110 protein-coding genes, 2 tRNA genes and 1 pseudogene (1 of these 113 cut by a window edge) are annotated in these 111,106 nt (G+C 64.0%); 70 read left to right on the top strand and 43 right to left on the bottom strand.

Features of this window, described 5'->3' with window-relative positions; genetic code table 11:
• The 3 genes from RB623_RS24515 to RB623_RS24505 form a co-directional block, all read right to left on the bottom strand.
• Window positions 1-574, bottom strand: partial view of a DUF2259 domain-containing protein gene (locus RB623_RS24515; protein WP_308059690.1) — the 5' portion only. It extends 161 nt beyond the left edge of the window; the window shows 574 of its 735 coding nt (coding positions 1-574); the start codon lies at window positions 572-574; the stop codon falls past the left edge of the window.
• Between the two features lie 123 nt (window positions 575-697).
• Window positions 698-1,696, bottom strand: a complete 999-nt coding sequence (locus RB623_RS24510; protein ID WP_308059689.1) for a P1 family peptidase — start codon at window positions 1,694-1,696, stop codon at window positions 698-700.
• Window positions 1,693-2,748: an ABC transporter substrate-binding protein gene (locus RB623_RS24505; RefSeq protein ID WP_308059688.1), complete on the bottom strand. Its 1,056-nt coding sequence runs from the start codon at window positions 2,746-2,748 to the stop codon at window positions 1,693-1,695. Before RB623_RS24505 ends, RB623_RS24510 begins: the two co-directional genes overlap by 4 nt.
• 180 nt (window positions 2,749-2,928) lie before the next feature.
• Here RB623_RS24505 and RB623_RS24500 point away from each other — a divergent pair, with 180 nt between their 5' ends.
• From RB623_RS24500 to RB623_RS24470, 7 genes are read left to right on the top strand one after another with little or no spacing between them, the layout of a single operon-like run.
• Window positions 2,929-3,423 (top strand): flavin reductase family protein, encoded by a 495-nt coding sequence (locus RB623_RS24500; protein ID WP_308059687.1) that lies wholly within the window; start codon window positions 2,929-2,931, stop codon window positions 3,421-3,423.
• Between the two features lie 15 nt (window positions 3,424-3,438).
• Entirely contained in the window at window positions 3,439-4,368 is a 930-nt protein-coding gene (locus RB623_RS24495) for a MoxR family ATPase (RefSeq protein WP_308059686.1), read from the top strand.
• Window positions 4,369-4,372: 4 nt separating this feature from the next.
• Entirely contained in the window at window positions 4,373-5,623 is a 1,251-nt protein-coding gene (locus tag RB623_RS24490) for a VWA domain-containing protein (RefSeq protein ID WP_308059684.1), read from the top strand.
• Window positions 5,624-5,645: 22 nt separating this feature from the next.
• The gene (locus RB623_RS24485) at window positions 5,646-5,981 is read left to right on the top strand and encodes an XdhC family protein (protein ID WP_308059683.1); all 336 of its coding nucleotides are present in this window, start codon (window positions 5,646-5,648) and stop codon (window positions 5,979-5,981) included.
• Window positions 5,982-5,984: 3 nt separating this feature from the next.
• A complete protein-coding gene (locus RB623_RS24480; RefSeq protein WP_308059681.1) occupies window positions 5,985-6,695 on the top strand; it encodes an XdhC family protein in 711 nt (236 codons plus the stop codon).
• A complete protein-coding gene (locus tag RB623_RS24475; RefSeq protein WP_308059680.1) occupies window positions 6,692-8,299 on the top strand; it encodes a molybdopterin-binding/glycosyltransferase family 2 protein in 1,608 nt (535 codons plus the stop codon). The genes RB623_RS24480 and RB623_RS24475 overlap by 4 nt, the downstream gene beginning before the upstream one ends.
• Before the next feature lie 58 nt (window positions 8,300-8,357).
• Window positions 8,358-9,194 carry an alpha/beta hydrolase gene (locus RB623_RS24470; RefSeq protein ID WP_308059678.1) on the top strand — a complete coding sequence of 279 codons (837 nt, stop codon included), beginning with the start codon at window positions 8,358-8,360 and terminating at the stop codon, window positions 9,192-9,194.
• A 131-nt stretch (window positions 9,195-9,325) separates the two neighbouring features.
• Here RB623_RS24470 and RB623_RS24465 read toward each other — a convergent pair whose 3' ends face one another.
• Entirely contained in the window at window positions 9,326-10,369 is a 1,044-nt protein-coding gene (locus tag RB623_RS24465) for a DUF1176 domain-containing protein (protein ID WP_308059677.1), read from the bottom strand.
• Between the two features lie 125 nt (window positions 10,370-10,494).
• On the opposite strand from RB623_RS24465, the gene RB623_RS24460 reads away from it, so the two are divergent.
• Window positions 10,495-10,998: a DUF1993 domain-containing protein gene (locus RB623_RS24460; RefSeq protein WP_308059676.1), complete on the top strand. Its 504-nt coding sequence runs from the start codon at window positions 10,495-10,497 to the stop codon at window positions 10,996-10,998.
• Between the two features lie 20 nt (window positions 10,999-11,018).
• On the opposite strand, the gene RB623_RS24455 is transcribed toward RB623_RS24460, so the two are convergent.
• A complete protein-coding gene (locus tag RB623_RS24455; protein ID WP_308059675.1) occupies window positions 11,019-11,201 on the bottom strand; it encodes a hypothetical protein in 183 nt (60 codons plus the stop codon).
• Window positions 11,202-11,415: 214 nt separating this feature from the next.
• On the opposite strand from RB623_RS24455, the gene RB623_RS24450 reads away from it, so the two are divergent.
• Window positions 11,416-11,871 (top strand): hypothetical protein, encoded by a 456-nt coding sequence (locus RB623_RS24450; protein ID WP_308059674.1) that lies wholly within the window; start codon window positions 11,416-11,418, stop codon window positions 11,869-11,871.
• Window positions 11,872-11,958: 87 nt separating this feature from the next.
• Here the strand turns inward: RB623_RS24450 and RB623_RS24445 are convergent, their stop codons facing one another.
• Complete coding sequence (locus tag RB623_RS24445; RefSeq protein WP_308059673.1) at window positions 11,959-12,444, bottom strand: VOC family protein; 486 nt, start codon at window positions 12,442-12,444, stop codon at window positions 11,959-11,961.
• A gap of 81 nt (window positions 12,445-12,525) precedes the next feature.
• Between RB623_RS24445 and RB623_RS24440 the strand changes: the two genes are divergently transcribed.
• The 3 genes from RB623_RS24440 to RB623_RS24430 all read left to right on the top strand — a co-directional run bounded on the left by RB623_RS24440 (window position 12,526) and on the right by RB623_RS24430 (window position 15,364).
• On the top strand, window positions 12,526-13,401 hold the full coding sequence (locus tag RB623_RS24440) for a helix-turn-helix transcriptional regulator (RefSeq protein ID WP_308059672.1): 876 nt from the start codon (window positions 12,526-12,528) through the stop codon (window positions 13,399-13,401).
• Between the two features lie 522 nt (window positions 13,402-13,923).
• Window positions 13,924-15,042 (top strand): calcium-binding protein, encoded by a 1,119-nt coding sequence (locus tag RB623_RS24435; protein ID WP_308059671.1) that lies wholly within the window; start codon window positions 13,924-13,926, stop codon window positions 15,040-15,042.
• A gap of 232 nt (window positions 15,043-15,274) precedes the next feature.
• Window positions 15,275-15,364 (top strand) — tRNA-Ser (locus RB623_RS24430).
• Between the two features lie 623 nt (window positions 15,365-15,987).
• Here the strand turns inward: RB623_RS24430 and RB623_RS24425 are convergent.
• Window positions 15,988-16,287 (bottom strand): hypothetical protein, encoded by a 300-nt coding sequence (locus tag RB623_RS24425; protein ID WP_308059733.1) that lies wholly within the window; start codon window positions 16,285-16,287, stop codon window positions 15,988-15,990.
• Window positions 16,288-16,374: 87 nt separating this feature from the next.
• Window positions 16,375-17,156: pseudogene (locus RB623_RS24420) on the bottom strand (hypothetical protein).
• Window positions 17,157-17,496: 340 nt separating this feature from the next.
• Here RB623_RS24420 and RB623_RS24415 point away from each other — a divergent pair.
• The 4 genes from RB623_RS24415 (at window position 17,497) to RB623_RS24400 (ending at window position 22,942) form a co-directional block, all read left to right on the top strand.
• On the top strand, window positions 17,497-19,128 hold the full coding sequence (locus RB623_RS24415) for a hypothetical protein (RefSeq protein ID WP_308059670.1): 1,632 nt from the start codon (window positions 17,497-17,499) through the stop codon (window positions 19,126-19,128).
• Between the two features lie 124 nt (window positions 19,129-19,252).
• A complete protein-coding gene (locus RB623_RS24410) occupies window positions 19,253-19,777 on the top strand; it encodes a hypothetical protein (protein ID WP_308059669.1) in 525 nt (174 codons plus the stop codon).
• Between the two features lie 166 nt (window positions 19,778-19,943).
• Window positions 19,944-21,344: a DUF1254 domain-containing protein gene (locus RB623_RS24405; RefSeq protein ID WP_374121739.1), complete on the top strand. Its 1,401-nt coding sequence runs from the start codon at window positions 19,944-19,946 to the stop codon at window positions 21,342-21,344.
• 350 nt (window positions 21,345-21,694) lie between these two features.
• A complete protein-coding gene (locus RB623_RS24400; protein ID WP_308059732.1) occupies window positions 21,695-22,942 on the top strand; it encodes an alpha/beta hydrolase in 1,248 nt (415 codons plus the stop codon).
• 186 nt (window positions 22,943-23,128) lie between these two features.
• On the opposite strand, the gene RB623_RS24395 is transcribed toward RB623_RS24400, so the two are convergent.
• From RB623_RS24395 to RB623_RS24370, 6 genes are read right to left on the bottom strand one after another with little or no spacing between them, the layout of a single operon-like run.
• Entirely contained in the window at window positions 23,129-23,875 is a 747-nt protein-coding gene (locus tag RB623_RS24395; RefSeq protein WP_308059667.1) for an SDR family NAD(P)-dependent oxidoreductase, read from the bottom strand.
• A 20-nt stretch (window positions 23,876-23,895) separates the two neighbouring features.
• The gene (locus RB623_RS24390; RefSeq protein ID WP_308059666.1) at window positions 23,896-24,933 is read right to left on the bottom strand and encodes an oligopeptide/dipeptide ABC transporter ATP-binding protein; all 1,038 of its coding nucleotides are present in this window, start codon (window positions 24,931-24,933) and stop codon (window positions 23,896-23,898) included.
• Window positions 24,930-25,943, bottom strand: a complete 1,014-nt coding sequence (locus RB623_RS24385) for an ABC transporter ATP-binding protein (protein ID WP_308059665.1) — start codon at window positions 25,941-25,943, stop codon at window positions 24,930-24,932. The genes RB623_RS24390 and RB623_RS24385 overlap by 4 nt, the downstream gene beginning before the upstream one ends.
• On the bottom strand, window positions 25,943-26,950 hold the full coding sequence (locus RB623_RS24380) for an ABC transporter permease (RefSeq protein ID WP_308059664.1): 1,008 nt from the start codon (window positions 26,948-26,950) through the stop codon (window positions 25,943-25,945). Before RB623_RS24380 ends, RB623_RS24385 begins: the two co-directional genes overlap by 1 nt.
• Window positions 26,951-26,959: 9 nt before the next feature.
• The gene (locus tag RB623_RS24375) at window positions 26,960-27,955 is read right to left on the bottom strand and encodes an ABC transporter permease (protein ID WP_308059663.1); all 996 of its coding nucleotides are present in this window, start codon (window positions 27,953-27,955) and stop codon (window positions 26,960-26,962) included.
• Between the two features lie 7 nt (window positions 27,956-27,962).
• Window positions 27,963-29,621, bottom strand: a complete 1,659-nt coding sequence (locus RB623_RS24370; protein ID WP_308059662.1) for an ABC transporter substrate-binding protein — start codon at window positions 29,619-29,621, stop codon at window positions 27,963-27,965.
• Window positions 29,622-30,038: 417 nt separating this feature from the next.
• Between RB623_RS24370 and RB623_RS24365 the strand changes: the two genes are divergently transcribed.
• The gene (locus RB623_RS24365; protein ID WP_308059730.1) at window positions 30,039-31,022 is read left to right on the top strand and encodes a DMT family transporter; all 984 of its coding nucleotides are present in this window, start codon (window positions 30,039-30,041) and stop codon (window positions 31,020-31,022) included.
• Between the two features lie 8 nt (window positions 31,023-31,030).
• Here RB623_RS24365 and RB623_RS24360 read toward each other — a convergent pair whose 3' ends face one another.
• The 4 genes from RB623_RS24360 to RB623_RS24345 form a co-directional block, all read right to left on the bottom strand.
• Complete coding sequence (locus tag RB623_RS24360; RefSeq protein WP_308059661.1) at window positions 31,031-32,641, bottom strand: ATP-binding protein; 1,611 nt, start codon at window positions 32,639-32,641, stop codon at window positions 31,031-31,033.
• Window positions 32,638-33,375 (bottom strand): response regulator transcription factor, encoded by a 738-nt coding sequence (locus tag RB623_RS24355; protein ID WP_308059659.1) that lies wholly within the window; start codon window positions 33,373-33,375, stop codon window positions 32,638-32,640. Before RB623_RS24355 ends, RB623_RS24360 begins: the two co-directional genes overlap by 4 nt.
• A 239-nt stretch (window positions 33,376-33,614) precedes the next feature.
• Entirely contained in the window at window positions 33,615-36,116 is a 2,502-nt protein-coding gene (locus tag RB623_RS24350) for a calcium-binding protein (protein ID WP_308059658.1), read from the bottom strand.
• Window positions 36,117-36,332: 216 nt separating this feature from the next.
• On the bottom strand, window positions 36,333-37,232 hold the full coding sequence (locus tag RB623_RS24345) for a LysR substrate-binding domain-containing protein (RefSeq protein ID WP_308059657.1): 900 nt from the start codon (window positions 37,230-37,232) through the stop codon (window positions 36,333-36,335).
• Window positions 37,233-37,325: 93 nt separating this feature from the next.
• Here RB623_RS24345 and RB623_RS24340 point away from each other — a divergent pair, with 93 nt between their 5' ends.
• Window positions 37,326-37,520, top strand: a complete 195-nt coding sequence (locus RB623_RS24340) for a hypothetical protein (protein WP_308059656.1) — start codon at window positions 37,326-37,328, stop codon at window positions 37,518-37,520.
• Between the two features lie 3 nt (window positions 37,521-37,523).
• Here the strand turns inward: RB623_RS24340 and RB623_RS24335 are convergent, their stop codons facing one another.
• Both RB623_RS24335 and RB623_RS24330 read right to left on the bottom strand, forming a co-directional pair.
• Entirely contained in the window at window positions 37,524-40,337 is a 2,814-nt protein-coding gene (locus RB623_RS24335; RefSeq protein WP_308059655.1) for a calcium-binding protein, read from the bottom strand.
• Window positions 40,338-40,682: 345 nt separating this feature from the next.
• Window positions 40,683-40,904, bottom strand: a complete 222-nt coding sequence (locus RB623_RS24330; protein ID WP_308059654.1) for a hypothetical protein — start codon at window positions 40,902-40,904, stop codon at window positions 40,683-40,685.
• Between the two features lie 37 nt (window positions 40,905-40,941).
• On the opposite strand from RB623_RS24330, the gene yidD reads away from it, so the two are divergent.
• Window positions 40,942-41,295: a membrane protein insertion efficiency factor YidD gene (yidD, locus tag RB623_RS24325; RefSeq protein ID WP_308059652.1), complete on the top strand. Its 354-nt coding sequence runs from the start codon at window positions 40,942-40,944 to the stop codon at window positions 41,293-41,295.
• On the opposite strand, the gene RB623_RS24320 is transcribed toward yidD, so the two are convergent.
• Window positions 41,258-41,740, bottom strand: a complete 483-nt coding sequence (locus RB623_RS24320) for a hypothetical protein (RefSeq protein ID WP_308059651.1) — start codon at window positions 41,738-41,740, stop codon at window positions 41,258-41,260. The genes yidD and RB623_RS24320 overlap by 38 nt on opposite strands.
• Window positions 41,741-41,882: 142 nt before the next feature.
• On the opposite strand from RB623_RS24320, the gene thrS reads away from it, so the two are divergent.
• Together thrS and RB623_RS24310 are read left to right on the top strand one after the other, a co-directional pair.
• Complete coding sequence (gene thrS / locus RB623_RS24315; protein ID WP_308059650.1) at window positions 41,883-43,880, top strand: threonine--tRNA ligase; 1,998 nt, start codon at window positions 41,883-41,885, stop codon at window positions 43,878-43,880.
• 58 nt (window positions 43,881-43,938) lie between these two features.
• The gene (locus tag RB623_RS24310) at window positions 43,939-44,904 is read left to right on the top strand and encodes a 1-acyl-sn-glycerol-3-phosphate acyltransferase (protein ID WP_308059649.1); all 966 of its coding nucleotides are present in this window, start codon (window positions 43,939-43,941) and stop codon (window positions 44,902-44,904) included.
• 9 nt (window positions 44,905-44,913) lie between these two features.
• On the opposite strand, the gene RB623_RS24305 is transcribed toward RB623_RS24310, so the two are convergent.
• A complete protein-coding gene (locus RB623_RS24305) occupies window positions 44,914-45,411 on the bottom strand; it encodes a GFA family protein (protein WP_308059729.1) in 498 nt (165 codons plus the stop codon).
• 91 nt (window positions 45,412-45,502) lie between these two features.
• On the opposite strand from RB623_RS24305, the gene RB623_RS24300 reads away from it, so the two are divergent.
• The gene (locus RB623_RS24300) at window positions 45,503-45,832 is read left to right on the top strand and encodes a TfoX/Sxy family protein (protein ID WP_308059727.1); all 330 of its coding nucleotides are present in this window, start codon (window positions 45,503-45,505) and stop codon (window positions 45,830-45,832) included.
• 43 nt (window positions 45,833-45,875) lie between these two features.
• Here the strand turns inward: RB623_RS24300 and RB623_RS24295 are convergent, their stop codons facing one another.
• Both RB623_RS24295 and RB623_RS24290 read right to left on the bottom strand, forming a co-directional pair.
• Entirely contained in the window at window positions 45,876-46,793 is a 918-nt protein-coding gene (locus RB623_RS24295) for a pseudouridine-5'-phosphate glycosidase (RefSeq protein WP_308059648.1), read from the bottom strand.
• Window positions 46,783-47,766, bottom strand: coding sequence for a carbohydrate kinase family protein (locus tag RB623_RS24290; RefSeq protein ID WP_308059647.1), 984 nt, complete (start codon window positions 47,764-47,766; stop codon window positions 46,783-46,785). The genes RB623_RS24295 and RB623_RS24290 overlap by 11 nt, the downstream gene beginning before the upstream one ends.
• Before the next feature lie 566 nt (window positions 47,767-48,332).
• Between RB623_RS24290 and RB623_RS24285 the strand changes: the two genes are divergently transcribed.
• The 12 genes from RB623_RS24285 (at window position 48,333) to RB623_RS24230 (ending at window position 55,133) form a co-directional block, all read left to right on the top strand.
• On the top strand, window positions 48,333-49,559 hold the full coding sequence (locus tag RB623_RS24285; RefSeq protein ID WP_308059645.1) for an integrase arm-type DNA-binding domain-containing protein: 1,227 nt from the start codon (window positions 48,333-48,335) through the stop codon (window positions 49,557-49,559).
• Between the two features lie 6 nt (window positions 49,560-49,565).
• Window positions 49,566-49,859 (top strand): hypothetical protein, encoded by a 294-nt coding sequence (locus tag RB623_RS24280; protein ID WP_308059644.1) that lies wholly within the window; start codon window positions 49,566-49,568, stop codon window positions 49,857-49,859.
• A 91-nt stretch (window positions 49,860-49,950) separates the two neighbouring features.
• Complete coding sequence (locus RB623_RS24275; protein ID WP_308059642.1) at window positions 49,951-50,211, top strand: hypothetical protein; 261 nt, start codon at window positions 49,951-49,953, stop codon at window positions 50,209-50,211.
• 129 nt (window positions 50,212-50,340) lie between these two features.
• On the top strand, window positions 50,341-50,550 hold the full coding sequence (locus RB623_RS24270) for a hypothetical protein (RefSeq protein WP_308059640.1): 210 nt from the start codon (window positions 50,341-50,343) through the stop codon (window positions 50,548-50,550).
• A complete protein-coding gene (locus RB623_RS24265) occupies window positions 50,547-50,855 on the top strand; it encodes a hypothetical protein (protein WP_308059638.1) in 309 nt (102 codons plus the stop codon). The genes RB623_RS24270 and RB623_RS24265 overlap by 4 nt, the downstream gene beginning before the upstream one ends.
• The gene (locus RB623_RS24260) at window positions 50,852-52,855 is read left to right on the top strand and encodes a bifunctional DNA primase/polymerase (RefSeq protein ID WP_308059637.1); all 2,004 of its coding nucleotides are present in this window, start codon (window positions 50,852-50,854) and stop codon (window positions 52,853-52,855) included. Before RB623_RS24265 ends, RB623_RS24260 begins: the two co-directional genes overlap by 4 nt.
• Before the next feature lie 285 nt (window positions 52,856-53,140).
• Window positions 53,141-53,518, top strand: coding sequence for a hypothetical protein (locus RB623_RS24255; protein ID WP_308059635.1), 378 nt, complete (start codon window positions 53,141-53,143; stop codon window positions 53,516-53,518).
• On the top strand, window positions 53,499-53,690 hold the full coding sequence (locus tag RB623_RS24250) for a hypothetical protein (RefSeq protein WP_308059634.1): 192 nt from the start codon (window positions 53,499-53,501) through the stop codon (window positions 53,688-53,690). The genes RB623_RS24255 and RB623_RS24250 overlap by 20 nt, the downstream gene beginning before the upstream one ends.
• 18 nt (window positions 53,691-53,708) lie before the next feature.
• Window positions 53,709-53,894 (top strand): hypothetical protein, encoded by a 186-nt coding sequence (locus tag RB623_RS24245; RefSeq protein ID WP_308059633.1) that lies wholly within the window; start codon window positions 53,709-53,711, stop codon window positions 53,892-53,894.
• On the top strand, window positions 53,891-54,103 hold the full coding sequence (locus RB623_RS24240; RefSeq protein ID WP_308059632.1) for a hypothetical protein: 213 nt from the start codon (window positions 53,891-53,893) through the stop codon (window positions 54,101-54,103). Before RB623_RS24245 ends, RB623_RS24240 begins: the two co-directional genes overlap by 4 nt.
• Before the next feature lie 17 nt (window positions 54,104-54,120).
• On the top strand, window positions 54,121-54,813 hold the full coding sequence (locus RB623_RS24235; RefSeq protein WP_308059631.1) for an MT-A70 family methyltransferase: 693 nt from the start codon (window positions 54,121-54,123) through the stop codon (window positions 54,811-54,813).
• Between the two features lie 89 nt (window positions 54,814-54,902).
• Entirely contained in the window at window positions 54,903-55,133 is a 231-nt protein-coding gene (locus RB623_RS24230; protein WP_308059630.1) for a hypothetical protein, read from the top strand.
• A 260-nt stretch (window positions 55,134-55,393) separates the two neighbouring features.
• Here the strand turns inward: RB623_RS24230 and RB623_RS24225 are convergent, their stop codons facing one another.
• On the bottom strand, window positions 55,394-55,867 hold the full coding sequence (locus RB623_RS24225; RefSeq protein ID WP_308059628.1) for a hypothetical protein: 474 nt from the start codon (window positions 55,865-55,867) through the stop codon (window positions 55,394-55,396).
• Window positions 55,868-56,050: 183 nt separating this feature from the next.
• A complete protein-coding gene (locus RB623_RS24220; protein WP_308059627.1) occupies window positions 56,051-56,512 on the bottom strand; it encodes a hypothetical protein in 462 nt (153 codons plus the stop codon).
• A gap of 262 nt (window positions 56,513-56,774) precedes the next feature.
• Here RB623_RS24220 and RB623_RS24215 point away from each other — a divergent pair, with 262 nt between their 5' ends.
• The 3 genes from RB623_RS24215 to RB623_RS24205 are packed head-to-tail and all read left to right on the top strand — an operon-like array spanning window position 56,775 to window position 58,434.
• Window positions 56,775-57,884 carry a phage major capsid protein gene (locus RB623_RS24215; protein ID WP_308059626.1) on the top strand — a complete coding sequence of 370 codons (1,110 nt, stop codon included), beginning with the start codon at window positions 56,775-56,777 and terminating at the stop codon, window positions 57,882-57,884.
• Window positions 57,878-58,276, top strand: a complete 399-nt coding sequence (locus tag RB623_RS24210; protein WP_308059625.1) for a hypothetical protein — start codon at window positions 57,878-57,880, stop codon at window positions 58,274-58,276. The genes RB623_RS24215 and RB623_RS24210 overlap by 7 nt, the downstream gene beginning before the upstream one ends.
• On the top strand, window positions 58,255-58,434 hold the full coding sequence (locus RB623_RS24205; RefSeq protein WP_308059624.1) for a hypothetical protein: 180 nt from the start codon (window positions 58,255-58,257) through the stop codon (window positions 58,432-58,434). The genes RB623_RS24210 and RB623_RS24205 overlap by 22 nt, the downstream gene beginning before the upstream one ends.
• Before the next feature lie 354 nt (window positions 58,435-58,788).
• Here the strand turns inward: RB623_RS24205 and RB623_RS24200 are convergent, their stop codons facing one another.
• Together RB623_RS24200 and RB623_RS24195 are read right to left on the bottom strand one after the other, a co-directional pair.
• Complete coding sequence (locus tag RB623_RS24200; RefSeq protein ID WP_308059623.1) at window positions 58,789-59,028, bottom strand: hypothetical protein; 240 nt, start codon at window positions 59,026-59,028, stop codon at window positions 58,789-58,791.
• A gap of 6 nt (window positions 59,029-59,034) precedes the next feature.
• Window positions 59,035-60,567, bottom strand: a complete 1,533-nt coding sequence (locus RB623_RS24195; protein ID WP_308059621.1) for an acyl-CoA carboxylase subunit beta — start codon at window positions 60,565-60,567, stop codon at window positions 59,035-59,037.
• A gap of 253 nt (window positions 60,568-60,820) precedes the next feature.
• Between RB623_RS24195 and RB623_RS24190 the strand changes: the two genes are divergently transcribed.
• Complete coding sequence (locus RB623_RS24190; RefSeq protein WP_308059620.1) at window positions 60,821-61,249, top strand: VOC family protein; 429 nt, start codon at window positions 60,821-60,823, stop codon at window positions 61,247-61,249.
• Window positions 61,250-61,327: 78 nt separating this feature from the next.
• Here RB623_RS24190 and RB623_RS24185 read toward each other — a convergent pair whose 3' ends face one another.
• Window positions 61,328-61,768: a VOC family protein gene (locus RB623_RS24185; protein WP_308059619.1), complete on the bottom strand. Its 441-nt coding sequence runs from the start codon at window positions 61,766-61,768 to the stop codon at window positions 61,328-61,330.
• 224 nt (window positions 61,769-61,992) lie between these two features.
• On the opposite strand from RB623_RS24185, the gene RB623_RS24180 reads away from it, so the two are divergent.
• From RB623_RS24180 to RB623_RS24160, 5 genes are all read left to right on the top strand, one after another.
• Complete coding sequence (locus RB623_RS24180; protein WP_308059618.1) at window positions 61,993-62,586, top strand: cold-shock protein; 594 nt, start codon at window positions 61,993-61,995, stop codon at window positions 62,584-62,586.
• A gap of 26 nt (window positions 62,587-62,612) precedes the next feature.
• Window positions 62,613-63,119: a DUF192 domain-containing protein gene (locus RB623_RS24175; RefSeq protein ID WP_308059617.1), complete on the top strand. Its 507-nt coding sequence runs from the start codon at window positions 62,613-62,615 to the stop codon at window positions 63,117-63,119.
• 22 nt (window positions 63,120-63,141) lie between these two features.
• The gene (locus RB623_RS24170) at window positions 63,142-63,915 is read left to right on the top strand and encodes an alpha/beta hydrolase (RefSeq protein WP_308059616.1); all 774 of its coding nucleotides are present in this window, start codon (window positions 63,142-63,144) and stop codon (window positions 63,913-63,915) included.
• A 153-nt stretch (window positions 63,916-64,068) separates the two neighbouring features.
• Window positions 64,069-64,917 carry a serine O-acetyltransferase gene (cysE, locus tag RB623_RS24165; protein WP_308059615.1) on the top strand — a complete coding sequence of 283 codons (849 nt, stop codon included), beginning with the start codon at window positions 64,069-64,071 and terminating at the stop codon, window positions 64,915-64,917.
• 165 nt (window positions 64,918-65,082) lie between these two features.
• Window positions 65,083-65,286: a DUF3126 family protein gene (locus RB623_RS24160; protein WP_308059614.1), complete on the top strand. Its 204-nt coding sequence runs from the start codon at window positions 65,083-65,085 to the stop codon at window positions 65,284-65,286.
• A 51-nt stretch (window positions 65,287-65,337) separates the two neighbouring features.
• Here RB623_RS24160 and RB623_RS24155 read toward each other — a convergent pair whose 3' ends face one another.
• On the bottom strand, window positions 65,338-66,075 hold the full coding sequence (locus RB623_RS24155) for a hypothetical protein (RefSeq protein WP_308059613.1): 738 nt from the start codon (window positions 66,073-66,075) through the stop codon (window positions 65,338-65,340).
• Between the two features lie 237 nt (window positions 66,076-66,312).
• Between RB623_RS24155 and RB623_RS24150 the strand changes: the two genes are divergently transcribed.
• Window positions 66,313-66,843, top strand: a complete 531-nt coding sequence (locus RB623_RS24150; RefSeq protein WP_308059612.1) for a gamma carbonic anhydrase family protein — start codon at window positions 66,313-66,315, stop codon at window positions 66,841-66,843.
• A gap of 40 nt (window positions 66,844-66,883) precedes the next feature.
• On the opposite strand, the gene RB623_RS24145 is transcribed toward RB623_RS24150, so the two are convergent.
• The 4 genes from RB623_RS24145 to RB623_RS24130 form a co-directional block, all read right to left on the bottom strand.
• Window positions 66,884-68,758, bottom strand: a complete 1,875-nt coding sequence (locus tag RB623_RS24145) for a L,D-transpeptidase family protein (protein WP_308059611.1) — start codon at window positions 68,756-68,758, stop codon at window positions 66,884-66,886.
• 346 nt (window positions 68,759-69,104) lie between these two features.
• Window positions 69,105-69,181: transfer RNA gene (locus RB623_RS24140), tRNA-Asp, on the bottom strand.
• 184 nt (window positions 69,182-69,365) lie between these two features.
• Entirely contained in the window at window positions 69,366-70,616 is a 1,251-nt protein-coding gene (locus tag RB623_RS24135; RefSeq protein ID WP_308059610.1) for a M23 family metallopeptidase, read from the bottom strand.
• Window positions 70,617-70,985: 369 nt separating this feature from the next.
• Window positions 70,986-71,477: a peroxiredoxin gene (locus RB623_RS24130; protein WP_308059609.1), complete on the bottom strand. Its 492-nt coding sequence runs from the start codon at window positions 71,475-71,477 to the stop codon at window positions 70,986-70,988.
• Window positions 71,478-71,668: 191 nt separating this feature from the next.
• Between RB623_RS24130 and RB623_RS24125 the strand changes: the two genes are divergently transcribed.
• Window positions 71,669-74,983: an AsmA-like C-terminal region-containing protein gene (locus tag RB623_RS24125; protein WP_308059608.1), complete on the top strand. Its 3,315-nt coding sequence runs from the start codon at window positions 71,669-71,671 to the stop codon at window positions 74,981-74,983.
• Between the two features lie 59 nt (window positions 74,984-75,042).
• Here RB623_RS24125 and tyrS read toward each other — a convergent pair whose 3' ends face one another.
• Window positions 75,043-76,296 carry a tyrosine--tRNA ligase gene (gene tyrS / locus RB623_RS24120; RefSeq protein ID WP_308059607.1) on the bottom strand — a complete coding sequence of 418 codons (1,254 nt, stop codon included), beginning with the start codon at window positions 76,294-76,296 and terminating at the stop codon, window positions 75,043-75,045.
• A gap of 99 nt (window positions 76,297-76,395) precedes the next feature.
• On the opposite strand from tyrS, the gene RB623_RS24115 reads away from it, so the two are divergent.
• Both RB623_RS24115 and RB623_RS24110 read left to right on the top strand, forming a co-directional pair.
• Complete coding sequence (locus tag RB623_RS24115; RefSeq protein ID WP_308059606.1) at window positions 76,396-77,526, top strand: anhydro-N-acetylmuramic acid kinase; 1,131 nt, start codon at window positions 76,396-76,398, stop codon at window positions 77,524-77,526.
• A 169-nt stretch (window positions 77,527-77,695) separates the two neighbouring features.
• A complete protein-coding gene (locus tag RB623_RS24110) occupies window positions 77,696-79,075 on the top strand; it encodes an esterase-like activity of phytase family protein (RefSeq protein ID WP_308059605.1) in 1,380 nt (459 codons plus the stop codon).
• 69 nt (window positions 79,076-79,144) lie between these two features.
• Here the strand turns inward: RB623_RS24110 and RB623_RS24105 are convergent, their stop codons facing one another.
• Together RB623_RS24105 and RB623_RS24100 are read right to left on the bottom strand one after the other, a co-directional pair.
• Entirely contained in the window at window positions 79,145-79,786 is a 642-nt protein-coding gene (locus RB623_RS24105) for a hypothetical protein (RefSeq protein WP_308059604.1), read from the bottom strand.
• Between the two features lie 142 nt (window positions 79,787-79,928).
• Window positions 79,929-80,603: an alpha/beta hydrolase gene (locus tag RB623_RS24100; RefSeq protein ID WP_308059603.1), complete on the bottom strand. Its 675-nt coding sequence runs from the start codon at window positions 80,601-80,603 to the stop codon at window positions 79,929-79,931.
• Window positions 80,604-80,809: 206 nt separating this feature from the next.
• On the opposite strand from RB623_RS24100, the gene RB623_RS24095 reads away from it, so the two are divergent.
• The 7 genes from RB623_RS24095 (at window position 80,810) to RB623_RS24065 (ending at window position 88,002) form a co-directional block, all read left to right on the top strand.
• Window positions 80,810-81,973 carry a cysteine desulfurase family protein gene (locus RB623_RS24095; RefSeq protein ID WP_308059726.1) on the top strand — a complete coding sequence of 388 codons (1,164 nt, stop codon included), beginning with the start codon at window positions 80,810-80,812 and terminating at the stop codon, window positions 81,971-81,973.
• Between the two features lie 155 nt (window positions 81,974-82,128).
• Entirely contained in the window at window positions 82,129-83,655 is a 1,527-nt protein-coding gene (gene sufB, locus RB623_RS24090; protein WP_308059602.1) for a Fe-S cluster assembly protein SufB, read from the top strand.
• A 143-nt stretch (window positions 83,656-83,798) separates the two neighbouring features.
• Window positions 83,799-84,089: a hypothetical protein gene (locus RB623_RS24085; protein ID WP_308059601.1), complete on the top strand. Its 291-nt coding sequence runs from the start codon at window positions 83,799-83,801 to the stop codon at window positions 84,087-84,089.
• Window positions 84,082-84,837 carry a Fe-S cluster assembly ATPase SufC gene (gene sufC, locus RB623_RS24080; protein ID WP_308059600.1) on the top strand — a complete coding sequence of 252 codons (756 nt, stop codon included), beginning with the start codon at window positions 84,082-84,084 and terminating at the stop codon, window positions 84,835-84,837. Before RB623_RS24085 ends, sufC begins: the two co-directional genes overlap by 8 nt.
• 9 nt (window positions 84,838-84,846) lie before the next feature.
• Window positions 84,847-86,115 (top strand): Fe-S cluster assembly protein SufD, encoded by a 1,269-nt coding sequence (sufD, locus tag RB623_RS24075; RefSeq protein WP_308059599.1) that lies wholly within the window; start codon window positions 84,847-84,849, stop codon window positions 86,113-86,115.
• A gap of 244 nt (window positions 86,116-86,359) precedes the next feature.
• The gene (locus RB623_RS24070; RefSeq protein ID WP_308059598.1) at window positions 86,360-87,598 is read left to right on the top strand and encodes a cysteine desulfurase; all 1,239 of its coding nucleotides are present in this window, start codon (window positions 86,360-86,362) and stop codon (window positions 87,596-87,598) included.
• 5 nt (window positions 87,599-87,603) lie between these two features.
• On the top strand, window positions 87,604-88,002 hold the full coding sequence (locus RB623_RS24065; RefSeq protein ID WP_308059725.1) for an SUF system Fe-S cluster assembly protein: 399 nt from the start codon (window positions 87,604-87,606) through the stop codon (window positions 88,000-88,002).
• 2 nt (window positions 88,003-88,004) lie between these two features.
• Here RB623_RS24065 and RB623_RS24060 read toward each other — a convergent pair whose 3' ends face one another.
• The 3 genes from RB623_RS24060 to RB623_RS24050 all read right to left on the bottom strand — a co-directional run bounded on the left by RB623_RS24060 (window position 88,005) and on the right by RB623_RS24050 (window position 89,319).
• Complete coding sequence (locus tag RB623_RS24060; protein ID WP_308059597.1) at window positions 88,005-88,409, bottom strand: hypothetical protein; 405 nt, start codon at window positions 88,407-88,409, stop codon at window positions 88,005-88,007.
• 286 nt (window positions 88,410-88,695) lie between these two features.
• On the bottom strand, window positions 88,696-89,061 hold the full coding sequence (locus tag RB623_RS24055) for a helix-turn-helix transcriptional regulator (protein WP_308059595.1): 366 nt from the start codon (window positions 89,059-89,061) through the stop codon (window positions 88,696-88,698).
• Between the two features lie 9 nt (window positions 89,062-89,070).
• Window positions 89,071-89,319, bottom strand: a complete 249-nt coding sequence (locus tag RB623_RS24050) for a type II toxin-antitoxin system RelE/ParE family toxin (protein ID WP_308059594.1) — start codon at window positions 89,317-89,319, stop codon at window positions 89,071-89,073.
• Between the two features lie 138 nt (window positions 89,320-89,457).
• Here RB623_RS24050 and sufA point away from each other — a divergent pair, with 138 nt between their 5' ends.
• From sufA to lpxB, 14 genes are all read left to right on the top strand, one after another.
• Complete coding sequence (sufA, locus tag RB623_RS24045; protein WP_308059593.1) at window positions 89,458-89,838, top strand: Fe-S cluster assembly scaffold SufA; 381 nt, start codon at window positions 89,458-89,460, stop codon at window positions 89,836-89,838.
• A 344-nt stretch (window positions 89,839-90,182) separates the two neighbouring features.
• The gene (gene rpsB, locus RB623_RS24040; protein WP_308059592.1) at window positions 90,183-90,983 is read left to right on the top strand and encodes a 30S ribosomal protein S2; all 801 of its coding nucleotides are present in this window, start codon (window positions 90,183-90,185) and stop codon (window positions 90,981-90,983) included.
• A 124-nt stretch (window positions 90,984-91,107) separates the two neighbouring features.
• The gene (gene tsf, locus RB623_RS24035) at window positions 91,108-92,025 is read left to right on the top strand and encodes a translation elongation factor Ts (protein WP_308059591.1); all 918 of its coding nucleotides are present in this window, start codon (window positions 91,108-91,110) and stop codon (window positions 92,023-92,025) included.
• A 150-nt stretch (window positions 92,026-92,175) separates the two neighbouring features.
• Entirely contained in the window at window positions 92,176-92,892 is a 717-nt protein-coding gene (pyrH, locus tag RB623_RS24030) for a UMP kinase (RefSeq protein ID WP_308059589.1), read from the top strand.
• 42 nt (window positions 92,893-92,934) lie between these two features.
• Window positions 92,935-93,495, top strand: coding sequence for a ribosome recycling factor (frr, locus tag RB623_RS24025; protein ID WP_308059588.1), 561 nt, complete (start codon window positions 92,935-92,937; stop codon window positions 93,493-93,495).
• Between the two features lie 14 nt (window positions 93,496-93,509).
• A complete protein-coding gene (locus tag RB623_RS24020) occupies window positions 93,510-94,238 on the top strand; it encodes an isoprenyl transferase (RefSeq protein WP_308059586.1) in 729 nt (242 codons plus the stop codon).
• A gap of 13 nt (window positions 94,239-94,251) precedes the next feature.
• Window positions 94,252-95,082 carry a phosphatidate cytidylyltransferase gene (locus RB623_RS24015; RefSeq protein WP_308059584.1) on the top strand — a complete coding sequence of 277 codons (831 nt, stop codon included), beginning with the start codon at window positions 94,252-94,254 and terminating at the stop codon, window positions 95,080-95,082.
• A gap of 101 nt (window positions 95,083-95,183) precedes the next feature.
• Complete coding sequence (gene rseP, locus RB623_RS24010) at window positions 95,184-96,323, top strand: RIP metalloprotease RseP (protein WP_308059583.1); 1,140 nt, start codon at window positions 95,184-95,186, stop codon at window positions 96,321-96,323.
• A 220-nt stretch (window positions 96,324-96,543) separates the two neighbouring features.
• Window positions 96,544-98,916, top strand: coding sequence for an outer membrane protein assembly factor BamA (bamA, locus tag RB623_RS24005; protein WP_308059582.1), 2,373 nt, complete (start codon window positions 96,544-96,546; stop codon window positions 98,914-98,916).
• A 44-nt stretch (window positions 98,917-98,960) separates the two neighbouring features.
• Entirely contained in the window at window positions 98,961-100,016 is a 1,056-nt protein-coding gene (gene lpxD / locus RB623_RS24000) for a UDP-3-O-(3-hydroxymyristoyl)glucosamine N-acyltransferase (protein WP_308059581.1), read from the top strand.
• Window positions 100,009-100,473: a 3-hydroxyacyl-ACP dehydratase FabZ gene (gene fabZ / locus RB623_RS23995; RefSeq protein WP_308059580.1), complete on the top strand. Its 465-nt coding sequence runs from the start codon at window positions 100,009-100,011 to the stop codon at window positions 100,471-100,473. The genes lpxD and fabZ overlap by 8 nt, the downstream gene beginning before the upstream one ends.
• Window positions 100,474-100,484: 11 nt before the next feature.
• Window positions 100,485-101,318 carry an acyl-ACP--UDP-N-acetylglucosamine O-acyltransferase gene (gene lpxA, locus RB623_RS23990; protein ID WP_308059579.1) on the top strand — a complete coding sequence of 278 codons (834 nt, stop codon included), beginning with the start codon at window positions 100,485-100,487 and terminating at the stop codon, window positions 101,316-101,318.
• Window positions 101,293-102,192, top strand: a complete 900-nt coding sequence (locus RB623_RS23985; protein WP_308059578.1) for a UDP-2,3-diacylglucosamine diphosphatase LpxI domain-containing protein — start codon at window positions 101,293-101,295, stop codon at window positions 102,190-102,192. The genes lpxA and RB623_RS23985 overlap by 26 nt, the downstream gene beginning before the upstream one ends.
• Complete coding sequence (gene lpxB, locus RB623_RS23980; RefSeq protein ID WP_308059577.1) at window positions 102,189-103,358, top strand: lipid-A-disaccharide synthase; 1,170 nt, start codon at window positions 102,189-102,191, stop codon at window positions 103,356-103,358. The genes RB623_RS23985 and lpxB overlap by 4 nt, the downstream gene beginning before the upstream one ends.
• A 73-nt stretch (window positions 103,359-103,431) precedes the next feature.
• Here lpxB and gltA read toward each other — a convergent pair whose 3' ends face one another.
• Window positions 103,432-104,721 carry a citrate synthase gene (gene gltA, locus RB623_RS23975; RefSeq protein ID WP_308059576.1) on the bottom strand — a complete coding sequence of 430 codons (1,290 nt, stop codon included), beginning with the start codon at window positions 104,719-104,721 and terminating at the stop codon, window positions 103,432-103,434.
• 177 nt (window positions 104,722-104,898) lie between these two features.
• Window positions 104,899-106,323, bottom strand: a complete 1,425-nt coding sequence (gene gltX, locus RB623_RS23970; RefSeq protein ID WP_308059575.1) for a glutamate--tRNA ligase — start codon at window positions 106,321-106,323, stop codon at window positions 104,899-104,901.
• A 152-nt stretch (window positions 106,324-106,475) separates the two neighbouring features.
• On the opposite strand from gltX, the gene RB623_RS23965 reads away from it, so the two are divergent.
• On the top strand, window positions 106,476-109,013 hold the full coding sequence (locus RB623_RS23965) for a ComEC/Rec2 family competence protein (protein WP_308059573.1): 2,538 nt from the start codon (window positions 106,476-106,478) through the stop codon (window positions 109,011-109,013).
• On the opposite strand, the gene lexA is transcribed toward RB623_RS23965, so the two are convergent.
• Window positions 109,007-109,723, bottom strand: coding sequence for a transcriptional repressor LexA (lexA, locus tag RB623_RS23960; protein ID WP_308059571.1), 717 nt, complete (start codon window positions 109,721-109,723; stop codon window positions 109,007-109,009). The genes RB623_RS23965 and lexA overlap by 7 nt on opposite strands.
• A 273-nt stretch (window positions 109,724-109,996) precedes the next feature.
• Here lexA and RB623_RS23955 point away from each other — a divergent pair, with 273 nt between their 5' ends.
• The gene (locus RB623_RS23955; RefSeq protein ID WP_308059570.1) at window positions 109,997-110,662 is read left to right on the top strand and encodes an RraA family protein; all 666 of its coding nucleotides are present in this window, start codon (window positions 109,997-109,999) and stop codon (window positions 110,660-110,662) included.
• Window positions 110,663-111,106 lie beyond the last annotated feature (444 nt).

Here is a 111,106-nt window from a genome sequence, read left to right as displayed (position 1 = left end):
CCGGCACATCCTTGTCCTCGTGCAGGAGTTTTGTCGTGCCGCCCGCTTTCGCATCGATGCTGAGCAGCCGGAAACCTTTTATTGGCCAGTCCGCGCAGAAGGACGCATTGGGCTTGGCGTCGAATTCTTCGATGCGGAACTCCATCGGATCGAAATGCCGCGCGAAGACCGGGCTGGAATTGGCGACGACGCGGTTGGGATCGGCCGACAGTTCCGCCACCGCGTTCATCGCGACCGTATTGCCTGCATTCCTCGCCAGATCCGCTTCGGAGATGATCGCCTCACCCTTCTTGCGCGCTTCGGCGCGTGCGGCTTCCAGGGTCTGGTTCTCGTCGTCGAGGCGGACGCGGATCGGCGAGCCTGGCAGGAAGGCGTCCTTCGCGGTGTCGATGTAGAAACGGTTGGCGTAGGGAAAGCCCGACCCGTCCTGGATGCCGTATTCCTCGAAGGCAAAGATGCCGCCGTCCGTGGAAAAGCCGAGGATGTTGAGTTCGGCCGCGTCGCCGGCGAGCACCGGGCCGGCGGCGGCCATCCCGGACAGGACCATGAGACTGGCGAGAAACGGTGATCGCATCGGCGTTCCATGCAGAAATGGCGCGGTTGTAAGGCGCGATTGTATCGCCAACAGGTCTTAACGTCTTGTGATGGCCGGGTCTTCTATCCCTTCTAGCCGGTTGCGCATAGCACAACCGGGGCTCTACCGCGCCGACCACACCGGAAGTAGGTCGTTTTCGGCAGGTGTCGCGGCAAAAACACCGCGCGCGATGGCCCGCGCCATCGTGGCGCCGGCGGCGGCATAAAGATCGATCGCCGCATCGGGCGAGGGTACGACGCCGCTGCGGCCGGTCGCCAGTGCGAAGACGAGGTCGCCGTCGACCGGCGTATGCGCCGGCCAGATGGCGCGCGCAAAACCGTCATGCGCGGCAATCGCCAGCCGCTTTGCCTGCGCTTTGGTCAGCACGGCGTCGGTGGCGATGACGGCGATGGTGGTGTTGGCGCCGTGATCACGGAACTTCAGCCGTATGTCGGTGGCGTCGGCCGGCAGGGGCGATGGGTAGCCGAGGCCGCCGAATTCGTCGCCGATCTCAAACGGCGCGGCCCAGAAATGACGGCTTTTTCCAACAGTCACCGAACCGGTTGCGTTGACTGCGGCCAGCGCACCGACGGTCGTGCCGTCCGGCATCGCGGCCGAAGCAGAACCCAGCCCGCCTTTCAGGCCGAAGGTCAGCGCGCCGACGCCGGCGCCCGCCGTGCCCGAGGCGAAGTCGCCGGCCGCGGTCTGCACAGCTTCGTAGCCGAGTTCGCGATAGGGCGGGTGAAGCCCCCATTCCTTGTCGCCGCCATTGGTGAGGTCGAACAGGATCGCCGTTGGTACGATCGGCACGCGCAGACCGCGCACTTCGAAGCCGACGCCACGCTCGCGCAGCGCCGCCTGGACGCCCGAGGCGGCGTCGAGCCCGAAGGCCGAACCGCCAGATAGCACGACGGCATTGACCGCCTCGACCGAGTTGTGCGGCTCGAGCAGATCGGTCTCGCGCGTACCCGGCGCGCCGCCCAGCACCTGCACGCTGGCCACTGCCGGCGTTTCGCAGAGCACGACGGTGGTCCCCGACTTCAGCCGTGCGTCGGCGGCATTGCCGACCTTGAGGCCGGCGACGTCGGTGATCAGGTTTTTCGGGCCGGCACGCAAACTCATTGGCTCTCCAGCGGAACGAAACGTGCGCCGTCGTAGCGGAAAAGGCGATAGGGATTGCCTTGCAGATCGCCCTTGGCGTCGAAGCGCACCTCGCCGAGCGCCGTGGCATAGGGGCCTTCAAGCGCCTTGCTTTCGCCGTCCTGCCATTCGCCGACCGCCGCCTGCGCCACCTGCATTGCGGCATAGGCAGGCAGGACATAACCTTGCGGCAGGATGTTGCGGGCTGCAAGCGCGTCAAGGCTGGAACGGTCGGCGATTTCCGCCCATTCCGGCAGGCCGACCATCAGCGTGCCCGCTGCCAGCGGCACGCCGTTGGAGGCCGAGCGCAGGGTCTCGCCGCCGGCGAACACGATGCTGGCGCCGAGACCGGCCGCGTCGCGGGTCATCACCGCGATGTCGTCGCGGTCGCCGCCGACAAAAACATTGGCCGCGCCGGCGCGCCGCAGGCGGCCGGCAAGCCCGATCTGGTTTTCCATCTGCGGGCGAAACGTGTCGACGAAGACGGGTTTCAGTCGCCGCCGCTCTGCGGCGGCGCGAAAGTTCTCGGCGAGATCGCGACCGTAGATGGTGCCGTCGTCGACCACCGCGAACAGGCTATCGCGCCAAAGCGTGACCAAAAGCGAGGAGATCGCCTGTTCCTCGGCGTCGGCGCGCGGCGCGAGGCGGTAGACCAGCCATCCGGTTTTTTCGCGGCGGTCGGTCAGGCTGTTGGTGCGCACGCCGGGCGTGATCACCGGAATGCCGGCGTCCTTCAGGATCGGCAGCGCTGCCTCGATCGATTCGGTGCAGAGGAACCCGACGACGATCCGCACTTGCTTTTCCACAAAGCGCCGGGCCGCGGCGGCGCCGCCCTCGGCCGTGCAATGATCGTCGGCGATGTCGAGCACAGCATCCGCGGCGGCAGCCTGTGCGCCGCCGACCAGTTGGCGCCCCAGCAGCTCCGACTGTCCGCTGAGCGGCGCCGCCACGCCGATCGGGCCGGCCTGCGCGAATGCCGGAGCCGCAGTCAGCGAAAGGGCCAGGATCGCACCCGCTGCCTTGGCGACCTGCATGTCCGTGTGCCGTCCTTTCGTTTCGGGTTCGCGCGATCGGCGATGCGCGCCGCGCAAACTGGTAACCGCCGCACCCTGCTGGCGCAACAGCCGATTTCGGACCGGCCAGACAGCGGGATTTCTTGTGACGCGCCGTCTCTGCCCATATATAGCGGTCTGTCCTTCTGATCGGAAAACAGCGTGCTCAAGAAAAGCGATGTCGAGCCGCAGGCATACCGCGACGCGATGGCGCGTTTCGCGGGCGCCGTGCATGTGATCACCACCGATGGCGAGGCCGGCCTGCGCGGCGCCACCGTGATCGCCGCCTGCTCGGTATCCGACGCGCCGCCGATGATCCTCGCCTGCCTCAGCCGGGAGAACGCCAAGAACGAGGCGTTCGTGATGAACCGCCGCTTCGCGCTCAACACGCTGACGCCGAAGCACGAGGCGCTGGCGGTGGCGTTTTCCGGCGTGACCGGCCTGCCGGTCGAGGAGCGTTTCGCGCTTGGAACGTGGAACACCATTTCTTCCGGTGCGCCGACGCTTGTCGACGCCATGGCGGTGTTCGACTGCGAGCTTTTCGAATCCAAGGATATGGCGACCCACCGTATCCTTTTTGGCAAGGTGACAGGCCTGCGCATCGGCGATAGCCTCGAACCCCTGCTTTACCACGACCGGCGCTATCGGGTGCTATAGGCGCCTGGAGACCTCATGACCGACGCCAAGACCATCCCGCTGCCGCAGTCGATCGACGCGACGCTCGAACTTCTGTCGGGCGCCGACTACGTCGCTGACCGGGCGCTGGCGACCGTGCTGTTCCTGGCGCTGCGCATGAAGCGGCCGCTGTTCCTTGAGGGCGAGGCCGGGGTTGGGAAGACCGAGATCGCGAAGGTCCTGGCGAGCGCACTCGGCCGCCCGCTGATCCGCCTGCAATGCTACGAGGGCCTCGACGTGTCGTCGGCGGTCTATGAATGGAACTACGCCGCGCAGATGATCGAGATCCGCATGGAGGAGGCGGAAGGGGCGGTCGACCGGCGCGCCATGGAAAAGAACGTCTTTTCCGAAAAATACCTGATCCGGCGCCCGGTGCTGCAAGCGCTGGAAGGCAAGGCGGGTGCCGCGCCCGTATTCCTCATCGACGAACTCGACCGCACCGACGAAGCCTTCGAAGCGTTCCTGCTGGAGATCCTCGCCGATTTCCAGGTCACGGTACCGGAACTCGGCACGATCAAGGCGGAAGAGCCGCCGATCGTCATCATCACCACCAACCGCACCCGCGAGATCCACGACGCACTGAAGCGCCGCTGCCTCTACCACTGGGTCGATTACCCCGACGCCGCCCGCGAACTCGACATCGTGTCGCGAAAGGTGCCGCAGGCGAACCGCCGGCTCTCGGCCGAAGTGGTGAAATTCGTGCAGAAACTGCGCGAGATCGAGCTGTTCAAGGTTCCGGGCGTCGCCGAGACCATCGACTGGGCGGGCGCGCTGACCGAACTCGACAAGATGGCGCTCGATCCCGAAACCGTATCGGACACGATCGGCGTGCTGTTGAAATACCAGGACGACATCGCGCGCATCGAGCAGGGCGAGGGCCGCCGCCTCCTGAAAGAGGTCAAGGCGGAGCTTGCGGCGGCGGAGTAGGGCGATGGACACTTTCCGCTCCGGCCGGAAAGTGGCTTCGGCCGACGGCCGTCTCGCCGACAATATCGTCTATTTCGCGCGCGCCCTGCGAAAAGCCGGCATGCGCGTCGGGCCGGCTAGCGTGAAGGACGCGATCGAGGCGGTGCTGGCTGCCGGCATCGGCAGCCGCGACGATTTCTACTGGACGCTGCATGCCGTGCTGGTGACGCGCCATGAGGACCACGCGGTGTTCGACGAGGCGTTCCGGCTGTTCTGGAGATCGCGTGAGCTGGTCGAAAAGCTGCTTGCCATGTTTTCGCCCGTCGCGCTCGACCAGCGCGAGAAACAGAAACCGCGCGCCGCCGAAAGCCGCGTCAGCCAGGCGATGTTCGAGGGCCACCAGAACAACCGGCCGCCGCGTGAAATCCCGGAGATCGAGGTCGATGCCCGCTTCACCGTGTCTGGAAGCGAGGTGTTGCGCGGCAAGGATTTCGCGCAGATGACCGCGCAGGAGATCGGCGAGGCGCGGCGCGAGATCGAGGCCCTGCGCCTGCCGTTCGACATGGTCGCCACCCGCCGCTTCCGTCCCGACCCGCGCGGCAAGAAGGTCGATCCGCGCGCCATGATGCGCGCGTCGGCTCGCACCGGCGGTGAACTGATCCTGCCGAAATTCCGGTCGGCCAGGCAGGTGCATCCGCCGCTGGTGGTGCTGGCGGATATATCGGGCTCGATGAGCCAGTATACCCGCATCTTCCTGCATTTCCTGCATGCGTTGGGCGAAAAGCGGCGGCGCGTGCACGCCTTTGTCTTCGGCACGCGGCTGACCAATCTGACGCGGCAGATGCGCCACCGCGACCCCGACGCCGCGCTCGCCGACTGTTCGTCGGCGGTTAAGGACTGGTCCGGCGGCACGCGCATCGGCGATACGTTGCATGAGTTCAACCGCGTCTGGTCGCGCCGCGTGCTGGGGCAGGGCGCCGTGGTGCTGCTGATCACCGACGGGCTGGAGCGCGACGATGTCGCTGGGCTCGAAACCGAGATGGAGCGGCTGCAAAAGTCCTGCCGCCGGCTGATCTGGCTCAATCCGCTGCTGCGCTTCGACGGCTTCGAGGCCCGGGCGCGGGGCGTACGGGCCATGCTGCCGCATGTCGACGAATTCAGGCCGGTGCACAATCTGAATGCGCTGGCCGACCTTTGCGCATCGTTGGGACAGGGTTCCCGGACAGGCGCTGATCCACGCCGGTTCATGGCGACGCCCGAGCGGCGTGTCGCCTGACCGGCAGACGAGGAGAATACACATGTCTCTGAACACGCTCGACGAAAGCCGCGATCCGCTGGCGATCGCGGAGGAATGGATGGAAGCCGGCCGCGACGTGGCGATCGCCACGGTCATCGAAACCTGGGGCTCGGCGCCGCGACCGGCCGGCAGCCACCTCGTCATCGACGCCGACGGCAATTTCCACGGTTCGGTGTCGGGCGGTTGCGTGGAAGGCGCGGTGGTGACCGAGGCGATGGATGTGATCGGCGACGGCAAGGCGCGCATGCTGGAATTCGGCGTGGCCGACGAGACCGCCTGGCGAGTCGGCCTCTCCTGCGGTGGCCGCATAAAGGTCTATGTCGAGAAATTGGGCTGAGCGATGGACCTGCATTCGCTGAAAGCCCTCAACAAGGAGCGCCGCAACCGCCGCGCGGCCATCCTGATGACCGAACTGGAGAGCGGCACCGACCGCATCGTCCGTGAGGGCGACGCGATCCCCGGCGAACTCGGCGAGGCGGTGAAGAAGGCGTTTCGGACCGGCATTTCGACCGGGGTGACCGTCGATGGGACCGCCTATTTCCTGATGGTCGCGCTGCCGAAACCACGCCTGGTGGTGGTCGGCGCGGTGCATATCAGCCAGTCCTTGGCGCCGATGGCCAAGGTTGCCGGCTTCGACATGGAGATCATCGATCCGCGTACCGCCTTCGCCACTGCCGAGCGCTTTCCCGACGTGCCGCTTCACGCCGACTGGCCCGAGCCGGTGCTGGCCGAGCGGCCACTCGACCCCTATTGCGCACTGGCTGCGGTCACGCACGACCCAAAGATCGACGATTTCGCGCTGAAGGCGGCGCTCGACGCCGGCTGTTTTTACGTCGGTGCGCTCGGCAGCCGCAAGACGCATGCGGGGCGGGTGAAGCGTCTGCTGGAAGCCGGCGCGACAGACGAGCAGATTGCACGCATCCACGCCCCGATCGGCCTCGACATCGGCGCCATCAGCCCGCAGGAGATCGCCGTCGCCATCCTCGCTGAGATCGTGCAGGTGTTCCGGTCGCGTGGCGTGGCCGGCGTCGAGAAGGGCAAGGCGGCGTGAGGTTCGGGCCGGTCAGGATAGCGGACGCCGAGGGCGCGCTGCTGGCACATGCAGTGCTCGCCGGCGAAAGGCGGTTTCCCAAGGCGCACAGGGTGACCGCGGACGACGTCGCGGTTTTTCGCGAAGCAGGCATCGCCGAGGTCATCGCAGCCGTTCTTGAGCGGGGCGATCTCGACGAGGACGTTGCCGCGACCCGCATCGCGGCGGCGATTCTGTCGCGCAACATCGAGGTGAAGCCGGCCGCGACGGGTCGTGTCAACCTGCATGCCGCAGTGTCGGGCGTCTTCACCGTGGACGCAGCGATCGTCGAGGCCATCAATGCCATCGATCCGGCGATCACCATCGCCACGCTGGCCGACAAGGCGGCGGTCGAACCCGGCCGGATGGTCGCGACAGTAAAGATCATTCCGTTCGCCATTGCCGGCCATCTGGTGGAAGAAGCCTGCGCGATCCTGGCGGAAGAACCGCTGTTCGAGGTGCATCCCTTCGCGGCAGTCAGGGTCGGTCTCGTCCACACCGTCCTGCCCGGCCTGAAGGACAGCGTCGTCGCCAAGACCACGCGCATAACCGAGGAGCGGCTCGGCCGTTCCGGCAGCGTCGTCGTCGGCGAAAAGCGGGCCGGGCACGACGCCCGCGAAGTCTCGGCGGCGATCGGCGAAATGCTTGCCCGCAGCGACGTGGCGATCGTTTTCGGGGCTTCGGCCATGTGCGATTTCGATGACGTGATCCCGGCGGCGATCCGGATGGCGGGCGGCGAGGTGATCCGCGCCGGCATGCCGGTCGATCCCGGCAACCTTCTGGTGCTGGGCAGGATCGGCGGCAAGACCGTGATCGGCGCGCCGGGCTGCGCCCGCAGCCCAAAGGAAAACGGGTTCGATTGGGTGCTGGATCGTCTGCTGGCCGGGCTGGATGTGACCTCGAGGGACATCGCCGGCATGGGCGTCGGTGGGCTGCTGATGGAAATCCCGACGCGGCCGCAGCCGCGCGAGGCACGGCGGCCGAACGGCGAGGCCGTGCATGCGGTCGTGCTGGCGGCCGGGCGCTCGACCCGCATGGGCGGGCCGAACAAGCTTTTGGCGCGATTCGGCGGCGTGCCGCTGATCCGCCGCGTCGCGGAAAGCGCACTGGCCAGCAAGGCGAAGTCAGTGACTGTGGTGACCGGACACCAGGCGGAACGGATACGGGCTGCGCTCGACGGCCTGGATCTGCGATTCGCCGAGAATCCGGATTTTGCTTCCGGCCTGGCAAGCTCGCTGCGTGCCGGTGTTACGGCTCTTCCTGTCGGGTCGGCTGGCGCGCTGGTCGTGCTCGGCGACATGCCGGAGGTTTCGACCGCCGATCTCGACAGGCTGATCGCCAGCTTTGTCGCCAGCGGCGGCCAGCAGGTGGTGCGGGCCTCTCACGGAGGCAAGCGCGGCAATCCGATCATCCTGCCGCGCGCCATGTTTGCCGAGGTGATGCGGCTGGAAGGCGACGTCGGCGCCCGGCATATCATCGAAACCGGCGCGGTCGGTGTGATCGACGTCGAGATCGGGGAGGGGGCTTTTGTGGATGTCGACACCGCCGAAGCCATGGCCGAGGCTGGCGGCGTGCTGCAGGATTGAGCGAATGCTGGGTCTTCGATCTTTCCGACCGGTTCTGGCGGCGCTAGCCGGGCTCGCGATGGCTGTTTCGACAGCCTCCGCTCAATCGCTAAAGCCTTACAAGGACGAGCTTTTTGCCTATCCGGGCATCCTGTCGACCGGCGACGGCGGGGCCTATGAGGTGGTCGATTACCGGGAGGCGCGCGACATCGACCAGCGCGACGAAATCCCGGAACGGCGGGCCAGGGGCAAATATGTTTCGACCGCCGTGCGCAAGGTTCAAAAGGACCTGGTGCTGCGCTCGGACGCCGGAAAAATCCGCCACGTCGCCGTTGGAAAACCGGAAAACGCAGCATTCATAACCATTTACCTGCACGGGCAGGGCGGCAGCCGCAAGCAGGGTGTGGACGATTTCACCTTCGGCGGAAACTTCAACCGGATAAAGAACCTGATGGCCGGCAATGGCGGGCTTTACCTGTCGCCGGATTTTCCGGATTTCGGCGACAAGGGTGCTGCGCAGATCGCTGCGCTGATCGGTCATTATGCCGAACTGTCGCCGTCGGCAAAAATCTTCGTCGCCTGTGGATCGATGGGCGGCGGCCTATGCTGGCTGTTGGCAAAAAACGCGCAAGTTGCGCCGCGTCTTTCCGGCCTGATTCTGCTTGGGTCACACTGGGACGATACTTTTTTTGGCAGCGCAGCTTTCAAGCGAAAGGTGCCGGTCTTCTTCGGGCAAGGTAGCAAGGACACTGTTTTTCCGGTCGACAAGCAGGAGGCGTTCTATCGCTCGATACGCCAGAAATCGCCCGGCTACCCCACCCGTTTCGTGCGTTTCGAGACAGGATCGCACGGCACTCCGATCCGCATGACCGACTGGCGCGAGACGCTCAACTGGATGATCTCCGCCAGCCCGTGACATCGAAAATAGCGCAATAAGAACAATTGCGTAATTGTGCTGTTCGCGGTCTTGCGCAAGGTGTGCCGACCGCCTGCAGGAACGCCGGACTCTTGTGCGTGAAGTCCGGAAAAGTGAACCCGAACAATCGCTTAGGGTCCGGTGTGGAAATCCAGCACCGTTTCGGGATTTATTTCGCCGTCGTAAGAGGCGTCCACGTCGTATTTCACCAGCGTAAAGGCACCGTTGCGGAAGATCCACGTTCCCGATGACGATGCGTCGCCGACGCCCCGCCATTTGGCATGCGAGGCGATCGTCAGGGTGGCCTCGTCGTAGAAGGAGTTCACCAGTGCGTCGTCAACCTTGTAGCCGATGATAGCCATGCTCTCGACCTTCTCGTCGGAGTTTTCGTCGGCGTAGCGGAGGTCCAGTTCGGGAGTGGCGAACTGCTGCTCGCGAAGCCCCTCAACCTCGTCATGGAGGTAATAGACGTGGCTCTCGTTGTAGGCGCCCATGCCGCAATAGAAGCGGAACAGCCGCGCCTGGCTTTCCGGCTCGTCCTCCGAACTCGAAGCGCGGCGGAAGGCGATGGTGTAGGTCTCGGGCGCAGGGCTAGCGCCGTCCGGCGTGACCGACTGGCACTGCCCGGCATGCAGCGCGGCGAAAGCCTTTTTCGCCTGCTCCAGCACTGCGTCCCTGGGTTCGGGGGCGGGGCCGTCGCCGCATCTCTCAAGAAGCTTTTCCTCGAACGGCTGTTCGGATGGCTTGAGCTCCGCCTTCTCGATCGCCAACCCGCGGAAGGGCGGCTCCTGGATCTGCGGATTGATCTGCCGCACCGTATAACAGCCGGCAAACACCTGTTCGCTATTGTCCTTGTTGGTCGCCACGAAGGCGACGGGCAGCGCGTAGAAGGTGCTGCCGGCGGCACCCTCCGCGCTCGGCTCGCCGGTCACAATCCTCACGGACTGGGTATTTTCGTAGCCTTTGATGAAGGCCTGGAAATCTTTTGAAGGTTTCCGGTCGCCGAAATAGTCCCAGGCGCGGGCGTATTCCTGCCGGTCGATCGCATTGTAGAAGGATCTCACCAGCGCCGCTGCGTCCGACCGGTCGTCGAGATAGGGTGGCTGTTCGGACTGCGCCAGCGCGATGCCGCCGGAGGACAGGATGAAGGCGGTCGTCAAGAAAGCAGTCCGCATCGCGAATCTCCCAGGATCTGTGCGAAGACTCGCCGCCGATTGCGGCGCCCGGATGACGCTTGCGCGCCGGCCATGAATGTTCCTATCTCCCTTTCGGCCGATCCGGCTGAAGGGAGAGAGTGTCCATGATCATGTCCATGTACCAGGCGAGCGTGCCGGTGTTCCAGATGCGGTTGAAGAGCCTGTCGAACTGCCTGAGGAAGGCGGAGGCGAATGCCGAGGAACGCAAGATCGACCCGGCCGTGCTCCTAAACGACCGGCTGGCGCCCGACATGCTGAGACTGATCTCGCAGGTGCAGATCGCCACCGACCATGCCAAAGGCGCTCCCTCGCGTCTGGCCCGGCGCGAAATCGTCCGCTTCGAGGACACCGAGTCGAGTTTTGCCGACCTCCAGGCGCGTATCGCACGCACGCTCGACCTTCTGGCGACGTTTGAAGCGGCCGAGATCGACGGGAGCGAGGAAGTCGCGATCCTGATCAAGGGCAGGACGCGCGACCTGTCATTCACCGGCATCGAATATCTGCAGAATTTCGCTATGCCGAACTTCTATTTTCACATCACGACCGCCTACAACATCCTGCGCCACAACGGCGTGCCGCTCGGCAAGGTCGATTTCCTGACGCCCTGACGGCAGAGGCCATGCGGACCTTACAGCCCGGCAGCCGGAAAGGTCCCGGCCAGTTTGCGCGGCAACCGCGGAAAATCCGCGGGCCGCACGTCGGTATCGGTGCGCCCGGTCTCGCTCAGCAGTTCGATGAGCGCCTGGGCGGCGCGTATGCGGCCGATGTCGCGCGGCCGCGGCCGGGAGAAGAGTTCGGTAAAGAAAGCCATGACAGGCCCCTTCGTTAGTCCTCCCGATTTCAGCATATAGGCGATTCGTGACGATTGTGCAGTGCAACATCATGCAGGGCAGTCATGCGCGAAGCCAGATTGATTTTGGAATTGTCTTAATTCTTGCCCGTAGTTCCGCGAGAATCTTAACCCTCCGTCGATAGAGTGCGCAGCCGATTGGCGCTATGAAATGTTCCCGGCAGAGGAGGCTGTCATGGGCGAGATGGCGAACCGCGACTTTGCTGTCCTGCTGGACGAGCTGATCGCCGCGCGCGATCAGTCCACCGGACCCGTCGCCGCGCCGACCATCCCGTTCGATTACCTGTCGGTCGCCGAGGAGTTGTATTCCGGCCGCATACAGGTTTCGGATGACGCCGTGGAGGCCGAGTACCGCGAGGCGTCGGAAGGCGAGCCAGAAACAGTTGCGGCCGAGACCGTCGGAGGGGCCGGAAGCCTGCCTTCGGTGGAGCCCGAGGCGATCGCAGTCGAACTCGGCCTCGACCGGGCGACGGCCGCCGACTTTACGCGCATCCGCCGGCGATTCGCCTTTGCCAATCATCCCGACCGGGTGGCGCCGCATCTGCGAGAGCGCGCCATGGTGCGGATGAAAATCGCCAACATGCTGATCGACGCGGCATCGGGAAAGGCCGCGGCCATGGACCGCCGCTGAGCGAGCGCAGTCGCCGCAGCAACCGCGGCAGATCTTGGGCGGACCGGCCTGCTTGAACTTCCTGCGGCCATCCGTGGACGTCCCCGCTCAGATTTCAGCATAGATTTCGATCACGTTGCCGTCCGGGTCGCGAAAGAACACCGTTCGGTGTCCCCAGGCCTGGTCAGTGACTGGCGAAATCGGCTTGACGCCTTTGGCATCCAGGGCGGCGGCGCATTTCTCCACTTCGGCGGGCGGCACCCGGAAAGCCAGTTGCAAGGAAAGCGCTCCGTCGGCTGGCGGTTGATCGTTGAAGATCAGCCCATGAACGGTCAGCGCGAGCCTGTTCGATCCCACTGCGAACTCTATCCAGCCGTCGCCGAGTGTCCGGAGCACCGGAAACTCCATGATGCCTTCATAGAATTCCCGCATGCGCGGCAGGTCCCTTGCGAAGATCACCGTGTAGTCGATCTGGCGGATGTTTTGGAAAGCGTTCACAGAATGTCCTTTCGGCGGGTTGGCTGTTTCGGCAGCGGAACCCGTGCCGGCAAGCAGAACGCCCGAAACCAGCAGTTCTCGCCTGTTCAATCGCATCGCAGTTCCTCCGTTCGGGAGACTGTGCAGGCAGTCTTAACATGGTACAAATCTCTATCTTATCGTGGGATATCCTGGATCATGCTCGACCGTGACGAGATCCGCCGGACCGAATTGGGGCGTTTCCTGAAAAGCCGCAGGGCGGCGCGGTCGCCAGCCGATCTCGGCCGGATTTCAGCCGGGCGGCGGCGCACACCCGGCCTGCGCCGCGAAGAGGTGGCGGAGGCCGCCGGCATCAGCGCGGCCTGGTATATCCGGCTGGAACAGGGGCGCGACGTGCGCGCCTCGCTGCATGCGCTCGACCGCATCGGCAAGGCGCTCAGGCTGGACAGGGCGGAGCAGGCCTATCTGCTGGAACTGGCGCGACCGGACCTTGATTGGAAGAACCGCGTTCGTAGCCATGAGGCGCCGTCGCCCGTGATGCTCGCCATGCTTGCGGGTTTGATGCCGCACCCGGCCTATATCCTGAACAGATACTGGCAGGTGAAAGCTCTCAATCGCGCCGCCGCAATCCTGTTCGGCGACCTCGACAACGAGGAAAAGTGGGGCGCCAATCTGGTCCACCGCCTGTTTCTGGACGAAGGACTTCAGGAGCGCTTCGCCGAATGGCCGGTCCTCGCGCGCTCGATCGTCGCGCAATTTCGGCTGTCGGGCGCGGCGATGGCGAACGATCCGGTCATGGAGGTGCTCGTCGCCCAGATCTGCGCGGCAAGCCCGCATTTCAGGCGGCTGTGGGAATCCGCGGAACTTTCGGAGACGCCGGTCTGGCGCAAGGCGTTGACCCATCCCGTAGCCGGCCGCTTGAATTTCGACTTCGCGGGCCTGCGGCCTCCCGGTCCCGACGGCCATTTTACGCTCGCCATCCATACCGCGTCGGACGCAGCGACACGTGCGCGGCTGGAGGCGTTGCTCGAGAAGACGTCCCACGGCGCGCAGGGCGCGCGAGAGCCCGGTTGATGAGTGATAATCTGACTGGATCAGGATCACCAGATACCGGGGGCGCGTCTTCATCACTGTCGAAGGGCGCCGCCTTCAAACACCCGATGAGCCGTTCTTCCAGTATGAGGCGACAGGCCGGGCCTGGTTGCGGGACGCCTCTTTAAAATAAGCCGCCGCTTATCCGTTGAGGGCTTGGTTTCGTTGGTCGGCGCCGGCACTCTTCGGCACGATCACGTATGGTCCGACAGCATCGTCAGGTGAAAACGCCTGGAATTTCCATGGAAAAGACAAAGAATTCCAAGGTTTTCCAATCGATGCGATATACGATGCACGCAAGTTTACGTATCGTGACCGACCGTCGACGCCTCCTCTGAAAGCTACAATTTTGAGATAAGGTCGCGGGAATAGCTCAGTTGCTTTCCGCGTCTGAGCTTCTCTGTAATGGGAGAATTAGTAATGCCAGGTGTATTCCGCTACACGCAGAATGGGGATTACCGGTCGGCGACTTCTTCTGACATTCTCCGCTTCGATGCAACGACTATGGCTAGCGCAGTCGAAATCAACAATCCCCTTGCGGTGGGGATCAATGGCGATCTGAACCTGCCGCCTGTGAGCATGAACAATGTTTTTTACTATGCGCCGGGCCCTTTGACGACCTTCGCGCTGAGAGACACGGGCAACGCTGTCCTTACGCCGTCCAACGCCGGCCTCTATTTGGATATTTCTGGAGGTGCCGGGGTCGCGACGTTCTCAGGCGGAGACTTCGGTGATCAGTTTATCGGCGGCCTCAATGACGACAGCCTCTTTGGCCACCTTGGCAACGACACGCTTGAGGGCGGGGCCGGCATCGATACACTTAACGGCGGCGCGGGCATCGACACCGCGAGCTACCAGCGTGCTGGTGCAGGTGTTCTTGCTGACCTGTCGAACGCCGGCAACAACACTGGAGAGGCGCAGGGCGATATTTACAGCAGCATCGAGAATCTACGCGGCAGCAGCTTCTCCGACACGTTGACCGGCGACGGCGGCGACAACAAACTCAACGACGGCGGCGTCGGCGGGGCCGACACGCTGACCGGCCGCGCCGGCAACGACAGCTATTCGGTCTACAACGCCGGCGCGGTGATCGTTGAAATCGGCGGCGAGGGCAACGACCGCGTCTGCGCCGGCGTGAACTTCGTGCTCGCCAGCGGCGTCAGCGCCGAATACCTCAACACAACCTCGCTGCACGCGGTCTATGCAGTCAACCTGACCGGCAACGAGATCAGGCAACTGGTGCGCGGCAATGACGGCGCCAACGTGCTCGACGGCGCCGGCGGCAGCGACGTGCTGTTCGGCATGGGCGGTTCGGACACGTTCCGCTTCTCCACCGCGCTCGGCGGCGACAACATCGACCGCATCATGGATTTCAGCGTGGCGGACGACCAGATCGAGCTGGACGACGCGATCTTTTCCGCGCTCGGCCCTGGCGCTCTCGGTGCTTCCGCCTTCAAGGACAATATCTTGGCGCCGCGCGATGCCGACGACCGCATCATCTACAACTCCAACACCGGTTCGCTGTTCTACGACGCCGACGGGCTGGGCGGCGCGGCGGCCGTGAAGTTTGCAATCCTGTCGACGGGCCTCGCCCTGACCGCTGCAGACTTCGTAGTGAGCTAGCAGGCTGCGCTCACCTCGCCTGCCTCTCGGCGGCGCGGCACTGCTAGGCCGCGCCCTCGGCGATCCGCTTGCCAAAATCGAGCGCCTGCAGGCGAACGCTGCCGAGCAAGTTGACGCGTTGATCAAGAAGGCGGTAAAGCCCGGTAGCTAAAGGGTGTTCGGTAGCAAAATGGTAGAAGCGGCCCGAAAATGGCCGATTTGAAATCCAAAAAAGCTAACGAAATCAATCCTTGGAGGGATGGCCGAGCGGTTTAAGGCACCGGTCTTGAAAACCGGCGTGGGCGCGAGTTCACCGTGGGTTCGAATCCCACTCCCTCCGCCATTCTCATGGCTGTCCGGCCCGGAGACATGGGTAACGGCTTGTACCTAGGACATGGGTGACAACTTCGTGCCGAACGGCTCACTGCCAGAGCGAGCTGTACAAGGCCCAGATGACGCCAATTGTCAGGACGGCGATCGCCAGCATGAAGCCGACGGCCAAAATCCAAGGCCGACCTTCAGGTTTTTCTGGCGGCGGCATTCGGCAATCTCACGTCCATCCACATGTGTGCCCTGTCGCGGCCTCGGCCACGCTCTGCAGCGGCGGCAGAAACCGACAAAGGCAGCACGAAAGGCCGCTGGCCCGGGTGGTGGGGCGGCAGGGCCAGCGGCCCTAGGGGGGTCTGGCTGAATAATCCTCCCAGCCCGTCCCTTCCGCTAGAATACACATCTTCGTGAAAGCGAATTGATAAATGTGTGCCGCCGACACCGAAATGATTCAGTGTCGGTGGCATGAACCAATTGAGCCGAAACCGCCATGATCTTGGGTGCTTGAATCCAGCGGCTTCCCCACCCCACGGTTCATCCAAGAACCATCTTCGGAAATTCTTTCAGTCCGGTGAATCCGCCCCCATCGGGCCTAGCCGAGTTCCTTGTTGGCGCTGCGGCCTGCTTGAGCCGGTGCGGCTAACAATCGTTACCTGTACGGTTCTGAGCGGCCTGGCCTTCCCGCAGGGCGGTCGCGAGTTCCGCGGCCAGCCGATCCACCAGATCCTGCCATTCGGTCCTTCTGGCTTCATGCAGTGCCGCGGGGGTTTCCGGGACGCTTGCGAGTGCCCATTCGGCTTCGGCGAGTTCCTCGCATATGTCGCGGAACGCCTCGCTGCGGTTCATCAGCTTGCGGATCGCGAACTCGGCCTGCGGAAATCGACGGGCTGCCGCGGAAAACCCGCCTTCCCGTCCTGTCAGTTTGCTTCCTAGCGTCACGTACGCCACCCTTCAGAGATGGGGCCGGGAACCATCCCAAGTTTCGCCTCGGCCTTTTTGCACGCTGTCGGGGCTCCTGCCGGCTTTCTAGAAGTGGACCACGAGGCCGAAGATCGGACCTTGCTGAACCACGTCGAAGAGAAAGCCGTCATCGCTGTAGTCGACGCCGAGAGCGCGGTAGCCGGCTACCATCGAAAACCGGTCATTGAATCGGTAGCCCAGCCCTGCGGCGACGTCCCAGTCGAGGTCCGCCCCGCCGGCGCCCACCAGGCCCCAGCCGGTAAAGTAGATTTCGGGCGTGAACGAGTAGTTTCCTCGGATGCCGACCAGCCCGTCCACCCAGGTCGCGCCGTCGCTGCGGGACACGCCGTCGAGAATACCACCATTGAACGAAATGTCTGTGTCCACCGACCAGACCCGGAACCCGCCGACGACATCCAGATGCCCGGCGCTACCTTCCAGGACGAGTAGCCCGCTCCGAGAAGGCCGGCAAAAGTCTCGGACGTGACGTCGACGCTGCCAGCGACGATGCCTCGCGGCGTACCGGAGCCGGACGATATCTTCGTATACATGAGGTCGCCAAATATGCTGTAGCGCTCGTAACGCGCCTCGCCGATCACCATGGCGGCAAAATCGAGTTCATCCAGAATGTCGCTGAAGTTTGAATCGAGTTCGACGACAGGCAGGCCGAATTGCGACGTTTCGCCGGAGAGGCCCGCTGCCCAGAAGTAGGGACTCGCGGCGAACGTCCATCCCGCCTCGGTCGTGGTAGGCGTTTCGGGGGTCATCGGGGACACGGTGTCGGCGGCGCCAGCAGGCACTACGGCAAGACCGCACCAGAGAAGGGTTGGAACAATAGCGGCTTTCATGTCGTGCCTCCGCACCTGTTTGCTTCCGACGAAGACTCCGCGGCCTTGAGCGGGGAGTGGATCGCTGGCATCGGATGGGAGCCGAAGTCTTCCGCGGCGTATCCAAAATTCCGCAATGGTCCAAGGGATATTCATCCGCCAAAATAAGCGTATATCGTTGCGCCGGGCCAGCATTTGCAGGTAAATTACGTGGTCTAAACCTGGCTGCCGATCGAAAAACTGCACGGACGGCCACCTGCGCTGTCAACACATGAGGGGTGTTGTGGTCCAGACGGGATTGTCGACGGACGGGGAATTCGATCCCTCCGCGGAGGCGTGTCGTGCTCAACTCGACCGCATCGTGAAAAGCGCCGACTTCGATGCGACCGCCCGTGGACGCCGTTTCCTCGGCCACGTCGTCGAGGAAACGCTGTCGGGCCGCGGCGGACGGATCAAGGCGTATTCTATCGCCGTCGAGGTCTTCGGCCGTGACGCTTCCTTCGACCCCCAGACGGACCCGATCGTTCGCATCGAGGCCGGCCACCTGCGCCGCTCGCTCGAGCGATACTACCTGACCGCGGGCCGGTCCGATCCGATCCTGATCACGATTCCGAAGGGCGCCTACGTTCCCACCTTCTCGTCGCGGCCGCAGCCTGCCGCTGTCCGGGCCGTCCCGCAGACCGCCGATGCCGTCCAGAACGCCAGACCGTGGCGCCGGCGGAACGCTGCCCCGCTGGCGGCGGTCCTTGCCGCCGTCGTTGCCGTGCTGGCCGTTCTGGCATGGAAGTTGGTGCCGACGAACCTCCGAGCGGGCGCGCCCGAGGTGCCGCGACTGCTCGTCGAACGTTTCGACGATCTGTCGGGAACGGAAGCCTCCGCGGCGATCGCCGGCGGATTGACGCAGCAGATCGTCGGCCAGCTCGCCAAGTTCAAGGACATCGCCGTGGTCGAGGCCGCCGAACCGGGCGGGACGACAGCGCCGCCGAGGTTCGCCCTTGCCGGCAGCGTCAGCCATTCGGCCGATGCATTCCGCCTGCGGGTCCGACTGATCAGCCGCAACGACGGATCCGTCCTGTGGGCAAACAGCTACGACGGCGGCATGGAGGTCGGCAAGTTTCTCGACGCCGAGGCCGACATCGCGCGCAAGGTGGCGACGACCCTGGCGCAGACCTATGGCGTCATCTTCCAGACGGACGCAGCGTTTCGCGTGGACAATCCGCCCGACGACTGGGCCGCCTATTCCTGCACGCTTTCCTACTATGCCTATCGTGTCGACCTCGATGCGAAGGCATATCCGGCGGTGCGGGCCTGCCTGGAAAAGGCGGTGGAGCGTTTCCCGAACTATGCAACCGGATGGGGACTTCTGTCGCAGACCTACATAGACGGCATCCGATACCGCTATCCGTTCGACGCCACGTCGTCGTCTGAGATCGAGCGCGCGCTCACCGCGGCAAGGCGGGCGGTGGAGATCGACCCGCTCAACGTCCGCGGCCAGCAGGCCGAAATGATTGCCCTCTATCTCAATGGAGAGGTGGACTCCGCCCTGGCGGTGGGCAAGCAGGCCATGGCGATCAACCCGAACGACACCGAACTCCTGGGCGAGTACGGATACCGTCTGGCCCTGTCGGGACATTGGGACGAAGGATGTCCCCTGGTGGCGGAAGCGCGCGAGCGCAATCCGGGGCCGTTCGCGTATTACGAATCGGCACTTGCCCTTTGCTCATATTTCCGCGGCGACAATGAGCAGGCGGTGATGTGGATCAGGAAGGTGAGCGCTCCCAGCAACGCGAACTATCATGCGATCGCGGCCGCGATCTTCGGCGAAGGAGGACACGCGGCCGATTCCAGGCGCGAAAGCGACTGGCTCAAGCAAAACGCGCCGGCGCTGGTCGCGAACGCACGGCAGGAGATTTCCATGCGCCTCGCGCGCCGCCAGGACGTGGACTTCTTCCTTGGCTCGCTGAGGAAGGCCGGCCTCGACGTCGCGGACTAAGCCCCCGGGACCGTCGCGATTCCGTCTGCACGATACCGTAAGTTACCTTCCGCGCCGGCAGGCAATGCCGCTACGTCAGGTCCGAGCAACCGATGTTGCCTTTGGAACCCGTCGGGAGAGAAACATGACGACACGACGCAGCCTTCTGCTGACGGCCACCGCCGTCGCGGCGACCGCGGGAATGCTGAAAGCGCCGAATGCCCTGGCTGCCGAAACGATGGCGGATTTCTTGTTCGTGCAGACAGCCGAGGCGATGCGTTTCGACAAGACGACCAGCAAACTGACGCTGGAAGGCATCGGCGGCACGACGCTGTTCTTCGCGGATCGACCCGAACGGGTCGCGGGAAACATGAAGACAACCGCATTCATTCCGTTCTGGAGCAAAGGCAAGGACAGTTTCCTGTCCGATCCGCCGAACGCCGATCTTTCGATTCTGGAAGGAACCGACCTCAGGCAGGTCGTGGTTGTCCTGGAGCAGCCGGAGTTGGACGGCGACAAGCTCAGCTACACGGTGAAGATCGTCGGTGGCGAGATGCCGGAGAAGGGAACCGACGTTTCGGTGTTCATCGACATCATCGGCATGCCCTTGACGCCCCTGTCCTATGCCGGGGTCGCGAGGCGCTCGTTCAGGCGTGCGGTTCTGTACTAGACCGGCCACCGGACCGAAGCGAAGACCGATCCGGACAAGCCAATTTTCGACCCAAGCAAGCGAATGGAGGTGTGAGATGCAATTGATGAACTTGATCGAGCAAAGGGGCCTGATCCGCCGGCTATTGCCGGCTGTCGCCCTCGCGGCTTCACTTTCGACACTGTCGATGGGCGCGGCATTCGCGGCCGAGGCGATCACCGAGGAAGAGGCTCATGCAATCGGCGTAGACGCCTATGTCTATTTCTATCCGCTGATCACCATGGACGCCACGCGCAAGCAATTGACTAACACGAAGGCCGTCCCTGGCGCGATGGGCGGCCCGCCCAACACATTCAACAATATTCCCGAGTTCCCGTCGGCGGACATGAAGGCGGTCGTACGGCCGAATTTCGACACGCTCTATTCCAGCGCCTGGCTCGACCTGACGAAGGAGCCGGTTGTGGTTTCGGCGCCCGACACGAACGGGCGCTACTACCTTCTGCCGATGCTCGACATGTGGTCGGATGTTTTCGCGTCGCCCGGTTGGCGGACCACCGGCACCGGCGCCGGCCATTTCCTGATCGCCCCAGCCGGTTGGCGGCCCGATCTGCGCGACAAGTTCGACGAGTTCAAGCTGCCGGAGGGGACGCAGCGCATCGATGCGCCGACCTCGCATGTCTGGGTCATCGGCAGGACCAAGACGGACGGGCCGTCGGACTACGACGCCGTTCACAAGGTGCAGGCCGGCTACAAGGTCACGCCATTGTCGGAGTGGGGCAAGGAGCCGAAGCCCGTCGAGGTCAAGATCGATCCGTCGATCGACATGAAGACGCCGCCGAAGACCCAGGTCGACACGGCAACCGCCGAAGCCTATTTCGCCTATGCGGCCGAACTGTTGAAAATCCATCAGCCACATCTCACCGACCAGCCTATCCTGGCGCAGATGAAGCGGATCGGCATCGAGCCGGGAAAGAGCTTCGATCTCTCCAAGGCCGACCCGGTCGTGCAGAAGGCGCTCTCGACCGCTCCGCATGACGCCCAAGCGCTCATGGCGTGGAAGGTGAAGTCGCTTGCCCGCGTCGCGAACGGCTGGTCGATGAACACCGATACGATGGGTGTCTATGGCAATTACTACCTGAAGCGCGCCATCGTCGCGCAACTGGGCCTGGGCGCCAACCTGCCAGAGGACGCGATCTACCCGCTCAACCTTGTCGACGAGGAAGGGCAGCCGCTCGACGGCAAGAACGACTATGTCATTCATTTCGACAAGAGCGAGATTCCGCCGGCGCAGGCCTTCTGGTCGATAACACTCTACGACAATAAGGGGTTCCAGGTCGCCAATTCGATCAACCGGTTCGCGGTCAGCAGTTGGATGCCATTTCAGTACAATGCCGACGGCTCTCTCGACCTCCATTTCCAGACCGAAAGCCCCGGCAAGGACAAGGAGTGGAACTGGCTGCCGGCGCCCGCTGGGGCCTACAATCTGACGATGCGGCTTTACGCGCCAGCGTCGGACGCGCTGACGGGCAAATGGAACCCGCCGCCCGTCGTGAAGAGCAGCGTCATTCCTGCCCTGACGACACAGTGACTTCGTGGGCGGGCGCCCGCTTGTCGGGCGCCCGTATGCCCAACCGGCGGGTTCAGCTCATCAATCTAGGTCCGGCGAAGTAGGTCGCACCGGCCGAAACGGGACTGCATCGTCGAAGATCGCGCCATGGGGCAGGGGTCTTCCGTGCCATGCAGTTCCGTAGGCAGCGTCGCCGCCACGCCGCATGGCTCTTTGCTGAATGCTGGGCTATGATCTGGCGCCGAGCGAGAAGCGTGCCTACAAAAGACTGGCCTGGAAAGTAGCGCGTACGGGGAATTGGTGGGACGACGATGAGCCGGTATTGGCCTTTTCATGCTCGACTTGTCGCGTGCGCCCTGCTTGTCGCGGGACTGCAATTGTCCGGCTGTGCCGGTCGGCCAAGGGGCGTGTTGACGCCTGTCGCCGAGACCGAGCCCTCCGCCAGCAAGGTGGAGATGGTGGTGACCACCACCCGCAGCCAGGCGGGCAACCCCGGAGAGATGTTCAGCGGTGAGCGCGCGCTTGCTCCGGCGTTCGCGGAAATCACCGTGTCGATCCCGCCAGCCAATGTCCGCAAGGTCGGCGAAGTGGCCTGGCCGAAGAAATTGCCACCCAACCCCGCGACCGACTTTGCCGTCCTGAAGGCTGCCGAAGTCGACCGGAAAGGCGCTGAAGACTGGCTGAAGAAATCGGTAGCGAAGAGCCCGGACCGCAGCGTGCTGGTCTTCATCCACGGATTCAACAACCGCTTCGAGGATTCGGTCTACCGCTTCGCACAGATCGTCAACGACTCCGGTGCGCACAGCGTCCCCGTGCTGGTCACCTGGCCCTCGCGCGGCAGTCTGCTCGCCTATGGCTACGACCGCGAAAGCACCAACTACACCCGCAACGCCCTTGAGAACCTGTTCCAGTATCTGGCCAAGGATCCGGATATCAAGGAAGTCTCGGTCCTCGCGCATTCCATGGGAAACTGGTTGGCGCTGGAATCGCTCCGGCAGATGGCGATCCGCAATGGTCGCCTGCCGCCGAAATTCAAGAACGTCATGCTGGCCGCGCCGGACGTCGACGTCGATGTCTTCCGCTCGCAGATCGCCGACATGGGCGAGCAGCATCCGCAATTCACCCTGTTCGTCTCGCGCGACGATCGCGCCCTTGCCGTGTCGAAGCGGGTCTGGGGCAATGTCTCGCGCCTGGGCTCCATCGACCCCACGCAGGAGCCCTACAAGACAGAACTCGCCGACAACAAGATAACGGTCATCGACCTTACAGAGATAAAGGCCGGTGACGACCTTCGTCACAGCAAGTTCGCGGAATCGCCGCAGATCGTCCAACTCATCGGCACCCGGCTTTCGGACGGACAGACCTTGACGGACAGCCGGGTCGGACTTGGCGACCGGATCGTGGCGGCGACTGCCGGCGCCGCGAGTGTCGCCGGAACCGCGGCCGGATTGGCGGTCGCTGCTCCCGTCGCGATGATCGATCAGGACACGCGGGACAACTATGGCCGTCACGTCGACTCGCTCGGGGTAGCGGTGTCGGACGGCCCTGCTGCAGGAGTGCCCGCCAAGAAGACCTGCGATGAAACGCAGGGCACGCGCGGCGGGGGCTGCAATCGGTAGTGGTTCATGCCAGCCAACGACCCGATGTCGGCTTCTGGCGCTTTCCGCTCCCGTCCACCGATTTCCGATGTTCGGTTCGGCGCGTGCCTTGCGTCGGGCAAGCGCTTTGCAGCAGTGTCTTGTCGATCACGGTCTGCGGTACGCCAGCCGCCAGGCCGGCGCGGACTCGCCATCAATGATGACCCTTCAGATCATATAGTCGCCGCCGTTGACGTTGAGGCTGGCGCCGATGAAATACGATCCCTCGTCGGATGCCAGAAGCAGGAACACCGGCGCGACTTCGCCGACCTCGCCGAAGCGCCCGATGGGCAACTCGCCTTTCTTGCGCTCCAGCCAGTCCTGCGGCAGGCCGTTGAGCAGCGGCGTGTTGATCGGGCCGGGATTGACGCAGTTCACGGTGATGCCGTCGCGCGCCACCTCGTAGGCAAGCGCGCGGGTAAAACCCATGATGCCGGATTTCGCCGCCACATAGTGCACCATGGTCGGCGCGCCCTTGTGCGCGAGCTGCGACGACAGGTTGATAATGCGGCCCCATTTCTTGCGCTTCATGGCGGGCAGCACTTCGCGCGTGAACAGGAACGTGCCGCGCAGATGTACGTCGATCATGCGGTCCCACATCTCGGTCGGCATGCCGTCGAGTTCATGCGTGGTGTCGATGCCGGCATTGTTGACCATGATGTCGACGTCGCCGAGTTCGGAGACCAGCGATTTCAGGCCGGCCTTGACGTCGGCCTCCTTGCTCACGTCTCCGCCGGCGACGGCAACCTTGCCGCCATGCGCCGCGCATTCCCTGGCGACTTTTTCCGCGCTGTCCCTGTTCAGATCGAAGATGCCGATGGACGCCCCCTCGCTCGCGAACAGATTGGCCACGCCGCGCCCGATGCCGCTGGCGCCGCCGGTGATCACCGCGACCTTGCCGTCAAGTTTTCCCATCTTACTCTCCTCTGTGACGATCAGAGCGCCGGGACGCCGGCGCTCAAAATCCTGTCGGCTTCGCTCTGGAAGCGCGCGAAACTGTCGAAATCCGGCACGAGCCCGGCCACCTCGCCGTGCCGGTAGCAGCGAACGTCGTGGTTGGGGGCGACAGTCTCCACCGGCGGCATGGCGCTTCGGCACGGCTCGATCGCCAAGGGGCAGCGCCCTGCGAGATAGCAGGCCGGCGGCAGGTTGATCGGGCTGGGAATCTCGCCGGAGAGACGGATACTGCTGCCGCTCCTGATGCGTGGATTGGGCAGCAGGACCGACGACAGCAGCGCCACCGAATAGGGATGCGACGGCTGCGCGAACAGCGTCGCGGACGGCCCCTGCTCGACGATCTTGCCGAGATAAAGCACCGCGATGCGATGGCTGATGTGGCGAACGGCCGACAGGTCGTGGCTGATGAACAGATAGGCCGTGCCGAGATCGCGCTGGATGCGGATCAGCAGGTCGATGATTTCTGCACGCGCGGTCGGGTCGAGCGCCGATGTCGGCTCGTCAAGGACCACCACTTCAGGGTCCGATATCATGGCGCGGGCGATGCCGACGCGCTGCTGCAGGCCCATGCTGACCTCGGCCGGGTAGCGGTCGAGCAAAGCCTCCGCCAATCCGACCCGACGCGCCGCCTCCCGGACCTTCTTTTCCCGATCCGGCCGCGGAACCTTCAGCGCACGCAGGGGCTCGTCGATCTGCTCGAAGACGCGCTGCCGGGGATTGAGCGATTCCGTCGGCTCCTGGAAGACGAGCTGCAACTTGCCGCGCAGGTCCGGCGACCGCACAGTCTTGCTGCCGCCGAGATCGATGCCGCGAAAACTGATGCGGCCGGCGGTCGGGCGGATCAGGCCGAGCACGCAGCGGCCGATCGTGGTCTTGCCGGAACCGGACTCGCCCACCAGCGCCAGTGTCTCGCCTTTCTCCAGGGAGAACGACACCTCGTTCACCGCGCGCACGACCGATTTCGACCCCGCGATCGGAAAATGCTGAACCAGATCCTGGATCTCCAGAAGGCTCATGACCGCTCCACCGGATAGTGACAGCGAACCAAATGTCCTGGCTGACGTTCGATCAGGGCCGGATGGTCGGTGCGGCAACGCTCCCGCACCCGGACGCAGCGGTTCTGGAACGAGCAGCCGACCGGGCTCGGTCCGCTGTTTTCGCGCGCCTTGTCCTCGCCCAGCCAGTAACGGCGCAGGCGCTCGTTCTGCGCGAAGGCCGCGAGCAGCAGCACCGTGTAGGGATGCTGCGGATCGTCGAAGAAGACCGCGCGCTCGGCGATCTCCATGATCTCGCCGGCATAGATGATGGCGATGCGGTCGCAGTAATGCGCGGTGATGCCGATGTCGCGGGTGATGAACATCATCGAGGTGCCGCGCTCGCTGACCAGCGAGCGGATCAGCTCAAGCACCTGGGCCTGCACGGTCACGTCGAGGCCGCTGGTCGCGTCGTCGGAAATGATGAAGCGCGGCGAACAGGCGAGAGCGATGGCGATGACGACGCGCTGCGCCATGCCGCCCGAAAGCTCGTGCGGGTAGGCGTCCAGGCGCCGCTGCGGATCGGGAATGCTGACCTGCTTCAGCAGATCGAGAGCGCGGTCCCGAGCGACCTTCCTGTCGAGGTCGAGGTGATGGCGCAGCACGCTGGCGATCTGCTGCCCGACCGTCTGAAGCGGATCTAGTTCTCCGCGCGGATTGGAGATGATCATGGCGATGTCGCGGCCACGGATCTTTCGCAGGGACTCCTGGTCGAGTTCCGCGAGGTTCTTGCCGTCGAAATGGATCGAGCCCTTCGCGATCTCGCCGGGCGGTGGGACCAGCCGCATTATGGCGCGCGCCAGCATAGTCTTGCCGGAACCGGACTCGCCGACGAGGCCGAGGACTTCTCCGGCGCGCAAGTTCAGGCTGACGTCGCGCAGCGCGACAGACGCGGCCGCACCGTATTGCGGGAACTCGACCGAGACGTTCCGGCAAGCCAGGATCGCAGCCGGCTCGTTGTCATCACTGGTCTTCGCGGACGTCGTGGCCATCAGCGTGTCCTCGGGTCGATCGCGAAATAGATCAGATCCACCAGCAGATAGATCACCAGCGACAGGATCGCCGAATAGAGCACAAACCCCATGACGGGGTTGAGGTCGGCGTTCAGCACGCCCTGCACGGCATATTGGCCGGCTCCGCCCCAACTGAAGACAATTTCGACCAGCACCGCGCCGCCGATCAGGAAGCCGTATAGCACGCTGACAATGGTGATGACCGAAGGCAGCGAGTTGCGCAGCGCCTTGCGCGCCACGACCTTCGGCGGCAGGCCGCACATTTCGGCATAACGGCTGAAGTCGGCCTCCAGCATGCGCTCCATCGTCGACTGCGTCATCTTGAGGATCGGCGCCGCGTTGATAAGGCCCAGCGTCAGCACCGGCAGCACCAGATGTCCCGCCGCGTTGCCGAGCGCCGCCCAGTTTCCGCTGATAAAACTGTCGATCAGCAGGGAGCCGGTGACGTCCGGCGGCGGAATGACGGTGAAGTCGATGCGGCCGAGCGGCGCCGGCGCGACGCCCAAAATGGTGTAGAGAATAAAGATCAGCACCAGCGCGAACCAGAAATCGGGGAGGGCCCCGGCGACGAGGCCGTAGTAGTCGGCGATCTTGCGCAGGATGCCAGTCTTGTTGCGTGCCCCGGCAATGCCGAGCGGCATGCCGATGGCCAGCGCCAGAAGCAGCGATAGCGTCACCAGCTCCAGGGTCGCAGGGAAACGCTGCGCCAGATCGGACGTGACCGGCATGGTGGTCTGCCAGGACGAGCCGAGATCGCCATGGATGACGCGCCAGAGATAGATGTCGAATTGTTCGAAGATGGAGCGGTCGAGGCCGAGTTCGCTGCGCAGCCGCGCCAGGCCGTCGTCGGTGGCGAAGGGGCCGAGCATCATCACCGCCGGGTCGCCGGGAATGAGCTTCAGAAGCAGGAAGCTGACCAGCAGGATACCGACGAGCTGGGGTCCTACGAAGATGAGCCGGCGGCCGATATAGGCGAGCATCTGCATGATTCGCTCCTATCCAGCGTCGGCCTGAGCGGATTTCCGCTTGCCGCGACGCTGGATCTGGCCCGCCAGACGGCGACGCCGGACAGGATCGGCCAGAACTTCGACGCTCGACCCGATCAGCGAAAAGCCGAAGATGGTCACCGCAAGCGCCAGCCCGGGGAAGATCGACGGCCACCAATGGCCGGTGATGATGTTCTGGTAGCCCATGGCGATCATGCTGCCCCACTCGGGGGTGGGCGCCTCCACGCCCGCGCCGATGAAGGACAGCGCGGAGGTGAGCAGGATCGCCCAGCCTATATTGACCGAGAGCTGCGCCAGAACCGGCGCGATGGCGTTGGGAATAACGTGCCGGGTCAGGATCGTAAGGTCGGATACGCCGGCGATGTAGGCCGCCTCGACATAGCGCAGACGCCGCACCGACAGGACCTGGCTGCGCATCAGGCGCAGATAGATCGGCGTATTCACGAAGGCGACCGCCAGCACGATGCTGTGCAGGCTCTGTCCCAGCACCGCGACCACCGCGATGGCGAAGACGAAGACGGGAAATGCCTGCAGCACGTCAGAACTGCGCATGATGAAACCGGACAGGAAGGTGCCAAGGCCGCGCCGGGTCTCGTAGTAGCCGGCCGCGGCGCCGAGGATCGAGCCGACCACGGCCGAAACCAGCGTGCCGGCGAGCGCGATGGCAAGATCGATGCGCGGCGCATAGATGACGCGCGAAAAAATATCGAGGCCGGTCGCGTCGGTCCCCATGAGATGAGGCCAGCCCGGCGGCTGCAGGAAGGCGATCGGATTCGCCTGCTCCGGATCGAACGGCGCGATCCAGGGTGCAAAGATGGCGAGCAGGACGACGGCAAGCACGATGCCGTAGCCCAGAGCAAAATCCGGCCGGGCCCGCAGCACGGCGAAGAAGAACGACAACCGTCCGGAGGCAGGGCCGGCGCCTGCCTCCGCTTGTCCGGTTGTCTCGGGCGGCAAATTCCCGGACGAGGGACCCACGGTCACTCCAGGCTCAGCGGCTGAAGTCCTGGAAGCGGATGTTGTTGGACGTGTAATAGGTCCAGCCCTTCAGGTCCGCCTTTCGCGCCATGGTGTAGTTCGGATACGAGACGAAGGTCCACGGCGCCTCGTCCATGATGATCTTCTGAGCTTCCTTGGCCTTTTCCAGCCGCAGCTTTTCGTCGGCGGTCGCCGCCATCTCGGCGAGCAGCTTGTCGACGTCGGCGTTGGCGTAGTTGGAGTAGTTCACATAGCTCTTGCTATCGAAATAGAGCGTCAGCGAATATCCGGGATCCGGGCACCACGGGCTGTCGACGTAGAAGATCATCGGCTGCTTGCGATCGGTGACGAAGTTGTAGAACGACCCGGCCGGCACCTTCTTCAACTCGACCTCGACGCCGATCTTGCGCAGCGCCGACTGGTAGATGATGGCAATCGGCTCTTGCACCGGATCGCCGGCATTGTAGGCGAGCGAGGTCTTGAAGCCGCTGCCCTGTCCAGCCTTCGCCAGAAGCTCCTTGGCTTTGTCGAGATTGTGCTCGTAGGAGTAGAAGTCCCCGGCGAAGCCCGGATAGATGTTGGGCATGCAGCCGTTGAGCGGGCTGGCCAGATCCTGATAGACGGCCTTGATCACCTCCTGCTGCGGGAAGGCAAAATTCATGGCGCGGCGCACGTCGACATTGTCGAACGGCGCGATCTTGGCGTTGAGCTCGATCCAGATCATGAAGGAGGCCGGCACGGTCTCCACCGCGACGGTCGGCACCTTCTTCATGCTGATGATCTCCAGTGGCTGAAGATACTGAGCGATGTCGACCGCGCCGCCCTGCAAAAGCTGGACGCGCGACGCCGAGGTCGGCACTTCCTTGAACACCACCGTGTCGATGGCCGGCTTGCCACCGTAATAATCCGGGCGGGCCTGGAAGACGGCCTGCTGGCCCCGGGTGAGTTGTGCCAATTGATATGGCCCGAAGCCGGCGCTGTTGTTCTCGATGAATTTTCGCGCCCACGGGTCGTCCGTGCCGCCCTCGGCCTTGCACTTTACGCTGTCGTAGACGGGCGTGTAGAGGTTGGTGTGGATCTTGAGCAGCAGCGGGTTCGGCTCGGCGACGTTGAACGAGACGACATATTTGTCCTCGACCTTGATGTCGTCGGGCGATTTGAGTCCGCACACGGCCGTGTAGAAGGCGCCCAGCGCACCGAGTTCAAAGGCGCGGTTCCAGGTCCAGCGCACGTCTTCGGCGGTGAGTTCGTTGCCCCAGTTGCTCTTGACGCCCTGACGCAGCGTGAACACCGCGCGCTTGCCTGACGGGTCGAGTTCCCATTTCTCGGCGAGCTTGCCGACCATGTTGACGCCGCCCATCTTGTCGGCGTGGAAAGCGATGTCCTCGCGGCGAGCGTCCGGTGCGCCCGAATCAGGAATCTTTTCGAAGCCGAGAAGCCCGTCATAAAGCGCCGCAATCGCCTCGAAGGTACCGAGGCTGACGTCGAAATTGCAGTCGAGGCTCTGCGGCGTTGCCGGCGCGGCTATGACGAGCGTGGAGCCGGCCTGCGCGAAGGCGCCGGGAATATCCAGGATGCGCGGCATCACAGCGGCTGCCGCCGTGGCCGAGGCCATCTGCAGCACGTTACGTCTGTTGAGATTTGGAAAGGACAGGCGCGAGAAGTTCGACATGATCAGTTCCCCTGCAGAAATCGGCCTCGACGACCATTCTTGTGAAGGCTTGTTCTTACGTCGGGGAAATCATGCGGCGCTGGTCGTTTGTGAGTCAAATAAGGAAACTGGTGAAGTTTGATACGACGGCAGCATCAATTGCGTGGCCGATCCATCCCTCCAACTTCTGCGAGGTTCAGCCAGCTTGCGACGAGTTTGCCCTTATCCGGTGCACGTCAGGGTTGGCGGACCGCCGTTGAACGCACCGATTGATGCAACTCGTCTGCTGGCTTCCGGCTGAGGACTGCGCCGCGCAGCAAAAGGGAGTTTGTTGCGCCAACCTGTCGCCAGGGATCTGCTTGGCCGGCATCGGATGGGAGGTTTGAAGTCGCTGTGCTAGCATCCGGATTGTCGATGCTGGAACGGGGGGCGGGGTCCTTGGCATTTCACATTCTGCCGCTGCATCACGGGGATGGCACGGCGAGGGCCGCGACGTCGGTGCCCATTGCCTATTCCGGCGCCGTTCTTTGCTGGCTGCTCTCCGCCGGCGTCTACATCGCGGCGCGATGGGCTGCAGCCGAGATGCCGCCCTGGACGCTGTGTTTCTGGCGCCTCGCCCTGGCATTCGCGATCCTGCTGCCTATCGTCCATCGACACTTCCCGGCGATGGCCGATCTGCTTCGCGCGAGGCCAGTCGAACTGGTCGTCGTCGCTGCGCTGGGCCTCACATTCTGCCAGGGTTTGATCTACCTGGGTCTCCAATACACCACCGCGACGACGGCGGGCATAATCATGGCCCTTTCGCCGATCATCACGATGGTGCTGGCGCACTTTCTCGTCAGCGAGAAGATGAGTGTCCGGCAGAGTTTCGGAGCTGCCCTTTCGATGATTGGTATGATGTTCATCGTCGCACGAGGAGACCTCGCGGCCCTTGTCCGCATGCAGATCAATCCCGGCGAGCTTTGGATCGTCTGCAGCGCCGTGACGTGGGGGCTGTACACGGTCCTGTTGCGCCGCTTCAAATTCGACATCGAGCGCCTGCCGCTGCTGGTTTTGCTGCTTGGCCTGGGCGCTGCCGTAGCAGCCCCGCTATATGCCTGGGAACTTGCCTTCGACGAACGAGGGGCGCTGGACGGAAGCGGGCTGATGGCGCTTGCGTATGTGGCCGGCCCCGGCGGCGCGCTGATGTACTACCTCTACAACTGGAGCGTCGATGCGCTTGGCGCCGCGCGGGCGGGCATGCTGCTCTACCTCCAGGCCGCGTTTGTCGCCGTTCTCGCCTATTTGTTGCTTGGCGAAAGTCTCCATTCGTTCGACGTCATCGGTGCGGCCGTCATCATCGCCGGCCTTCTGACCGCGATGATGCCCAAGCGTGCAATCGCGCGGCGTGACAGCGGCGGCACTTCCTCGACCGGGTCTTGAGCTGTCGCTCAGGTCTGCCCCTCCAGCGAGGTGGCCACCTTCCAGATTTCGGCAGGAGTGAATGGTTTTTCGACCACCGGTGCGCCGACACGCGCCAAGAACCGTCCAGCGGCAGGCCCAAGCGTGTCGCCTGTGACGAAGACGATGCGCTCGGTCAGTTCCGGTCGGTTCTCCGCCAGCCAGCGGTAAAATGCGGGCCCGTCCATGTCCGGCATGCGGATGTCGCAAAGGATCAGGTCGCAGGGGTCTTCGCCAAGCCTGTCGCACGCCTCACGGCCATTGCCCGCCAGCGTGCAGCGATAACCTCGGCGGGCCAGAATCTCGGCGAGGGTTGAAGCGATTTCCGGCTCGTCGTCCACGATCAACGCCCGCCTGTTGGGGGGAGGCTTCAGCGCTGGGACCGCCGCCGAATCCTTGTCAACTTGCGCGGCTGCCGCGCCACCGCCGCGCGGCAGCCGCAATTCGAAGGCCGCGCCGCCGAGCGGGCTCCTTTCCAGCAGCCGCAACGTTCCGCCGTGCGCCTCGGCGAGCCCGAGCGATACGGCCAGCCCGATGCCCGTGCCTTCACCGACCGTCTTGGTGGTAAAGAACGGATCGAAGATCCGTCCGCGGATATGGTCCGGCACGCCCGGGCCGTTGTCGGCCACAGTAATCCACACTTGATCGACGCCGGCGCTCCTTCCCGCCTCGATTCGGATCCTGCGCGGGCCATCCCTCGCTTCCAGCGCCTGTTGCGCGTTGACCACCAGGTTGAGCAGCACCTGATGCAGTTGGTCGGGATCAGCTTCGATCGGCGGCAGATCGGCGGGGATGTCCGTCTGCACCTCGATCCCCGTCGTTCGAAGGCTATAGGCAAGCAACTCCAGCACCTGGGCGACAACGTCGCCCAGGTGGATGTCGCGGCGCTCCGTCTTGCGTTGGCGGGCTATGGCGAGAAAGCTGCGCACAATGCGCGCGCAGCGTTCCGCGGCTTGTTCGATGATCCTGGCGCGCCGTCCGATCTCTTCCGCACCCTCTGGCTCACCCCCGGCCAGGCCGTCGAGCAGCATCGCGGCCTGACCGAGAACGACGGCAAGCGGATTGTTGAGTTCATGCGCGACACCCGCAAGGAGGGAGCCGAGCGCCGCCATCTTCTCAGTCTGGAAAAGGCTTTCCCGCTGCCGCTCGATCTCCGCCTGAGCGGCCTTTTGCGCCGACAGATCCCGCAGATGGGCGGTGAAAAGACGCCGCTCCGGCAGCCGCACCTCGGTGATGGTGAGTTCCACCGGCACCGTGCTGCCGTCGCGCCGCATGGCTTCCAGCTCCACGCGCCGCCCAAGCACCCGCGCCTCGCCGGTGCGCATGTAGCGAGCCATGCCCTCCGAATGAAGCCGCTGAAATTTTGGCGGCACGATCAGTTCGGCCAGTTGCCGGCCGAGCGCCTCCTCGCGGGAATAGCCGAACGTACGTTGTGCAGCCGGATTGAACTCGACCACGCAACCGTCCTCGTCCGCCACCACGATGCAGTCGAGCGCCGAGGCGATGACGGCGGCGCTTACCGCCTCGGTCTCCTGAAGGTCGCGCAAGCGCTTTGTAAGGCTTGCAAGCTCCGGCAGTTCCCAGGGATGGGATTCGCTCACGCTTCGTCCCCAAAGCCGGTGTAGATGTAGCCTGCGCCGCGCACCGTCTTGATCACCTGCGGCTGGGCGGGATTGCGTTCCACCCGTCGCCGCAGACGTGTGATGCGGATATCGACAGCCCGGCTGCCGCCGTCGGCTTCCGCTCCAATGGCGGCAACAAGCTTCTCGCGTGAGAGCACCCGGTTGGGATAGCGCGCAAAGGCCGACAGAAGGGCGAAATCGGCCTCGCTCAGCCGTTCGCGACGGCCGTCCGCAGCGATCAGGGCCCGGCCCTCATTATCCAGCACCATGTTGCCGAACCGCGTGCCTTCGACCTTGGGCGCCGGCGGTTCGGCCGCGGCCACGGCGGGCGACGGAGAGGCTCGCAGCGGCCTGCGCAGGATCGCGCTGACGCGGGCTTGCAGTTCGCGCAGGTTGAAGGGTTTGGCGACATAGTCGTCCGCGCCTATTTCGAGCCCGACCACCCTGTCGATCACCTCGTTTGCCGCCGTGACCATGATGATGCGCACGGGCGCACCCGCACGAAGCCGGCGGGCAACCGAGAACCCGTCTTCGCCCGGCATGTTGACATCGAGCAGAACAAGGTCGGCGGGCTCCCGTGCAAGTTCCGCATCAAGCGCGGCGCCGCTCAGGACAGTGCGGACGGCGTAACCCGACTTGCCAAGATATTCGGCGACGATTGCGCCGATCTCGGGCTCGTCGTCCACCGCGATGATGCGCGCCCTCGACTCCATCAGGCCCCCCAATCCCAATTGTCACATAGCCGGTCCCGGATGATCCGACAACAGAATGTCCGGGTCGACCAATCCGCAAGGCCGATTTCGCAGATGTCGGAAGCGGACGTCTGGCCTTGCGGAAAGGTGAAGGCCTATGACTGTTCACGCTTCACTTGGCGGCTGGTTGTTTTTGAGTTGATCAAAAATGCAAAGGACCGGCCCTTTCGAGCCGGTCCGATCTGTTCGTGCGTGCTTCGTCAGGCGAAGATGAAGTCCGCCTGCGTCAACTGCGAGGCATGCACGTTGAGCAGGAACACGCTGTCATCCGTGCCGGCGATGCTGATCGTGGTGCCGAGCTGGGTTTCGGCAAAGCTCAGATCTTCGAATGCGACGTCGTAGAACTGAAGCCGATCCACGCCGTCGGCAAAGTCCTGGATCTTGTCCTGGCCAGTCTCGCCCTTGAACACGAAGACGTCCGCGTCGCCGCCTCCCGTCAGCGTGTCGTTGCCGCCACGCCCGAAAAGCCTGTCCGCTCCCATGCCGCCGCCAAGCAGGTTGTCGGCGCCGTTGCCATAAAGCTTGTCGCCGAAGGCGGAACCCGAGACGCTTTCGACCGAGGAGAACTTGTCTCCCTGTGCGAAGCCGCCTGCGGCGGTGCCGGCGAAAAGATCGATCTGCACGGCAGCGTTCGAGCTTGCATAGGACACGGCGTCTCGTCCCGCGCCGCCGCTGTAGTTGTCGGAGCCAAGGCTGCCGACAAGCAGGTCGTTGCCCTTGCCGCCAGAGAAGCTTTCCGACCAGTCGCCGCCATAGACGATATCGTCATAATCCGAGCCGATGACGCTCTCGATGGAGATGATCGTATCGTTGAGCGCGCCCGAGCCGCTGACCGACTGGGTCACGAGGTTCACGGAGACGCTGCCGGTGGCGCCTGCGTAGGAAACCTTGTCGATCCCTTCGCCGCCATTCATCAGGTCGCCGCCGGCGCCGCCGTTCAGCGTATCGTTGCCGTTCGCGCCATACAGCTTGTCGTTGCCGTTGGACCCGTACAGCGTGTCCTTGCCGTCCATCCCGAACAGACGGTCGATGCCGTCATCGCCCTTCAGGATGTTGTCGAGCGCGTTGCCCACGCCGATGAAGTCGCTGGCGTAAATGTATTCCAGGTTCTCGACATTTTCGCCAAGCGTGTAGGACGAGAGGTTCGTGCGGACCTCGTCGATGCCCGCGCCGTCCAGTTCGACGACCTGGTCGGACAGGGAGTCGACATAGTAGATGTCGTCTCCGGTGTAGCCTTCCATGACGTCGTCGCCCTTGCCGCCGTCGAGCAAGTCGTTTCCGTTGCCGCCGTTCAGCGAGTCGTTGCCGTCCTTGCCGTAGAGCTGGTCGTTGCCATTGTTGCCGGTGAGCTTGTTGGCGAGCGCGTTGCCGGTCAGCGTCTTGCCGTAAGAGTGGTCGATGATCTCCCCGTTCTCGATGTGGTCGCCGAGCGTCCAGTTCGTCCAGGTGCGGATCGTGTCCGCAGAGCCACCGTTCTGAAGTTCGGTCACGCTGTCCTTGGAGGAGTTCACCTCGTAGGTGTCGCTGCCCGTGCCGCCTGCCATCTTGTCGTCGCCATTGCCGCCGATCAGCATGTCCTCGCCGATGCCGCCGTAGAGCGTGTCGTTGCCATCGCCGCCGCTCAGAGTGGAAGACCAGGACTTGGTGGCGTCGATGATGTTGGCGAGGTTGTTGCCGGTGATCGTCACGCCGAAGCCGCCGGAACCCGAATAGAAGACGTTCTCGACGTTGCCCTTGACCTGGGCGGCGTTGCTCAGGTTGAGCGCGGTATTGCCGAGCAGCATGATGAGGTCGGGTGTGGCATCGCCGCCGGTTTCGTCGACGACGTCGCCTGCATTGTCGACCGTGTAGGTATCGGACCCAGTTCCGCCCTTCATGACGTCGGCGCCGGCGCCGCCGTCGAGGTTGTCCTTGCCCGCGCCGCCGATCAGCGTGTCCTTGCCCGCGCCACCGATCAGCACGTTGTCAAGAGAATTTCCGGTAACCGTGACGCCGGCTGTCGACTGGACCACCACCTTCTCGATGCCGGATCCGCCAGTGGACAGGTCCACGCTGTAGTTCGCATAGACGACGTCATAGCCGCTGGCGTCGCCGGTGATCAGGTCGGCCGCGCTCTGAAGATAGTAGATATCGTCGCCGGCGCCGCCGTCGAACTTGTTGGCGCCCGCGCCGCCCCACATCTTGTCATTGCCGGCATCGCCGAAGAGGGTGTCGTCACCGTCACGCCCGTAGAGAGTGTCGTGGCCGTCGCCGCCGTGCAGCGCGTCGTTGCCGGCGCCGCCATCGAGCTCGTCCTGACCCTCGTCGCCTCGCAGGATATCGTGGTCCGCCTCGCCGAACAGATAGTCGTCGCCGCCGTCGCCGATGAGTGTGTCGTTGCCGGAGCCGCCACGCAGTATGTCGTTGCCGATTGCCCCATCTCCGAGATCGTCGTCTCCGGCCAGGTAGTCGTGGCCGTTTCCTCCCCAAATCTTGTCGTTGCCGTCATTGCCTACGACATAGTCATTGCCGTCGTCGCCGTAGAGTTCGTCGTGTCCGCCCCAGCCCCAGATCGTGTCGTTGCCGCCCTTGCCGAGGATCATCTCATTGTAGGCATCGCTGCCAACGAGTTCGCCCTCGAAGATCGGCCCGACAATGGGGTAGTTCACCCACTCGCCGCCCTGGTCGCTGTCGGTGCCGATGATGATTTTGTCGATTGCCATTTCTGTCTCCATCGCGAGGCGACTTTGGCCGCCCCTCCTTGTTTCGCCGAGCCGGAAGCGGCCCGCGTTCGATGGAGGCTGTATTATGGAAGGCGCGTATCGGGGTGCAGATGCCGAAGACGGCGCCCGGTTTCCGATGTTTCAGGTTGGCTTCGGCAGAAGTGTTACAATTGAATTGCCAGTGGAGATGCTTTGTTTCCGGCTCTCCGTGGCCAATCAGGGACGCACGTCGGAGCGGACCGCGTTGACGAGCCAGTCAGCGAGCGCCGCGGCGGATGGTGCGAGCCTGTCGAGATCAGGCGCGACGATCCAGTAGGCCCCGTAGGGCAGTTCGTGCGCAAACGGTGCGACCAGCCTTCCCGTTTCGAGATCCGGCGCGCTCAAGAGCCTGGATCCAAGCGCGACGCCATGACCACGCGCGGCGCTCTGCATGGCGAGCGCGCAGTCCGGAAAGATCGGCCCGCGCAGCGGCTCGCCGCCGGACACGCCCATCTGGCGGAACCAGTCGGACCAGCCGTCGCGATTGTCCTCGTGCAACAGCGCGTATTGGCACAGATCCGCCGGCGTGCGGATCGGTGGCCCGGAGGCGAGCAGTTCCGGCGCCATCACCGGCAGGCTGCCGCAATCGGCCAGGTGCCGCGATTGAGTCCGCGGCCAGGACGTGGCGATGAGGCTGTGGCGGATGGCGAAGTCGGCAGCATGGCCGCGAAAGTCGATCAGGCGCGGGGCGGCGTCGATCGCGACATCGATGTCGGCGCGCGCCGCATTGAAGAGGTGCAGCCTTGGCGCGAGCCAGGCCGCCGCGAAGGAGGGCTCCACGCTGACCGTCACGACATGCTGGACCGGCCGGCCGATGATCTCGTCGAGCCGGCGATCGATGGCGTCGAAACTGGTGGTGAGTTCGACCAGCAGGTGTTTTCCTGCCTCGGTCAATGCCACCTTGCGGTGCAGGCGCTCGAACAGCGGTCTGGCCAGAAGCTCTTCCAGATCGCGCACCTGGCGGCTGACGGCCGCCTGGGAGACGAAAAGCTCCTCGGCGGCGCGGCTGAAGCTGAGATGCCGGCCAGCCGCCTCGAAGCTGCGCAGGGCGGTAAGCGGTAGGCGTCCGCGCTTCATCTTGCATAACCTCAAGTCATTCGAGCGCGAAAATATACTCGTTTGAGGGCGAAGGCCAGCGGCGGTCTAATGCGGGCGGAAGGAGATTCCGACATGAACGCCTATCTGGAGATTTTCAGCGACGTATTGCGTCTCGCGACGTTCCAGGTCCGACAGCGTCCGATGCGGCAGGCCTTTCCGAAGATTGTCGCGGCTGTTCCGGGCAGGGACGCCACCCCAACCGAGCGGATCGGCGGCGGCGGAACGGCCTGCCTTCCGGCAGGCCGTCGCTTGGATGCTAGAGGATGAACGTCAGATCACCAGAAATTCCGCGGCGGTGAGGGCAGGGGCGCCGGCCAGGGTGGCGAATTTGACATTGCCGAAGGCGCCGCCCGAGCCGTCCGCGTCGTAATAGAGATTGCCCGTGCCCGAATTGTAGATGATCCGGTCGTCGGCATCCTTCAGGGCGACCACGATATCCTTGAATGCCGAGGCGGCGAGCGCGCCTGTGGCCGCCAGCGCGGTGAAGACCGCATCGTCGATATGGATGCTGTCGGCCGACACGTCGTAGTCGGCAATGATGTCTACATTGGTCGCATCGTTGGGCGCCGCGTCGAACACGATGACGTCGTTGCCCGCGCGGCTGGTCAGCGTGTCGTTGCCGCCCCCGGCTTTGATCACGTTCGCGCCGGCATCGCCGATGATCGCCTGGCTGAATTCGTTGCCCGTCAGGTTGATCGCCGTGGTGCCGTTGATACTGGTCGTGTTGAAATGTTCGACCTCGACGCCGGACGCAAGCGCATAGCTTGTGTTTGTCGCTACCTTGTCGAGCACGCCCTGGCCGGCTGCCTCGATCACGACGTCGTTGGCGTCGTTGATAAAAAAGAGGTCGTCACCCGCGCCGCCTGCCAGGGTGTCCGCAGCGCTGCCGCCGTCCAGCGTGTCGGCGCCGGTGCCGCCGGTCAGCGTATCCGCTCCACCGAGGCCGTACAGCATGAAACCCGTATCGGCGACGGTCATCACGTCGGCGAAAGCCGAGCCCTTTACCATCTCGATGTTGACCATGCCGTCGCCGACGGCACCGCCGTCGCCCTGCAGCACCGTTCCCACCTGTGTGATGACGATGGCTGCGCCCGCCGCGCTATAGTCCGCTGTATCGGAGCCTTCGCCTCCGTCGAGAATGTCGGCGTAACCGGCCCCCACCAGCGTATCGTCGCCGCCGCGCCCGAATACCTGACTTACCGAACCCGAAACCTCCAGGCGATTGTTGTTCTCGTCGCCGAGGAGGTCGGCGCGCTTCGTACCCTGATAGATCACGTTTTCGATCGACTCCAACGTGTCACCGGCGGCAGCCTGGCGGTTGAGCGATGCATCCTCGAGATCGACCAGCAGGTCCGTCGTGCCGAGCGTGTCGAAATAGAACACGGTGTCGGTGCCTTCGTCGCCATAGAGGGCATTGACGCCGTTGTCCGCCTTGAAGGTGTCGTCGCCGGCGTTGCCGTGCGCCTCCGCCCAGTAGGAAAGCGCATCATTGCCGCTGCCGCCGATGATGATTTCGACGCTGCTGAGATCGTCGGAACCGATGTCGACGCCCGAGGCCAACGTTACACCCAGGCCAGCGATGTGAATTGCAGCTATGGTCGCGACGGAGAAGGCGTAATCGACCGTGTCGGTATTGGCGCCGCCGTTGACTGTGTCGTCGCCGGACCCCGGCAGCAGAATATCGTCGTTGTCGCCGCCGTTGAGCGTGTCGCCGCCGCCACGCCCGTCGAGCGTATCGTTCCCGTCGTCTCCGCTCAGCACGTTGGCTTTGGCATCGCCGCGGATGATGTCGCCATTCCAGGTGCCGATGACGTTCTCGATGCTGGAAAGCTGGTTGATATAGACGCCCTGGGTCTGGTTGACCTTGCGCTCAAGATCCACGTCAATCCGGGAAATCGGTATCTGGTAGCTGGCGGTATCGATGCCGCTGCCGCCGTTCAGCGTGTCGACGCCGCCGTCTCCTTGGAGAAAATCGTTGCCGTTCCCTCCGTTGAGCACGTCGTTGTGAAGGCCGCCATAGAGCGTGTCGTCCTTCTCGCCGCCGTTCAGCGTGTCATTCTCGGTGCCACCCTGGAGCGTGTCCTTGCCGTCTCCGCCGTGCAGCGTGTCGATGCCCGCGCCGCCGTCCAGCGTGTCGTCGTGATTCTCGCCGCGAAGGACGTCGTTGCCGCCGAAGCCAATCAGGATGTCCTTGCCGTCGCGGCCATACATGACGTCGCCGTTGCCGCTGCCGTCGATGGTGTTGGCGCTCGAATTGCCGGTCGCCGTCATGGCGGCTGTCCCAGTGTAGTCGAGGATCTCGATGTTGACCGGCATGGTGAAGACTGCGAGCGCCGTCCGCACCATGTCGATGCCGTCGCTGAGGATCTCGTTGACGAGGTCGCCGCTTTCGACGCCGACATAGAGGTCGTCGCCGTCGCCGCCCGACAAAATGTCCGCCTGGCTGCCGCCGATCAGCGTATCGTCGCCGTCGCCGCCGGCAAGGCTGTCCACGTCGGCGCCGCCGTCGAGCGTGTCGTCGCCATCGCCGCCGCTGATGATGTCGTTGCCGCCATTGGCCTCGATGAGAAAATTCTCCCAGGTGTCGGCGTAGAAGGGAGTGTCAATGGAATCGACATCGATATTGTCGGCGAAGGCTCCGCCTTCAACCTGGGACGTGACCTCGCTGCCGCCGTCATATTTTCGGCTTTCGATGGTCACGTCGTTGGCGGCGCTCACCAGCAGCATCGATTCGATGCCGGCCATCGAAACCGTGAACGTCCCGGCCGAAGTCATCACCAGCGTGTCGTAGTCCGCCCCGCCGTCGATCGTGTCGCCGTCGATCTCGGTGACCGTGCCGGAAAACTTGTCGTCGTCGTCTCCGCCGAGCGCTTCCTCGATGCCGGACCCGAGGTAGAACGTGTCGTCCCCATCACCGCCGGTGTATTTGCTGCCGCTGCCGCCGCCGGTGATGGTGTCATTGCCGTCCTCGCCCTCGATCAGGATCGGCAGGGGCGAGGTCACGTCCCATGCGCCGATGCTGTCGTTGCCGCCGCCGAGGCGGACGATCAGGCGGTATAGTGCCGTTCCCGGCGTCGACGTCACCAAGCTATCCGGAATTATCACGCTGTTGAAAGAGTCGTCGAAATAGAGAAATTCGACGCTGCTCACGTTGGCAAAATCGATTGAACCGATCAACTGTGTTGAGGAGAAATGGATTTCGTCGGCTGCGGTTCCGCCTTTGATCTCATCAAGAGACGAAAGCTCAAGTGTATCGAAATAATATCTGTTTACCTCGTTCGGTCCAATAAAAGTGTCTGCCGAGCTCGTTCCGTAGAAATTTGCCATGATGCGTCTCCTGGTGCTCTATCTGGATGCAATCTCCGGTGCTGTTTTTGGGTATTGTGAACTCTCACTGTTTCCGGATAGTGCCAAGGGGAGGTGGATCTGTTACAGATCGCATCTCATATTGAGATCCATGCCCGAAAGTTCGGCGGGCATCCGAACAGGCCGAAGACGATCGAAGCACTGGTGGAAGCCGTAGCTGTATATCGCGTAGGCGACACCCAGCCCCATATCGACCAACAGCGCTTGACCGGATTGCCCATCGAGCATGGCGTCGACCGGCACGGTCGGGCCGACACCCTTGCGGAGTGCGGCGCGGATAGACATCTTTCGCCGATGACAAACGCTTCGCGCGATGATCCCCGTGCAGCATAGCCCGCCTGGACATGACCATGACGCGCCGTCGAGAGGCCGCAACTGGTCCGGCCCGTGGCGGCCGACGCCAGGGCGGCTGCTGGGCACGTCATTCGTGCGGCTGTACCAACTGACGCTGTCGGGTTTCGTCGGCAATTCCTGCCGCCACATGCCGACGTGTTCGGAATATGCCTATGAAGCGATTGCCCGCCACGGACTCTGGGCCGGCGGATGGATGGGGCTGTTTCGGGTCATGCGCTGCGGGCCGGGGGGAACCAGCGGGATCGACAACGTGCCGGAGCAACTGGCGCCGCGCTACCGCTGGTTCACGCCGTGGCGGTACTTTCGGCTGGAGAAATCCTGAGCCCCGCCGGCGGCTCGAATCGTTCGAGATAGTCGCGGGCGCGCGGCAGCACGTCGTGCAGATACTGTTCCGGCCCGCGCAGCCACAGACCGTCGATGGTTCGCGACTTCGCTTCCGATATCAGGACTTCCGTTGGCAACGGCACCAGCGTGTGCGACCAGCCCGGTATCAGGCGTTCCGCCTTGCGGACTGTGTGCGACAGCAGACGCGGCCACGCTGAAAAGCCGTGGTAGTCGAAAGCGAGTTTCCCGTCCGTCGCGATGACATGATTGCCGATGTGGCCAGGTGCCGGCTTGATCCAGACGGCGCCGAAGCCGGCATCCGGATATTTTTCGAGGAATGCGTAGGCGAGGATGTGGCAGGCGCCGCAAGCGAAGAATTGCTGGTCGCCCAGCGCCCATTGCAGGTCGGGCTTGCGTTTGACGCTGCGCTTCAGGAAAAACATGGCGGCGACAGCTCCCGGTCGGGGAATCACCGCCAATCCTGCTTTACGCCGCGTGTTTGCGCCACTAAAAGCCGCTCCTGCCGGGCCTTCCGGCATTTTCCCACCCGCGCTCGTTTGCGGGACTGGATAGCAGGAGCAAGTCATGTCCAACGTTTCCCTTTCATTCCCCGATGGTTCCGTCCGCGACTACGACGCGGCGACGACCGGCTTGGCGCTAGCCGAGTCGATCTCGAAGTCGCTCGCCAAGAAGTCGGTTGCCTATTTGCTCGACGGTGAATTGCGCGACCTCAGCGATCCGCTTGGCCGGTCCGGCAGCATCGAGATCGTGACGCGGGAAAATCAGCGTGCGCTGGAACTGATCCGCCACGATACCGCCCACGTGCTGGCCGAGGCCGTGCAGGAACTGTGGCCGGGCACGCAGGTGACCATCGGGCCGGTGATCGAGAACGGATTCTATTACGACTTCGCCCGCAACGAGCCGTTCACGCCGGAGGACTTTCCGGTCATCGAGAAGAAGATGCGCGAGATTATTTCGCGCAACAGGCCCTTCACAAAGCAGGTGTGGGACCGCGACCATGCGCGAAAAGTGTTTCGCGACAAGGGCGAGGCCTACAAGGTCGAGCTGATAGACGCGATCCCCGAGGACCAGGATCTCAAGATCTATTTCCAGGGCGACTGGTTCGATCTCTGCCGCGGCCCGCACATGGCCGCGACGGGGCAGATCGGCAACGCCTTCAAGCTGATGAAGGTGGCCGGCGCCTATTGGCGCGGCGATAGCAACAATCCGATGCTGACGCGCATCTACGGCACCGCCTGGGCAGACCAGGCCCAACTCGACCATTACCTCCACATGCTGGAGGAGGCGGAAAAGCGCGACCATCGCAGGCTGGGGCGCGAGATGGACCTCTTCCACTTCCAGGAGGAAGGGCCGGGCGTCGTGTTCTGGCACGCAAAAGGCTGGAAGATGTTCCAGAACCTCATCGCCTATATGCGCCGCCGCCTCGGCGACGACTACCAGGAGGTCAACGCCCCGCAGGTGCTCGACAAGAGCCTGTGGGAGACGTCGGGCCACTGGGGCTGGTATCAGGAGAACATGTTCGCGGTGAAGTCGGCCCATGCCTTCACCCATCCCGATGACGAGGAGGCCGACCAGCGCGTCTTCGCGCTGAAGCCGATGAACTGTCCCGGTCACGTGCAGATCTACAAGCACGGTTTGAAGTCTTACCGCGATCTGCCGATCCGGCTTGCCGAATTCGGCAGCGTGCATCGCTACGAGCCCTCGGGCGCGCTGCACGGCCTGATGCGCGTGCGCGCCTTCACGCAGGACGACGCCCATATCTTCTGCACCGAGGAGCAACTCGAGGCCGAGATATTGAAGATCAACGACCTGATGATGTCGGTTTACAAGGATTTCGGCTTCGACGAGGTCGTGGTGAAGCTGGCGACGCGGCCGGAAAAGCGCGTCGGCACCGACGCCATGTGGGACCACGCGGAGGAAATTTTGAAGCGCGCGCTCGCTCGCATGGCGCGCGAGGACAACCGCATCAAGACCGGCATCAACGAGGGCGAGGGCACGTTCTACGGGCCGAAGTTCGAATATACGTTGAAGGACGCGATCGGCCGCGAATGGCAGTGCGGCACGACGCAGGTCGACTTCAACCTGCCGGAGCGGTTCGGCGCCTTCTATATCGGCTCCGATTCGGAGAAGAAGCAGCCGGTGATGGTGCATCGCGCCATCTGCGGCTCGCTGGAGCGCTTCCTCGGCATCCTGATCGAGGGTCACGCCGGACAGATGCCGCTGTGGTTCGCGCCTCAACAGGTGGTGGTTGCAACAATCACCTCGGACGCCGACGCCTATGCGGAGAAAGTCGTCGCGCGGCTGAAGCGAGCCGGGCTTTCCGCTGTCGCCGACCTGCGCAACGAGAAGATCAACTACAAGGTCCGCGAGCACTCGCTCGCCAAGGTGCCGGTGATCCTCGTCTGCGGTCGGCGCGAGGCGGAGGAGGATACGGTCAACATGCGCCGCCTAGGCTCGCGCGACCAGCAGTCGATGTCGCTTGAAGCGGCGGTTTCTTCCTTGGTCGAAGAGGCGACCCCGCCGGACCAGTGCCGCGCCGGTGAGGTCGCAGCCGCGGCCTGAAATACCGAAGGGCGCGCCCTTCATACAGGTGTCATCACTCTGACGTAGCCCGGTCGCGATGACGACCGCGCGATCGAAGAGCAGGGATGACTTTCCCGAACTGTCCTATTCCAACGCCAGCCAGCCGCGGCTGAAGCGCTGGATCATCCGCACTGTCGAGGGGCTGTCCGGCCGCAAGCGCTATGCCGCGCTCTACGCTATCTGGCGGGCCGAGGTTCAGCGCGGCAGCCGGCGTTGCTTCGCCCGCCTGCTCGAACTGATCGACGTCGAGGTTCGCCATGACGAGGCGTGGCCGCCGGAAAATCTGCCCGAAACGCCTCTGGTGATGATCGCCAACCATCCCTTCGGCATCGGCGACGGTATCGCCATCCTGTCGCTTGCCGAAAAGCTTGACCGGCCGTTCCGCGTGATGATCGCCGCAGATCTGCTGAAGATCCCCGAGATGGAGCCCTACGCGCTGCCGGTCGATTTTTCCGAGACCAAGGAAGCGCTGAAGAACAATCTGGCGGTGCGCCACGAGGCGTTGCGGTTGCTGAAGGAAGGCGTGACGGTGGTGATCTTCCCGGCCGGCGGCGTGGCGACCGCGCCGAAAGTGCTGGGCAAGGCCCAGGACCTTCCCTGGAAGATTTTTGTCGCGCGGCTGGTGCAGGACGCGAAAGCCTCGGTCATCCCGATCCATTTCCGGGGCCAGAACGGCCGGCTGTTCCACCTGGTCAGCAAATACATGAACCTGGTCGAGAGCGAGCACAAGGTCGTGCGTTTCGTCGGCAATCTGTCGCTGACGCTCCGGTTGTCGCTGCTGGTGCGCGAGTTCGCGCGGCTGTGCGGAAAATCGGTCGAGGCGCGCGTCGGCGCAGTGCTGCCATGGTCCGAGCTGGAACCGCTGCGCGACCGGAAAGCGCTGCTGGAGCGCCTGCAGAACGCGGTGCTCGATCTGAAGCCAGCCGACCCGGTGAAGTCACCGCCGCGCCTTCGGCTCGTACCGACGCTGCGCCGGCGCGAGGAACCTCGCAAGGCCGCCTGACGCGCGCTGCTACTCCACCCAGAGCCCGTGCTTCTTGTGCCAGTCGGCGATCGAATCCTCGGGATAGAGGTCGAAGCTGCGATCGCCCTCGCGGATATCCGGCTCGACCCAGGACGCCTTGTATTTCAGCATGATGTGGACGCGCCGCGGCGCCGTCGGCAGTTCGGTGTCGACGGCTGAGGCGAAGGGATGCACCAGCTCCGGCCAGGTCGGGTCGTAGAGCCACAAGGCCGATCCGCATTTCTTGCAGAACCGCCGCTCGCCGGTCGAGACCTCGCAACGCGTCCGCTCGTCGTCCTCGATCTCTGCTCGGTAGAGGCCGAGGTTTCGCTCGCCGGTGACCTTCAGCGTCTCCGAGACCGCGCCGAGGTTGATGGCGTATCCGCCGCCGCCCTGCTGTTTTCGGCAGATCGAGCAGTAGCAGAGCATGAACGGAACGGGCGTGTGGCTCTCGACTGAAAAGCCGACTGCACCGCAGCGGCATGAACCTTTGAGCAGAAGTGGCAAGGGCTTGCTCCGCGTCAGTTCGGCGAGACCGCAATGCTGGCCGCGCAAGGTGGCGATGACAAGCCCTTTCGCCGCTGGCATAATCGTCGCCATGGACAATGACGCGATCGCCGATCTGTTCGCCGGCCTGGGCGAGGTTTCCATCCGAAGAATGTTCGGCGGCAAGGGCATCTACCACAACGGACTGATCATCGGCGTCGAACTGCGCGGCGAGCTGATGCTCAAGGGCGATGAGATTTCCGCGCCGGACCTCGAAGCCGCGGGAGCGCGACGCTGGCGCTATACCGGCTCCCGCCACGGCAAGATGGTGGCCATGCCGTACTGGACCATTCCCGACGAGGCGGTCGACGACCCGGAAGAATTCGGACGGTGGGCCAGAAAAGCCTATGAGGCCGCGGTGCGCTCGCAATCCGACCGCTGACACCGGTTTTCCGGCTGAGGGCGGCCGGAAAACCGGCTGACCTTCAAAGCGCTCGCGCGATCCTGGCCGCCAGTCGGGCATTGTTTTCCACCAGGGCGATGTTGGTCTTCAGGCTTTCGCCGCCGGTCAGGTCCAGAATCGTCTGCAGCAGGAAGGGCGTCACGCGCTTGCCCGACACGGCCTGAACCGTTGCCGCCTGCTGGGCGCGCGCAATGTAACCTGCCATGCGTTCGGTCGGGATCTCGTCGGCTTCCGGCACCGGATTGGCGACCAGCATGCCGCCGTCCAGCCCCAGCGTCCGGCGCGTCCTGAAGAAGTGCGCGATGGCTTCCGGCTGGTCGAGCCTGAGCGGCGCGGGGTAGGGCGATGTGCGCGACCAGAAGGCCGGCATCACGTCGGACCCATAGGCGACGACCGGCACGCCGCGCGTTTCCAGCACTTCCAGCGTCTTTTCGATGTCGAGGATCGCCTTGGCGCCGGCGGAGACCACGATCACCGGCGTGCGCGAAAGCTCGTCGAGATCGGCGGAGATGTCGAAGCTCGTCTCGGCGCCCCTGTGGACGCCGCCTATGCCGCCGGTGGCGAACACCGAAATGCCGGCCATGCGCGCCGCGATCATGGTGGCGGCGACGGTGGTGCCGCCGGTGCGGGCTTGAGCGACCGCAAAGCCGATGTCGGCGCGCGACAGCTTCATGGCGCCTTGCGTCTGCGCCAGCGCCTCGCGCTCGGCCGGCGACAGGCCGATCTTGATGCGGCCGTCGACCACCGCGATGGTGGCGGGCGTGGCGCCCTCGTCGGCGATGATGCGCTCGACATTTTCTGCCATGCGGCTGTTGTCAGGCCAAGGCATGCCGTGGGTGATGATGGTGCTTTCCAGCGCTACCACCGGCCGGCCGGCGGCCAGCGCCTCGGCAACCGGCGCGAAAATATCGATATGGGACATGGCCGTGTCAGGCGACATGCGCTTCTCCTTTGCTCGGCGCCTCATGCAGCGTTTCGACCGGCGGGACAAGGGCCAGTGCCGCCGCGAAGGCGGCGGTGGAGAGCGCCGGTACGGCATCGGCGCTTTCCAGCGCAAGCAGCGCGGCCGCCATGCCCTCACGCACCGCCTCGGCCAGGGGCACACCGCGCAGCAGCGCGGCGGAGGTCGCGCCGGCCAGCGCATCGCCGGCACCGGTGACATCTGCGATTCTTTCCGGGGCAGGGGGCGCGAGCGAAAAACGCCGGTCGCCGTCGAGGGCAAGCAGCGGATCGGCTCCCTTCGACAGCACCGCACGCCTGAGCCCGAGCGTCTTCAACGCATCCAGCATCGCCGGCATGGGGGCGTCGGGCGAAAGGCCGGTCAGTGCGCCGGCCTCGCGTGTGTTGAGGAACAGGCAGGAAAGTGCTGGCAGGATGGTTTTCAGCCGCAAAACCTTGGCCGGCGAGATGGCGATGGCGAAGATGGGTTTTTCACCCGCGAGTTTTGGAATGCGCGCCAGCGCTTCGGCCGAAAGGTTGGCGTCGGTGAAGATCGCGTCTGCCTCTGCAACCGCCGCGCGCACCGAAGCGCGGCGCAACTGTTTTCCGATGGCGAGCTCGTAGAGGCCCATGTCGGCGAGAGCGGCGACCACGTCGCCGTGGCGGTCGAGCAGCGCCGTATAGCTCGGCGTGGCGCGGTCCAGAAAAGTGACGGAGAGGTCGCGGATGCCGGCCGCGGCGATCGCCTTCGCCACCGTCTCGCCGGCCATGTCGCCGCCGCGCACCGAGAGCATCCAGCCGCCGACGCCGCGCTGCACGGCGTTGCGCAGCGCGTTGCAGGCGCCGCCGCCGACGTCCTCGCGCATCGTGCCCGGGTTCGATGCGCCGGGCACGAAGTCGACGGCGATGCGGCCGCGCCGGTCGATATGCGCGCCGCCTATGCCGAGGATGGTTTTTTGCTTGTCTGCGTTCATGCCAACGAGTCTCGATGCGTCCGCCAGGAGCTAAACAGGTTTGGCCGGCTCCGCCACCAGATTTAGCAGCGGCAGACAGCACGGATCGTCGCCACGCCCGCCTTCGCGTCTGGCCATTGTCAGGAGAATGCCCCCTGCCACGGAGGGAGAAGTCGGGAAGACGGGCGGCCGCGGGGTCGCTCATCTAGTAACAATGTGCGACCTTGCGGCCGCCCGTCCGGCGATTTTGGGCTCTGTCCCGTCCTGCTTCGCGACAGCTCCGGCTCCGGCTTTCGCCTCGGCTGGCCGTGCTTAAGCGCGTCGTCCAGCGCACACCGCACGTAGTTGCGGAGGGAGGACCTTCGGACAAAACCTCCCCGGGCGCGGGTTACGTCTTCCCGCACCGGAGGCGCCGGTTCCTCCCCGCCTTCACACCGTCATGATCGGCGTTCCCGCAGGAGGGACTGGAAACCTGTCATAGCTGTCATAGCCGTTGAAAATGCCGGATTTTCGGGCTTTTTCTTGTCATAGTCGTCATGCTTGCGTACAGAAGAACCAAGCGCGACTAGGAAAAGGACTTGCCCAAAATGGCCCGCAGGAAGCTCGCCGAACCGCTCACCGCCAAGGTGATCGATGCGCTCACCACCACCCGCCGTTCAGAGCGGTTCCCGGAGGGCACGGTGTCATGCCTCTACATGAAGGTGCAACGTTCCGGTTCGAAGTCATGGGTGTTCTGGACGGAACGAAAGGGTTTTGCCGGTGAGCTAGGGCTGGGAAGCTGGACAGGTGCCGGCAAGGCTGGACGGGTATCGATACATCAGGCGCGCAAGGCTGCACTCGCTATCCATGATCGCATCGGTTCCGGCCATAACCCGGTAGAGGAGCGCAGACGCGATTCCATCACCTTCGGCAAGGTCGCCGCCGATCTCATTGCCGAAATGACGCCGGGGTGGGGAGAGAAGTCGGTAAAAAACTGGAAACTGAGCCTACAGGTTCACGCCGCCGATCTTCGCAGCAAGCCTGTCGCCAAGATCGGTGTGGACGATGTTCTCGCCGTGCTGCGGCCCTACTGGACCGAAAAGCTGGAAACCGCGAAACGGCTGCGGCAGCGGATCGAACATGTGCTTGACTTCGCCAAAGCCAAGGGTCACCGCGACGGCGACAACCCCGCAGCGTGGAAAGGCGGCCTGCAAAAGCTGCTGCCGAACGGCAAGCGGGCAACCCGGCACTTCGCCGCTGCACCCTATGCGGCGATCCCCGGCATCGTCACCGCCCTGAACGGCATGGCAGGACAGGCCGACGACGAAACCGGCGTCAAGGCGCTGCTGCTGACCCTGCATTGCGTCACCCGGACCGGCGAGACGCTTAAAGCCGAGTGGCAGGAGTTCGAACTGGACGGCGAGGAGCCGGTCTGGACGGTGCCTGCCGCCCGCACCAAGATGCGCAAAGACCACCGCATTCCGCTTAACCCGGCTGCGCTTGCGCTTCTCGACAGCCTGCCGCGCAAAGACGGTGAAACCCGGCTGTTCCCCGACACCAACAGTCACACCATGCTGAATGTGCTGCAATCGCTGCCGGGTTGCGGCGATCATACAGTGCATGGAACGGCACGAAGCGGCTTCCGCGATTGGGCCGGGAACGAAACGTCCTTCCCGCGTGACTTGATTGAGGAATGCCTTGCCCATGCGGTCGGCGACAATACCGAACGCGCCTACCGGCGGGGCGAGGCGATGGCAAAGCGGCGCAAGCTGCTTGCGGCATGGTCCGGTTATCTCGACGGTGGCAGCAACGTCCGGCAACTGCGGCGGGCCTGATCCGCCATGGGTACGCCGCTCGACAAGGAGAGGTGGCGGGAGTTCCTGCGGTTGTTGCCAGAATACGGCGACCGTGGCGGGCTGCGGCGTCTCTCCGAGCGTCTTAATGTTCGCTACGGGACGGCGAAGCGATGGAAAGCGGAGGCGGAGAAACATCCCCGCGCGTGGCGGGAGGAAGCCCTTGCAAAGCTCGCCGGGTATCGGCGGCAGATGGACCCGCTGCGGGACGATTTCGAACGGCGCTTGGCCAAAATCGACGATGACTGGACAAAGAGGCGGAAACCGAAGCCTGAATTGTGAGCCCGTGAGCTCTACTTGTGAGCCTGCCGGCTGGTAGCCAGCCGGCAGAAAATGCATATTATGAGGGTCACCACAGTCATGGAGGTGACCCATGAAAGATATTCCGAACTCAGACGAAGATCTAATTTCGTTCAGCGAGTTCGCGAAACAGCTTGGATGCAGTCAATCAAAGCTTTACCAGCTTGAAAAATCCGACCCGGACTTTCCACCAATCGTACGCGGCGTGATTGACCGCCGCCCGCGTGTGCAACGCGGCATGGCGATACAGTATTGCCGCAAAAAAATGCTTGCGGCGGGTGTCGACCCCGGTCCGAGACGCGGCCGTCCGCGCAAGGTTTTCTCCGCTGCCTGACACGCAACCTGCCCCACCGCCTTGACGGGCAGCGGGGACGGTCACGACGAAAAAAGGATGGGAAGCCCCTCCTTTTCCGTGTCCGGAACCTAAAAGTCAAGGTGTGGGGTCTCACCATGGAGACTTCACATGAACACTTTCCTTGCCAGCGACGGTCGGCGCCACGTCGAGCGTCCGCGTATTGGACCCGGCCGACCACCCGATGTCAGCGAACCGCTCGCCGCCCTGCGTCGCGCGGTTCAGCGTCAGATTGAACGCCTGGACAAACGTGCTGCGAGGCTAGCCCGCACCCGCAAGCGCTGGGCCGATGTCCTGGCCGGTCTCGAAAACGACCGGTGAGCAAAGATCGGCGACGGCAGACCCCTGCCGCCGCCGATCTTTTTTTAAGCGAGGCGCATCCCATGCTTGTCCAGCCTTCCTTGTTCGAGACCCTGCCGGCGGCGGTGCCGCCTGGCATCGACCGACTGCCTGCCAAGACTGCGGCGGCAGTCCTTCTGGCGGAACCGTGCCGCGACTGTCTGAAACCCGCCGAAATCCGCTTCCTGCGCAAGATGTCCGCGCAATGGCTGCGGGTGGATTCCAGACAGCGCCGCAAGCTCACCGAAATCGTGTCCCGTCTGCGGAAGGGGCCGCCAGTCCCATGACCAGCGAAGTTCTCGACGCCGCGCTTGATCTCGCCGCTTCCGGCTTCCCGCTTATCCCGGTCCGCCGCAAGATGCGCTCGGGCAAGTGGAGGAAGGTTCCGGTCTTCGGTGCCTGGCAGGATGCCGCTTCGATCGATCCGGAGACAATTACCCGCTGGTTCAATCTGAACTATCCGCAACCGGATGTCGGCGTTGCGGTCCTGACCGGCAGCCGCAGCGGGCTGCTGCTTCTCGACGTGGACAGTCCTGCCGGTCATCCCGGTGTCGACGGTTTCAAGTCGTTGAAGCTGCTGAAGGCAAAGACCGGGCTGACGCTGGAGCGTGTGCCCGGCTGGCTGACGCAATCCAATGGCAACGGGTTCATCTTCCGGCTGAAACCGGGGCAGAAGATCACTTCAAGCGCCGGGGTGCTCGGCTCCGGGCTGGACGTGAAGGGCGAAGGTTCCTTCGCCGTCCTGCCGCCGTCCCGGCTGGACATGACGCGGCCACCCTACCAGTGGCTGAACGGGCTGCGGCTCGCCGACGCTCCACCCCTGCCGGAGGAACTTGCCGATCTGCTGACCCGCCGCAGAAGCAAGGCAAGCCGGACGCTGGACGATCTTGCCGAAAAAATCCGCACCGCTGCCACCGGCACCGCTCACGACGCCATTGTCAGCGCGACATGGGAAGCGGCTGGACTGATCCGCGATGGCAAGCTGTCGCTCGGTGACGTGCTGACGGTGTTGTCCCCGGCTGCGATCGAACGCGGCCACGACAAGCTGGAAGTCGAAGAGGCATTGGACGGCGCGACGGCGAAACGCGGACGTGGCAAGGGCGGCGAAACGAGACGGGCCGCCGCTGCAGCGGCTGCCGCTGCCATTGCGGATACCGAACCGTGGCCGGAGGCTGTCGACGGCGGCGCCGCGCTGGACGAAGCAATTGCCGTGCTGGCCCGTCATGTCGTCATGACAGAGGAGCAGCGGGCAGTAACGGTCCTATGGGTATTGCACACGCACCTTGCCGGTGCCTTCTTTCACAGCCCGCGACTGAACGTCTTCTCGCCGACCAAACGGTGCGGAAAATCGACGCTCCGGCGCATCGTCGCCGGCATGGTGGCGAAGCCCATGCTTGGCGAGAACGTCTCCGCCGCCGTCATCTACCACCTCGCCGAACTGAGCCGCCCAAGCTTCCTGTTCGATGAGGTACAGTCACTGCTGGACCGCAGGAACAGTGACAGGCCGGCGCTGCTGAGCCTGATGTGCTCCGGTTACGAAAGGACCGGCGCGACATGGCGGATGACCGGCGAAGGCTCCGCCATGGTGCCGCGCCAGTTCCGCACCTACGCGCCCATGCTGCTTGCCGGCATCGGACGGATCGGCGGCAGCCTGGGCGACAGGTGCATCCCGATCCAGCTTCGCCGCAAGACAAAAGCCGACGCGGTGGAGACTTTCGATTTCGATTCCAGCCAAGCCGGGCTTGTCGATATCGGCCGCAAGCTTGCGCGTTGGGCACAGGACAACAGCGATGCGGTGCAGGCGGCGCGGCTGGACAGCACGGTTTTCCCTTCCGCTTTCGATGACCGGCAATGCGACTGTGCCCGGCCGCTTTTCAAGATCGCCGCCGTACTTGGTGGCGCATGGCCAGACGGCATCCGTGCAGCACTTGCGGCCGTGTGGCGCGATGCCGTCCCCGCCGGTGCCGAAGAAGACGATAACCTGTCGATAGCGCTGCTCACGGATATCCGGGAGGTGTTCGACGGCCTCTACCTCGAACACCAGCGCGAGGCAGCGCTTGCACCCAAAAGCGATGCCACGATTACCAGTTCGAGGCTGGTCGACCTGTTGATATCGGCTGCCGAAAAACCATGGGCGGCATTCGGCAGGGCACAGCGGCCGCTCACGCAATACAAGCTCGCAAACATGCTCCGCTCCTTTGGCGTTCGCCCGCAACTGGTCGGGCGGGAGCGTGCGGGCGGCTATCGCTGGCGGCAGTTTGCAGAAGTCTGGGAGCGTTATTCATGAGCCCGCGCACCCTCACCCCCTCATGTCAAGTCTCTCACTCTCTCCAAACCCTTATGGCGCAAGGCTTTGCGAGGATTTCAGGTCTCTCACATGCTGGCGGGGAGGAGAGACCTGAAATGTGCCTCAAAGCCTTGTGCCGCAAGGGTTTGGAGAGAGTGAGAGACCTGACGTGAGGGTACATGGGAAGGCAGAGAGACGGGGAACTGTAAAAACGGAGGAGCAAGCGAATGTAGCGGACACACCCAACATACTGATTTTGCGGGATATTACGGTTAGGAGAAGCAAATGCGTATCAGTGAACATTTTGCATCGGCCTACATCAAGGCCGAAGATTTGCAGGGGCGGCGCGCCCATGTCGTCATCGCCTCTGTCGGGGTCGAGGATATCGGCGATGAGCACAAGCTGGTCGCCTATTTCCGGGGAAGGCAGAAGGGTTTTATCGTCAACCGCACCAATGCCGGCATCCTTGCCAATGAGCTTGGCGATGAAACCGATGGCTGGGCAGGGCATGAAATCATCCTCTACACGGCCAAGGTGAATTTTCAGGGCCGCATGGTCGACGGCATCCGGGTGGATGTACCGTCCCGTGAGCCACTGCGTCCGGCCAACCCGACGCCACAGTCCGGCGGATCGCCCGTCCCCGATGATGACATCCCCTTTTGAGCGCAGGCAATGGCAGGTGGTCTGTCGTCACAAGGACGGCAAACCACCTGGCCGGCGCGGCGTGATCGAACGCAAGGCGATCATGCCGCTGCACATGCTCCCCGGCTTCGTCGGCGACGGCGAGGATGTCGTCTACATCTTCGCCGTGCCGGCAAGCGGACTCCAGTTCTGAAAAAAGAAAGGAAAACAGATGCCTACCGCAAGGGTAACACAGGACGAGTACGAGTTTTGGGCCGACAATTGTGAGGCCAAGCTTCGCGACATGATCGAGGAAGCAGCGGACAAACTTCCGCTGTACCGGGTGCGCGATCTCGTCACCCGCCTCCGCAGCGAACTCGACATGATCGAGATGGACGTGTGCGAGGCAGCGACATGAGCGCCGTCCGCACCGGGCTGGAAAGGATCGCCAGCCTTGTCGACCAAGCGCGGGATATCCGCACCGCGCTGGAGCAACTTGAACCGGCCGACGAAGCCGAACGGCTGCTGTTGCGCGGTTTCGACAGCAGCCCCTGCGACCAATGGCTATTCCAGATCAGGTCCAGCCTGAAACTATTGCTCGATCCGCCGGACGGCGACGTTTCGTGACGGTCAGGCATCACAAAATGGGCCGCCCGCCGCTGCACAAATCAGGTGCAATGACTTCCGCCGAACGCCAGAAACGGCGACGGCGGAAGCTTGCGGCCGAGCGCCGCCGCTCGGCAATTGCCGGCAAGGTCACGAAACGCGACGGCCTTGAACGCGCTCTTGCCGAACGGCAGATCGCCTTTCCCGTCCGCCGCTATGGCGTCATCCTTGCCGATCCACCATGGCGGTTCGAACCATACAGTCGCGACACCGGCATGGACCGCGCCGCCGACAACCACTACCCGACCTTGACAGCCGCGATGATCGCCGCGCTGGACGTGCCGGCGATTGCCGCCGCCGATTGCGCGCTGTTCCTGTGGATCACCACCCCCATGCTGCCCGATGGCCTCGCAGTCCTGACGAGATGGGGATTCTGCTTCAAGTCGATGCTAACATGGGACAAGGAAGTAGCCGGAACCGGCTACTGGTTTCGTAACCAGACCGAACATCTGCTGGTCGGAACGCGCGGCAACATCCCCGCACCGGCACCGGGAACGCAATGGCCGAGTCTGCTGCGCGCACGGCGCGGCCGCCACAGCCAAAAGCCGGACCCCGTCTACACGCTCATCGAGTCGCTGTTCCCCACCTTGCCGAAGCTGGAAATGTTCGCCCGCAAGGCGCGAATCGGATGGGAGTCGTGGGGAGCCGAAGCACCCATGCAGGCTAGGTAGTGCCTTAGTTTAAACTTCGACCCGGTTGACGCGCCTGTCGCGATCCGGTTCACTCCCTCGGAGCTTACTTGCAACCGAAGGGGGCGCGCATGGTTGCTGAATCCGTCATGTGTGAGGTTCTCGTTGAAGGCGAGATTCTGGAACTCGGCTCTTACCGTTTCATCGCAGTTCCTCGCGTTGGTGAAGTCATCTCCGTGTCGGTAACAGGGCAAGAGACCGACGAACTTTTTCGGGTGGTGCAGATTATCCATTCGGCGTTTGAGTCGCGAGAGCCCGGCGACCACATCAAGCTGATCGTTACCAAGAATCTAGGCGTATGAAGCCCATCGGACCGAAAGGCCGGAAACGTGGCGTTCAGGACCGGACGACGCGCGCCGACAGCTAACACGCGGCCGGCCGTCTGAAATTCAAACTGAGAGCTACCAACAGGACAAGCCGGAGCGGCGCTGGTATGCTAGCCGGGCGACCGCCGCCGTTTCGGAGAGTTTCGGCCGTCAAAGCGCGGTCGCATCGCATCGGGGCCAGTCTCGTCGAGTTTGACGTTATAGGGCTGGCCCTTTTGTGTGCAGCCGGCACTTTTTTAGAGAAGTCCCCAACTTGCAGACACAACGGCAAGGAACGCACCGGTAATCGAAAGACTGCGGTAAATCCATTGATTGATGCGCTCCGGCAGCGTTGTGCCGTCGATTGACTGAATATTCCAGCCCTGCACACCGAGCGCCGCCCACATCAATAGGAGACCAGCGGTGATCGCTATCATAACGACCGCCGGCTGGCTCGGGCCGAAGGTTCTCAAAGCGATCTGGCCTAACGCAAAGCCGGCCAACCCGATGCCGCAGGCCCAAATAAGTGACTTTCCGATCCCGGCCGCGATGGCGTGGACACCAGCAAGCATTTGTTCTTCCGCACTAGGAAACGGCAAATGGCTCCGTGTCCTGCTCTCCTCGCTTTCAAGGCGAGATTCTTCCATTGCCGCTTGGACGACAGCCTTCGGATTAACGAACGTTGCGTGAATGAGCTTCAACGCTTGCCAAAACGTTACAGTTGCCGGCATCACCGAACCCGCGAATCCATCTATGGCGCATCAGTCTGCCCCTCATGCGTAAACATTTTCATGGGAGGTGTTCGCCACCGGGGGGAGGAGGAAAATCCTAGGGGTTCCCGGCATGACCGGCCCCTCCCATAACGCGCAATAACCCTCACCGAAAAGAATTCTCCGGGCCGCAATCAATGGGCACTACCGTTCGATCGCGCCGCTCCGCCGCGTTTCGGCGGCGGCTTGTCTGGCCCGCTCGAATTCGGCGAGCAACACTTCCATCGCATCGACCGGTTGCGGCACGGCCGGCGGCGGAACCCGCAAGAGTTCGGCGTGAAGGTGCCGCTTGGTGTCGGCGGCCTGCCGCCACTCGCGAAACTGCCGCGCGCCTTGTGATGCCCGCACGCCAAGCCGCCGTTCCATGACCGATGCGCGAATGTAGGTTTCCAGCAGCGAAAGATCGCAATGTGCATAGCGTCCGCCGACCTCTAGCCACAGTTCGGCTTCCTCGCCGTCCATGCGTGGCGGCACCGGCGGCGTCGGCAGGGTCAGCGGCGTCAGATCGTCGACCAGCCGGCGATGCGCGCGGCATCCCTCATCGCGTTTTTGCGCGCTGCTCTTGCGGTTCAAGCCGCCGCTTGCCTGCCCTTTGCGTCCGGTCACGGCATGACACCTCCTGTTCCCGATCATCATACCGGCCAGCACGCCGTAGACTGGCCCGCCAGTCGCGTCTGGCGAGGCGGCCGGCCTTCCGGCCCCGTCTCGGAAGAACACGCGCCTAGGGGCCGCTACGGCCTGCGCAAGCGGTATCTAGATACCACCGATTATGCTACTGTCGTGCTGTCGATTGAAAATTGCCGCCGACCGGCTCCGCTCCTCCCAAGCGCTCGCCTGCCGCTCGGCTCAACACCAAGGCGGGTTTTTCATGAGCACCATTTCCCAGGACAGTTTCGACTTTGCGGTGACCCGGCTCGGCAACCAGATTGCCAACGTCCAGCAATCGCTCTCGGCCCTGCACAAGTCGGCACGGCGCGGGGCGGAACGCGACAGCCCCTTCGGCGATGGCGACAGGTTCCTGAAAAGCATCGTCTGCAAAGCGCTCGCCAGCCCGGCCCGGCCGATGGAAACGGTCTGGAATGATCGCTACAGCAAGGCGGCAACCGCGCTCGGTACGACACAGGTGCCGCAGTGGCTCGGCCTGCTCGACGCCAGCGACATGCTCGGCTTTCTGAGCGAAGGACCGGCACCGGCGCTGCTGCCGCGCCTGATCGCCGCCGGCATGGAAGTCGACCTTGCCGGCGAGACATTTGGACGGGTGCCGTTCTCGATAAGGCTGCCGGCCGAACCAACCGCCTCATGGATCGCCGAAGGACAGCCGATAGCAGTCAACGCCGCTGATCTCGGCAGCGCCGTGGTGCAGCCGAAGAAGGTCGCCAGCATCACGGCGATCTCGAAAGAAGTTGTGCAGCGTCCCCGTTCGGAGGCAATCGTCGCCGGACTGCTAAGAGCCGATATCGGCGACGCAGTGGACCTCGCCGTCCTGTCCAGCGACGCCGCCACGGCGACCGTGCCGGGCGGCATCCGCGCCGGGATAGCCGCGTTGCCGGCAGGCGCATCGATGAGTGAAGACTTGAAGGCTTTGACCGCCGCTGTCCTGGCGGCGGGTGGACGCGCGGTGATGTTCATCGTCAATCCGGTGGAGGCAGTCGCGCTCGGCTCGATGCCGTCGCCCCCGCCTTATCTGTCATCGGCGCTGCTGCCGCCCGGCATTGTCATCGGACTGGACCCGGCCGCGTTCATCGCCAGCTTCTCTGGCGTAACCATGGACAGCAGCGAGGAAGCTGTCCTGCATATGGCAAGCCCAAGCTCGCCGGTTGTCGCCGCTCCCGCCGCGCCGCCGCTCACGATGGACGATATCGCCGCCCCTGTCCGCTCGATGTGGCAGACGTTCAGCCTGTCCCTGCGCATCATCGCCCGCGCCGACTGGCAAATTGCCGCCGGCAGGCTGGCATGGGTCGAGAACGCGTCATGGTAGCCGAGTTCGACCGTCTGCAAGCCGAACTCGACCGGCTGATCGCTCTAAGCGCCAAGGCGATGCCGACCCCTTCGGAATTGCTGACGCTACGGGCAATCGGCGAAAACCCGGCATGGGCCAAACTCTTTGACGATCTCGAAAACACGCCGCGCTTCGACCCAGCGACGTTATCGGCACCGGACATGCTGACATGCAACTCGTGGGGCGGGTCGCGCCGTGACCCTCAATCCGCGCACAAGCTCTACCGCCGGCATCGCCGGGCCGTCCTTAGAAAGCTGACAAGTGGCCAGACGACGGCTAGTCCCATCGCCGCCTATGACGCGCGGTTGCAGCACTACAACGAAGCCGTGGATGATCATTTTCGAAGACGATGGGCCGAAGCCGGCCGCTGATCGCCGAGCCGGACCCTTTCGTCCTCTTGCGCCAGCTTGCACAAGAACCGGATGCGTCCCTTGTGCAGATGATAGGCGACGGCGAGGGCCGCGACAGTTTCGCCCGCCCGGCGGCGGCGAAGCAGTTCTGCACCGAGCCTCATCGGCTGACCTCGTGAACGGCGGCTTCTGGCATGGGGCGATCATGCCATGCCGCCGGCATTCCGTAAAATCGGACTAGGAAAGATACCGGGAAGAATTCCTATGCAATTAATTAATTAACAAAATCAGCTATTTATAGACCTATACGTTGACGCAGGAGAAACTGGCGATGAGTATGCGCGTGGTTTTGGGGAGGGGGACGGCCGTCGCGATTTTTTTGTCGAAGGCGGTTTCGTCGGACATTCGCATGCGCACGATTTCAACTGGTTGGCGAAGGGCAAGGCGGCCCCGGCAGAAAAATTTCTTTCAGGCGGCGCATTTTCCATCCCCGTATTGAGCGGTTTTGCTCGCCTCACCGCTGGCGCCGCCCCTCATCGCCCTGCCGGGCACTTCTCCTTCGAGTGCCTGAACCCAGCGAACAGCAGCCCCAGCAGCGACGCCACGGTCATCATGGCGAGCGGCACGGCTATGAAGGCGCCCAGGAAGAACCATATGGTGTAGTCGTCCAGGAGCGTGACCCAGAAGCCGACCGCGACAATTGCCGGAAGCGCGAGCAGCAGCACTGCGAAGCGGCCGAAGCGGCGCCCGAGCGCGATGAACAGCGCCGACACCGCCGTTCACAGCGGAATGTTGTCGTGTTTCTTCCAGGGGTTCTGCAGATCCTTGTTGCGCAGCATGCGCAGCGCCCGCGCCACGCGGCGGCGCGTGGAATGCGGCATGATCACCTCGTCGACATAACCGCGCTCGGCCGCCACGAAGGGCGACAGGAAGCGGTCCTCGTAGCGTTTGGTGTGCTCGGCGATCTTTTCGGCGTCGCCGATGTCTTTTCGGTAGATGATCTCGACAGCGCCTTTTGCGCCCATCACGGCGATCTGGGCGGTCGGCCAGGCGTAGTTCATGTCGCCGCGCAGATGTTTCGAAGCCATCACGTCATAGGCGCCGCCATAGGCTTTTCTGGTGATCACGGTGATTTTCGGCACGGTCGCCTCGGCATAGGCGAACAAAAGTTTCGCGCCGTGCTTGATCAGCCCCCCATATTCCTGCGCGGTGCCGGGCAGAAAACCGGGCACGTCGACGAAGGTGACGATCGGTATGTTGAAGCAATCGCAGAAGCGCACGAAACGCGCCGCCTTGCGGGAGGCGTCCGAGTCGAGCACGCCGGCCAGCACCATCGGCTGGTTGGCGACGAAACCGACCGTGCGGCCCTCGATGCGGCCGAAGCCGGTGACGATGTTTTTTGCAAAGCTCGCCTGGATCTCGAAGAAATCGCCCTCGTCGGCGGTCTTCAGGATCAGTTCCCTGATGTCGTAGGGTTTGTTGGCGTTGTCGGGGATCAGGCGGTCGAGCGACATGTCGTGGTCGGTGACGGACTGGTAGCACTCGATCTCGGGAATTTCCGCCGTGTTGGAGGCGGGAAGGAAGTCGACCAGCCGGCGCATCTGCAGCAGCGCCTCGACGTCGTTGTCGTAGGCGCCGTCGGCGATCGAGGATTTCGTCGTGTGAACGGAAGCGCCGCCGAGCTGCTCGGCCGTCACCGTCTCGTTGGTGACGGTCTTCACCACGTCCGGGCCGGTGACGAACATGTAGCTGGTGTCGCGCACCATGAAGATGAAGTCGGTCATGGCCGGCGAATAGACGTCGCCGCCTGCGCAGGGGCCCATGATGACCGAGATCTGCGGGATGACGCCGGAGGCGAGCACGTTGCGCTGGAAGATTTCCGCGTAGCCGCCGAGGGCGGCCACGCCTTCCTGGATGCGGGCGCCGCCGGCGTCGTAGATGCCGATGATCGGCGCGCGGTTGCGCAGCGCCATGTCCTGCACCTTCATCACCTTCTCGGCATGCGCCTCCGACAGCGAGCCGCCGAACACGGTGAAATCCTTGGCGAACAGGTAGACGGGACGGCCGTTGACGGTACCCCAGCCGGTGACGACGCCGTCGCCGGCGATCTTTTGCTTCTCCATGCCGAAATCGGTGGAGCGGTGTTCGACATACATGTCGAACTCCTCGAAGGAGCCTTCGTCGAGAAAAATGTCGATGCGTTCGCGCGCCGTCAGTTTTCCGCGCTTGTGCTGGGCGTCGATGCGGGCCTGGCCGCCGCCGAGCCGGGCGATGTCGCGGCGGCGGGCGAGTTCGACGAGCACGTCCTTCATGACAGATCCTCCCGGTGGGGCACGCATACGGGCAACGCATGCGATCGCGTTTTTGCGTGTAGCGGCAGCATTTTGCCAAGGCAAGCACTTCGGAATTGCCGACATCGGCCTCGATTTTTATGGTCGTGCTTGTTTTCTCAGTTTGCCTTGTCGGATTTATTCACCCGCGTTCGTCCTAGCTGCGTATCGATCAACCAGCGCGCTGCCGCACGACCAGACCCTGACGGGTTGAGCAGAAAAGAGGAAAGCTGAAATGCCCAAGATGATCTTCGTCAACCTGCCGGTGACCGACCTGGCGCGCTCGATCGCATTCTACGAGGCGGTCGGGGGAACCAAAAATCCGCAATTCTCCGACGACACGGCCGCCTGCATGGTGTTTTCAGAAACGATTTTCACCATGCTGCTGACGCATGAAAAATACCGCAGCTTCACCAAGCGGCCGATCGCCGACGCGCACAAGACCAGCCAGTTCATGATCGCTATTTCCGCCGACAGCCGCGAGGAGGTGGACGCGGTGGTGGGGCGCGCTGGCTCGGCGGGCGGCGTCGTCGACACCAATCCGAGCCAGGATTACGGCTTCATGTACAGCCGCAGCTTCGAGGATCCCGACGGCCATGTGTGGGAGGTGGTGTGGATGGATCAGGCAGCCGTCGACAGCGGCGAGGCCGGCGCGGCCGCCTGATCAGCCGAAACTCCAAGTTTGCTCTATCGGGGTGTGGGCCGTCGTTTCCACGGCCCACACCCGACCTGGCTTTCGGGGTTACCAGCTTCCGGTGTTAGGCATCGACACCCAGGGCTCGGCCGGCGGCAGCGGGTCGCCTTCCTGAAGGATCTCGATCGAGATGTTGTCGGGCGAGCGGACGAAGGCCATGTGGCCGTCGCGCGGCGGCCGGTTGATGGTGACGCCGCCGTCCATCAGGCGCCGGCAGGTGTCATAGATGTTGTCGACCTTGTAGGCGAGGTGGCCGAAATTGCGGCCGCCGGTATAGTCTTCGGGATCCCAGTTGTAGGTGAGCTCCAGTTCCGGTGCGCGGGCGGCGCTCGACGCGCCCTTGTCCTTCGGCGCGGCAAGGAAGATCAGGGTGAAGCGGCCCTTCTCGTTCTCGTAACGGCGCACTTCTTCAAGCCCCAGCTTGTTGCAGTAGAAGTCGAGCGAGGCGTCGACATCGGTGATTCGCACCATGGTGTGGAGGTAGCGCATTTGTATTCCCTTCGTGTATCGGCGTTTCCGCGGCGCGCGGCCAAGCATGGCGCGGGCGCTGCCCGGACCCTTGTGGCGCAAAACTGTTGCCGTGGCGCGATGATAGCCGGCAATCGGTTCATTCCAAGGTGAAAAAAGCCGGAACGGGACTTGCACTTGCCCGAACACGCGATGTTATTCTCTGTAAAGAATCACGTGTGTCTCGTCAGGAAAGGTGCGGTCGGATGGGGGACAGGGCCTCTTCGGTGGGGCGGGACTTGGCGGCCGGCGAAACCTTGCAGCACGTCGATGGCGATGAGGTTGCGGGGGTTGTCGAGGTCTCGGGCGCGATCAAATGGTTTGACGTCGCCAAGGGTTACGGTTTCATCCTGCCCGACGACGGTTTTGGCGATGTCCTGCTTCATGTAACCTGCCTGCGGCGCGACGGTTTCCAGACCGCGCATGAAGGCGCTCGTGTCGTCTGCCTGGCGCGGCGTGGCGAGCGCGGCATGCAGGCCTTCCGCGTCGTCAGCATGGACAATTCCACCGCCGTGCATCCGGCCGAGATGCCGGAACAGCGCACGCATGTGACGGTCACGGCCGAAAGCGGGCTGGAGCGCGCGCTGGTGAAATGGTTCAACCGCACCAAGGGGTTCGGTTTCCTGACCCGCGGCGAGGGCACCGAGGACATTTTCATCCATATGGAGACGCTGCGCCGCTACGGTCTGGCCGAGCTCAGGCCCGGGCAGGTGGTACTGGTGCGCTTCGGCCGTGGGCACAAGGGCCTTATGGCCGCCGAAATTCACCCCGATATCGGGACCTTGCCGGCTTCGCACTGAGGTTGCGGAGACAGAACGGAGTTCCGATGCCCCGCAAGCCCTGGATTTTCGCAGGGACCGCGACCGTGGCTGCCTTGGCGGCCGCCGCTTTCCTGTTCCTGCAAACGACGTTTCCCGCCACCAGCCAGGCGCAAAACCTGCCGGTCGATCCCGCGCCGCTCGTGGCGATCACGGCGTCGGGGGTGAAATCCTTCGGCATCGAGGTGGCGGACGACCCGGCGGAGCGCTCGACCGGGCTGATGTTCCGCGAGACCATGCCGCAGGATCGCGGCATGCTGTTCGTGTTCGAGAACACGCAGCCGGCGAGCTTCTGGATGAAGAACACGCCGCTGCCGCTCGACCTCGTCTTCATCGGCGAGGACGGCCGGGTGCGCGCCGTGAAACAGGGTGAGCCGCAGTCGGAAGCGGTGATCTCGCCCGGCGTGCCGGTGCGCTTCGTGCTGGAGCTCAATGCCGGCGTGGCCGAAAGGACAGGCATCGTCGCCGGCACCGAGATCCGTCACCCGGCGATCGACCGGGCCGCCGGCGGCTGAGGCTCCAGGATTCGAGGCAAGAGTGACCGCGTTCTTCAATCATGAAGGTTTTGACCTCGCCTATGTCGACCGCGCGCCGGATGCGGGGGGCGCGGCCGAGCCGGTGCTGCTGATCCACGGTTTTGCGTCCAGCCTGGAGGTCAACTGGGTAGGCCCCGGCTGGGTGAAGACGCTTGCCCAGGCCGGCTACAGGGTGATCGCCTTCGACAATCGCGGCCATGGCCGATCCTCGAAGAGCTACGAGCCGGCCGACTACGCGCCGGAGAAGATGGCGGGCGACGCGGCGGCGCTGTTGCGGCATCTCGGCATCGGGCGGGCACATGTCATGGGTTATTCCATGGGCGCGCGCATCTCCGCTTTCCTGGCGCTGGCCGAGCCGGCGCTGGTGGCGACCCTGGTGTTCGGCGGGCTTGGCATCGGCATGGTCGATGGCGTCGGCGAATGGGACCCGATCGCCGAGGCCTTGACCGCCGCCGACCCGTCCACGATCACCCACGCGCGCGGAAAAACCTTTCGCACCTTCGCCGACCAGACCAAAAGCGACCGCCGGGCGCTCGCCGCCTGCATCATGACCTCGCGCACGCTGCTTTCGGAAGACGAGGTCGCCCGGATCGCGCAGCCGACGCTGGTCGCCGTCGGCACGACCGACGATGTCGGCGGCTCGCCCGCCGAACTTGCCGCGCTAATGCCCAATGCCGAGGCGTTCGACATTGTGGGCCGCGACCATATGCTGTCGGTTGGCGACCGCACGTTCAAGAAGCGGGCGCTGGAGTTTTGGGCTGCCCATCCCCTTTGACGCGACGGGCGGTGTGGCCGGAACGCCCTGCCAAACACTCTTGAAAAGCCGCCAATCCAATCCATTTGACGGGAGGGTGAAGAAATTTGAGTTCAATCGCGTTATAGTCCGGGGTATATAGGCGCGACCCCTCGGCCGGGACGGAGGCATCTGATGAGCACGAAGAATCTGGTGAAGCCGAGCGCGCTTCAGCCCGTCGATCCGATCTGGAGCGCAGTGCGCGGCGAGGCGCTGGAGGCGGTCGCGCGCGATCCGTTGCTGTCGGCATTCCTCTATTCGACGATCCTCAATCAGGAATCGCTGGAGGACGCGGTCATCCACCGCATCGCCGAGCGGCTGGATCACCCGGATGTCGGCGCCGACCTGATCCGTCAGACTTTCCGGGCAATGCTGTCGGAAACGCCCGACTGGAGCAACACGGTGCGTGTCGACATCCAAGCCTATTACGACCGCGACCCGGCCTGCGACCGTTTCATGATGCCGGTTCTCTATTTCAAAGGTTTTCACGCCATCCAGACGCATCGCCTGGCGCACTGGCTGTGGGATCAGGGCCGGCAGGACTTCGCGCTCTATCTGCAGAGCCGGTCCTCCGCCGTCTTCCAGACCGACATCAATCCCGCCGCCCGCATCGGCAAGGGCATCTTCGTCGACCATGCGACCGGGCTCGTGGTCGGCCAGACGGCTGTCATCGAGGACGACGTCTCGATCCTGCACGGCGTGACGCTGGGCGGCACCGGCAAGGCCGGCGGCGACCGGCATCCCAAGATCCGCTATGGCGTGCTGATCGGCGCGGGCGCCAAGATCCTCGGCAACATCGAGGTCGGGCATTGCTCAAAAATCGCCGCCGGCTCGGTGGTGCTGTCGCCGGTGCCGCACAACAAGACGGTGGCCGGCGTGCCGGCCCGCGTCGTCGGCGAGAGCGGCTGCGACCGTCCGTCCAGGCAGATGGACCAGTTCCTGCCGTCGCAGACGATGGATCACGTCGTCAGCTTCGAAATCTGATTTCCGGCCCCAGGCGGGCGGCTAGAAGCCGTCCCGCTCCGCCCAAGGTTGCGTTTGCCCGGGGCATGTCTACTGGGCAAAGCGGAACGGCAGCCTTTACAGTCCGTTCTCCCGCGTGCCAGAAGCGCGCTCGACAACAACATCCCGGCAGCGCGGAGACGAAGCTTGAAACCCGACGAGATCAAGAAACTGGACGCCTACTTCAAGCGCATTTTCCGCAATCCGGACATGCAGGTGAAGGCGCGGCCGCGCAAAACCGATTCGGCGGAAGTCTATGTCGGCGACGAATTCCTCGGCCTTGTGTTCAAGGACGAGGAGGACGGCGACTACAATTTCTCGATGGCGATTCTCGACATCGACCTCAACTGAGATTCTTTTCTGACTGCGCCGGCTGGCTGACGGGCGAGCCGAAGGAGCCGCTCAGCGGCTCGCCTTGAGCATGCCCCTGGCCCTTGCCATCACCGCGGCGTCGAGTGTTTTCCAGTCGGCGAGCAGTTCGGCCGGGAAGCGATAGGTCAGGCTCAGATTGTCGCCGAAATCGACGTCGCGTTCGCACGGCGCCAGCGAGTCCTCCGCGCTCGGACCGGTAAGGCAGCGGGCGACGAAAGGCTCGTTCGCGCCGCGCGACGCGACAGCAAGAACCTCGTTGAGGTAACCCGACTTCTTGCTGAACTCGTAGATCGTCAGGCCGCCCGGGCCCTTGCGGCCGGGCGCGACGATCAGCGAGCGGTAGATCGGCGCGAAACGGCCGCTCATGTCGCGCGACATCATCCGCTCCTCCAGGCCGAGGAACAGGATGTTTCGCCGGTTGCCCACATTGTTGAAATCGTCACGGGCTTGCTTGGCGTAGCCGTCGAGTTGCGGCCAGCGCAGATAGAGGTCGAGCCTTGAGGCGATGCCGTCGCGGCGGGCACGCTCGAAGCGGATCGTGTTGGCCGGCGCGACAATGACGTGGTTGCCGATGACAACCTGCCTGGACGATGGGTCGTCGGTGTAGCCGGCAAGCGCGATGGACGATCCGAACCACTTGCCGACTAGGCTCAGCGCCAGCGACAGCATCGCCAGCACCGCAAAGCCGAAAAAAATGCGCGTCATCAGGCGCGAGCTGATTGGGTCTTCGATCCCTTCGGCGGCCGCATCGACCGTTGCTGCGTTCATTCCGGCGCCTCGAGGCCCTGACGGGAGCTTCCGGCGCATCCGGAACGCCACGGGTCCGGATGCGCGTCTCGATGAGACTGTGCATCGCCATGGTAAACGACCGGTAAACATCGAACGCCCGCCGTCGCCAACGTGAAGCTTGCGAACCGGCTTGCCTGACTACTAAATGCCGTCGGCGCGGGCCGGGAGCGGATATTCGCGGTGGTCCTGGCGCAGCGGTGAAGCAAAGGAAGCAGGATGCCCATCTATGCGATTGACGGAACAGCGCCCGAATTCGAGGACGAGCTGAGCAACTGGATCGCGCCGGATGCGACCGTCATAGGCAACGTGCGGATCGGGCGGGATGCCGGCGTCTGGTTCGGCGTGGTCATCCGCGGCGACAACGACCGCATTTCGATCGGTGCGCGGTCGAACATCCAGGAGCAGGTGATCATGCACACCGACGCGGGTTTTCCGCTCGATGTCGGGGCGGGTTGCACCATTGGCCACCGCGCCATCCTGCACGGCTGCACGATAGGCGACAACAGCCTGATCGGCATGGGCGCCATCGTGCTCAACGGCGCCCGCATTGGCAAGAACTGCCTCGTCGGAGCCGGTGCGCTGGTCACCGAGGGCAAGGTGTTCGAGGACAATTCGCTGATCGTCGGAGCGCCGGCCAAGGCGGTGCGCGTCCTTGACGAGCAGGCGGCGGCAAGGCTTGCGCAATCCGCCGAGCATTATGTCGACAACGGGCGGCGTTTTCGCTCCAGCCTCGAAAAGCTGCGCTAGGGCCTGAGCGGGCGCAGCTTGCGCAGGCGCCCGCAGCGCTCTAACTGCCGGGTGCGCGCGCCGCCTCCGTCGCGGCAATGGCGAGTTTCAGCTTCGTGTCGCGGTCGTAGATGTCGCCGAAATACTCGACCTTGCCGGATATGGTCGGCCAGGCGGTGAAATAGGCGACGTAGACCGGGATCTTTCGCGTCACCTTCTCGGTCGAATGGCCGCGCTTCAGTTTTGCCGCGATGTGGTCGACGGACGTGTCCAGCACCGCCGCCGCCATGCCGCGCGGGTCCTGCAGCCTTATGCAGCCATGGCTGAAGGCGCGCGTATCGCGCTGGAACAGGTTCTTGACCGGCGTGTCGTGCATGTAGATGGCATGTTCGTTGGGAAACAGGATCTTTAGTTCGCCCAGCGCGTTGGCCTCGCTCGGCGTCTGTCGCACGCTGAACGGAACCGCGCCGCCATAGCGTCCCCAGTTGATCGATGAGGAGGGGATGCGACGCCCCTTGGAATCGGTCACCTCATAGCCAGCGCGGTCGAGATAGCCGGGGTCGCGGCGCAGCCGAGGCAGCATCTCGTTGACGATGATCGATTGCGGCACGCCCCAATAGGGATTGTAGTCGACCTGTTCGATCTCGTCGTAGAAGAAGCTGGTCTGCGTCGACGGCGCGCCGATCACCACGCGCATGTTGAGCTTTTCGACACCGTCGATGTAGCTCGCGGTGAAGGCCGGCTGATTGACGAAGACGCGGGGACTGCCCAGGTCGGAGGGCAGCCATCGCAACTGCTCCAGCGCGATCCGCACCTTCTCGATCTTGTCGGCGTTCGATGTGCCTGCCACCGCGTTGACGGTGCGCGGGCCGACAATGCCGTCGGCCTTGAGACCGGCGCGCTGCTGGACCGCCTTGATGACCGGCACCAATTCGTCGGAATAGCTTTGGGTGGCGGCATTGCGCCACAGCGTTTCGCCAAATTTGCCGCCCATATCGTCGTCGAGGTCGCGGGCGATCAGATGGACCAGTTTCGGCAGTTCCGGGCTGGTCTGGCCAGGTTTCAGCACCAGCCTGGGATCGACCGTCACCTCATCCTGCACGCCGCTCGCCTGCAGCGCCTCCAGTTCGACGCGCAGCGCCTGGTATTCGGGATTGCTCGGATGACGGGTTTCGAGGAAGGCACGGACATCGGCGGTGTTGGAAAGCGCGGCAAGCACGACGGCCGGATCGAACGGCTTTGCCGGAAAGTCGTAGTAGCCTGAGATGCGGTTGGGATCGATCCGGCCCATCGAGGCGTCGTGCGCATAGCGCAGCACCTTGGCCGAAAGCGTCATCTCGAAGCGGATCAGATCGGCGCTTCTGTCGTTCGGATCGGCCGCGCTTTCGGATGGCGCCGGCACCGCGACGAGATAGTCGGCCGGATCGAGACCGTGGCTGGCGGCCTCGCTCAGCACACGGATGGCTTCGGCGGCGTGGGCGTTCGGCGCTCCCTGCTCGACCCAGACGAAGGCACGGTGATCCGCGTAGAAACCGGTCAGCGCAGCGGCGATGTCGCGCTCGGCCAACAGGTCGTAACCTTCGAGACCGGCCAGCGCGCCGTCGAAACCGGAGGCGGCGGCGGCCTGGAAGGCGATTGGCGTGGGGCCGCGGGTCAGCGGCGAGAAATCGACACGCACCAGCCGGTCGGCCCTGTAGGTGTTGTAGCTGGGACCGGCTATCTTCGGCGCCGCGGCGGCTTTTTTCTGCGCCGGCGCGGCTTTCCTGTTCTTCCGCGGCGGGGGCGGGAAGTCGGAGGGGCGGGCGCGCTTGAAGCCGCCGCCGAACAGAGTCTCGAACAGGCTCTGGGCGTTGGCGCTGCCCGACGGCGCGCTGACAAGCGAGAGCGACAGGGCGATCATCGACGCGATCGATATCCAGCCCCGTCTCGACGTCATTGCTTCCCTCAAATTCTTATCCGCGCCCGCGGCATGGCCATGGACCCCGAATCTGTTCGGGCGGCGGACCGAAACCACTCTTCTACCTGTGGTTAGGACATCGAGAAATAAGCGCTCCGGGGGGATGAACTCAAGTCACGAAATCGGCAGCGGCTTTTTCTATGCGAGGCGCGCGACGCCATAGGATCCCCCTTCTGCACCGGGTTGCCCCGATCCTGTCGTCCCGGCTGCCGCCGACGGTATTGGCTACCGGCGAACAACGATGACCGAAACTACACCCCTCAGGGGAGGCGACCGACAACCGGCGACCGCTATCGCAAATGCCGGAAAAACGTCATGAAAAGAATGGCGCGAGTGACGGGGCTCGAACCCGCGACCTCCGGCGTGACAGGCCGGCACTCTAACCGACTGAGCTACACCCGCGCACCAACGTCGGGCAAAGCCGCGTTGTGGGCGTCCGATTAAGGGGTTCGCCGGAGAGTGTCAAGCGCGACCACGCATGCTCCGAAAGATTTGCAGAACACTTCGCCGGCCAAGCGTCGGAGGGCCGCGCTGCCTTGATCGGATCGGCCGGGTGACGACGTTGCCGGGGCCCAGGGGGCGCGGCTCACAGCAACTGGCTCAGCTTCTTGCCGACCTTGATGAAACGCAGCGGATCGACGGCGTGGCCGCCGCGCCGGATTTCGTAGTGCATGTGCGGGCCGGTGGAGCGTCCGCTGTTGCCGGTCAGGCCGATCACGTCTCCAAGCCGGACCCTTTGGCCTTCCTTCACGCCGATGCGGCTCAAATGGGCGAATCGGGTGGCCAGCCCGTTGCCATGGTCGATCTCGACCAGGCGTCCGTAGCCGCCGTTCCAACCGGCGATGGTGACGACGCCTGCCGCGGTGGCTGTCGCCGGCGTACCGGTCGGAGCGCGAAAGTCCATTCCTGAATGCAGGGCGGGCGTGCCGAGGATGGGGTCCTTGCGCATGCCGAAGGTGCTGGAGATCGAGCGACCCGGCGCCGGATTGGCGATCGGCAGGCTCTTTGCCTGCTTCTTGACCTGGTCGAGCAGGTCGAGCGCGACGTCGAGTTCCCTGACCTTGGTGTCGAACGCCTGGACATTGTCGATGGCGATCAGCGGGCCGCCCATGTCCGACTTGCCGAAATCGGCGTCGACCGGCAGGCCGGCATCCTCCAGAATCTCGGAGATCTGGTCGGCGGCCTGGTAGGCGTCGTCGGCCAAGGTCGAGATTTTCGCGATCTGTTCGGTTTCGATGGTGCGCAGCGACTGGTTGATCGAAACGAACAGCTTGTCGGCGCGGTCGGCGGCGGATTCGGACGGATCGTTGCCGTCCCGCGTCGACCACAGCGGGAATGTGGCGGCATTTGCCGCGCGCGCATAGGAGAGGGCAGGGGTGCCGGCGTCGGCGCGGTCGCCCGGCCGCGGCGCGGGCTGTGCGCCGGCCGCTTCCTCGGCCGAGGCGTTCGCCTTTTCCAGGATCGGTCCCATCCGGCTGTGGCGTTCGCTGAGCTTGGACTGGCGCGCCAGCAATTCGGTGACCTTGGTCTCCATGAGCTGCTGGTCTAGCAACTGGCGGCTGGTGATGCGGTCGACCTGGGCGCGCAGCGCCGAGATGCGGTCCTCATAGGCATGCTGCATGCGGGCCTGGCGGGCGATCGCCGCGCCGATCAGGTCGTCGCGGAAGACGAGATAGGAGGTTGCGGCAAAATAGCCCAGCGTCACCGCCGCTACGACCGAGCCGGCGAGCGCTGCCATCCAGGGCCGGACTGTGAAATGCTTGATCGAGTTGCCGCGCGCGATGATGACGGTGTGAGGTTCGCGACGTTTGCCGAACACTGTCGAATGAGCAGCCATCTCGCCCCGGACCCCGATCTGCCACGCGTACAAGCGATTGGTGCATTACACATCGTTAGGGTTAACAAAGGCTTGCGCCACAACTCCGGCGATCATGACGGGACCGCTCACCATACGCCGCGGTTCCAGCCTGAGAGTTCGGGATGCCAAAAAATGAGGGGGCAGATGCAGAAAAACCCGCCACCTTTGGCGGGTTTCATCGACTGAACTGTAAAATCTCCAGATCTAGTCCAAGAAGAACCAGAGAAGGATGATGATCGGGATCGGAATCCCAAGCAACCAAAGAGCTATACTGCGCATGACGTCTTCTCCGGCAATCGTTGTTCCTTTCCTAGAATGCGGGAAATCGAAAAGGGTTCCTGCGCTCATTCATGCTGCCGCATCAGGGTCGCCGCCAAGATCGCGCACGGCCGCCAGCACCTCCGCGGCGTGGCCGCGCACCCGCACCTTTCGCCAAATGCGGCGTATCCGCCCATCCGTGCCGATCAGGAAGGTGCACCGTTCGACGCCCATGTATCTGCGGCCATACATGCTCTTCTCCACCCACACGCCATAGGCGTTGGCGGCCACCAGATCCTCGTCCGAGGCGAGATCGATCGAGATCGCATGTTTTGCGGCGAATTTGCCGTGTTTCTTCGGGTTGTCCGGAGACACGCCGACGACCACGGCGCCGGCCGCCTCGAAGTCGCGCTTCAGTGCGGAAAAATCGATGGCTTCGGCCGTGCAGGCTTGGGTGTCGTCCTTCGGATAGAAATAGAGGACGACCTTTTTTCCCTTGAGGCCGCTCAGCGAGATGGTGCCGCCGCTGCCGCGCGGCAGCACGATGTCGGGCGCGATGTCGCCTTCCGCCAATTCAGCCATATGGATGCCCTTCTTCGCGATTAGGTGTATGAAAATCGGCTTATAGTGCCGCCGATGGATTCGTCCATGCCGGCACATGGGATCGAACCAAAAGCCGAGCCAGGAACCACCGAAAGCCACCGTTGCGCCACGAGCAACCAAAACACGAAAAGATCCGCTTCCGGCGGGGCGAAATCACGAAGCTGTCGGCGATGCCCTCCGCGCACGGACAGCATGTGCATTGGCGCCGTGAGCGCACGCGAAAGGGCGCGTGGCGCGCCTGCCTCTTCGCCGCGGCGGGTATCAGCGGCGTGCTGCTGCTCTGCTTCGCGGCGGTGCTGTTCCTGCTCAATTCCGACTGGGGCGCCGAAAGGCTGCGCCGGCAGGCCGAGTTGGCCATGCAGGCGATCGCCGGCGAGCGCGCCACCGCGTCGGTCGGCCCGGCGCGTTTCACCTTCGGGCTGGATCATCCGCTGGCGCTGCAACTGCAGGACATCAGCCTGACCAACGCCGCTACCGGGACCAAGCTTGCGGATGTCGGGAGGGTCGATTTCGGCGTCAGGCTGATGCCGCTGTTCGGCGGCGATCTGCGCCTTGGCGGCGCGTCGATCTCCAATGCGACGATCACGGCCGGCGCCATGCCGTCTGGTGACGCCGACTGGACGCTGGCGCTGCGCGACGAACGCGGGCTCATCGATCCCGATCTCGTCGCCACTGCCGTGTTCAGGGGCCTGCACGGCGCCTTCGATGCGATCGATGCCGGTTTGCTGACGGAGATCGACCTGGCCGACATTACCATCGTGCTGCCGGAAGGCGAGCGGCTGCGCTCCATCCGCATTCTCGACGGAAAGCTGAGGCTGGTCTCCCGGGACAGCCTCGAAATCCAGATGGAGGCCGATGTCGACGGCCGCAGGGCGACGCTGGCCGGAACCACGCAGCGCGAGCCTGTCACCGGACGGATCGCCGGACTCGACTTTTCCATCGCCATGGCCGCCTTGCCGGAGCAGGGCAGCGTACAGCCGCAAAGCGCCGGCCGCCTCGGCGCCACGACTCTTTCGATGACCGGGCAGGAGGATACACTAGGCCGGGGCCAGCGCCTGAAACTTTCCGGCGTCATAGCGCAGTCGCAGTTGGATTTTGGCGCGCGCGGCGTCTTTACCGGCAACACTCAGCTCGACGTGACGCTGGCGGCCGGCACCCACAAGATCGAGATAGACAAGTTTCTGGTGCAGACCGGCCGCAATTCGCTGGAGTTCAACGGCGCCTTCGGCCCGCGCCCGCCAACCGGCGCCGCCGGCGACCGGCCGGTCTACCGCTACGAACTGGTGAGCACCAGGACAGTGGTGGCGCCGTCCGATTCTCCGGAACCCCCGCTCAATTTCAATGCCAGGGTCAGTGGCACTTTCGATCCGCAAACCCGCATCGCGATGGCCGACAGCATCACGGTCGAGAGCGGTTCTGGCGAAGTGAACGGCTCGGCCAAGGTGGAGCTGGTCAAGGGCCAGGCACCGGGTGTGGCCGTTGCGGTGTCGGCACGCGATCTCGAAGTTTCCGCTGCCAAGCAATTGTGGCCGTGGTTCGCCGCCAGCAAGGCGCGCGCCTGGGTTATGGACCATCTGTTCGGGGGCCTGCTGCAGCAGGCTTCGGTCGAGTTCCGCGTCCTGCCGGGCCGTCTGGGCAACGGTGTGCCGCTCTCTCCCGAGGAGATCGTCGGCAGTTTCGCGGTGGCGGACACGCGTTTCGACACGGTCGGAAAGCTGCCGCCCATCCGCGACGCCGACGGCGTCGTCAAGGTCAGCGGCTATGACGTCGAGATCACCATGTCGTCAGGCGCGGTGTTTCTGCCGAGCGGGCGGACCGTCTCCGGCAAGAACGGCACGCTGACGGTTGCCCGGTCGAACAAGCCGCCGGTGATCGGCAAGTTCGACGTCGACATCGAGGGCGAGGCGGCCGCGGTGGCGGAATTCGCCGCTCTCGATCCGATCAACGCCATGCGCGTCATCCAGATCGATCCGGCCGACCTCTCCGGGCGGGTGTCGGGTCACGTCATCACCGACATCCCGTTCCAGAAAGGCATCGATCCCAAGACGCTCGAGTGGATGGTCGATCTCGACTACAAGGATTTGTCCGTCGCAAAGCCCTTCTCCGGCCAGAGGCTGAGCGACGCCGACGGCCACATCAACGTGGAGCCGACGCAGGCCACGATGACGGCCAAGGGTCTGCTCAATGGCGTGCCCGCAAACATCTCCATGGTCGAGCCGTTGCGGCCTGAAGGGCCGCAGCGCGGCCGCAAGGTCGTGCTCACCCTCGACGACGCGGCGCGCAAGAAGTTTGCGCCGGGACTGAATGCGCTGGTGTCCGGCCCGATGAAGGTCGCTGTCGACGACGACAACGGCACACGCCGCGTCGTAGCGGACCTGACCGGTGCCAGGCTGGACATACCGTGGGTGGGCTGGAGCAAGGGCGCCGGCGTCGCCGCGACGGCCGAGTTCACCATGCAGACCACGGACCAGGGCATAAACCTGTCCGATTTCGAGTTGACCGGAAAAACCTTCTTGATCGCAGGCGCCGTCACGATTTCCGGAGGGCAACTGGCGTCGGCGCGTTTCGACCGGGTTCGTCTCAACCGCGACGACGAGGTGCGGGTGAATGTCGCCCGTGTTGGCAAGGGTTATCGGATCGACGTCGACGGCAGTGGGCTCGACGCGCGGCCGATCATCAAGACCTTCGTCTCGAATACCGGCGGCAAGGGCGGATCGGCGGCTTCCCCGAACTTTTCGGTCAATCTCGACGTAGCACGGGTCACCGGCTTCAATGGCGAGACGCTTTCCGATGTCAAACTGACATCGCAGGGATCGCGGACGTCGCTGACGGGTTCGTCCGGAGGCGGGCGCGCAGTGAGTTTCTCGAATGGCGCCGAGGGCGGACGCAAGCAGATGCGGATCGAGGCGGCAGACGCCGGGGCGCTGCTGCGTTTCCTCGACCTTTACAAGAACGTGCAGGGCGGCACGATCAAGGTGGTGCTTGCCGGCGCCGGCGACGCGGGCATGGCGGGACAGGTCGACGCGCGCAACTTTCGCGTCGTCAACGAAGCGCGGCTTGCCTCGATCGTCTCGACGGCGCCCGCCGGCAGCGACGGCAGCCTGAGGGACGCGATGCGCAAGGACATCGACACCTCGAGCGTCTCGTTCGAGCGCGGCTACGCGCAGATCGCCCGGGGCGACGGCTATCTGAAACTGGTCAACGGCGTGGTGCGCGGGCCGCAGATCGGCGCCACCTTCCAGGGCACGCTCTACGATCCGAAGGGCCAGATGGACATGACCGGCACCTTCATGCCGGCCTATGGGTTGAACCGTCTCTTCGGCGAGCTGCCGCTGGTTGGCGACCTGCTCGGTAACGGGCGCGACCGCGGGCTGATCGGCGTGACCTTCAAGCTCGACGGCGACGCCAAGGCGCCGCGGCTTCAGGTCAACCCACTCTCCGTCATGGCGCCCGGCATCTTCCGGCAGATTTTCGAGTTCAATTGAGCGGCCGGTATCTGCCGGCCAGAGCAGTTTGCACCTGAGTGCAAGCTGCTCCAGTTGTGTCAGGCCGCCCTGACCAGTACGTGCTTCTTCTTGCCGACCGACAGTTTCGCCACCCCGTCGGCGGTGACGTCGGCCGTGGTGACGGCGCGGCGCTCGTCCTGCACCGGCTGGTCGTTGAGCCGCACCGCGCCGCCCTGCACATGGCGGCGCGCCTCGCCGTTCGACCCGGCAAGCCCCGCCTTGACCAGCAGCGTCAGCAAGCCGATGCCTGACCGAAGTTCGGAACCGTCGACCTCGATGGTCGGCAACGTCTCGGCAAGCGCGCCTTCCTCAAACGTCTTGCGCGCCGTCTCCGCCGCCTGTTCGGCGGCCTCGCGGCCATGCACGATCGCCGTCGCCTCGGTGGCGAGTACTTTCTTCGCCTCGTTGATCTCCGATCCGCCGAGCGCCGCAAGCTTCACAATCTCGTCCAGTGGCAGGCGGGTGAAGATTTTCAGGAAACGCTCGACGTCGGCGTCCTCGGTGTTGCGCCAGTACTGCCAGAAGTCGTAGGGCGAATAGAGGTCGCCGTTGAGCCACACCGCGCCTTTTGCCGACTTGCCCATCTTGGCGCCGGAGGAGGTGGTGAGCAGCGGCGTGGTCAGCGCGAAAAGCTGTGGCGTGTCCATTCGATGGCCGAGGTCGATGCCGTTGACGATGTTGCCCCATTGGTCCGAGCCGCCCATCTGCAGCCGGCAGCCGTAGTGGCGGTTGAGCTCGACATAGTCGTAGCCCTGCAGGATCATGTAGTTGAATTCCAGGAATGACAACGACTGCTCGCGTTCCAGCCTCAGCTTCACGCTGTCGAAGGTCAGCATCCGGTTGACCGAAAAATGCCGGCCGACGTCGCGCAAAAACTCGACATAGTTGAGCTTCAGCAGCCAGTCGGCATTGTTGACCATGATGGCGTCGTTCGCATCATCGCCGAAGCGCAGGATGCGGCCGAAGATTTTCTTGATGCCCTCGATGTTCTCGGCGATTTTTTGCGGCGTCAGCAGGCTGCGCTGCTCGTCGCGGAAGGACGGGTCGCCGATCATGGAGGTTCCGCCGCCCATCAGCGCGATCGGCCGGTGGCCGGTCTCTTGCATCCAGTAGAGCATGGTCGCCGTGATCAGATTGCCGATATGCAGGCTGGTCGCGGTCGCGTCGTAGCCGACATATGCCGTCACGGTCTCCTTGCAGAACAGTTCGTCCAGCGCGGTTTCATCGGAGATCTGGTGGATGAACCCCCGTTCGGACAGGATGCGGAGAAAATCGGACTTGAAGGCGGGCATGACGGCGTTCCGGAAGGCGACACGGTAAGGCCGCGCATGGCGCACGCGGCTGCGCGCCTTTAGCATCGGCGGGTTAGGAATCACAAGGACGGCGTCGAAATGAGCCTTATCTGCGCGATCGGCCTGATGAGCGGCACGTCGATGGACGGCATCGATCTCGCCATGCTGCGCACCGACGGCGAAAATCTCGTCGAGCGCGGGCCGTCCTTCTTCGTGCCCTACGACGCGGCCTTCCGCCGGCGTATCGAGGCGGGGTTGGAGGAGGCCAAAAAAATCGCGCGCCGCGAAGAACGGCCAGGCGATCTCGCAGCGCTGGAGCGCGACATCACCGGCCGTCACGCGGATGCCGTCGATATCTTCCTGCGCAATGGCGCAAGGAACTGGGGCAAGCCTGACGTGGTCGGCTTTCATGGCCAGACCGTGCTGCATCGCCCGCATCTGGGCTTGACCGTGCAGCTCGGCGACGGGCCGTTCCTGTCCTTATGCACCGGCATCCCGGTGGTCTATGACATGCGCGCCAACGACATGGTGTTCGGCGGGCAGGGGGCTCCGCTGGTGCCGGCCTATCATGCCGCGCTGGCGCGTTCGCTGCCGGGGGATTTTGCGCAAAAATATCCGATTGTCTTCGTCAATATCGGTGGCATCTCCAACATCACTTTTGTGCCGGAAAACGGCGATCCGATCGCGTTCGACAGCGGACCCGGCAATACGCTGATCGATCAGTGGGTGTCGCGCGAAGGGGGCGTGCCCTATGACGCCGGCGGGGCGATCGCCAGCGAGGGCGGTGTGATCGGCCAGGTGGTCGAGGCCTATCTCGACAATCCGTTCTTCAACAAATCCGGCCCGAAGTCGCTCGACCGCAACGACTTTTCGCTGGAGAACGCTGGCGGGCTGGAACTCGCCGACGGCGCCCGCACGCTGGCGGCCGTCTCCGCCGAAGCCATCCTGAAAAGCACCGAGCACATGCCCGAGCCGCCCAAACTCTGGATCGTCTGCGGCGGCGGCCGCAAGAATCCGCATATCGTCGGCGACCTGCGCAAGGGGGCGGAGCGTTCGGGCGCAGAAGTTGCGCTGGCCGAGGATGCCGGCCTCGACGGCGACGCCACCGAGGCCGAGGCCTGGGCCTATCTGGCGGTGCGCTCGCTGAAGGGGCTTCCGCTCACATTTCCGACGACGACGGGATGCCGCGAACCGGTCACCGGCGGCATGCTCGCCGGCAAGACCGTTTGAGGCGGCCGCCGAAGCCGGGCCGCCGGCAATCGATTGGCAGCCTTGTCCGGTTTCGCCGGTGCCGGGGAGATCGGGGACCGTCATCGAAGTTTCACCCAACCTTCAACCGCCCGACATGTGGCGGCCATAGCGCTGGCGATGTTTCATCCTCAAGACGGGTTTCATCACCATGCGACGCTCCCTTCTCGCGGCCGCCGCCGCCATTGCCCTCACGGGCACCGCCACCTTGGCCATCGCCCAGGAAAAGCAGTTCGACGCAAAGCTTGCCGGCCACGCCATCCTGCCCGCCAACACCATCATCAAGGCGCCGGAAAACGCGCCGGACCATCTCCAGACTTCCGGCAAATTCTCGACCCCCGATCGCAAGCGCGCCACCGAACTCGGCAGCGTGCCCGGCAAGGACGGTGTGCGCCTCACCGGCCTGTCGCTGCCTTTTGACGGCCAGCCGGTTCAAGGTTTTTCCGGAATCAAGAATGCCGGTGATGGCTCCTTCTGGACGCTTTCCGACAATGGCTTCGGCAACAAGCTCAATTCCACCGACGCGGCGCTGATGATCCACCGCATCAAACCGGACTGGAGCACCGGCGCCGTCGAGCGCCTCGAGACCATTTTCCTCACGGACCCGGACCGCAAGGCGCCGTTCCCGATCGTGCTGGAAGGCAGCGACACCCGCTTCCTGACCGGTGGCGATTTCGACGTCGAATCGATCCAGCCGGTCGCCGACGGATTCTGGATCGGGGACGAATTCGGGCCGTATCTGCTGAAGTTCGACACCGAAGGAAGGCTGACTGACGTTGTCGAGACCGTGGTCGACGGCAATCCGGTGAAGTCGCCCGACCACCCGACCCTGACGCTGCAGGCCAATCCGTCGCTGCCGATGCCCAAATTCAACGTCAAGCGTTCCGGCGGCTATGAGGGTCTCGCCCAGTCGAAGGACGGCACAAAACTCTATGCCATGCTGGAAGGTGCGCTGTTCAAGGAAGATGGCAAGATGGAGCATGCCGCCGAGCAGAAGGACGGCGAGCGCGCGCTCCGCGTCATCGAGTTCGATGTCGCCAACAAGGCCTGGACCGGCCGTAGCTGGCTCTATCCGCTGTCGGCCGAAGGTGGCGACGCCATCGGCGACTTCAACATGATCGACGACACGACGGCTCTCGTCATCGAGCGCGACCAAGGCGCCGGCACCGCCGACAAGGCCTGCGCCGACCCCAAGAACCCGGCGCCGGACTGCTTCGCCATGCCGGCCAAGTTCAAGCGCATCTACAAGATCGAGATGACCGACGCCAACGCCGGCGGCGCCGTGCGTAAGGTCGGCTACATCGACCTGCTCAAGATCTCCGACCCCGACAACAAGAAGCGTCAGGGCGGCGGCGACGGCTTTTACGACATGCCGTTCAACACGATCGAGAACGTCGATCTGGTCGATGACACCCACATCGTGGTCGGCGACGACAACAATTTGCCGTTCTCGGCGGGCCGCGCGCTCGACAAGGCCGACGACAACGAGTTCGTGCTGCTCGACGTCGGCGACTTTCTGAAGGCGAAGTAGGCTCTGTTTGGCAGGGCGGCCCGATCCGTCATTGGGCCGCCTCGCTTCAAAATCAATCGATTTGCCGGGCTAGGCCGGGCGTTCGTTCGGGAACAGCACGTAGAAGCGCCGCGCGCCGTAGCCGGAGCGGAACAGCGGCTCGACGAGCTGAACTTCCCTGAACCCGCAATCGGCGAACAGCCGTAGCATCGAGTCTTCGGTGTGCCAGAACGAGGTCGGGTTGCCGATCGAGGCCATCGGGTTGTCGGTCTCGGGGAAGAGAACGCCTTCATAGCCGCCCTGCCGGACGATCGCGTGCCAGGGGCGGCTTTCGTGCGGCTCAAGAATTTCCGGCACGTGAACCTGCGTCTCCAGAATGACCAGCGCGCCGTAGCTGCAACGGCTTAGCAGATCCTTCTGATCCTCTAGCTCAAGATGGTAGAAGAGACCGAGATTGGCGATCACGCCGAACCCGGCCGGATCGTAGGTGCGCACGTCGCTTTTTACGAAACGGACCGATCCCAAATCGGCGGGCAAGCGGACGGTGCGGCCATCGACCGCCGTCACATCATAGCCGCGCCTTGCGGCGAGCGCGCCGAACTTGCAATGACCGGCGCCCAGATCGACGAGGGTCTTGGTCTCGGGCTTGAGCGTGTCGAGGATGTCGACGAAGGTCCGCAGACGGTGTGCGCCTATTTCCTCGTACTTCCGCCCGAGATCAAGGCGGCTCACCACCATCTGTAGGGACGATGGCGACCCTTGGGGTATCACTCGGCGTCGCATTCGAGCAGGTCCTTGGCGGCGACCGCTTCGTCTGTATTGTCCGCCTGCGCAAGTTCGGGACGCGGCGGCTGATACATCGCCTATCGTGAGCCTAGCGCAGCCGCTTTGGCCGCGGATCGGCCAGTTGGCCGGCCAGGCGCTTGTCGAGATAGTCGGCGCATTCGTCTATCAGCATCTGCGGATCGTTCGAGAAGAAGTGGTTGGCGCCGGTGAGCGTTTTCTGCGTGATGGTGATGCCCTTCTGCGTGTGCAGCTTGTCGACCAGTCCCTGCACGTCCTTGGGCGGCGCCACCTTGTCGGAATCGCCGTGGATGATCAGGCCGGACGACGGGCAGGGCGCCAGGAACGAGAAGTCGTAGGTATTGGGTTGCGGCGCGACCGAGATGAACCCTTCGATCTCCGGCCGCCGCATCAGAAGCTGCATGCCGATCCAGGCGCCGAAGGAGTAACCGGCCACCCAGCAGCTTTTCGAATCGGGATGCAGCGACTGGATCCAGTCAAGTGCGGCTGCGGCGTCCGAAAGTTCGCCCATGCCGTGGTCGAACTCGCCCTGGCTGCGGCCGATGCTGCGGAAATTGAAGCGCAACGTTGTGAAGTTGCGCTTCTGGAACATGTAGAAGAGATCGTAGACGATCTTGTTGTTCATCGTCCCGCCGAATTGCGGGTGCGGATGCAGAACGATGGCGATCGGCGCGCTCTTTTCGCTGGACGGCTGGTAACGGCCTTCCAGGCGGCCTGCCGGACCGGCGAAAATGACCTCGGGCATTGGTGGCTCCACATATTCTCGATTTGTGGCCCGCCTGTCGGTCACAATCCCGGCTTCGGCCTTGACGCGTGGGATGCGCCTACCTACAAGCTAGTTTAGAACTGTTCAAAACTGACAAGCGAGCAATTTTCTCGGGTAGATAGGATGTCTTGCGTCGCAAGTTCAAGGAAATTGCGACTCCGATCGATCTTTCCGAAGGCAGGATGATGGCCGAGCCGCGAGCCTATCTCGACTACAATGCCAGCGCGCCGCTGCTGCCAGCGGCGCGGACGGCGATGCTTGCAGCGATGGACGGGGCGGGAAACGCTTCATCGGTGCACGGCGAGGGCAGGGCGCAGCGGCGGATCGTTGAGGAGGCTCGCGCCGACATCGCGGCGCTGGTCGGCGGCCGGGCCGAGCATGTTGTCTTCACCTCCGGTGCGACCGAGGCCGCTTCTACCCTGCTGACTCCGGATTGGCGCATGGGCCGCAGCCCGCTGCGCATGGGCCGCCTCTATGTGTCGGCGGCCGATCATCCCTGCATCCTCTCCGGCGGACGCTTTCCCGCCGAGCAGGTCAGCCGCATCGGCGTCGATGCCGACGGCGTCATCGATCTTGCCGCTCTGGAGTCGGCGCTCGCCGCGCATGACAAGGAAAGCGGCCTGCCGCTCGTCGCGGTTCACGCTGCCAACAACGAGACCGGCGTGATCCAGCCGCTCGCCCGCATCGCCGAGGCGGTCAAGGCGGTGGGCGGCGTCCTCGTGGTCGATGCGGTGCAGGCAGCAGGGCGTATTCCGCTCGATATTGCAGGGGCTTGCGGCGACTTCCTGATACTCTCGGCGCACAAGATCGGCGGCCCGAAGGGCGTCGGCGCCTTTGTCGGAAAGTCCGACCTGATGATGCCGGCGCCGCTGGTTTCCGGCGGCGGCCAGGAAAAGGGGTTTCGCGCCGGCACGGAAAATGTCGCTGGCATTGCGGGTTTCGGCGCGGCGGCACGGCATGCCGCCGGCGCCGTCGACAACGCGGTGTCGATGCTGGAAAAGCGCCAGCGCATCGAGATGACGATTCGGGAAGTCGCACCGGATGCCGAGATCTATGGTGAAAAGGTCGAGCGGCTTGCCAATACCGTCTTCTTCGCCGTACCCGGTGTGAAAGCCGAGACAGCTCAGATCGCCTTCGACCTTGCCGGTATCGCGGTTTCGGCCGGGTCGGCCTGCTCGTCCGGAAAGGTCGGCCCGAGCCATGTGCTCAAGGCGATGGGCGTCGCGCGTCCCGAAGGCGGACTGCGGGTATCGATCGGCGAGGCGACGAGTGAGGCAGAGATCGCCCGCTTCGGCGAGGCGCTGGTGCGGCTCGCCCTACGGCGCGGCGGCCAAACGAAAGCGGCCTGAGAGCCGCGATTTCCAGCGGTGCGCCTGGATTTGCGACGTTTCGGCATTGGCCCGTGAATGTCGCGCTTGGGCGCACTATATGAGGGCTACGCCGCCTGGCGGTGCCATAGTTTGAAAACGGTCGGGCCTTTAACCCGGCATGGATGGAGAACGCGATGCCTGCTGTGCAGGAGACGATCGAGCAGGTCCGCAAGATCGACGTCGATCAGTACAAATACGGATTCGAATCGATCATCGAGGTGGACAAGGCCCCCAAGGGCCTGTCGGAAGACATCATCCGCTTCATTTCGGCCAAGAAGAACGAGCCCGACTGGATGCTCGAATGGCGTCTCGGCGCCTATCGCCGCTGGCTGACGCTGGACGAGCCGACCTGGGCGCGCGTCGACTATCCGAAGATCGACTTCCAGGACCTCTATTATTACGCCGCGCCGAAGAGCCAGTCAGGTCCGAAATCGCTGGACGAGGTCGATCCCGAGATTCTCAAGGTCTACGAAAAGCTCGGCATCCCGCTGAAGGAGCAGGAGATTCTGGCCGGTGTCCAGAAGGCCCCGGCGGGTGGCGAGGAGGACGACAGCGCGGCCAACGACAATGTCTACAAATCCGGCCGCGTGGCGGTCGATGCCGTGTTCGACTCGGTCTCGGTTGTCACCACCTTCAAGGACGAACTCGCCAAGGCCGGCGTCATCTTCTGCTCGATCTCCGAGGCAATTCGCGAGCATCCGGAACTGGTGCAGAAATATCTCGGCACGGTCGTGCCGACCTCGGACAATTTTTATGCCACGCTGAACTCGGCCGTATTCACCGACGGTTCCTTCGTGTTCGTGCCAAAGGGCGTACGGTGCCCGATGGAGCTTTCCACTTATTTCCGCATCAATGAGAAGAACACCGGCCAGTTCGAGCGCACGCTGATCATTGCGGAGGAGGGCGCTTACGTCTCCTATCTCGAAGGCTGCACCGCGCCGCAGCGCGACGAGAACCAGCTTCATGCCGCCGTAGTCGAACTGATCGCGCTCGACGACGCCGAGATCAAATATTCGACCGTGCAGAATTGGTATCCGGGCGATGCGCAGGGCAAGGGCGGCGTCTACAACTTCGTCACCAAGCGCGGCGACTGCCGCGGCGACCGCTCGAAGATCTCGTGGACGCAGGTCGAGACCGGCTCGGCCATCACCTGGAAATACCCGAGCTGCATTTTGCGCGGCGACGACAGCCAGGGCAATTTCTATTCGATCGCCGTGTCGAACGGCTACCAGCAGGTCGACAGCGGCACCAAGATGATCCACCTCGGCAAGAACACCAAGAGCCGGATCATCTCGAAAGGCATCGCCGCCGGCTTCTCGCAGAACACCTATCGCGGCCAGGTGTCGGCGCACCGCAAGGCGACCAACGCGCGCAATTTCACCAATTGCGACTCGCTGCTGATCGGCAACAACTGCGGCGCGCACACCGTGCCTTACATCGAGGCCAAGAACGCCACGGCTAAGTTCGAGCACGAGGCGACGACGTCCAAGATCTCCGAGGATCAGAAGTTCTACGTCATGCAGCGCGGCATTCCGGAGGAGGAGGCGATCGCGCTGATCGTCAACGGCTTCGTCAAGGACGTCATCCAGGAATTGCCGATGGAGTTCGCCGTCGAGGCGCAGAAGCTGATCGGCATCAGCCTCGAGGGGAGCGTGGGGTGATGGAAAGGCCCGCTTCGCCTGCCAAGCCGAAGCACGTCTATCTGAGGGATCGGATGAAGAAATTCGAGCCCCTTTTCGACGTGATCATGTGGCTTCGAGATGGCCTGTTTCTGCTTCGTTTTGGGTGATGTGAGGCTAACGACATGGCCGCCGAACTCCCCGCCCACATCTGGTTCGTCCGCTCCAATGGCGGCTCCGGCTCCTACCCGGTCAGGCCGGAGGGATGGCGCGTGGTTTGGATTTTCGTCGCGGGCGTCGTGGTTTCCACCATCGTCGCGCTGCTTCTCGCGTTCGTTGGCTCGACCTGGCTGTGGGCGCTGGCCTTCGCCGCCGGCATGGCCGCCTCGGCCTGGTACTTCATCGGCGCGACCCGCAAACACACCGACTATTCAATACGTTACAGCGACTACTTGAAAGACAAGAACAATGCTTGAGATCAAGAACCTGCACGCCCGTATCGCCTCGACCGGCACGGAGATCATCCGCGGCCTGAATCTCACGGTGGAGGCCGGCGAGGTCGCCGCTATCATGGGTCCGAACGGGTCGGGCAAATCGACGCTGTCCTATGTGCTGGCCGGCCGCGACGACTATGAGGTAACCGAGGGCGACGTGCTCTACAACGGCCAGTCGATCCTGGAGATGGATCCGGCCGAGCGCGCCGCCGCCGGCATCTTCCTCGCCTTCCAGTATCCGATGGAAATCCCTGGCGTCGCCACCATGGAATTCTTGAAGGTCGCGCTCAACGCCCAGCGCAAGGCGCGCGGCGAGGAGCCGCTGAAAATCCCGGAATTCCTGAAGCATGTGAAGGAAGCCGCGGGCTCGCTGGAGATGGACGTCGCCATGCTGAAGCGGCCGCTCAATGTCGGTTTTTCCGGCGGCGAGAAGAAGCGCGCCGAAATTTTGCAGATGAAGCTGCTGCAGCCGCAATTCTGCGTGCTCGACGAGACCGATTCCGGCCTCGACATCGACGCGCTGAAGATCGTCGCCGACGGCGTCAACGCGCTGCGCGCGCCCGACCGCGCCTTCCTGGTCATTACCCACTACCAGCGCCTGCTGGAGCACATCGTGCCCGACACCGTGCATGTGCTCTACCGCGGACAGGTCATCAAGTCGGGGGGCAAGGAATTGGCGCATGAGTTGGAAGCCAACGGCTATGCCGGCATCATCGAAGAGGCCGCGTAGGTGCCCGCCATGAACATGCATGCAGCACCCCAGCGCACCCAGGCCGAGACGGCCCTGATCGAGGCTTTCGGCGAGCGCCTGTCCGAGTTGCCGGGCGACGGCGCGGTCATGGTCAAGCGCGACGACGCCATCGAGGCGATCAAGGACGGCCTGCCGACCCGCCGCGCCGAGGCCTGGCATTACACCGACCTGCGCCGGCTGCTGGCCGTGGTGCCGCCTTATGACCAGACCGCCAATCCGAAACCCCTGACGCCGGTGGTCGAGGGGTCGGCGGTGCTTCCGGTACTGAACGGCGTGGTGCACGGCAAGGCGCCGTCGGTGGGAGGCGTGGCGTTCCAGACCTTGTCCGAAAAGCTGATCGACGGCAGCTTAGCACCGGCGCTCGACCCGCGCGACGCGGACGACGCCGTCAGCTTCCTCAACACCGCCTTCGTCAGCGACGGCTGGTTTGTCGACATCGCCGCCGACGCCAAGGCGGACGCGCCGATCGAGGTGCAGAACGTCCAGGCCGGCGGCCAGGTGCATGCGCGTTTTGCGGTGCGGGCCGGCGCCGGCGCGAAGGCGACCATCGTCGAGCGTCAGTCCGGCAGCGGCGCGGCGCTTTCCACCTCGGTCTCGAACCTGCTGGTGGGTGAGGACGCGGACATCGTCTGGCTGATCGTTCAGGACCAGCCCGAGACCACCACGCATCTCGCCCAGTTCAACGCCGAGCTAGGCAAGAACAGCAGGCTGACGCTCTTCGTCATGAACGCCGGCGGAAAGCTGGTGCGCCAGGAAGTGCGGGTGAAGGTGGCGGGCGAAGGCTCCGACTTCCAGTTGCGCGGCGTCAATTTGCTCGCCGGCGACACGCATTGCGACGTCACCATGGTGCTCGACCACGCCGCGCCCAACACCGGCTCGCGCGAACTGATCCGCAACGTCGTCACCGACAAGGCGCGCGGCGTCTTCCAAGGCCGCATCAACGTCTACCAGCAGGCGCAGAAGACCGACGCCAAGATGGCCTGCAACACGCTGCTCTTGTCCGACGACGCGGAATTCTCGACAAAACCCGAGCTGGAGATTTTTGCCGACGACGTGCAGTGCGGCCACGGTGCCACCGTCACCGAGATCGACCGCAACCACCTGTTCTACCTGATGGCGCGCGGCATCGACGAGAAGACCGCGCGCGGCCTGCTGGTGAAGGCTTTTGTGGCATCCGTCATCGAGGAACTGGAGGACGAGCCGTTGGTCGATGCGCTGGAAGCGCGGCTGGACGGCTGGTTTGCCGAACATGGCTAAGCTGGTTTTCAGTGCGTCCTTCGAGGCTCGCCCTCGACGGTTCGGATGAGGCCGGAGACGACGTGCGGGCTCGCACCTCAGGATGAGGGAGGCCGGCGCATGCAGGTTGAGGAAGGACCGGCGGGGGAGACTGGCGCAAACGGTCCTCATCCTGAGGTGCGAGCCCTCCTTGGCGGTGGAATTTGTGGTGCGACCTTGGCGTGCGAGCCTCGAAGGACGCACCGAAACATACGGAAGTCCGCGCATGGACCAGAAATTCACTACCCCCTACGACGTCGAGGCGATCCGCCGCGATTTCCCGATTCTTTCGCGAGAAGTCTACGGCAAGCCGCTGGTCTATCTCGACAATGGCGCGTCGGCGCAGAAGCCGCAGGTGGTGCTCGATACCATCCAGCACGCCTATGCGAGCGAATACGCCAACGTTCATCGCGGCCTGCATTTCCTGTCCAACGCCGCCACCGACGCCTATGAAAAGGCCCGCGAAACCGTCCGCCGCTTCCTCAACGCCGGCAGCGTGGACGAGATCGTCTTCACCTCCAATACCACTGCGGCCATCAACACCGTCGCCTATGGTTTCGGCATGCCCAACATCGGCGAGGGCGACGAGGTCGTCGTGTCGATCATGGAGCACCACTCCAACATCGTGCCGTGGCATTTCATCCGCGAGCGGCAGGGCGCCAAACTCGTCTGGGTGCCGGTCGACGATCTCGGCGAACTGCACCTCGAAGATTTCGAGAAATCGCTGACGGACCGCACAAAACTGGTCGCCATCACGCATATGTCCAACGCGCTGGGCACGATCACGCCGATCAAGCAGATCGTCGAGATCGCGCACAAGCGCGGCATCCCGGTGCTGGTCGACGGCAGCCAGGCGGCCGTCCACCTGCCGGTCGACGTGCGCGACCTCGACTGCGATTTTTACGTCTTCACAGGCCACAAGGTCTACGGCCCCTCCGGCATCGGCGTGCTCTACGGCAAGAAGCACATGCTGGAAGCGATGCGTCCCTTCCAGGGCGGCGGCGAGATGATTTTCGACGTCACCGAGGACGAGGTCACGTATAACGATCCGCCGCACCGCTTCGAGGCCGGCACGCCGCCGATCGTCCAGGCGATCGGCCTGGGCGCCGCCCTCGACTACATGGATTCCATCGGCCGTGATCGCATCGCCGCGCACGAGGCCGACCTGAAAGCCTACGCGCATGAGCGCCTGCGCTCCATCAACTCGCTGCGCATCTTTGGCGATGCACCGAACAAGGGCGCCATCGTCTCCTTCGAACTGCAGGGCATCCATGCCCACGACGTGTCGATGGTGATCGACCGGCAGGGGGTGGCAGTGCGCGCCGGAACCCATTGCGCCCAGCCGCTGTTGAAACGGTTTGGCGTCACCTCCACATGCAGGGCATCGTTCGGCATGTACAACACGCGCCAGGAGGTGGACATTCTGGCCGAAGCGCTCGAAAAAGCGCGGAAATTCTTCGGGTGACGACCATGGAAGACGCTGCTGCCCCGACCGAAGCCGACCAGCCGACCGGCCCCAACGTGCCGGAGAGCGCCAAAACCTCGGCCATTCCCGCCGACGAACTGGCGCGCATCACCGACGACATCGTCTCGGCGCTGAAGACAGTCTACGACCCGGAAATCCCGGCCGACATCTACGAGCTCGGCCTGGTCTACAAGATCGACATCGAGGACGACCGCTCGGTCAAGATCGACATGACGCTGACCGCGCCGGGCTGTCCCGTCGCGGGCGAGATGCCGGGCTGGGTGCAGGACGCCGTCAGCGCCGTCGAGGGTGTTTCGGGCGTCGACGTCAACATGGTGTTCGATCCGCCCTGGACGCCCGACCGCATGTCGGAAGAGGCGCAGGTGGCCGTGGGGTGGTACTAACCTCAGTCGACAGTGCCTCCGTGTGCCTTGGTGTAGGCTCGCATCATGGCGAAGAAGGCGTTGAAGTCTCGCTCCTTGCCGACCCGTGAGACCCACATATTGCCGCCGTGGCGTTTGTTGATTTTCGCTGAGCGCGTAAGGGTTAGCGCGCTCCAGGCAGAATCTTTGACCTTCAGGTCAATCGCCAGAAATTGTTGTCTGCCACGAAAGTACGTCGGAGCCACTGACATGCTGGTGACTGCTGACCATGGAACGACCTCGCGAGCAATATTGGTGTCTCGAAACCCTTCGGGAGATAAAGTTAGTGCCCGATAATCTTGCCTGGCGATCTTTACGGTCATGAACAGGGCCGCCGCGCCGAGGGCAGAGGCGACCAGGCCACTCGCAATTCTTACGAGATCGTCCACGTCTGTTCTGAACCAGCCAAGGGCCCCAAGGCTCAGCGCCATTGCCATGAGCACTAGTGCATTGGGAGCGAAGTCGCTCGATGACTCTTGGAAAGTACGTGTTATATTTGTGTCCGGTATTTCTGACATTCTCGTGTGTTTCTGCTGGGACACTGCGTAGCAATAGAGATTGCCCGCCTTTCCGGAAGGTAGGCTAGCCGAGCGAAGCAATACAATGAAATTGATTGCCTGCCTGGCAAACGAGCGTCGGTTTGAAGAGGCGCAGATCGCTGTAGCGTCGTGAACCTCAGTCGGCATCGTCGACGAGCGTTTCCACCGGCAGATCGAGTGCTTTTGCCAGGCGCAGCCACAGTGCGACATCACCGGTGCGTTTTCCGTTCTCCAGATCGGAGAGATAGTTCTGCGCGATGCCGATCTCGGCCGCCAGTTGCGCCTGGGTATGGCCTCGGAATTTACGCCAGAACGCAAGTGGGGAGGGCGCCTCGACAAAGGCTTTTGTCTGCTCGACCGTCAAACCCGGAACCTTACCGCCCCTGTACGCGGCCAGCGCGCCGGCATGATCGGCGGCGTCCTGCAGTGCTTCGAGCTCGGCGCGCGGCAGGATGGCCATTTCGTCGCCGCCCGGTGATGTGAAATAGACGATCTTGTTCATCGTTTTCGCTCAATCATAGACGAACCCGCGAGGTCCGATCTTGGTTACCACGATTTCGGCCTCGGTTTCCTCGAAGATGATCCGGAAGTCGCCGACGCGCAGCCGCAACGCGCTCGAGCCGGAAAGCGCCTTGACATTGTTGGCCTGCGTGGCCGGATCGGCGGCGTAGGCGTTGATCTTGTCCAGCAGGCGCGCCGCCTCCGTTCTGTGTTTGCGGAGCGCCTTCGCCGCGCCTGGCAGGATGATCACCGCTTTCATGACTCAAAATATCGCGTTGTGCGATATTTGCAACCAGGCTCCCGACCGTATGGGTTGCGCTAAACCGGAATCTTCACCATCTTAGGGGCAAGATCATTCAGCAGGCCTTGAACCTGCCGCGAGTGGAGAGTTTTTCGAATGGGACGTTTCGCCGTCATATCCCTGACCGACAAGGCAGCACACCGCGTGCGCGAGATCGTGGACACGCGCGACAGCGCCAGGGGGATCCGCCTCGGCATCAAGAAGGGCGGCTGCGCCGGCATGGAATACACGATCGACCTGGTGACCGAGCCGAAGCCGGGCGACGACCATGTCGAGCGCGACGGCGCCCATGTCTATGTCGCACCGGAAGCGGCATTGTTCCTGCTTGGCACCGAGATGGATTTCGAGACGACGACGTTGCGCACCGGCTTCACCTTCAGGAACCCGAACCAGAGTTCGGCCTGCGGCTGTGGTGAGTCGGTCGAGTTGAAACCCGCCGACCTCAAGGCGTTGGCCGAGGCGCGCGCGTCGGCTTGAAATCCGGGGACGGTTTTGCCCGGCGTTTGCGCCGTTCCAGAGTTTCCGGACCGCTTTCGATTGTCGGGTAGATCGTGAATTACCTTTGTCCGCAGGCAGGCCGCGGCCACGGCGCGTTCGCACGGGGCGGATAAAGGGAACCGGTCCCGACGTTTCCCTGCGGCAATTTCCGCGACACGCCGCAACAGCTTGCATTTCCGGTGTTCCCCCTCTATATGCCGCGGCATTCCACACACGGACTTTGGTGTCTGCCCGGGAGAAATCCGGCTGAAACCTCCGGTGGCGAGCGAAAATCCTTTCTCTCGCCTTGCGTCCGTGGAGGCCAACCGGAAAGGAAACTTTGAATGGCTCTGCCTGATTTCAGCATGCGCCAGCTTCTCGAAGCTGGTGTTCACTTCGGCCACCAGACCCACCGCTGGAACCCGAAGATGGCGCCCTACATCTTTGGCGCCCGCAACAACGTCCACATCATCGACCTCTCGCAGACGGTGCCGCTGCTGCACCAGGCGCTGAAGCAGGTTTCCGACGTCGTGTCGCGCGGCGGCCGCGTGCTGTTCGTCGGCACCAAGCGCCAGGCCTCCGACATCGTCGCCGACGCCGCGCAGCGCTCGGCGCAGTATTACGTCAACTCCCGCTGGCTCGGCGGCATGCTGACCAACTGGAAGACCATCTCCAACTCGATCTCGCGCCTGCGCAAGCTCGACGAGCTGCTCGCCGGCGAGGGCAGCGGCTTCACCAAGAAGGAGCTGCTCAACCTGCAGCGCGAGCGCGAAAAGCTCGACAAGGCGCTGGGCGGCATCAAGGACATGGGCTCGACGCCCGACCTGATGTTCGTGATCGACACCAACAAGGAGGCGATCGCCATCCTCGAGGCCAAGCGCCTCGGCATCCCGGTCGTGGCGATCATCGATTCGAACTGCGACCCGGAGAAGATCGATTTCCCGATCCCCGGCAACGACGACGCGGCGCGCGCCATCCAGCTCTACTGCGACCTGATCGCCCGCGCGGCCATCGACGGCATCGCCCGCCAGCAGGGCTCGTTCGGCGTCGACATCGGCGCTTCCGAGGAAGCTCCGGTCGAGCCGGTTCTGGAAGCGGCTCCCGCCGAGCAGGCTCCGGCGGACGATTCGGCCGCCCAGGCCTGATCCGTTTCGGGCTCGAAAGAGCCCGTCTCCACTGAACTGGGCACGCTTGTCGTGCCGGCGTCAGGCGCATCGTCGATACTTCGATGGTGCGCCAGTGCGTTTTTGAGAAGCTAAAGAGGCAAAGATGATCATTTCCGCAGCACAGGTTAAGGAACTCCGCGAACTCACCGGCGCGGGCATGATGGATTGCAAGGCCGCTCTCGCGACGACCGACGGCAATATGGAAGCTGCCGTCGACTGGCTGCGCGCCAAGGGCATTTCCAAGGCCGACAAGAAGGCCGGCCGCACCGCCGCCGAGGGCCTGATCGGCGTCGATTCCGGCCTGCGCGAGGCGGTCGTCGTCGAGGTCAATTCCGAGACCGACTTCGTCGCCCGCAACGCCGCGTTCCAGGAGATCGTCGCCAATGTCGCCAAGGTGGCGCTGGCCTTCGGTCCGGACGCGGTCGCCGATTCGAAATATCCCGGCTCCGACAAGACCGTCGCCGAGACGATCAAGGACGCAGTCGGCACGATCGGCGAGAACTTGAGCTTCCGCCGCGCCGCGAAGCTGTCGGTGGCACAGGGCGCCGTCGCGACCTACATCCACAACGCCGTCGCCGACGGGCTCGGCAAGCTCGGGGTGCTGGTCGCCATCGAGACGGCCGGCAATGCCGAGGCCGCCAAGGCGTTCGGCCGCCAGGTCGCCATGCATGTCGCCGCCACCAACCCGCTGGCGCTCACGGCGGAAGAAGTCGACCCGGCGGCGGTAGCCCGCGAGAAGGCGATCTTTACCGAGCAGGCGCGCGAGTCCGGCAAGCCGGACAACGTCATCGAAAAGATGATCGAAGGCCGCCTGCGCAAGTTCTACGAAGAGGTCGTTCTCCTCAAGCAGGCCTTCGTCATCAATCCCGACCTGACGGTCGAGAAGGCGCTGAAGGAAGCCGAGAAGGAAATCGGCGCGCCGGCCAAGATCACCGGCTTCGTGCGCTATGCGCTCGGCGAAGGCATCGAGAAGGACAAGTCGGACTTCGCGGCCGAGGTCGCGGCGGCCGTCAAGAAATAAGTCTGGAAACATCCCGGCTTACACCTGCGGGGCGTCGCGTGACATCGCGGCGCCCTTCGTGTATCGGGAATCCGCGCTCGCCTCGGTCGTGGGCCTGCGGTTGAATTCCGGCAGCGGCGGCCGGATCTTGCGAACATTTCGAGGACTTCGATGGCCAAGCCTCCCTATAAACGCGTCCTGCTGAAGGCCTCCGGCGAAGCCCTCATGGGCGAGCAGCATTTCGGCATCGACGTCTCGGTGGTCGACCGCATCGCCTCCGACATCGCCGAGGCGCGCGCGCTCGGTGTCGAGGTCGGCGTGGTGATCGGCGGCGGCAACATCTTTCGCGGCGTTGCGGTGGCCTCCAAGGGTGGCGATCGTGTTACCGGCGACCACATGGGCATGCTGGCCACCGTCATCAACTCGCTGGCGCTGCGCACCTCACTGGTGAAGATCGGCGTCGACGCCGTGGTGCTGTCGGCCATCGCCATGCCGGAACTCTGCGAAAGTTTTTCGCAGCGCCAGGCGACCGCCTACATGAACGCGGGAAAAGTGGTGATCTTCGCCGGCGGTACCGGCAATCCCTTCTTCACCACCGATTCGGCAGCCGCGCTGCGCGCCGCCGAGATCGGCGCCGATGCGCTGTTCAAGGGCACGCAGGTCGACGGCGTCTATTCGGCCGACCCCAAGAAGGACCCGACCGCCGTGCGTTTCGACCGGATCAGCCATGCCGACGTGATCAAGAAGGGCCTCGCCATCATGGACACGGCGGCGATTGCCCTTGCACGCGAAAACAACATCCCGATAATTGTGTATTCGATCCACGAAAAAGGCGGTTTCGGTGAAATTCTGAACGGCGCAGGCCGTTGCACCATTGTTGCCGATTGATAACAGAGCCGGCATGTCGAAGGTGGATCAAGGAGTGAGACGATGACCGACGGAGCAAACTTCAGCGACATCCAGCGCCGCATGGACGGGGCGATCTCTGCATTCAAGCACGACCTCGCTTCGCTGCGCACCGGGCGCGCTTCCGCAAACCTGCTCGACCCGATCGTCGTGTCGGCCTACGGCACGACCATGCCGGTCACCCAGGTCGCGACCGTATCGGTTCCGGAGCCGCGCATGATCTCGGTATCGGTGTGGGACAAGCAGATGGTCGGCGCGGTCGACCGCGCCATTCGCGAATCCAATCTCGGCTTCAACCCGATCATGGACGGCACGACGCTGCGCATCCCGCTGCCGGAACTCAACGAGCAGCGCCGCAAGGAACTGGTCAAGAAGGCGCATGAATATGCCGAAAACGCCAAGGTCGCAGCCCGCCATGTTCGCCGCGACGGCATGGACCACCTGAAGAAGGCCGAGAAGGACGGCGACATCAGCGAGGACGACCATCGCAAGCAGTCGGACCGCGTCCAGAAGATGACCGACGACACGATTTCGACCATCGACAGCCTGCTTGCCGGCAAGGAAGCCGAAATCATGCACGTCTGAGGCGGAAGCCGGAAATGACCACGCCCGCGCATGTCGCGATCATCATGGACGGCAACGGCCGCTGGGCGAAGGCGAGGGGCCTGCCGAGACTTGCCGGCCACAAGGCGGGCGTCGAGGCGCTGCGTCAGGCGGTGCGGACGGCTTCCGACCTCGGCGTCTCCTGGCTGACGGTCTACGCCTTCTCGTCGGAGAACTGGTCGCGGCCGGCGTCGGAGGTCAGCGACCTGCTCGGCCTGCTCAAACTGTTCATCCGCCGCGATCTTGCCGAACTGCACCGCTCCGGCGTGAAGGTCCATGTCATTGGCGAGCGCCAAAGCCTGCAACCGGACATCAGGATGCTTCTGGACGAGGCCGAATCTCTGACGGCAGGCAATCGCTCGCTCAATCTGGTGATCGCCTTCAACTATGGCGGACGCGACGAGATCGTGCGGGCGGCGCGCAAGATCGCCGCCGATGTAGCGGCCGGCCGCATCGATCCGGCTGCGGTGACCGAGCAGACCGTGTCGCAGGCGCTTGACACAAGGGGCATCCCCGATCCGGATCTGGTGATCCGTACCAGCGGCGAGATGCGGCTTTCCAATTTCCTGCTCTGGCAGGCCGCCTATAGCGAGCTCGTCTTCCTGCCGTGCCTGTGGCCGGACTTCGGCGCCGAGCATTTCGAGGAGGCGCTGCGCCAGTTCAGGGCGCGCGAAAGGCGCTTCGGCGGCCGTGCCGAACGCGATGTCATCTCCTCCAGCGCCTGATCCCGAGACGCGGATGAGCAATCTTCAACTGCGGATCATTTCGGCGCTGGTTCTCGCCGCCGCGGTGTTGGCGATCACCTGGTTCGGCGGCCTGCCGTTCCGGGTACTGGCGGCGGCGATCGGCGGCGCCATCTTCTACGAATGGTCGCGCATGGCGCGGCAGTCGAGCGCCGATGCGGGTGGGCAGGGTCTGTTGGCGCAGCTTGCCGACGGGTTTGTGCTTGTCTTCGCGGTGGCAATCGTCATCGACCTCCCGGCGCTTTTGCTGATCGGACTGGCGCTGCTACTGACGATCGTGCTCGCGGTGCTGGCGAAGAGCCGCGCCGGCAGCCCGTGGGAGGCTCCGGGTTTTGCCTATGCGGCGCTGTCGGCGCTCTCCATCGCCCTGCTCAGGGGCGACGGCAAGGAAGGCCTGATCGCCATCCTGTTCCTCTTCGCCGTCGTCTGGGCGACCGACATTTTTGCCTATTTCGTCGGCCGCGCCATCGGTGGACCCAAACTGGCGCCGTCCATCTCGCCCGGCAAAACCCGAAGCGGCGCGGTGGGCGGCATGGTCGCGGGCGTGATTGCCGGCCTTCTGGTCGGCATCGCGGCCGGGCTGCCGGGCCTTTGGCTGCTTGGAAGCGTCGCGGCGCTGCTGTCGATCGTCTCGCAGGCCGGCGACCTGTTCGAATCCTGGGTCAAGCGCCGCCACGGCGTGAAGGATTCGGGCTGGATCATTCCCGGTCACGGCGGCGTGATGGACAGGGTGGACGGCCTTGTGGCCGCGGCATTTGCCCTCTACGTGATCGGCTGGGCGCTCGGCGATGCCGGCCATCCGGCGCTCGGGCTGTTTGCGGGTTGATCGGAACGGTCTATCGCGATGCGCTGCTGCAAGCCTTCGATTCGCCGCCGTCTCGCAATAATGTCAGGGGTGCGGCGTTTCGTCCGTGAAGTGGGTGTGATTTGACCGAGATTCTGTCGTCCGTCTTTGGAACGCAAGGTTTCATCCTCGGCACCATCGTGCCGTTCCTGTTCGTGCTGACGGTCGTCGTCTTCGTGCATGAGATGGGTCACTATCTGGTCGGCCGCTGGTGCGGTATCGGCGTGCAGGCGTTTTCCATCGGCTTCGGCCCCGAACTGATCGGCTTCAACGACCGACGTGGAACACGGTGGAAACTGTCGGCCATCCCGCTCGGCGGCTACGTGAAATTCGTCGGCGACATGAGCGTCACCAGCACGCCGGATCCGGAGGTGGAAAGGAGCCTTTCGCCGGAGGAGCGGAGGATCGCGTTTCACACGCAACCTGTCTGGAAGCGTGCGCTTACGGTCTTTGCCGGGCCGGCGTTCAACTTCCTGCTGACGATCGCCGTCTTTGCTGTTTTGTTCGGGGCCTACGGCCGCTATGTCGTCGAGCCGATGGTCGCTGAGGTCAGAGCAGGGAGCCCGGCTGAGGCCGCCGGTTTCATGCCGGGCGACCGATTCGTTTCCGTGGACGGAAGGCCCGTCGGCACGTTTGCCGACGTGCAGCGCATGGTGTCGGGCAGGGCAGGGGATTCGATCGTCTTCACCATTCTTCGCGACGGCACTGAGAAGACGCTGACCGCGACGCCCGAACTGCTGGAACAAAAGGACGCACTGGGCAATGTCGTGAAGATCGGCGCGATCGGCGTGGTCAACAATGAGGAACTCGGACAGCCGCGGCATATCGCCTACAGTCCGGGCGGCGCCTTGGTGGAAGCGGTGACCGAAACCGGGCACATCATCGCCCGCACGGGTCAATTTTTGAAACGATTTGTCGTTGGCCGTGAAGACAAATGCCAGCTCGGCGGACCGATTCGAATCGCTGAAATGGCCGGAAAGGCGGCCAAGGCGGGTTTCGAATGGCTGGTTCAATTGGTGGCGTTGTTGTCGGTCGGAATAGGCATCCTGAACCTTTTGCCGATTCCGCCGCTGGACGGCGGACATCTTGTCTTTTACGGCTACGAGGCTGCGTTCCGGCGCCCGGCGTCAGAGCGGATGATGGAGGCGGTGTATCGCACGGGAATGTTCCTCGTGCTGGGTTTTATGGTGTTCGTGTTCTGGAATGATCTCTTCGGCTGCTGATTTCCCAAGGAAAACAGGCGCGGCGGCAGGTTCGTTACAGCATCGTTTACCATGAGGACCGAATGGCGTGACACCAATGCCACGTCAGGCTGCGAAGTAAACGGCGGTTAACCAGAAGCCTTGCGTATAGGGAAAATCCGGTTAATACCGTAGGCGAAAATGTCCGCGACGTCCGGTTTTCTCGCCGTGGGGACTACGAGAAAAAGGTAATTTGAGCCCGATGAAGGCAGTTTCGAAGTTTCTGGGCGCCGCGTCGGCGATTGCCCTTTCAGCGGCGGTCGCCGCTCCAGGTGCGGTCGTCGTGCAATTGGCGGCGATTTCGGCGGCCGAGGCCGCGGTCGTCAGCCGAATCGAAGTGCGCGGCAATCAGCGCGTCGAGGCCGACACGATTCGCGGCCAGACGGGTATCGTGCCGGGCCGATCCTTCTCCAGCGCCGACATCGACGAGGCGGTGAAGCGGCTGTTCGCGACCGGCCTGTTCTCCGACGTTCGCATCAATCAGGTCGGATCGACGCTGGTGGTCGAGGTGTCCGAGTACCGCGTCGTCAACCAGGTGCTCTTCCAGGGCAACAAGAAGATCAAGGACGCCGCGCTCACCAACGTTGTCCAGCTCAAGCCGCGCAGCGCCTTTTCGGACGCGGCCATGGAAGCCGACGCCGAGGCTGTCCGCGACGCCTATCGCCGTATCGGCCGCGACGACGCGACGGTGACGACGCAAATCATGGAACTCGGCGACAATCGCGTGAACGTCGTCTTCAACATCCAGGAAGGCGACCGCACCAAGATCGCCGCCATCAATTTCGTCGGCAACAACGCGTTCGGCGACCGCCGGCTCTCCGACGTCATCGCCACCAAGCGTTCGAACTTCCTGTCGTTCCTGATGCGTGACGACATCTATGACGAGAACCGTCTGCGCGCCGACGAGGAATTGCTGCGCCGCTTCTATTACAATCGCGGCTATGCGGACTTCAGTGTCGTTTCTGCCTTCGGCGAACTCGACGAGGCGTCCAACCAGTACACGATCACCATCACGGTCGAAGAGGGTAACCGCTACACGTTTGGCGACATCACCGTCGACAACACGATCCCGGATGTGAACACCGACCAGCTTCAGTCGGTGATCGAGACGCACAAGGGCGACGTCTACAGTGCGAAGAACGTCGAGGATACGATCATCGCGTTGACCGAAAAGGTGGCCGGGCAGGGTTACGCCTTCGCGCAGGTGACGCCGCGCGGCGACCGCGATTTCGAGAACCACACCATCGCGGTGACCTACGCCATCGATCAGGGTCCCCGCACCTATGTCGAGCGCATCGAAATCCGCGGCAACGCTCGCACCCGCGACTACGTCATCCGCCGCGAATTCGACGTCAGCGAAGGCGATGCCTTCAACCAGGTGCTGATCCAGCGCGCGAAGCGGCGGCTGGAGGCACTCAATTTCTTTGAGCGCGTCGATATCTCGACGGCGCCAGGGTCCGAGCCGGATCAGGTCATCCTCGTCGTCGATCTCGTGGAGAAGTCGACGGGCGAACTGTCGATCGGCGCCGGTTACACCACGGGCGGCGATGCTCCCGGGCCGAACGTCGAAGGTTCGATCACCGAGCGGAACTTCCTGGGCCGCGGCCAGTTCATCCGTTTCGCAGCGGGTGTGGGCGAAAATTCGCGCGACTTCACCTTCTCCTTCACCGAGCCCTACTTCCTCGGGCGTCGTATCGCGGCCGGCTTCGACATCTTCCGCCAGACGCGCAACTACGACAAGTACGACACGGAGACGACCGGCGCGACGGTGCGCTTCGGCCTGCCGATCACGCAGGCGCTCACCACGCAGACGGCTTATACTTTCCAGCAGGAGAAGTACGAACTCGACGACGATTGCGATGACGAAAACGGGGACGGACAGCCGGACTGCGACGTGTCGAACGCGATCATTCAGGGCGCGGAAGACAGCCCCTGGAACAAGTCGTCGATCTCGCAGTCGTTGATCTACAACACGATCGACGACATGAAGAGCCCGCACGCCGGTATCTATGCGGTCGTGACGGGCGAGTTCGCCGGCATCGGCGGTGACGCCAAATATGTGAAATTCACGGGCCGTGGCTCCTACTACCACACGCTCTCGGAAGAATATGACATTGTCGGCCTTGCCGCGGTCGGCGGCGGCTATATCAGCGGCTACGGTAGCGAGTCCGATCTGCGCATCTTCGATCAGTTCCAGAGCAACGATCGCATGATCCGCGGCTTCGAGTACAATGGCATCGGTCCTTTCGACGCGGACACCGGCGATCACCTTGGAGGGACGACGTATTTCAACGCTTCCGTCGAGGCGCAGTTCCCTGTGCCGGTCATCCCCGAGAGCTTCGGCCTGCGTGGCGCTTTCTTCGCGGATGCAGCGACGCTTTACGGAAACAGTATCTCCAGCGATGTTGTCTCGAACGTCGGGGGGGCGGGGATGGACTGGCGCGCCTCGGTTGGCGCGAGCCTGATCTGGGCCTCGCCTTTCGGTCCGCTGCGCGTCGACTACGCCTTCCCGGTGGTGAAGGAAGACAATGACGAGGTGCAGAACTTCAATTTCGGCATCTCCACGCGCTGGTAGTCGAACGGGTTTCCGGGCTTGACGGCCCGGATTTGAAGGTCCGCATGTCCGATACAGAGTTTTTCGTACCGGCGCGGCACTATTCGGCGGCGGACATAGCCGCTCTGACCGGTGCCGAGATCAGGACCCCGGATCTCGCCGACGTGCAGATTGGGTCGATCGCCGCGGCATCGGCCGGCGGCAACGGCGCGTTGGTGTTCGTCGAGGGCAAGCGCAATGCGAGCCTGATGGACGGCTTGTCAGCCGCCGCGGTGCTGTGCACGCCGGATCTGGCCGATCGGGCGCCGGCCGGGATCGCGGTGCTGGTCGCTTCGCGCCCGCAATACGCTTTCGCCCTGGTCGGCCGGCTGCTTTATCCCGACGCCGGCTCGCCTGGCGCCGTGACCGGCGAGACAGGCATCTCCCCACGGGCTTATGTCGACCCGTCCGCGCGGCTGGAGCCCGGAGCGATCGTCGAGGCGGGAGCGGTTGTCGCCGCGGGTGTCGAGATCGGGGCCGGCACGATCGTCTCGCCGAATGCCGTTGTCGGCAAGGGCTGCAAGATCGGCCGCAACGCCTACGTGGGCTCGAACGCCGTCGTTCAATACGCCTTGATCGGCGATCGCGTCATCATCCACCCAGGCGCCAAGATCGGCCAGGATGGCTTCGGCTTCGTGTTCGGCAAGGCCGGTCCGGAGCGTATTCCCCAGATCGGCCGGGTCATCATCCAGGACAATGTCGAGGTCGGCGCCAATTCCACGGTCGACCGCGGCGCGCTCGGCGACACGGTGATCGGCGAGAACACCAAGATCGACAACCTCGTGCAGATCGCCCACAACGTGCGGATCGGTCGCAATTGCGTGATCGCCGGCCTGTCGGGCATATCCGGCTCGGTGACGGTCGGCGACAACGTCATGATCGGGGGAGGCGTCGGCATAGCCGATCATCTGACCATCGGCAGCGGCGCACAGCTTGCGGCGCGTAGCGGCTTCATGCATGACGTTCCGGAACGCGAGATCTGGGGTGGGTATCCGGCCAAGCCGTTTGGCCAGGCGATGCGCGAGGTGGCGACGCTGGCGAGGCTCGCCAAGCCCAAGGGGAGGAAGCAGGACGATGGCTGACGTGGCTCCCGCGGCGATGGAAGCGGTCGACATCATCGGCGTGATGAAGCTTTTGCCGCATCGCTATCCGTTCCTTCTGGTGGACAGGATCGTCGATATCGACGGCGACAGCTCGGCGGTCGGCATCAAGAACGTCTCCATCAACGAGCCGCATTTTCAGGGTCACTTTCCTGGCCAGCCGGTGATGCCGGGCGTGCTCATCGTCGAGGCGATGGCGCAGACCGCCGGCGCCATCTGCATCCGTAACCGGGGCTCGGACACGCCGTCGGTGGTCTATTTCATGACCATCGACAATGCGAAATTCCGCAAGCCCGTCGTCCCGGGCGACCGGCTGGAGATCCATGTGAAGAAGCTGAAGCAGCGCGGCACGATCTGGCGTTTCGCCTGCGAGGCCATTGTCGAGGGCGCGAAGGTGGCGGAAGCCGAGATTTCGGCCATGATCGCCACCACCGCCTGACCGCTTACGATATGCAAGACGAAACATTCATCCATCCGCTGGCCATCGTGGAACCGGGCGCCGGCATCGGCGCCGGCGTCCAAATCGGACCGTTCTGCCACGTCGGACCGGACGTGACGATCGGCGACGGCACGCGTTTGATCAGCCATGTCGTTGTCGCCGGCGCGACCACGATCGGCCGGAACTGCACGATCCATCCGCAGGCGGTTCTTGGCGGCCCGCCCCAGAGCACGGGCCACAAAGGCGGGCGAACCACGCTGACGATCGGCGACAACTGCATCATCCGCGAATTCGTCAGCATGAACACCGGCACGGATTTCGGACGCGGCGCCACCACGGTCGGCGACAATGGCCATTTCCTCGCCTATGTCCACATCGCCCACGATTGCGCGATCGGCAACAACGTGACGATGACCAATGGCGTCACGCTTGCCGGCCACATCGAAGTCGGCGACTTCGTCGGTATCGGCGGCTTGAGCGCCATCCACCAGTTCGTGCGCATCGGCCACAACGCCTTCATAGCGGGCGGTTCGATGATCCTCGGCGACGTCATTCCGTACGCCATGGTCGGCGGCAACCGGGCGACGCTGCGCGGCATGAACGTCGTGGGCATGAAGCGCTCCGGCGTTCCGAAGGCCGAGATCCTCAAGCTGCGGCGAGCCTACAGGATACTGTTCGATCGCACGCGCCCGCTGGCCGAGAACATCGAGAGAGTGCGCGAGGAGTTCGCGGACTCCGTCTATTCGATGAAGGTCGTCGACTTCATGCTCGCGCGCGGCAAGAGGCAGTTCACGCTTCCGCCGCTGAAAGGGGCGGCCGATGACGACGCCGACGGCCAGGACTAGCCGGCCGCTGGTCGAGCTTGGTCCGGCCGACAAGGTCGCCGTCGTCGCCGGCAGCGGCCGGTTGCCAGTCAACATAGCCGAAAGCCTGGCACTGCATGGGCATCCGCCGCTGGTTCTGCGGGTGCGCGGCGAAGCCGACAGCGGCTCCGCATTCGCCGCCTTCGAAACCGAAGAGATAGGCCTTGGCGAGTTCGCCGAAATGGCCCCGCTTCTGAAGCGCCGCGGCGTGACTCACGTCGTGCTGGCGGGCGGCATTAGCCGGCGACCCGCCTGGCGCGAGATCCGCATCAGTCTCTCGCTGCTCCGCCATCTGGCGAAAGCGCTGACCGCCCTGGCGCGCGGCGACGACGGGCTGTTGCGTATCGTCGTCAGGGCGATCGAAGGCGAAGGCTTTCGTGTCGTAGGCGCGCATGAGATCGTGCCGGACCTGCTGGCGGCGGAAGGACCGATGACCCGCGCGAAACCGCTCAAGTCGGACAAGGCCGATCTCGATGCCGCCTACGCAGCCGCCTGGGCGATCGGCGCGCTGGATATCGGGCAGGGCACCGTGGCGATCGGCGGCCGGGTCATCGCCGTCGAAGGCATAGAAGGCACGGACGGCCTGCTGCAGCGCGTGCGCGATCTGCGCGGCCACGGTCGCCTGGCCGGCAAGACGCGCGGCGTGCTGGTGAAATGCGCCAAGCCGGCTCAGGAACTGCGCGCCGACCTGCCGTCGATCGGGCCGCAGACCGTCGACGCGGCGCATGCGGCGGGACTTGCCGGCATCGGCGTCGAAGCCGGCCGCTCGCTTGTGCTCGACTGCGCCGAATTGGTGGCGCGCGCCGACGCGCTAGGCCTGTTCGTGGTCGGCCTGCCGCAGGGCGGCCCGGCATGAGCGCCGGGCGGCCGCTGAAGATCGCGGTCATCGCCGGCGAGGAGTCGGGCGATCTGCTCGGCCACGACCTGGTCGAGGCGTTGCGCCGCGCCTCGGGCCGCGAGGTCGAGCTGATCGGGACGGGCGGACGGCATCTTGAAGCGCTCGGCCTGCGTTCGCTGTTCGACGCCTCGGAAATCGCGCTGATGGGGGTCGGCGCCATCCTGCGCGACCTGCCGAGACTCATCCGCCGCATCGGCCAGACGGCGCGCGCCATCGCGGCGGCGAAACCGGATTGCCTCATTACCATCGACAGCCCGGAGTTTTCGCTGCGCGTCGCCCGAAAAGTACGCGCCGCCGATCCCACCATTCCGATCGTCCACTATGTCTGCCCGTCGGTCTGGGCCTGGCGGCCCGGCCGCGCCCCGACGATGCGGCCCTATGTGGACCATATCCTCTGCCTGCTGCCGTTCGAGCCGGCTGAACTGGAACGCCTGGGCGGCCCGCCGGGGACGTTTGTCGGACACCGCCTCACCACTGACCAGGGCATCGCGCTCGCCGCAGGAATGCAGGCGGCGCGCGGGGTGTCGCCCCAGGGCGAGCCGCGCAACCTGCTCATTCTTCCCGGATCGCGGCGCGGCGAAGTGAACGCCCTGCTAGGGCCGTTCGGCGAGACGCTGGATCAACTGCGCTCGCGGGGACACCGGCTGAAGATTGCCCTGCCGACCGTGCCGCATGCCGCCGACACAGTACGCAAGATCACCTCTGGATGGGCCGAAAGGCCGGAGATCATCCTCGACCCGGCGCGCAAGTGGCAGGTGTTCGGCGAGGCGGATGCCGCGCTGATCGCGTCGGGAACGGTCTCGCTGGAACTGGCGCTGTGCGGCGTGCCGTTCGTGTCCTGTTACAAGATCGACGCTGTCGGACGGCTGTTCCAGCATTTGGTCACGGTCTGGTCGGCGCTACTGCCGAACATCATCGCCGACCGCGCCATCGTGCCGGAATTCTACAACGCCTTTGTCAAGCCGAACCATCTCGCCCGCGATCTGGAGGCGCTGTTCTCCGACACACCGATGCGAACCTGGCAGAAGCAAGGCTTTGCCGAAGTGGCTCGGCGCATGCGGACGGAAAAGCCGTCTGGCGAGTTGGCGGCGGAAGTGGTGTTGAAATTAGCGAATAGCGAATAGAAGGTACCGATAGAAAACCCTATTCGCTACTCACTATTCGCTACTCACTATTCGCTATTCGCTATTCGCTCATTTACCTTTTCGCAATCGGCACAAAATCGCGCACTGTCGGCCCGGTATAGAGCTGGCGCGGCCGGCCGATCTTCTGGTGCGGGTCCTCGATCATCTCTTTCCACTGGGAGATCCAGCCGACGGTGCGGGCCACCGCGAACAGCACGGTGAACATGGTGGTGGGGAAGCCCAGCGCCTTCAGCGTGATGCCCGAATAGAAGTCGATGTTCGGATAGAGCTTCTTCGCGATGAAATAATCGTCGGTGAGGGCGATCCTTTCGAGCTCGATCGCCACGTCGAGCGTCGGATCGTCCTTGATGCCGAGTTCGCCCAGCACCTCATGGGTGGTCTTCTGCATGATCTTGGCGCGCGGATCGTAGTTCTTGTAGACGCGGTGGCCAAAACCCATCAGCCGGAACGGATCGTCCTTGTCCTTGGCGCGCGCGATGTATTCGGGGATACGGTCGACCGTTCCGATCTCCGACAGCATGTTGAGCGCCGCTTCGTTGGCGCCGCCATGGGCCGGGCCCCACAGGCAGGCGATGCCGGCAGCGATGCAGGCGAAGGGGTTGGCGCCCGACGAGCCGGCCAGCCGCACCGTCGAGGTCGAAGCGTTCTGCTCGTGGTCGGCGTGCAGGATGAAGATGCGTTCCATGGCGCGCGCCAGCACCGGGTTGACCTTGTATTCCTCGCAAGGCACGGCGAAGCACATGTGCAGGAAGTTGGCGGCGAAGTTCAGCTCGTTCTTCGGATAGATGAACGGCTGGCCGATATGGTACTTGTAGGCCATCGCCGCGATGGTCGGCATCTTGGCGATCAGGCGGATCGAGGCGACCATGCGCTGATGCGGGTCGGAGATGTCGGTGGAGTCGTGATAGAAGGCCGACAGCGCGCCGACCACGCCGCACATCACGGCCATGGGATGGGCGTCGCGGCGGAAGCCGGTGAAGAAGCGCGACATCTGCTCGTGCACCATCGTGTGGCGCGTCACGCGATAGTCGAAATCGTCCTTCTGTGCCTTGGTAGGCAACTCGCCGTAGAGAAGCAGATAGCAGACTTCGAGGAAATCGCTGTGTTCGGCTAGCTGGTCGATGGGATAGCCGCGATGCAGCAGCACGCCTTCGTCGCCGTCGATATAGGTGATTTCCGATTCGCAGCTTGCCGTGGAGGTGAAACCCGGGTCGTAGGTGAAGGCGCCCGTGTCCTTGTAGAGCGCGGCGATGTCGATCACGTCCGGCCCGACGGTACCCGATCGGACCTTCAGCTCATGCGTCTTGCCGTTGAATTCCAGTTTAGCGGTCGCTGCGCTCATACGGATACCCCTTTGCTACGATCCCGGTCGGCGACGCGGAACGCCGCCACGCGAAACACGGGCTGAGGAGCGCGATAGTCCGGCTCCCGGCTGGTTTCCGCGGTGAGAGTGTGACGCGGCGCAATGTTGCACCGCAATAGGACGGTTTCAATGCTTCTTGATGAGGCCAGCATCATGCTAATCGATTTGATCTCCGATGCGCGCGAGGCTTTCTTCGCGGCCGAGCACGGCCAGCACGTCGAAGACACCGGGCGAGGTGCTGCGGCCGGTGAGCGCTGCGCGCAAAGGCTGCGCCACAGCGCCGAGCTTGTGGCCGTGCGCCCCCGCGAATTCGCGGATTGCCGCCTCCGTGGTCTGTGCCGTCCACTCTCCGCTAACATCCTTGAGCGCCGCCCAGGCACCCGCGAGCACCGTGCGCGGGCGCTCGCCGAGCAGGGCGGCGGCCTTCTCGTCGATCGCCAGCGGCCGAGGGGCGAAGAGGTATGCTGCGCTGTCCGCCAGTTCGAGCAGCGTCTTGGCGCGCTCCTTCAGCCCCGGCATGGCGGCCACGAGCATCGTCTTCTGCGTCTCGTTGACGCCGGACGACAGCGGCCCCGCCGTCGCGAGATGCGGCAACGTCGCGATCAGCGCCTCCGTCAGGGCGATATCATCGGTTCGACGCATGTAAAGCCCGTTCAGCGCTTCCAGTTTCTGGAAGTCGAAACGCGCCGCGCCGCGGTTCACGTCCTCGATCTCGAACCATCCGATCATGTCATCGATCGACATGATCTCGTCGTCGCCATGGCTCCAGCCCAGCCGCGCCAGATAATTGAGCAGGGCGGCGGGCAGGTAGCCCATGGAACGATAGGCCTCGACCCCGAGCGCGCCGTGCCGCTTCGACAGTTTTGCCCCGTCGGCTCCGTGGATCAGCGGGATGTGCGCCATCACCGGCACCTCCCAGCCCATCGCGTCGTAGATCACCTGCTGGCGCGCCGCATTGGTCAGATGGTCGTCGCCGCGAATGATGTGGGTGACGCCCATGTCGTGATCGTCGACGACGACGGCATGCATATAAGTCGGGTTGCCGTCCGAGCGCAGGATGATGAAGTCGTCCAGATCCTTGTTGGGAAAGCGCACGTCGCCCTGCACCCGATCGCGCACGATGGTCTCGCCTTCAAGCGGCGCCTTGATGCGGATCGCGCCCTTGACGCCGGCCGGCGCTTGCGCCGGGTCGCGGTCGCGCCAACTGCCGTCGTAGCGTGGCGGGCGACCCTCCGCGCGCGCGCTCTCGCGCATGGCGTCCAGTTCGGCCGGCGTTTCGTAGGCGTAGTAGGCCTTGCCTAGCCGCACGAGTTCTTCCGCCACCTCACGGTGGCGCGGGGCACGCTCGAACTGCGAGATCGGCGCGCCGTCCCATGTGAGGCCGAGCCAGGAAAGCCCGTCAAGGATCGCCGCGGTCGCTGCTTCGGTGGAGCGCTCGCGGTCTGTGTCCTCGATGCGGAGCAGCATCTTGCCGCCGGTATGTTTTGCGTAGAGCCAGTTGAACAGCGCGGTGCGCGCGCCGCCGATATGCAGATAGCCGGTGGGTGAGGGGGCGAAGCGGGTGACGACCGGGCGGGACATGGAATTTCCGTGAAGAAAGCTGCCGCGCGACCGCGCCGGCATGCATGGAAAAAGGTTGGCGTTCATGTAGCATAGAAGGTCGGGGGCGCAAGGCCGCGATACGGGTCTTGGCCCAATGCGCCGGCGAGACCGGCGCCGGTTGGGTCGAAGCCATGTCGGAGATTTCCGCAGGTGGCCTGGACGAACGGTTCCTGTTCAGAAAAATGGACAGCGACGCCGGCGCCCTTATTGTCACCCGGCCCGCCGACAGCGCGCCCCCCGTTCAGTCTCGCGGCCCGCCGACGCGCTGGGTTCGTTTTGTGCCGCAGGCGTCGAACCCGGGCGCCATGCTTGCGCGGGCGGCGGTATCGGTCCGCGTCGCGGCCACGCTTGAGGTGGAAAGGGGTGTTCTCTTCCTGCTCGTGCCGGTGTTCCTGGCCCTGGGCGCCTTCCTCTACTTTGGACTGCCGTTCGAACCTGGCGTTCTGCCCTTTGCGCTCTGCCTGTCGGCTGCAGCCGGCGCGACCGTGACGCTGCCGCGTGGCAGGGTCTTGCAATTGGCCGCGCTGGCGATCCTGCTGATGCTGTGCGGCATGCTGCTTGCGAAGGGCGAGACGTGGCGTATGGGCACGAAGATGCTGGGCGGCGAGATTTCCACCCGCATCACCGGCCGGGTGGTTGCCGTCGATCCGCTGTCGAACGGCCGGGCGCGCCTGACCATCGACCTCATGGCCACCGAACGCCCGAAGCTCCGCTACGCGCCAGACCGCATCCGCGCCACCGCCCGGGCCGTGCCCGCCGGCACGAAGGCTGGTTCGACGATCGAGGGGCTGGTCCGCCTGCGTCCGCCGTCGGGGCCGGTGCGGCCGGACAGCTACGACTTTTCGTTCGAAAGTTACTTCGACGGCATCGGCGCCAGCGGCTATTTCATGAGCGGTCCCGAACTGGTCGACCAGGCTGGGCAATCGACTTCTGACCGGATCGGCGCGGCCATCGAAAACATCCGCGCCGACATCGCCGTCCGTGTCACGCGGCGCATCGGCGGCGCGGAGGGCGAAATCGCCGCCGCTCTCATGGTAGGCGTGCGCGCAGGCATTCCGGCCGAAGTCAGCGAGGCGCTGCGCCGCACCGGGCTCTACCACATCATCTCCATCTCTGGCCTGCACATGGCGCTCGTTGCCGGTCTTGTCATCGGTGCGTTGCGGGCGGGTTTTGCACTCTTCCCCGGTCTTGCGTCGCGCCGTCCGGTACGCAAACTCGCGGCTGCGGCAGGGCTCGCGGCCATCGCCGCCTATCTGGCGATTTCCGGCGGGGAAGTCGCCGCCCAACGCAGCTTTCTGATGCTGGCCGTCATGCTGGTCGCGGCGATGGTCGACCGCGCGGCGCTGACCATGCGCAACCTGGCGATCTCGGCCATCGTCGTGCTGGCGATCGCGCCGCACGAGGCGACCGGGCCGAGCTTCCAGATGTCGTTTGCCGCGACCGCCGCGCTGGTCGGCGCTTATGCGCTGTGGACCGAGCGGCGTGCCGCGGCCGCCGGATTTGCCCATCCGCGTCAAGATTTGGTTTTGTGGGCGGTGAAGCGTTTGGGCGCCGTCACCGCCGGCCTGCTTCTGACCTCGCTCGTCGCCGGTCTGGCGACGGCCGCGTTCGGCGCCTACCATTTTCAGCGGATCGCGCCGCTCAGCCTTGTCGCCAATCTCGCGGCGATGCCGATCGTGTCGATCGTCGTGGTGCCGTCAGCGATCATGGCGTCCATCGCCATGCCCTTCGGTCTCGACGGTCCGTTTCTCGACGCCATGGGCTGGGGCATCTCGGCGATGATCGGCGTGGCACGCTGGTTTTCCGACCGGTCGCCGATCGATGCGGTGGGATTGATCTCGGGCCGGTCCGTCGTACTCCTGACGATCGCCCTGATCATAGCGACCGTTGCAACCACGCGGTTACGGCTTGCCGCGCTGCCCTTTGCGCTTGCCGGTTTGGTTACGCTGGGTCCGGTGCGTGCACCCGACGTGCTCGTGTCGGAAGACGGCAGGCTTGTCGGCTATCGGACCGGAGAAGGTCTGCTCGCGGTCAACCGCCAGCGGCCGAATGTCTTCACCGCCGAGAACTGGAAGCGGACGCTGAAGGCCGAGGGCCTGCACAAGCCGCAGATCGCGGCCGGCGCGGATACTGCGCCGAAATCGCTGGAAGGGGATGTGCCTGCAGCGAAAAATCGGCGGGACGCTACATCTCTGTTCGGTGGTGACGCGCCGGCTCTCCACATGGCGACCTCCGGTCTCCCGCCCGATACCATGGTCACCAATGCCGCTCTCGAACCAGAGGATGCGTCGTCAGGCGCCTTTTCCTGCGACGAGGTGACCTGCGTCGCCTGGCTTCCATCGGGCGTGGCGATCATCCACACGACCGACGCCGAGGAGGCAAGGATCGCCTGCTCGTTCGCCGGAGTCATTGTCCTCGACAACGCTACCGTGCCGCTGAGATGCGCGAACCCCGCCGTGGCCGTGGTCACCAAGCGCGATCTCGCCCGCCATGGAAGCGCGGCCGTCTATCTGCCGGCAAACGCCGGTGACGCAGTGAATGTCGGCTTCGCCATAGGCTCCATCGAGCGTCCATGGCATCGCCACCGTGTCTTTTCGCGGGAGGCGAGGGGATTTCCGGCTTACCAGCGCAAGCAATCCGCCGCGCCTGCATCCGCGGCCAATCAGTAGCGCCGGATCAGCCCGACCAGCCTGCCCTGAACGCGTACGCGATCCGGACCGTAGATGCGCGTCTCATAGGCGGGGTTCGCCGCTTCCAGCGCAATCGAAGCGCCCTTGCGGCGGAACCGCTTCAGCGTTGCCTCCTGATCGTCGACCAGCGCCACCACGATCTCACCCGGCGTGGCGGTATTGGCATTGCGGATGATCACCGTATCGCCGTCGAGAATACCGGCTTCGATCATCGAGTCGCCTTTGACTTCGAGGGCATAGTGTTCGCCGCCCGACAGCATTTCCGGCGGCACCGTTATCGAATGGGTCCGATGCTGGATCGCGTCGATCGGCACACCCGCCGCGATACGGCCCATGACCGGAATGGCGATGCCGGGACCAGCATCGTCGTTGCCGGCGCTCGCGGCGCGCGACGGTTCGGCCGGGCGCTTGCCAAGACTGCCCTCGATGACGCTCGGCGAGAATTTCCTGGCCGCATTCAGGCCGGGAGCGATCGAATCGGGAAGCCGAAGCACTTCCAGCGCCCGCGCCCGGTTGGGCAGGCGCCGGATGAAGCCGCGCTCTTCCAGCGCGGTGATCAGCCGGTGGATGCCCGACTTCGATGCGAGATCGAGCGCCTCCTTCATTTCGTCGAAGGAAGGAGGAATGCCGGTTTCCTTCAGCCTTTCATGGATGAAAAGCAGGAGTTCATGTTGCTTGCGCGTCAGCATTTTCGGTCCCTACCGAGAATCGTCTAAAACAAACCCAGAACAAACACTATATGTTCCAGTTGTGTTCCGCAATCACTAAATACACGGTTAAGGTTGCGCTATCCGGACATGGAAAAATTGCCGAAGAGGCTGGTTAGCGAGGTCGTATGCCGGCCGCATCGTCGCGGATATGGTGGATGGCCGTATGCCGGCCTATCCTGTACCCGGCTTTCGCGCCGCCGGTTTAAACCGGCGGCCCGGCGCGTGATTTTCGACGACTTTGAGGAGACGAGCATGCCGACACGAATCTATCGCGACGAGGCGCGGCGCCTGCCACCGGCCGATCTCGATGCATGGCGGGCGATACCGGTCACGGTGCTCTCGGATGTAACCAGCGGCCGCTTCGTCGTCGACACCCGCATCCGCCCGCTGCGGCCGTTTCCACCCGGCAGGCGCCTCGTCGGCCAGGCTGTAACCGCGTGGTGCGAGCGCTCCGATTTCGGACCGATGCTGCATGCGATCGACATCGCGGGTGAGGGCGACGTGGTGACCGTCGATGCAGGCGGCTGCCTGCAGACCGCCTATGTCGGAGAGATCCTCTGCGGCTTTGCGCGCCGCAAGAAGATCGCCGGGCTGATCGTCAACGGCGCGGTGCGCGATATCGACACCATCGCCGGTTGGGACGATTTTCCGGTCTACGCGCTCGGCAACACGCCGCGCGGTCCGCTGTCGAAGGAGCGGGGCGCCGTCAGCGGTCCGATCGTCTTCGGCGGCGTTGCCGCGAAGCCGGGCGACATCGTGCTCGGCGACAATGACGGGCTGGCCATCGTTCCGCTTGATGAGGCCCTGGCGATTTTTCCGATTGCGCAGGAGCGTGTCCGGCTCGAAGAGGAATGGACCAGACAACTTGCCGGCGGCCGCACGCTGGCCGACGTTTTCAGCGTACCGGAGGCGGTCTGAAGCCGCCGGCAATCGCCGCAGCCGCGCGTCTCGCGTGCTGACCATGGACGCCTTCGTCGGTCTCGCACGCCGCAACAGCCGGCGGGCGCGGGTGACGCCGCACCCCGAACGGTAGCGGAAGGCTTCTCGTCCAATGCCAAAACGTGTTGTTTATGTCACAGACGCCGATATTGAACTTTCCTCCGCCTCCAAAACCGACGATCCCGATTGATCGATCGAGGATGGTAGGTAATGTCATGTGCAAGGAGCAATCGAGAGGCGCTTGAGATTGCCGTTGAGGGGGCGAGGCCTTCCAGCAAGACCAGTGCCGGGCGAAACTGGAAACGGAGATCAGAAATGAACATCAAGAGCCTTCTTCTCGGCTCCGCAGCGGCCCTGGTGGCGGTCAGCGGCGCGCGGGCGGCCGATGCGGTCGTGGTTGCCGAGCCGGAGCCCGTCGAATAC

Source organism: Mesorhizobium sp. LHD-90 (genome assembly GCF_030929505.1).
GTDB lineage: Bacteria > Pseudomonadota > Alphaproteobacteria > Rhizobiales > Rhizobiaceae > Kumtagia.
Note: the sequence above shows the minus strand (reverse complement) of the source record. Positions and strands in the feature narration are given on the sequence as shown.

What these genes read in the sequence shown, in the direction of transcription:
- RB623_RS24485 (WP_308059683.1), top strand. Translation starts at nt 5,646, where the DNA reads ATGTCTCTGAACACGCTCGACGAAAGCCGCGATCCGCTGGCGATCGCG.
- RB623_RS24480 (WP_308059681.1), top strand. Translation starts at nt 5,985, where the DNA reads ATGGACCTGCATTCGCTGAAAGCCCTCAACAAGGAGCGCCGCAACCGC.
- RB623_RS24150 (WP_308059612.1), top strand. Translation starts at nt 66,313, where the DNA reads ATGCCCATCTATGCGATTGACGGAACAGCGCCCGAATTCGAGGACGAG.
- RB623_RS24190 (WP_308059620.1), top strand. Translation starts at nt 60,821, where the DNA reads ATGCCCAAGATGATCTTCGTCAACCTGCCGGTGACCGACCTGGCGCGC.
- RB623_RS24310 (WP_308059649.1), top strand. Translation starts at nt 43,939, where the DNA reads ATGACGACCGCGCGATCGAAGAGCAGGGATGACTTTCCCGAACTGTCC.
- rpsB (WP_308059592.1), top strand. Translation starts at nt 90,183, where the DNA reads ATGGCTCTGCCTGATTTCAGCATGCGCCAGCTTCTCGAAGCTGGTGTT.
- RB623_RS24505 (WP_308059688.1), bottom strand. Translation starts at nt 2,748, where the DNA reads ATGCAGGTCGCCAAGGCAGCGGGTGCGATCCTGGCCCTTTCGCTGACT.
- RB623_RS24510 (WP_308059689.1), bottom strand. Translation starts at nt 1,696, where the DNA reads ATGAGTTTGCGTGCCGGCCCGAAAAACCTGATCACCGACGTCGCCGGC.
- RB623_RS24175 (WP_308059617.1), top strand. Translation starts at nt 62,613, where the DNA reads ATGCCCCGCAAGCCCTGGATTTTCGCAGGGACCGCGACCGTGGCTGCC.
- RB623_RS24460 (WP_308059676.1), top strand. Translation starts at nt 10,495, where the DNA reads ATGATCATGTCCATGTACCAGGCGAGCGTGCCGGTGTTCCAGATGCGG.
- RB623_RS24405 (WP_374121739.1), top strand. Translation starts at nt 19,944, where the DNA reads ATGGGCGCGGCATTCGCGGCCGAGGCGATCACCGAGGAAGAGGCTCAT.
- fabZ (WP_308059580.1), top strand. Translation starts at nt 100,009, where the DNA reads ATGGCTGACGTGGCTCCCGCGGCGATGGAAGCGGTCGACATCATCGGC.
- RB623_RS24490 (WP_308059684.1), top strand. Translation starts at nt 4,373, where the DNA reads ATGGACACTTTCCGCTCCGGCCGGAAAGTGGCTTCGGCCGACGGCCGT.
- RB623_RS24280 (WP_308059644.1), top strand. Translation starts at nt 49,566, where the DNA reads ATGGGTACGCCGCTCGACAAGGAGAGGTGGCGGGAGTTCCTGCGGTTG.
- thrS (WP_308059650.1), top strand. Translation starts at nt 41,883, where the DNA reads ATGTCCAACGTTTCCCTTTCATTCCCCGATGGTTCCGTCCGCGACTAC.
- RB623_RS24020 (WP_308059586.1), top strand. Translation starts at nt 93,510, where the DNA reads ATGACCACGCCCGCGCATGTCGCGATCATCATGGACGGCAACGGCCGC.
- RB623_RS23965 (WP_308059573.1), top strand. Translation starts at nt 106,476, where the DNA reads ATGTCGGAGATTTCCGCAGGTGGCCTGGACGAACGGTTCCTGTTCAGA.
- frr (WP_308059588.1), top strand. Translation starts at nt 92,935, where the DNA reads ATGACCGACGGAGCAAACTTCAGCGACATCCAGCGCCGCATGGACGGG.
- RB623_RS24180 (WP_308059618.1), top strand. Translation starts at nt 61,993, where the DNA reads ATGGGGGACAGGGCCTCTTCGGTGGGGCGGGACTTGGCGGCCGGCGAA.
- sufB (WP_308059602.1), top strand. Translation starts at nt 82,129, where the DNA reads ATGCCTGCTGTGCAGGAGACGATCGAGCAGGTCCGCAAGATCGACGTC.
- RB623_RS24260 (WP_308059637.1), top strand. Translation starts at nt 50,852, where the DNA reads ATGACCAGCGAAGTTCTCGACGCCGCGCTTGATCTCGCCGCTTCCGGC.
- RB623_RS24125 (WP_308059608.1), top strand. Translation starts at nt 71,669, where the DNA reads ATGCCCTCCGCGCACGGACAGCATGTGCATTGGCGCCGTGAGCGCACG.
- RB623_RS24145 (WP_308059611.1), bottom strand. Translation starts at nt 68,758, where the DNA reads ATGACGTCGAGACGGGGCTGGATATCGATCGCGTCGATGATCGCCCTG.
- RB623_RS24110 (WP_308059605.1), top strand. Translation starts at nt 77,696, where the DNA reads ATGCGACGCTCCCTTCTCGCGGCCGCCGCCGCCATTGCCCTCACGGGC.
- RB623_RS24410 (WP_308059669.1), top strand. Translation starts at nt 19,253, where the DNA reads ATGACGACACGACGCAGCCTTCTGCTGACGGCCACCGCCGTCGCGGCG.
- RB623_RS24065 (WP_308059725.1), top strand. Translation starts at nt 87,604, where the DNA reads ATGGAAGACGCTGCTGCCCCGACCGAAGCCGACCAGCCGACCGGCCCC.
- cysE (WP_308059615.1), top strand. Translation starts at nt 64,069, where the DNA reads ATGAGCACGAAGAATCTGGTGAAGCCGAGCGCGCTTCAGCCCGTCGAT.
- RB623_RS24330 (WP_308059654.1), bottom strand. Translation starts at nt 40,904, where the DNA reads ATGTCTATCCGCGCCGCACTCCGCAAGGGTGTCGGCCCGACCGTGCCG.
- RB623_RS24135 (WP_308059610.1), bottom strand. Translation starts at nt 70,616, where the DNA reads ATGGCTGCTCATTCGACAGTGTTCGGCAAACGTCGCGAACCTCACACC.
- RB623_RS24255 (WP_308059635.1), top strand. Translation starts at nt 53,141, where the DNA reads ATGCGTATCAGTGAACATTTTGCATCGGCCTACATCAAGGCCGAAGAT.
- lpxB (WP_308059577.1), top strand. Translation starts at nt 102,189, where the DNA reads ATGAGCGCCGGGCGGCCGCTGAAGATCGCGGTCATCGCCGGCGAGGAG.
- RB623_RS24210 (WP_308059625.1), top strand. Translation starts at nt 57,878, where the DNA reads ATGGTAGCCGAGTTCGACCGTCTGCAAGCCGAACTCGACCGGCTGATC.
- RB623_RS24240 (WP_308059632.1), top strand. Translation starts at nt 53,891, where the DNA reads ATGAGCGCCGTCCGCACCGGGCTGGAAAGGATCGCCAGCCTTGTCGAC.
- RB623_RS24320 (WP_308059651.1), bottom strand. Translation starts at nt 41,740, where the DNA reads ATGTTTTTCCTGAAGCGCAGCGTCAAACGCAAGCCCGACCTGCAATGG.
- RB623_RS24215 (WP_308059626.1), top strand. Translation starts at nt 56,775, where the DNA reads ATGAGCACCATTTCCCAGGACAGTTTCGACTTTGCGGTGACCCGGCTC.
- lpxA (WP_308059579.1), top strand. Translation starts at nt 100,485, where the DNA reads ATGCAAGACGAAACATTCATCCATCCGCTGGCCATCGTGGAACCGGGC.
- RB623_RS24275 (WP_308059642.1), top strand. Translation starts at nt 49,951, where the DNA reads ATGAAAGATATTCCGAACTCAGACGAAGATCTAATTTCGTTCAGCGAG.
- RB623_RS24345 (WP_308059657.1), bottom strand. Translation starts at nt 37,232, where the DNA reads ATGAAGCGCGGACGCCTACCGCTTACCGCCCTGCGCAGCTTCGAGGCG.
- RB623_RS24385 (WP_308059665.1), bottom strand. Translation starts at nt 25,943, where the DNA reads ATGGCCACGACGTCCGCGAAGACCAGTGATGACAACGAGCCGGCTGCG.
- RB623_RS24285 (WP_308059645.1), top strand. Translation starts at nt 48,333, where the DNA reads ATGGCCCGCAGGAAGCTCGCCGAACCGCTCACCGCCAAGGTGATCGAT.
- RB623_RS24350 (WP_308059658.1), bottom strand. Translation starts at nt 36,116, where the DNA reads ATGGCAATCGACAAAATCATCATCGGCACCGACAGCGACCAGGGCGGC.
- RB623_RS24440 (WP_308059672.1), top strand. Translation starts at nt 12,526, where the DNA reads ATGCTCGACCGTGACGAGATCCGCCGGACCGAATTGGGGCGTTTCCTG.
- RB623_RS24380 (WP_308059664.1), bottom strand. Translation starts at nt 26,950, where the DNA reads ATGCAGATGCTCGCCTATATCGGCCGCCGGCTCATCTTCGTAGGACCC.
- RB623_RS24455 (WP_308059675.1), bottom strand. Translation starts at nt 11,201, where the DNA reads ATGGCTTTCTTTACCGAACTCTTCTCCCGGCCGCGGCCGCGCGACATC.
- RB623_RS24445 (WP_308059673.1), bottom strand. Translation starts at nt 12,444, where the DNA reads ATGCGATTGAACAGGCGAGAACTGCTGGTTTCGGGCGTTCTGCTTGCC.
- RB623_RS23985 (WP_308059578.1), top strand. Translation starts at nt 101,293, where the DNA reads ATGACGACGCCGACGGCCAGGACTAGCCGGCCGCTGGTCGAGCTTGGT.
- RB623_RS23955 (WP_308059570.1), top strand. Translation starts at nt 109,997, where the DNA reads ATGCCGACACGAATCTATCGCGACGAGGCGCGGCGCCTGCCACCGGCC.
- RB623_RS24450 (WP_308059674.1), top strand. Translation starts at nt 11,416, where the DNA reads ATGGGCGAGATGGCGAACCGCGACTTTGCTGTCCTGCTGGACGAGCTG.
- RB623_RS24495 (WP_308059686.1), top strand. Translation starts at nt 3,439, where the DNA reads ATGACCGACGCCAAGACCATCCCGCTGCCGCAGTCGATCGACGCGACG.
- RB623_RS24070 (WP_308059598.1), top strand. Translation starts at nt 86,360, where the DNA reads ATGGACCAGAAATTCACTACCCCCTACGACGTCGAGGCGATCCGCCGC.
- RB623_RS24250 (WP_308059634.1), top strand. Translation starts at nt 53,499, where the DNA reads ATGATGACATCCCCTTTTGAGCGCAGGCAATGGCAGGTGGTCTGTCGT.
- tyrS (WP_308059607.1), bottom strand. Translation starts at nt 76,296, where the DNA reads ATGCCCGCCTTCAAGTCCGATTTTCTCCGCATCCTGTCCGAACGGGGG.
- RB623_RS24085 (WP_308059601.1), top strand. Translation starts at nt 83,799, where the DNA reads ATGGCCGCCGAACTCCCCGCCCACATCTGGTTCGTCCGCTCCAATGGC.
- RB623_RS24390 (WP_308059666.1), bottom strand. Translation starts at nt 24,933, where the DNA reads ATGAGCCTTCTGGAGATCCAGGATCTGGTTCAGCATTTTCCGATCGCG.
- RB623_RS24270 (WP_308059640.1), top strand. Translation starts at nt 50,341, where the DNA reads ATGAACACTTTCCTTGCCAGCGACGGTCGGCGCCACGTCGAGCGTCCG.
- RB623_RS24195 (WP_308059621.1), bottom strand. Translation starts at nt 60,567, where the DNA reads ATGAAGGACGTGCTCGTCGAACTCGCCCGCCGCCGCGACATCGCCCGG.
- sufA (WP_308059593.1), top strand. Translation starts at nt 89,458, where the DNA reads ATGGGACGTTTCGCCGTCATATCCCTGACCGACAAGGCAGCACACCGC.
- RB623_RS24055 (WP_308059595.1), bottom strand. Translation starts at nt 89,061, where the DNA reads ATGAACAAGATCGTCTATTTCACATCACCGGGCGGCGACGAAATGGCC.
- RB623_RS24435 (WP_308059671.1), top strand. Translation starts at nt 13,924, where the DNA reads ATGGCTAGCGCAGTCGAAATCAACAATCCCCTTGCGGTGGGGATCAAT.
- RB623_RS24100 (WP_308059603.1), bottom strand. Translation starts at nt 80,603, where the DNA reads ATGCCCGAGGTCATTTTCGCCGGTCCGGCAGGCCGCCTGGAAGGCCGT.
- bamA (WP_308059582.1), top strand. Translation starts at nt 96,544, where the DNA reads ATGAAGGCAGTTTCGAAGTTTCTGGGCGCCGCGTCGGCGATTGCCCTT.
- RB623_RS24050 (WP_308059594.1), bottom strand. Translation starts at nt 89,319, where the DNA reads ATGAAAGCGGTGATCATCCTGCCAGGCGCGGCGAAGGCGCTCCGCAAA.
- pyrH (WP_308059589.1), top strand. Translation starts at nt 92,176, where the DNA reads ATGGCCAAGCCTCCCTATAAACGCGTCCTGCTGAAGGCCTCCGGCGAA.
- RB623_RS24290 (WP_308059647.1), bottom strand. Translation starts at nt 47,766, where the DNA reads ATGAACGCAGACAAGCAAAAAACCATCCTCGGCATAGGCGGCGCGCAT.
- RB623_RS24095 (WP_308059726.1), top strand. Translation starts at nt 80,810, where the DNA reads ATGGCCGAGCCGCGAGCCTATCTCGACTACAATGCCAGCGCGCCGCTG.
- RB623_RS24340 (WP_308059656.1), top strand. Translation starts at nt 37,326, where the DNA reads ATGAACGCCTATCTGGAGATTTTCAGCGACGTATTGCGTCTCGCGACG.
- RB623_RS24235 (WP_308059631.1), top strand. Translation starts at nt 54,121, where the DNA reads ATGGGCCGCCCGCCGCTGCACAAATCAGGTGCAATGACTTCCGCCGAA.
- RB623_RS24225 (WP_308059628.1), bottom strand. Translation starts at nt 55,867, where the DNA reads ATGCCGGCAACTGTAACGTTTTGGCAAGCGTTGAAGCTCATTCACGCA.
- sufD (WP_308059599.1), top strand. Translation starts at nt 84,847, where the DNA reads ATGAACATGCATGCAGCACCCCAGCGCACCCAGGCCGAGACGGCCCTG.
- RB623_RS24155 (WP_308059613.1), bottom strand. Translation starts at nt 66,075, where the DNA reads ATGAACGCAGCAACGGTCGATGCGGCCGCCGAAGGGATCGAAGACCCA.
- RB623_RS24470 (WP_308059678.1), top strand. Translation starts at nt 8,358, where the DNA reads ATGGCTGTTTCGACAGCCTCCGCTCAATCGCTAAAGCCTTACAAGGAC.
- RB623_RS24355 (WP_308059659.1), bottom strand. Translation starts at nt 33,375, where the DNA reads ATGGAGTCGAGGGCGCGCATCATCGCGGTGGACGACGAGCCCGAGATC.
- RB623_RS24230 (WP_308059630.1), top strand. Translation starts at nt 54,903, where the DNA reads ATGGTTGCTGAATCCGTCATGTGTGAGGTTCTCGTTGAAGGCGAGATT.
- RB623_RS24245 (WP_308059633.1), top strand. Translation starts at nt 53,709, where the DNA reads ATGCCTACCGCAAGGGTAACACAGGACGAGTACGAGTTTTGGGCCGAC.
- RB623_RS24395 (WP_308059667.1), bottom strand. Translation starts at nt 23,875, where the DNA reads ATGGGAAAACTTGACGGCAAGGTCGCGGTGATCACCGGCGGCGCCAGC.
- lpxD (WP_308059581.1), top strand. Translation starts at nt 98,961, where the DNA reads ATGTCCGATACAGAGTTTTTCGTACCGGCGCGGCACTATTCGGCGGCG.
- lexA (WP_308059571.1), bottom strand. Translation starts at nt 109,723, where the DNA reads ATGCTGACGCGCAAGCAACATGAACTCCTGCTTTTCATCCATGAAAGG.
- gltX (WP_308059575.1), bottom strand. Translation starts at nt 106,323, where the DNA reads ATGTCCCGCCCGGTCGTCACCCGCTTCGCCCCCTCACCCACCGGCTAT.
- RB623_RS24205 (WP_308059624.1), top strand. Translation starts at nt 58,255, where the DNA reads ATGGGCCGAAGCCGGCCGCTGATCGCCGAGCCGGACCCTTTCGTCCTC.
- RB623_RS24300 (WP_308059727.1), top strand. Translation starts at nt 45,503, where the DNA reads ATGGACAATGACGCGATCGCCGATCTGTTCGCCGGCCTGGGCGAGGTT.
- RB623_RS24370 (WP_308059662.1), bottom strand. Translation starts at nt 29,621, where the DNA reads ATGTCGAACTTCTCGCGCCTGTCCTTTCCAAATCTCAACAGACGTAAC.
- RB623_RS24130 (WP_308059609.1), bottom strand. Translation starts at nt 71,477, where the DNA reads ATGGCTGAATTGGCGGAAGGCGACATCGCGCCCGACATCGTGCTGCCG.
- RB623_RS24185 (WP_308059619.1), bottom strand. Translation starts at nt 61,768, where the DNA reads ATGCGCTACCTCCACACCATGGTGCGAATCACCGATGTCGACGCCTCG.
- RB623_RS24015 (WP_308059584.1), top strand. Translation starts at nt 94,252, where the DNA reads ATGAGCAATCTTCAACTGCGGATCATTTCGGCGCTGGTTCTCGCCGCC.
- RB623_RS24115 (WP_308059606.1), top strand. Translation starts at nt 76,396, where the DNA reads ATGAGCCTTATCTGCGCGATCGGCCTGATGAGCGGCACGTCGATGGAC.
- RB623_RS24465 (WP_308059677.1), bottom strand. Translation starts at nt 10,369, where the DNA reads ATGCGGACTGCTTTCTTGACGACCGCCTTCATCCTGTCCTCCGGCGGC.
- tsf (WP_308059591.1), top strand. Translation starts at nt 91,108, where the DNA reads ATGATCATTTCCGCAGCACAGGTTAAGGAACTCCGCGAACTCACCGGC.
- gltA (WP_308059576.1), bottom strand. Translation starts at nt 104,721, where the DNA reads ATGAGCGCAGCGACCGCTAAACTGGAATTCAACGGCAAGACGCATGAG.
- sufC (WP_308059600.1), top strand. Translation starts at nt 84,082, where the DNA reads ATGCTTGAGATCAAGAACCTGCACGCCCGTATCGCCTCGACCGGCACG.
- RB623_RS24295 (WP_308059648.1), bottom strand. Translation starts at nt 46,793, where the DNA reads ATGTCGCCTGACACGGCCATGTCCCATATCGATATTTTCGCGCCGGTT.